103 protein-coding genes and 1 pseudogene (2 of these 104 only partly in view) are annotated in these 111,746 nt (G+C 66.1%); 46 read left to right on the forward strand and 58 right to left on the reverse strand.

What is annotated here, in order from left to right:
• Nucleotides 1-293, forward strand: the final stretch of a protein-coding gene (locus AC1DVR_RS03230) for a hypothetical protein (protein WP_477999083.1). 1,012 nt of this gene lie to the left of the window's left edge; 293 of the gene's 1,305 nt are visible here — the last part of the coding sequence; its start codon lies off the left edge, out of view; the stop codon is at nt 291-293.
• A gap of 37 nt (nt 294-330) precedes the next feature.
• On the opposite strand, the gene AC1DVR_RS03235 is transcribed toward AC1DVR_RS03230, so the two are convergent.
• The 3 genes from AC1DVR_RS03235 to AC1DVR_RS03245 form a co-directional block, all read right to left on the reverse strand.
• On the reverse strand, nt 331-684 hold the full coding sequence (locus AC1DVR_RS03235) for a hypothetical protein (RefSeq protein WP_477999084.1): 354 nt from the start codon (nt 682-684) through the stop codon (nt 331-333).
• Nucleotides 685-744: 60 nt separating this feature from the next.
• On the reverse strand, nt 745-1,569 hold the full coding sequence (gene dapD, locus AC1DVR_RS03240; protein ID WP_477999085.1) for a 2,3,4,5-tetrahydropyridine-2,6-dicarboxylate N-succinyltransferase: 825 nt from the start codon (nt 1,567-1,569) through the stop codon (nt 745-747).
• 106 nt (nt 1,570-1,675) lie between these two features.
• A complete protein-coding gene (locus tag AC1DVR_RS03245; protein ID WP_477999086.1) occupies nt 1,676-2,557 on the reverse strand; it encodes an aminoglycoside phosphotransferase family protein in 882 nt (293 codons plus the stop codon).
• Nucleotides 2,558-2,664: 107 nt separating this feature from the next.
• Here AC1DVR_RS03245 and AC1DVR_RS03250 point away from each other — a divergent pair, with 107 nt between their 5' ends.
• Complete coding sequence (locus AC1DVR_RS03250; RefSeq protein ID WP_477999087.1) at nt 2,665-3,483, forward strand: LOG family protein; 819 nt, start codon at nt 2,665-2,667, stop codon at nt 3,481-3,483.
• A 49-nt stretch (nt 3,484-3,532) separates the two neighbouring features.
• Here the strand turns inward: AC1DVR_RS03250 and lpxK are convergent, their stop codons facing one another.
• Genes lpxK through AC1DVR_RS03265 form a run of 3 tightly spaced genes read right to left on the reverse strand, consistent with a single transcriptional unit; the run spans nt 3,533 to nt 6,038 of the window.
• Nucleotides 3,533-4,522 carry a tetraacyldisaccharide 4'-kinase gene (gene lpxK / locus AC1DVR_RS03255; protein ID WP_477999088.1) on the reverse strand — a complete coding sequence of 330 codons (990 nt, stop codon included), beginning with the start codon at nt 4,520-4,522 and terminating at the stop codon, nt 3,533-3,535.
• Complete coding sequence (locus tag AC1DVR_RS03260) at nt 4,522-5,751, reverse strand: 3-deoxy-D-manno-octulosonic acid transferase (protein ID WP_477999089.1); 1,230 nt, start codon at nt 5,749-5,751, stop codon at nt 4,522-4,524. The genes lpxK and AC1DVR_RS03260 overlap by 1 nt, the downstream gene beginning before the upstream one ends.
• Before the next feature lie 38 nt (nt 5,752-5,789).
• Nucleotides 5,790-6,038 carry a DUF4170 domain-containing protein gene (locus AC1DVR_RS03265; RefSeq protein WP_477999090.1) on the reverse strand — a complete coding sequence of 83 codons (249 nt, stop codon included), beginning with the start codon at nt 6,036-6,038 and terminating at the stop codon, nt 5,790-5,792.
• Between the two features lie 398 nt (nt 6,039-6,436).
• Between AC1DVR_RS03265 and AC1DVR_RS03270 the strand changes: the two genes are divergently transcribed.
• Nucleotides 6,437-9,022 (forward strand): DEAD/DEAH box helicase, encoded by a 2,586-nt coding sequence (locus AC1DVR_RS03270; protein ID WP_477999091.1) that lies wholly within the window; start codon nt 6,437-6,439, stop codon nt 9,020-9,022.
• 73 nt (nt 9,023-9,095) lie between these two features.
• Here AC1DVR_RS03270 and AC1DVR_RS03275 read toward each other — a convergent pair whose 3' ends face one another.
• From AC1DVR_RS03275 to AC1DVR_RS03285, 3 genes are all read right to left on the reverse strand, one after another.
• The gene (locus AC1DVR_RS03275; protein ID WP_477999092.1) at nt 9,096-9,872 is read right to left on the reverse strand and encodes a 3'(2'),5'-bisphosphate nucleotidase CysQ; all 777 of its coding nucleotides are present in this window, start codon (nt 9,870-9,872) and stop codon (nt 9,096-9,098) included.
• Nucleotides 9,859-11,202 carry a TldD/PmbA family protein gene (locus tag AC1DVR_RS03280; RefSeq protein ID WP_477999093.1) on the reverse strand — a complete coding sequence of 448 codons (1,344 nt, stop codon included), beginning with the start codon at nt 11,200-11,202 and terminating at the stop codon, nt 9,859-9,861. The genes AC1DVR_RS03275 and AC1DVR_RS03280 overlap by 14 nt, the downstream gene beginning before the upstream one ends.
• Nucleotides 11,203-11,302: 100 nt before the next feature.
• Complete coding sequence (locus tag AC1DVR_RS03285; protein WP_477999094.1) at nt 11,303-12,865, reverse strand: DUF2125 domain-containing protein; 1,563 nt, start codon at nt 12,863-12,865, stop codon at nt 11,303-11,305.
• A 134-nt stretch (nt 12,866-12,999) separates the two neighbouring features.
• Here AC1DVR_RS03285 and AC1DVR_RS03290 point away from each other — a divergent pair, with 134 nt between their 5' ends.
• Entirely contained in the window at nt 13,000-13,734 is a 735-nt protein-coding gene (locus tag AC1DVR_RS03290) for an SDR family oxidoreductase (RefSeq protein ID WP_477999095.1), read from the forward strand.
• A gap of 81 nt (nt 13,735-13,815) precedes the next feature.
• Here AC1DVR_RS03290 and AC1DVR_RS03295 read toward each other — a convergent pair whose 3' ends face one another.
• Complete coding sequence (locus AC1DVR_RS03295) at nt 13,816-16,158, reverse strand: aldehyde dehydrogenase family protein (protein ID WP_477999096.1); 2,343 nt, start codon at nt 16,156-16,158, stop codon at nt 13,816-13,818.
• A 160-nt stretch (nt 16,159-16,318) separates the two neighbouring features.
• Nucleotides 16,319-17,320: a deoxyribose-phosphate aldolase gene (deoC, locus tag AC1DVR_RS03300; protein ID WP_477999097.1), complete on the reverse strand. Its 1,002-nt coding sequence runs from the start codon at nt 17,318-17,320 to the stop codon at nt 16,319-16,321.
• Nucleotides 17,321-17,529: 209 nt separating this feature from the next.
• Here deoC and nhaD point away from each other — a divergent pair, with 209 nt between their 5' ends.
• Nucleotides 17,530-18,837: a sodium:proton antiporter NhaD gene (gene nhaD / locus AC1DVR_RS03305; protein WP_477999098.1), complete on the forward strand. Its 1,308-nt coding sequence runs from the start codon at nt 17,530-17,532 to the stop codon at nt 18,835-18,837.
• A 140-nt stretch (nt 18,838-18,977) separates the two neighbouring features.
• Nucleotides 18,978-20,390 carry an NADP-dependent phosphogluconate dehydrogenase gene (gene gndA / locus AC1DVR_RS03310; protein ID WP_477999099.1) on the forward strand — a complete coding sequence of 471 codons (1,413 nt, stop codon included), beginning with the start codon at nt 18,978-18,980 and terminating at the stop codon, nt 20,388-20,390.
• A gap of 111 nt (nt 20,391-20,501) precedes the next feature.
• Here gndA and AC1DVR_RS03315 read toward each other — a convergent pair whose 3' ends face one another.
• Both AC1DVR_RS03315 and AC1DVR_RS03320 read right to left on the reverse strand, forming a co-directional pair.
• On the reverse strand, nt 20,502-21,500 hold the full coding sequence (locus AC1DVR_RS03315) for a type I glyceraldehyde-3-phosphate dehydrogenase (protein ID WP_477999100.1): 999 nt from the start codon (nt 21,498-21,500) through the stop codon (nt 20,502-20,504).
• A gap of 58 nt (nt 21,501-21,558) precedes the next feature.
• Nucleotides 21,559-22,245 (reverse strand): DUF533 domain-containing protein, encoded by a 687-nt coding sequence (locus tag AC1DVR_RS03320; RefSeq protein WP_477999101.1) that lies wholly within the window; start codon nt 22,243-22,245, stop codon nt 21,559-21,561.
• Nucleotides 22,246-22,382: 137 nt separating this feature from the next.
• On the opposite strand from AC1DVR_RS03320, the gene rpe reads away from it, so the two are divergent.
• Nucleotides 22,383-23,081: a ribulose-phosphate 3-epimerase gene (rpe, locus tag AC1DVR_RS03325; protein ID WP_477999102.1), complete on the forward strand. Its 699-nt coding sequence runs from the start codon at nt 22,383-22,385 to the stop codon at nt 23,079-23,081.
• A gap of 61 nt (nt 23,082-23,142) precedes the next feature.
• Here rpe and AC1DVR_RS03330 read toward each other — a convergent pair whose 3' ends face one another.
• Genes AC1DVR_RS03330 through AC1DVR_RS03340 form a run of 3 tightly spaced genes read right to left on the reverse strand, consistent with a single transcriptional unit; the run spans nt 23,143 to nt 26,362 of the window.
• Entirely contained in the window at nt 23,143-24,450 is a 1,308-nt protein-coding gene (locus AC1DVR_RS03330; RefSeq protein ID WP_477999103.1) for an aspartate aminotransferase family protein, read from the reverse strand.
• A 2-nt stretch (nt 24,451-24,452) separates the two neighbouring features.
• Complete coding sequence (locus AC1DVR_RS03335) at nt 24,453-25,469, reverse strand: phosphotransferase (RefSeq protein ID WP_477999104.1); 1,017 nt, start codon at nt 25,467-25,469, stop codon at nt 24,453-24,455.
• Between the two features lie 44 nt (nt 25,470-25,513).
• Nucleotides 25,514-26,362 (reverse strand): endonuclease/exonuclease/phosphatase family protein, encoded by an 849-nt coding sequence (locus AC1DVR_RS03340; RefSeq protein ID WP_477999105.1) that lies wholly within the window; start codon nt 26,360-26,362, stop codon nt 25,514-25,516.
• A gap of 168 nt (nt 26,363-26,530) precedes the next feature.
• Here AC1DVR_RS03340 and AC1DVR_RS03345 point away from each other — a divergent pair, with 168 nt between their 5' ends.
• The 3 genes from AC1DVR_RS03345 to AC1DVR_RS03355 all read left to right on the forward strand — a co-directional run bounded on the left by AC1DVR_RS03345 (nt 26,531) and on the right by AC1DVR_RS03355 (nt 29,185).
• The gene (locus tag AC1DVR_RS03345) at nt 26,531-27,490 is read left to right on the forward strand and encodes a helix-turn-helix domain-containing GNAT family N-acetyltransferase (protein ID WP_477999106.1); all 960 of its coding nucleotides are present in this window, start codon (nt 26,531-26,533) and stop codon (nt 27,488-27,490) included.
• A gap of 210 nt (nt 27,491-27,700) precedes the next feature.
• Nucleotides 27,701-27,907: a cold-shock protein gene (locus AC1DVR_RS03350; protein WP_477999107.1), complete on the forward strand. Its 207-nt coding sequence runs from the start codon at nt 27,701-27,703 to the stop codon at nt 27,905-27,907.
• 132 nt (nt 27,908-28,039) lie between these two features.
• Entirely contained in the window at nt 28,040-29,185 is a 1,146-nt protein-coding gene (locus AC1DVR_RS03355) for an alpha/beta hydrolase family protein (protein ID WP_477999108.1), read from the forward strand.
• Here AC1DVR_RS03355 and AC1DVR_RS03360 read toward each other — a convergent pair.
• The 4 genes from AC1DVR_RS03360 to AC1DVR_RS03375 all read right to left on the reverse strand — a co-directional run bounded on the left by AC1DVR_RS03360 (nt 29,169) and on the right by AC1DVR_RS03375 (nt 33,050).
• Nucleotides 29,169-29,657, reverse strand: a complete 489-nt coding sequence (locus AC1DVR_RS03360) for an ureidoglycolate lyase (protein ID WP_477999109.1) — start codon at nt 29,655-29,657, stop codon at nt 29,169-29,171. The two genes, AC1DVR_RS03355 and AC1DVR_RS03360, sit on opposite strands and share 17 nt — an antisense overlap.
• A gap of 294 nt (nt 29,658-29,951) precedes the next feature.
• Nucleotides 29,952-30,782 carry a bifunctional allantoicase/(S)-ureidoglycine aminohydrolase gene (locus tag AC1DVR_RS03365; protein WP_477999110.1) on the reverse strand — a complete coding sequence of 277 codons (831 nt, stop codon included), beginning with the start codon at nt 30,780-30,782 and terminating at the stop codon, nt 29,952-29,954.
• A 13-nt stretch (nt 30,783-30,795) separates the two neighbouring features.
• The gene (gene puuE, locus AC1DVR_RS03370; RefSeq protein ID WP_477999111.1) at nt 30,796-32,211 is read right to left on the reverse strand and encodes an allantoinase PuuE; all 1,416 of its coding nucleotides are present in this window, start codon (nt 32,209-32,211) and stop codon (nt 30,796-30,798) included.
• A 140-nt stretch (nt 32,212-32,351) separates the two neighbouring features.
• Nucleotides 32,352-33,050 carry an alpha/beta fold hydrolase gene (locus AC1DVR_RS03375; RefSeq protein ID WP_477999112.1) on the reverse strand — a complete coding sequence of 233 codons (699 nt, stop codon included), beginning with the start codon at nt 33,048-33,050 and terminating at the stop codon, nt 32,352-32,354.
• A gap of 267 nt (nt 33,051-33,317) precedes the next feature.
• Between AC1DVR_RS03375 and uraH the strand changes: the two genes are divergently transcribed.
• Together uraH and AC1DVR_RS03385 are read left to right on the forward strand one after the other, a co-directional pair.
• Entirely contained in the window at nt 33,318-33,677 is a 360-nt protein-coding gene (gene uraH / locus AC1DVR_RS03380; protein WP_477999113.1) for a hydroxyisourate hydrolase, read from the forward strand.
• 144 nt (nt 33,678-33,821) lie between these two features.
• Complete coding sequence (locus tag AC1DVR_RS03385) at nt 33,822-35,450, forward strand: alpha-glucosidase (protein WP_477999114.1); 1,629 nt, start codon at nt 33,822-33,824, stop codon at nt 35,448-35,450.
• Nucleotides 35,451-35,823: 373 nt separating this feature from the next.
• Here AC1DVR_RS03385 and efp read toward each other — a convergent pair whose 3' ends face one another.
• Nucleotides 35,824-36,390 carry an elongation factor P gene (gene efp / locus AC1DVR_RS03390; protein ID WP_477999115.1) on the reverse strand — a complete coding sequence of 189 codons (567 nt, stop codon included), beginning with the start codon at nt 36,388-36,390 and terminating at the stop codon, nt 35,824-35,826.
• Between the two features lie 100 nt (nt 36,391-36,490).
• On the opposite strand from efp, the gene epmA reads away from it, so the two are divergent.
• The 6 genes from epmA to AC1DVR_RS03420 all read left to right on the forward strand — a co-directional run bounded on the left by epmA (nt 36,491) and on the right by AC1DVR_RS03420 (nt 43,205).
• Nucleotides 36,491-37,528 (forward strand): EF-P lysine aminoacylase EpmA, encoded by a 1,038-nt coding sequence (gene epmA, locus AC1DVR_RS03395; RefSeq protein ID WP_477999116.1) that lies wholly within the window; start codon nt 36,491-36,493, stop codon nt 37,526-37,528.
• 165 nt (nt 37,529-37,693) lie between these two features.
• A complete protein-coding gene (locus AC1DVR_RS03400; RefSeq protein ID WP_477999117.1) occupies nt 37,694-39,307 on the forward strand; it encodes a peptide ABC transporter substrate-binding protein in 1,614 nt (537 codons plus the stop codon).
• Nucleotides 39,308-39,376: 69 nt separating this feature from the next.
• Nucleotides 39,377-40,300 (forward strand): oligopeptide ABC transporter permease OppB, encoded by a 924-nt coding sequence (gene oppB, locus AC1DVR_RS03405; RefSeq protein ID WP_477999118.1) that lies wholly within the window; start codon nt 39,377-39,379, stop codon nt 40,298-40,300.
• 22 nt (nt 40,301-40,322) lie between these two features.
• Nucleotides 40,323-41,231, forward strand: a complete 909-nt coding sequence (locus AC1DVR_RS03410; RefSeq protein ID WP_477999289.1) for an ABC transporter permease subunit — start codon at nt 40,323-40,325, stop codon at nt 41,229-41,231.
• A gap of 1 nt (nt 41,232) precedes the next feature.
• Nucleotides 41,233-42,201, forward strand: a complete 969-nt coding sequence (locus tag AC1DVR_RS03415) for an oligopeptide/dipeptide ABC transporter ATP-binding protein (protein WP_477999119.1) — start codon at nt 41,233-41,235, stop codon at nt 42,199-42,201.
• Nucleotides 42,198-43,205 carry an ABC transporter ATP-binding protein gene (locus AC1DVR_RS03420; protein ID WP_477999120.1) on the forward strand — a complete coding sequence of 336 codons (1,008 nt, stop codon included), beginning with the start codon at nt 42,198-42,200 and terminating at the stop codon, nt 43,203-43,205. Before AC1DVR_RS03415 ends, AC1DVR_RS03420 begins: the two co-directional genes overlap by 4 nt.
• A gap of 82 nt (nt 43,206-43,287) precedes the next feature.
• Here AC1DVR_RS03420 and AC1DVR_RS03425 read toward each other — a convergent pair whose 3' ends face one another.
• Complete coding sequence (locus AC1DVR_RS03425; RefSeq protein WP_477999121.1) at nt 43,288-44,154, reverse strand: universal stress protein; 867 nt, start codon at nt 44,152-44,154, stop codon at nt 43,288-43,290.
• Between the two features lie 234 nt (nt 44,155-44,388).
• On the opposite strand from AC1DVR_RS03425, the gene ccoN reads away from it, so the two are divergent.
• The 8 genes and pseudogenes from ccoN to ccoS all read left to right on the forward strand — a co-directional run.
• Entirely contained in the window at nt 44,389-45,990 is a 1,602-nt protein-coding gene (gene ccoN, locus AC1DVR_RS03430) for a cytochrome-c oxidase, cbb3-type subunit I (RefSeq protein ID WP_477999122.1), read from the forward strand.
• Nucleotides 45,991-46,003: 13 nt separating this feature from the next.
• Nucleotides 46,004-46,732 carry a cytochrome-c oxidase, cbb3-type subunit II gene (ccoO, locus tag AC1DVR_RS03435; RefSeq protein ID WP_477999123.1) on the forward strand — a complete coding sequence of 243 codons (729 nt, stop codon included), beginning with the start codon at nt 46,004-46,006 and terminating at the stop codon, nt 46,730-46,732.
• A gap of 9 nt (nt 46,733-46,741) precedes the next feature.
• Nucleotides 46,742-46,933 (forward strand): cbb3-type cytochrome c oxidase subunit 3, encoded by a 192-nt coding sequence (locus AC1DVR_RS03440; protein WP_477999124.1) that lies wholly within the window; start codon nt 46,742-46,744, stop codon nt 46,931-46,933.
• 3 nt (nt 46,934-46,936) lie between these two features.
• Nucleotides 46,937-47,839, forward strand: a complete 903-nt coding sequence (ccoP, locus tag AC1DVR_RS03445) for a cytochrome-c oxidase, cbb3-type subunit III (RefSeq protein ID WP_477999125.1) — start codon at nt 46,937-46,939, stop codon at nt 47,837-47,839.
• 288 nt (nt 47,840-48,127) lie between these two features.
• Nucleotides 48,128-49,555: a cytochrome c oxidase accessory protein CcoG gene (ccoG, locus tag AC1DVR_RS03450; RefSeq protein WP_477999126.1), complete on the forward strand. Its 1,428-nt coding sequence runs from the start codon at nt 48,128-48,130 to the stop codon at nt 49,553-49,555.
• 1 nt (nt 49,556) lies between these two features.
• On the forward strand, nt 49,557-50,075 hold the full coding sequence (locus tag AC1DVR_RS03455) for a FixH family protein (RefSeq protein ID WP_477999127.1): 519 nt from the start codon (nt 49,557-49,559) through the stop codon (nt 50,073-50,075).
• 1 nt (nt 50,076) lies between these two features.
• The gene (locus tag AC1DVR_RS03460) at nt 50,077-52,269 is read left to right on the forward strand and encodes a heavy metal translocating P-type ATPase (RefSeq protein ID WP_477999128.1); all 2,193 of its coding nucleotides are present in this window, start codon (nt 50,077-50,079) and stop codon (nt 52,267-52,269) included.
• A pseudogene (gene ccoS, locus AC1DVR_RS03465) lies at nt 52,269-52,418 on the forward strand (cbb3-type cytochrome oxidase assembly protein CcoS); the annotation flags it as partial. The gene AC1DVR_RS03460 and the pseudogene ccoS, both read left to right, overlap by 1 nt.
• A gap of 5 nt (nt 52,419-52,423) precedes the next feature.
• Here ccoS and AC1DVR_RS03470 read toward each other — a convergent pair.
• From AC1DVR_RS03470 to AC1DVR_RS03480, 3 genes are all read right to left on the reverse strand, one after another.
• Nucleotides 52,424-53,104 carry a fumarylacetoacetate hydrolase family protein gene (locus AC1DVR_RS03470; RefSeq protein WP_477999129.1) on the reverse strand — a complete coding sequence of 227 codons (681 nt, stop codon included), beginning with the start codon at nt 53,102-53,104 and terminating at the stop codon, nt 52,424-52,426.
• Entirely contained in the window at nt 53,104-54,648 is a 1,545-nt protein-coding gene (locus AC1DVR_RS03475; protein WP_477999130.1) for a D-alanyl-D-alanine carboxypeptidase family protein, read from the reverse strand. Before AC1DVR_RS03475 ends, AC1DVR_RS03470 begins: the two co-directional genes overlap by 1 nt.
• A gap of 185 nt (nt 54,649-54,833) precedes the next feature.
• Entirely contained in the window at nt 54,834-55,535 is a 702-nt protein-coding gene (locus AC1DVR_RS03480; RefSeq protein WP_477999131.1) for an HAD family hydrolase, read from the reverse strand.
• Nucleotides 55,536-55,661: 126 nt separating this feature from the next.
• Here AC1DVR_RS03480 and clpS point away from each other — a divergent pair, with 126 nt between their 5' ends.
• Together clpS and AC1DVR_RS03490 are read left to right on the forward strand one after the other, a co-directional pair.
• A complete protein-coding gene (gene clpS, locus AC1DVR_RS03485; RefSeq protein ID WP_477999290.1) occupies nt 55,662-55,982 on the forward strand; it encodes an ATP-dependent Clp protease adapter ClpS in 321 nt (106 codons plus the stop codon).
• A gap of 13 nt (nt 55,983-55,995) precedes the next feature.
• Nucleotides 55,996-56,988, forward strand: coding sequence for a class I SAM-dependent methyltransferase (locus AC1DVR_RS03490; RefSeq protein WP_477999132.1), 993 nt, complete (start codon nt 55,996-55,998; stop codon nt 56,986-56,988).
• 22 nt (nt 56,989-57,010) lie between these two features.
• Here the strand turns inward: AC1DVR_RS03490 and AC1DVR_RS03495 are convergent, their stop codons facing one another.
• Entirely contained in the window at nt 57,011-57,403 is a 393-nt protein-coding gene (locus AC1DVR_RS03495) for a hypothetical protein (protein ID WP_477999133.1), read from the reverse strand.
• Between the two features lie 117 nt (nt 57,404-57,520).
• On the opposite strand from AC1DVR_RS03495, the gene hemF reads away from it, so the two are divergent.
• Both hemF and cobS read left to right on the forward strand, forming a co-directional pair.
• The gene (gene hemF, locus AC1DVR_RS03500; protein WP_477999134.1) at nt 57,521-58,384 is read left to right on the forward strand and encodes an oxygen-dependent coproporphyrinogen oxidase; all 864 of its coding nucleotides are present in this window, start codon (nt 57,521-57,523) and stop codon (nt 58,382-58,384) included.
• A complete protein-coding gene (gene cobS / locus AC1DVR_RS03505; protein WP_477999135.1) occupies nt 58,375-59,151 on the forward strand; it encodes an adenosylcobinamide-GDP ribazoletransferase in 777 nt (258 codons plus the stop codon). The genes hemF and cobS overlap by 10 nt, the downstream gene beginning before the upstream one ends.
• Before the next feature lie 136 nt (nt 59,152-59,287).
• On the opposite strand, the gene AC1DVR_RS03510 is transcribed toward cobS, so the two are convergent.
• Nucleotides 59,288-60,493, reverse strand: a complete 1,206-nt coding sequence (locus AC1DVR_RS03510; protein WP_477999136.1) for an aminotransferase-like domain-containing protein — start codon at nt 60,491-60,493, stop codon at nt 59,288-59,290.
• 75 nt (nt 60,494-60,568) lie between these two features.
• On the reverse strand, nt 60,569-61,612 hold the full coding sequence (gene hemE, locus AC1DVR_RS03515; protein ID WP_477999137.1) for a uroporphyrinogen decarboxylase: 1,044 nt from the start codon (nt 61,610-61,612) through the stop codon (nt 60,569-60,571).
• 98 nt (nt 61,613-61,710) lie between these two features.
• Between hemE and hemC the strand changes: the two genes are divergently transcribed.
• Nucleotides 61,711-62,646, forward strand: a complete 936-nt coding sequence (hemC, locus tag AC1DVR_RS03520) for a hydroxymethylbilane synthase (RefSeq protein ID WP_477999138.1) — start codon at nt 61,711-61,713, stop codon at nt 62,644-62,646.
• A 4-nt stretch (nt 62,647-62,650) separates the two neighbouring features.
• On the opposite strand, the gene AC1DVR_RS03525 is transcribed toward hemC, so the two are convergent.
• The gene (locus tag AC1DVR_RS03525) at nt 62,651-63,859 is read right to left on the reverse strand and encodes an MFS transporter (protein WP_477999139.1); all 1,209 of its coding nucleotides are present in this window, start codon (nt 63,857-63,859) and stop codon (nt 62,651-62,653) included.
• Nucleotides 63,860-64,009: 150 nt separating this feature from the next.
• Here AC1DVR_RS03525 and AC1DVR_RS03530 point away from each other — a divergent pair, with 150 nt between their 5' ends.
• Nucleotides 64,010-65,608 (forward strand): GMC family oxidoreductase, encoded by a 1,599-nt coding sequence (locus tag AC1DVR_RS03530; protein ID WP_477999140.1) that lies wholly within the window; start codon nt 64,010-64,012, stop codon nt 65,606-65,608.
• A gap of 38 nt (nt 65,609-65,646) precedes the next feature.
• Here the strand turns inward: AC1DVR_RS03530 and AC1DVR_RS03535 are convergent, their stop codons facing one another.
• The 3 genes from AC1DVR_RS03535 to AC1DVR_RS03545 are packed head-to-tail and all read right to left on the reverse strand — an operon-like array spanning nt 65,647 to nt 68,056.
• Complete coding sequence (locus tag AC1DVR_RS03535) at nt 65,647-66,294, reverse strand: HAD family hydrolase (protein ID WP_477999141.1); 648 nt, start codon at nt 66,292-66,294, stop codon at nt 65,647-65,649.
• Nucleotides 66,291-66,851, reverse strand: a complete 561-nt coding sequence (rsmD, locus tag AC1DVR_RS03540; protein WP_477999142.1) for a 16S rRNA (guanine(966)-N(2))-methyltransferase RsmD — start codon at nt 66,849-66,851, stop codon at nt 66,291-66,293. Before rsmD ends, AC1DVR_RS03535 begins: the two co-directional genes overlap by 4 nt.
• Complete coding sequence (locus AC1DVR_RS03545) at nt 66,848-68,056, reverse strand: NAD(P)/FAD-dependent oxidoreductase (protein ID WP_477999143.1); 1,209 nt, start codon at nt 68,054-68,056, stop codon at nt 66,848-66,850. Before AC1DVR_RS03545 ends, rsmD begins: the two co-directional genes overlap by 4 nt.
• Before the next feature lie 77 nt (nt 68,057-68,133).
• Here AC1DVR_RS03545 and AC1DVR_RS03550 point away from each other — a divergent pair, with 77 nt between their 5' ends.
• The gene (locus AC1DVR_RS03550) at nt 68,134-68,622 is read left to right on the forward strand and encodes a redoxin family protein (RefSeq protein ID WP_477999144.1); all 489 of its coding nucleotides are present in this window, start codon (nt 68,134-68,136) and stop codon (nt 68,620-68,622) included.
• 73 nt (nt 68,623-68,695) lie between these two features.
• Here AC1DVR_RS03550 and AC1DVR_RS03555 read toward each other — a convergent pair whose 3' ends face one another.
• From AC1DVR_RS03555 to AC1DVR_RS03580, 6 genes are all read right to left on the reverse strand, one after another.
• Nucleotides 68,696-69,070 (reverse strand): 4a-hydroxytetrahydrobiopterin dehydratase, encoded by a 375-nt coding sequence (locus AC1DVR_RS03555; RefSeq protein ID WP_477999145.1) that lies wholly within the window; start codon nt 69,068-69,070, stop codon nt 68,696-68,698.
• 17 nt (nt 69,071-69,087) lie between these two features.
• Entirely contained in the window at nt 69,088-70,248 is a 1,161-nt protein-coding gene (locus AC1DVR_RS03560) for a GNAT family N-acetyltransferase (RefSeq protein ID WP_477999146.1), read from the reverse strand.
• 43 nt (nt 70,249-70,291) lie between these two features.
• A complete protein-coding gene (locus AC1DVR_RS03565) occupies nt 70,292-71,074 on the reverse strand; it encodes a glycerophosphodiester phosphodiesterase family protein (protein WP_477999147.1) in 783 nt (260 codons plus the stop codon).
• The gene (locus AC1DVR_RS03570; protein ID WP_477999148.1) at nt 71,074-71,538 is read right to left on the reverse strand and encodes a RidA family protein; all 465 of its coding nucleotides are present in this window, start codon (nt 71,536-71,538) and stop codon (nt 71,074-71,076) included. Before AC1DVR_RS03570 ends, AC1DVR_RS03565 begins: the two co-directional genes overlap by 1 nt.
• 94 nt (nt 71,539-71,632) lie before the next feature.
• Nucleotides 71,633-73,120: an HlyD family type I secretion periplasmic adaptor subunit gene (locus AC1DVR_RS03575; RefSeq protein ID WP_477999149.1), complete on the reverse strand. Its 1,488-nt coding sequence runs from the start codon at nt 73,118-73,120 to the stop codon at nt 71,633-71,635.
• Nucleotides 73,117-74,853 (reverse strand): type I secretion system permease/ATPase, encoded by a 1,737-nt coding sequence (locus AC1DVR_RS03580; protein WP_477999150.1) that lies wholly within the window; start codon nt 74,851-74,853, stop codon nt 73,117-73,119. The genes AC1DVR_RS03575 and AC1DVR_RS03580 overlap by 4 nt, the downstream gene beginning before the upstream one ends.
• A gap of 160 nt (nt 74,854-75,013) precedes the next feature.
• On the opposite strand from AC1DVR_RS03580, the gene AC1DVR_RS03585 reads away from it, so the two are divergent.
• Nucleotides 75,014-75,763: an MlaA family lipoprotein gene (locus AC1DVR_RS03585; protein ID WP_477999151.1), complete on the forward strand. Its 750-nt coding sequence runs from the start codon at nt 75,014-75,016 to the stop codon at nt 75,761-75,763.
• Nucleotides 75,764-75,770: 7 nt separating this feature from the next.
• Nucleotides 75,771-76,391: an MlaC/ttg2D family ABC transporter substrate-binding protein gene (locus tag AC1DVR_RS03590; protein ID WP_477999152.1), complete on the forward strand. Its 621-nt coding sequence runs from the start codon at nt 75,771-75,773 to the stop codon at nt 76,389-76,391.
• 88 nt (nt 76,392-76,479) lie between these two features.
• Here AC1DVR_RS03590 and AC1DVR_RS03595 read toward each other — a convergent pair whose 3' ends face one another.
• Nucleotides 76,480-78,663, reverse strand: coding sequence for a transglycosylase domain-containing protein (locus AC1DVR_RS03595; RefSeq protein ID WP_477999153.1), 2,184 nt, complete (start codon nt 78,661-78,663; stop codon nt 76,480-76,482).
• 274 nt (nt 78,664-78,937) lie between these two features.
• On the opposite strand from AC1DVR_RS03595, the gene AC1DVR_RS03600 reads away from it, so the two are divergent.
• Nucleotides 78,938-79,276, forward strand: a complete 339-nt coding sequence (locus AC1DVR_RS03600; RefSeq protein WP_477999154.1) for a P-II family nitrogen regulator — start codon at nt 78,938-78,940, stop codon at nt 79,274-79,276.
• A 23-nt stretch (nt 79,277-79,299) separates the two neighbouring features.
• Nucleotides 79,300-80,667, forward strand: coding sequence for an ammonium transporter (locus AC1DVR_RS03605; RefSeq protein ID WP_477999155.1), 1,368 nt, complete (start codon nt 79,300-79,302; stop codon nt 80,665-80,667).
• Between the two features lie 163 nt (nt 80,668-80,830).
• On the opposite strand, the gene AC1DVR_RS03610 is transcribed toward AC1DVR_RS03605, so the two are convergent.
• The 5 genes from AC1DVR_RS03610 to smpB form a co-directional block, all read right to left on the reverse strand.
• Nucleotides 80,831-82,150 carry an acetyl-CoA hydrolase/transferase family protein gene (locus AC1DVR_RS03610; protein WP_477999156.1) on the reverse strand — a complete coding sequence of 440 codons (1,320 nt, stop codon included), beginning with the start codon at nt 82,148-82,150 and terminating at the stop codon, nt 80,831-80,833.
• Nucleotides 82,151-82,329: 179 nt separating this feature from the next.
• Nucleotides 82,330-83,508: an amino acid aminotransferase gene (locus AC1DVR_RS03615; protein WP_477999157.1), complete on the reverse strand. Its 1,179-nt coding sequence runs from the start codon at nt 83,506-83,508 to the stop codon at nt 82,330-82,332.
• Nucleotides 83,509-83,526: 18 nt separating this feature from the next.
• Nucleotides 83,527-84,393: a 3-mercaptopyruvate sulfurtransferase gene (gene sseA / locus AC1DVR_RS03620; protein WP_477999158.1), complete on the reverse strand. Its 867-nt coding sequence runs from the start codon at nt 84,391-84,393 to the stop codon at nt 83,527-83,529.
• Nucleotides 84,394-84,481: 88 nt separating this feature from the next.
• Nucleotides 84,482-85,927 carry a methyl-accepting chemotaxis protein gene (locus AC1DVR_RS03625; RefSeq protein ID WP_477999159.1) on the reverse strand — a complete coding sequence of 482 codons (1,446 nt, stop codon included), beginning with the start codon at nt 85,925-85,927 and terminating at the stop codon, nt 84,482-84,484.
• Between the two features lie 120 nt (nt 85,928-86,047).
• Nucleotides 86,048-86,527: an SsrA-binding protein SmpB gene (gene smpB / locus AC1DVR_RS03630; protein ID WP_477999291.1), complete on the reverse strand. Its 480-nt coding sequence runs from the start codon at nt 86,525-86,527 to the stop codon at nt 86,048-86,050.
• Between the two features lie 52 nt (nt 86,528-86,579).
• Here smpB and AC1DVR_RS03635 point away from each other — a divergent pair, with 52 nt between their 5' ends.
• On the forward strand, nt 86,580-87,023 hold the full coding sequence (locus tag AC1DVR_RS03635) for a potassium channel family protein (RefSeq protein WP_477999160.1): 444 nt from the start codon (nt 86,580-86,582) through the stop codon (nt 87,021-87,023).
• 9 nt (nt 87,024-87,032) lie between these two features.
• Here the strand turns inward: AC1DVR_RS03635 and AC1DVR_RS03640 are convergent, their stop codons facing one another.
• Entirely contained in the window at nt 87,033-88,988 is a 1,956-nt protein-coding gene (locus AC1DVR_RS03640; protein ID WP_477999161.1) for a lytic transglycosylase domain-containing protein, read from the reverse strand.
• A gap of 150 nt (nt 88,989-89,138) precedes the next feature.
• On the opposite strand from AC1DVR_RS03640, the gene dapA reads away from it, so the two are divergent.
• The gene (gene dapA, locus AC1DVR_RS03645; protein ID WP_477999162.1) at nt 89,139-90,011 is read left to right on the forward strand and encodes a 4-hydroxy-tetrahydrodipicolinate synthase; all 873 of its coding nucleotides are present in this window, start codon (nt 89,139-89,141) and stop codon (nt 90,009-90,011) included.
• A 76-nt stretch (nt 90,012-90,087) separates the two neighbouring features.
• Complete coding sequence (locus AC1DVR_RS03650) at nt 90,088-90,951, forward strand: DMT family transporter (protein ID WP_477999163.1); 864 nt, start codon at nt 90,088-90,090, stop codon at nt 90,949-90,951.
• On the opposite strand, the gene AC1DVR_RS03655 is transcribed toward AC1DVR_RS03650, so the two are convergent.
• From AC1DVR_RS03655 to AC1DVR_RS03670, 4 genes are all read right to left on the reverse strand, one after another.
• Nucleotides 90,948-92,516, reverse strand: a complete 1,569-nt coding sequence (locus AC1DVR_RS03655) for an ArnT family glycosyltransferase (RefSeq protein WP_477999164.1) — start codon at nt 92,514-92,516, stop codon at nt 90,948-90,950. The genes AC1DVR_RS03650 and AC1DVR_RS03655 overlap by 4 nt on opposite strands.
• A 115-nt stretch (nt 92,517-92,631) precedes the next feature.
• Nucleotides 92,632-93,900 (reverse strand): bifunctional folylpolyglutamate synthase/dihydrofolate synthase, encoded by a 1,269-nt coding sequence (locus tag AC1DVR_RS03660; RefSeq protein ID WP_477999165.1) that lies wholly within the window; start codon nt 93,898-93,900, stop codon nt 92,632-92,634.
• Nucleotides 93,897-94,796, reverse strand: coding sequence for an acetyl-CoA carboxylase, carboxyltransferase subunit beta (accD, locus tag AC1DVR_RS03665; RefSeq protein ID WP_477999166.1), 900 nt, complete (start codon nt 94,794-94,796; stop codon nt 93,897-93,899). The genes AC1DVR_RS03660 and accD overlap by 4 nt, the downstream gene beginning before the upstream one ends.
• Before the next feature lie 246 nt (nt 94,797-95,042).
• Nucleotides 95,043-95,942: a lysostaphin resistance A-like protein gene (locus tag AC1DVR_RS03670; protein WP_477999167.1), complete on the reverse strand. Its 900-nt coding sequence runs from the start codon at nt 95,940-95,942 to the stop codon at nt 95,043-95,045.
• A gap of 141 nt (nt 95,943-96,083) precedes the next feature.
• Between AC1DVR_RS03670 and AC1DVR_RS03675 the strand changes: the two genes are divergently transcribed.
• The 4 genes from AC1DVR_RS03675 (at nt 96,084) to AC1DVR_RS03690 (ending at nt 99,107) form a co-directional block, all read left to right on the forward strand.
• On the forward strand, nt 96,084-96,707 hold the full coding sequence (locus tag AC1DVR_RS03675; protein WP_477999168.1) for a hypothetical protein: 624 nt from the start codon (nt 96,084-96,086) through the stop codon (nt 96,705-96,707).
• A gap of 95 nt (nt 96,708-96,802) precedes the next feature.
• On the forward strand, nt 96,803-97,576 hold the full coding sequence (locus AC1DVR_RS03680) for a DUF6478 family protein (protein ID WP_477999169.1): 774 nt from the start codon (nt 96,803-96,805) through the stop codon (nt 97,574-97,576).
• 29 nt (nt 97,577-97,605) lie between these two features.
• Nucleotides 97,606-97,977: a hypothetical protein gene (locus tag AC1DVR_RS03685; RefSeq protein WP_477999170.1), complete on the forward strand. Its 372-nt coding sequence runs from the start codon at nt 97,606-97,608 to the stop codon at nt 97,975-97,977.
• A 224-nt stretch (nt 97,978-98,201) separates the two neighbouring features.
• Complete coding sequence (locus AC1DVR_RS03690; RefSeq protein ID WP_477999171.1) at nt 98,202-99,107, forward strand: LysR family transcriptional regulator; 906 nt, start codon at nt 98,202-98,204, stop codon at nt 99,105-99,107.
• An 18-nt stretch (nt 99,108-99,125) separates the two neighbouring features.
• On the opposite strand, the gene AC1DVR_RS03695 is transcribed toward AC1DVR_RS03690, so the two are convergent.
• Genes AC1DVR_RS03695 through AC1DVR_RS03705 form a run of 3 tightly spaced genes read right to left on the reverse strand, consistent with a single transcriptional unit; the run spans nt 99,126 to nt 101,624 of the window.
• Complete coding sequence (locus tag AC1DVR_RS03695; RefSeq protein WP_477999172.1) at nt 99,126-100,181, reverse strand: OmpA family protein; 1,056 nt, start codon at nt 100,179-100,181, stop codon at nt 99,126-99,128.
• A 19-nt stretch (nt 100,182-100,200) separates the two neighbouring features.
• Nucleotides 100,201-100,905 (reverse strand): GNAT family N-acetyltransferase, encoded by a 705-nt coding sequence (locus tag AC1DVR_RS03700; RefSeq protein WP_477999173.1) that lies wholly within the window; start codon nt 100,903-100,905, stop codon nt 100,201-100,203.
• Nucleotides 100,902-101,624 (reverse strand): competence/damage-inducible protein A, encoded by a 723-nt coding sequence (locus AC1DVR_RS03705; protein WP_477999174.1) that lies wholly within the window; start codon nt 101,622-101,624, stop codon nt 100,902-100,904. The genes AC1DVR_RS03700 and AC1DVR_RS03705 overlap by 4 nt, the downstream gene beginning before the upstream one ends.
• A gap of 104 nt (nt 101,625-101,728) precedes the next feature.
• On the opposite strand from AC1DVR_RS03705, the gene map reads away from it, so the two are divergent.
• Entirely contained in the window at nt 101,729-102,532 is an 804-nt protein-coding gene (map, locus tag AC1DVR_RS03710) for a type I methionyl aminopeptidase (RefSeq protein ID WP_477999175.1), read from the forward strand.
• Nucleotides 102,533-102,534: 2 nt separating this feature from the next.
• Here the strand turns inward: map and AC1DVR_RS03715 are convergent, their stop codons facing one another.
• The 6 genes from AC1DVR_RS03715 to AC1DVR_RS03740 all read right to left on the reverse strand — a co-directional run bounded on the left by AC1DVR_RS03715 (nt 102,535) and on the right by AC1DVR_RS03740 (nt 110,539).
• Nucleotides 102,535-103,884, reverse strand: a complete 1,350-nt coding sequence (locus tag AC1DVR_RS03715; protein ID WP_477999176.1) for an MATE family efflux transporter — start codon at nt 103,882-103,884, stop codon at nt 102,535-102,537.
• A 224-nt stretch (nt 103,885-104,108) separates the two neighbouring features.
• The gene (locus tag AC1DVR_RS03720; RefSeq protein WP_477999177.1) at nt 104,109-105,692 is read right to left on the reverse strand and encodes an FGGY-family carbohydrate kinase; all 1,584 of its coding nucleotides are present in this window, start codon (nt 105,690-105,692) and stop codon (nt 104,109-104,111) included.
• Nucleotides 105,692-107,683, reverse strand: coding sequence for a transketolase (gene tkt / locus AC1DVR_RS03725; RefSeq protein WP_477999178.1), 1,992 nt, complete (start codon nt 107,681-107,683; stop codon nt 105,692-105,694). The genes AC1DVR_RS03720 and tkt overlap by 1 nt, the downstream gene beginning before the upstream one ends.
• A gap of 66 nt (nt 107,684-107,749) precedes the next feature.
• Complete coding sequence (locus tag AC1DVR_RS03730) at nt 107,750-108,499, reverse strand: ATP-binding cassette domain-containing protein (RefSeq protein ID WP_477999179.1); 750 nt, start codon at nt 108,497-108,499, stop codon at nt 107,750-107,752.
• A 5-nt stretch (nt 108,500-108,504) separates the two neighbouring features.
• Entirely contained in the window at nt 108,505-109,548 is a 1,044-nt protein-coding gene (locus AC1DVR_RS03735) for an ABC transporter permease (protein ID WP_477999180.1), read from the reverse strand.
• Nucleotides 109,549-109,552: 4 nt separating this feature from the next.
• Nucleotides 109,553-110,539 (reverse strand): sugar ABC transporter substrate-binding protein, encoded by a 987-nt coding sequence (locus AC1DVR_RS03740; protein WP_477999181.1) that lies wholly within the window; start codon nt 110,537-110,539, stop codon nt 109,553-109,555.
• Nucleotides 110,540-110,749: 210 nt separating this feature from the next.
• Here AC1DVR_RS03740 and AC1DVR_RS03745 point away from each other — a divergent pair, with 210 nt between their 5' ends.
• On the forward strand, nt 110,750-111,746 hold the 5' portion of the coding sequence (locus tag AC1DVR_RS03745; RefSeq protein ID WP_477999182.1) for an ROK family protein. Its footprint extends 272 nt past the window's final position; only the first 997 of its 1,269 coding nucleotides appear in the window; it begins with the start codon at nt 110,750-110,752; its stop codon lies off the right edge, out of view.

The following is a 111,746-nucleotide window of genomic DNA, read 5'->3' on the forward strand; positions in this document are numbered from 1 at the left end:
CACAAGTTTGCACCCTGACGGACGAGGAACTCATCATCGTACAACTCATCTCTGTTCAACGCGATGTGCAGAAATTGACCAATACGGGGCGGAACTTTCTGCAGGTGTTTAATCGCCAGCGCAATTTCGGAACCGATCAAAAGGCGGATCTCTTGCGCGATATCGGCCGGCTGCTGTTGGACGCCGGGGATCCGGCGGAGGCCCGGCGCGCGCTTACGTTGGCACTTGCTGATCGTCCGAACGGGGCCTACATCGCGGGTCTGCTGGAGCAGGCCAAGTCTGCTCAGACCTGATGTTGCGACCGTCGAGCTGTGACCCTGGGGGCGAGGCCTAGTCGTAGAAGGGCGTCATCTGGGCCACGATGACCGAGTTTTCCTTCAGCGCGCGCTCCATCAGCTCCAGCTCGTCCTCGGCGATCTCGTCGCCATTGGCCTTGCGTTCGTCCAGCGTGCCGTAGCCGGACACGTCCAGCGGCGCGAGGTCGGCCTGTTTCAGGATCGCCACAGTCTCGCGCACCGCTTCGGCCTCGTCCACGCCGGAGGCATAGATGACCAGCCCGGCGCCGGTTGCCTTGGCGGGCAGCCCGTCGCCGGTCTTGCGACCGACCTCGACCAGAAGGGTGAAGACCTGCTGCTTGCGTTTCGGCTTGGCTTCGCCGTCTTCGGGATCGATGATGTCGGTCATAGCAGGCTCCTGCCCGTGTCGCGGCAAGGGACGCAAGCCGCGCGGATTATGTGCTGGCGCTCAGTCGCGCAACAGCTCGTTGATCGAGGTTTTCGAGCGGGTCTGCGCATCGACGCGCTTCACGATCACGGCGCAGTAGAGGTTGATCCCGTTCTTCGACGGCATCGAGCCTGCCACCACGACCGAGCCTGCGGGCACCTCGCCGTACATCACGGCGCCGGTTTCACGGTCGACGATCTTCGTGGACTGGCCGATGAAAACCCCCATGCCCAGGACCGAGCCTTCGCGGATTATGCAGCCTTCGACCACTTCTGACCGCGCACCGATGAAGCAATTGTCCTCGATGATCGTGGGGCCGGCCTGCATCGGTTCCAGCACGCCACCGATGCCAACGCCGCCCGAGAGGTGGACGTTCTTGCCGATCTGCGCGCAAGAGCCGACCGTGGCCCAGCCATCGACCATGGAGCCTTCATCGACGAAGGCGCCGATGTTCACGAAGGACGGCATCAGCACCACGTTTTTGGCGATATAGGCCGAACGCCGCACGATCGAGCCGGGCACGGCGCGGAAGCCCGCGGCGCGCCACTGGTTCTCGCCCCAGCCCTCGAACTTCGAGGGCACCTTGTCCCACCAGGTCGACTGGCCGTTGCCGCCGCCGATGACGCCCATGTCGTTCAGCCGGAAGGACAGAAGCACCGCCTTCTTGGCCCATTGGTTGACGTGCCAGTCGTTTCCGCGCTTTTCGGCCACGCGCAGGGTGCCCTTGTCCAGAGCCTCCAGCGTCGCCTCGATGGCGTCGCGGGTCTCGCCCTTGGTGGCGGTCGAGATGCCGTCGCGGGCTTCCCAGGCGGCTTCGATGGCGGATTCAAGGCTTGCGTAGGACATGGCGCGCTCCTGCGGCAGAAGGGTTTGGGCGGCTATAGACGGATGAGGCGCGCCTTGCAATCATATGGGGGCAATCACATCGGGGGCAATTTCAGGGGGGGGGCGATCAGCCGGAGGGCAGGTCGTCCAGCACCCGGGCCAAGGTGCGCAGCATCACGTCGCGAAAGCCGGGGTTGGAGCGGCGGTAATAGGGGATCGCCGCCACCGCCTTGGCGAAGGCCAGCGCGCGGCCGCGGGCCCAGGCCTCGGGCGTGGGGGCGAGGGCGGCGCGGAACACCGCCCGCGCCGGGGCGTCGAACAGGGTCCAGGCGATCATCAGGTCCATCGCCGGATCGCCGAGGCCAAGGTTGCCCCAGTCGATCACCCCGGTCAGCTGCCGACGCAGCGCCAGCAGGTTCAGCGCGTGCATGTCGCCATGGACCCAGACTTTCGGCCCTTCGTAGACGGGCAGGCGGCGCATGATCTTGGTCGCCTTGACCAGCACCAGAGGATCGGCCTCGCCCTGGAACTGTCCGATGAAATGGCCAAGGCCGGCCAGCCGCAGGTCCAGCCGGTCAGCATCGCCCCGATGCGGCGCCCCTTCCGGCGCGGGCTGGGCCTGCAGCGCTTCCAGAAAACCGGCCAGCGTCCGCGCCGCCGCCTCCTGATCCAGCGGCCCGGCAAAGGCTGCATGGCCCGGCAGCCAGGGCAGCACGGTCCAGCGGAAGGGATAGCCCTCGCCCGGCAGGCCAAAGCGCAGGGTCAGGGGCACGCTGAGCGGCAGGTTCGACGACAGGCGGGGCAGCCATTGCGCCTGGGTGGAGATCTGCGCCTCGGCATGGGGCAGGCGGGGAAAGCGGGCGACAAAATCGCTGCCCATCCGGAACAGGACATTGTCCGTTCCGCTTTGCCCCGCCCGTCTGAGTGGGGCCTGCGCCAGTTCGGGCATCTGGGCGGCCAGAAGGGCGCGCGCCGTGGCGGCGGTCACTTCGTGCTGGTTGCTGTGCATCTGCCCGCCTTTCCCGCTGTCGCAGCCCCGACCGCAACGCCTGTGCCTTCCACAATCCGCAGGCAGGCTATAGGTGTAGGCCCTGTTGAACAACCCGAAGGCTGCCCATGTCCGACACTCCGCGCCTGCATCCGCTTCGTGATTCCGTCCAGGACGTGGCGGCGACCAACCGCATCCCCGACACGCCGCAGACCCGCTCGCCCTCCTATCGGCTGGCCTTTGCCGATCCGGAGTTTCTGACCCGCGAAGAACTGCGCCCGGTGCGCCTGCAGCTGGAGCTGTTGAAGGTCCAGATGGTGCTGGAGGAGAAGGGCGTCCGCTCGACGGTGGTGCTGTTCGGCGGCGCACGGATTCCCGCACCGGAGCGGGCGAGCACGGCAAAGGTGCCGGGGCTCGCAGCACTTTCTCCCTATTACGAGGAGGCGCGCCGCTTTGCCCATGCGGTGACCGTGCGCAGCCTGCAGACCTATGGCCGCGACTGGGTGATCTGCACCGGCGGCGGCCCGGGCGTGATGGAGGCGGGCAACCGCGGCGCACAAGAGGCCGGTGGCCAGTCGATCGGGCTCAACATCGTGCTGCCGCATGAACAGGCGCCCAATCCTTACGTGACGCCGGAGTTCTCCTTCAACTTCCACTATTTCGCGATCCGCAAGATGCATTTCCTGATGCGGGCGGCAGCGATCTGCGTCTTCCCCGGCGGCTTTGGCACCCTGGACGAGATGTTCGAGGCGCTGACCCTGATCCAGACCGGACGGATGAAGCGCGTGCCCTTCCTGCTCTTCGGTCGCGCCTTCTGGGAGAAGGTGATCAACTGGCAGGCCCTGGCCGAGGCCGGCACGATCAACGCGGCCGATCTTGACCTCTTCACCTTTGTCGAAACGGCGGAGGAGGCCTTGGCCGCTCTGGGCGATCTGCCGCCCGAATAAGGCGCAACGGTGGTTGGTAGGATGGGCAATATGCCCATCTTCCAGGGCCTTACAGCCCCAGCCGCGCGAAAGCCGCGTCCAAAGCGCTCCAATCGGCGATCCGCAGCCGGACCACCAGGGTCAGAACCTGGGTGCGGAAGTGCCGGGGCAGGCGGACCGCGTCCTTTTCTGTGGTGACGAGCTGCGCCCCGCGCGCCATGGCCTCCAGCTCCAGCCGGCGGATCAGCGCCTCGGTCAGGGGCTGGTGATCGTCCAGCGCCACCTGGCGCAGGATCTCGGCTCCTTCGCCGCGTAGGGTGGCAAAGAACTTTCCCGGATTGGCGATGCCGGCAAAGGCGATGACGCGGGCGCCTTTCCACTGCATCCCCATCTGCAAGGGTTCGACCATGCCAGTCAGATGCGGCACACTCAGCCCGTCCCAGCGCGCGGCAAAGCCGGCCTGCGCGGCAGGATCGCCCAACGACAACAGGAAATCCGCCCGTTTCAGCCCTGCCGCCACCGGCTCGCGCAGGGGACCGGCGGGCAGGCATAGCCCATTGCCAAAGCCCTGCGCCGCATCGACGACGACGATCGACAGATCCTTGGCCAGCGCCGGGTTCTGGAACCCGTCGTCCATCAGCAAGACCGTGGCGCCGCCCGCCACCGCGAGCCTGGCCGCCGCAGCGCGGTCGCGGCCGATGAAGGTCGGCGCGAAGGCTGACAGCAGCAAGGGCTCGTCGCCGACCTCCGCCGCCTTGTGCCGCGTCTCGATCACCTGGACCGGGCCTTCCAGGCTGCCGCCATAGCCGCGGCTGACCACGGCGACCCTGGCGCCGCGGGCGGTCAGTCGCTCGATCAGGGCGATGGCGGTGGGGGTCTTGCCGGTGCCGCCGACATTGAGGTTGCCGATGCAGATCACCGGCACCGGGGCGCGGTAGGCCGGCGCCTCGGCCACCCGCCGCGCCGTGGCGCCGGCGTAGACCCAGCCGAGCGGCGCCAGCAGCCGCGCGGCCAGGCCGGGGCTTTCAGGCGCATTCATCCAGAAGGCGGGCGGGCGCATCAGGCGGTGCCGTCCAGAATGTCGCGCACCAGATCCATGATCCGCGCCGTCACATCCGCCCCATCCGAGGCGATGGCCCAGGCCGCCTGCGCCTGCCGCGCTGCACGGTCGGGCGACAGAAGATCGCCGAGCGCCTGACCCAGATCGGCCCCCGATCCCACCATCCGCGCCGCCCGCACCGCGCCCAGCCGCCCGTACACCGCGCCGAAATCGCCCGAGCGCGGTCCGTAGAGGATCGCCGACCCCATCGCCGCCGCCTCCATCGGGTTGCGCACACAGCCCGCCCCTTCCAGACTGCCGCCGAGGAAGGTGATCGGCGCCAGCCGGTACCACAGGCCATATTCGGCGCCGCCTTCGACGATATAGACCTCTGTTTCAGTCTCGGGTTCTTCCTCGGACTGGCGGCAGGCGACGCGCCAGCCCTCGGTTTCTTCCATCTGGCGGGCCAGCGCGTCGGCGCGGGCGGGGTCCTGCGGGGCGAGGATCAGCAACAGCCGGTGGGCCAGCTTCAGCGTCTCGCGGTGGGCGGCGATGATGGCGGCTTCTTCGGACTGGGCAACCTCGGCGGCCAGCCAGACCGGGCGCGTGGCCAGACCCTGCGCCAGGGCCGCGCGGTCCGATTCGACATAGGGCAGCGCGGCGCTGGCCACTTCCATCCGCCCGGTCACCAACAACCGTTCCGGATCGGCGCCGGCGCGGCGCAGCGCACGTCCGGCGCTGTCATCGACCGCAAGGATCAGCCGGAATTGCGCCAGGGCAGCGCGGATCAGGCCGGGATACCAGCCCTCGCGCCCCGGCATCAGATGCGGCGCGCGGGCCTCGACCATGATCAGGGGCAGCTTGCGCTGGGCGGCCTCGTGCAGCAGGGCCGGGCGCAATTCCCCCTCGGCCATCACGCCCAGATCGGGGCGCCAATGGTCAAGGAAAGCCTGCACCCGGCGCGGAAAGTCCAGGGGCGCGGGCAGCAGGATCGTCTCGGGGGGCAGCCTGATCGCGGCGGTGGGGCGGGCAAGCGCGGCGGCCAGATCCTCCGGCAGGGTCAGCACGACGCTGACCCCGTCGTCCTCGATCAGCTTGCGGGCCAGTTCCGCCATCCCGCCCAGACTGTCCAGCCCTGGCACATGCAGCCACACGAGGCTGCCCGCCGGCCGGGGCGGCGGCACGGGGGCAAGCTCGTCCACCGGGCGCGCGGCGAGGTTATAGAGGGTCAGACCGATGGAATAGGCCATGGGGCCGTGGATACTCGGCTAAAGGTTCTGAGGCCGTCTTACGCTGTCATCGGCTCGGAGGTCGAGCTTTTCTCGTTCGACTCTTCGCGCAGGCGGTGCAGGTTGGCGATGAAATAGCGCATGTGGGCATTGTCCACGGTGCGCTGCGCCTCGGCCTTCCAGGCCAGATAGGCGCTTTCGTAGTCCGGATAGATGCCGACCATGTGGATGGCCGAAACATCGGCAAAGACGTTCTTTTCGGGCGAGACAAGCTCGCCGCCGAAGACCAGGTGAAGACGCTGCGACATGGGGGCCTCTTGGGTTGGTGGCAACAGGGATCGCGTCCGGCAAGGGATGGTTCGCCGTCCAGCGCCAGCCGGGGGCCGCTTCTGGAACCGCTTCAAGACAATCCTGCACCGGGCCGCGATTTTCTGCGATCGCCTGCCGCCTCCTGTCGCAAATTTCAGCCAAAACCGCAAGACGGCCCGCATTGGGGGTCACGCAACGAAACCCCGGCCACGGGTGGAGGATTCGCGACGCGACCTCCGATGCCCCCTATACAGACGGGGGCTTTGCCTGTAAGGGCTGGCGGTCGGCCCAAGGGTTCCAGGGTGCACGAACGGCAGGGAGGCCGGTGCACTATAGGGAATAGAGGTGCCGCACGACTGGTACTTCACGGGCGAAACGCCCCCTTTTTGGAACAGACATGACCAATATCTCCATCGCTGCGCCCCTGGCGCAGGCTTTGGCGTCGAAGGGCTATGAAGCCCTCACGCCGGTTCAAGACGCCATGCTGGCGGAAAACGTCGCAGGGCGCGACCTTCTGGTGTCCGCCCAGACCGGCTCGGGCAAGACCGTGGCCTTTGGCCTTGCGATTGCGCCGGAACTGCTGGCCGGTTCGGACAAGCTCCTCTATGCCGACGTGCCGATGGCCCTGATCATCGCACCGACCCGCGAACTGGCCCTGCAAGTGGCGCGCGAGTTTGAATGGCTTTACGAAGCTGCGGCCGTCAAGGTTGCCACCTGTGTGGGCGGCATGGATTACCGCACCGAAAAGCGCGTGCTTGACCGTGGCGCCCATGTCGTCGTCGGCACCCCGGGCCGTCTGCGCGACCATATCGAGCGCGGCTCGCTCAAGCTGGAACAGATCAGCGCCGTGGTGCTGGACGAAGCCGACGAGATGCTGGACATGGGCTTTGAAGAGGACCTGAAGTTCATCCTCGGCGCCATGCCCGCCGAACGCCGCACCCTGATGTTCTCGGCCACCGTGCCGAAAGAGATCGAGGCGATGGCGCGCACCTACCAGCAGGACGCCCTGCGGATTGAGGTGAAGTCGGAGACCAAGCAGCACGCCGACATCGAATATCAGGCGATCTCGGTCGCCGTGCGCGACCGCGAACATGCGATCTTCAACCTGCTGCGCTTCCACGAGGCGCAAGCCTCTATCGTCTTCTGCAAGACCCGCGCCAATGTGAACCACCTTTTCGCCCGCATGACCAACCGTGGTCTTTCGGCGGTGGCTCTGTCGGGTGAACTGTCGCAGTCCGAGCGGACCCATGCCCTGCAGGCCCTGCGCGATGGCCGGGCTCATGTCTGCGTGGCCACCGACGTGGCCGCCCGTGGCATCGACCTTCCGGGTCTGGAACTGGTGATCCACGCCGATCTGCCGGGCTCGTCCGAGACCCTGCTGCACCGCTCCGGCCGGACCGGCCGCGCGGGCAAGAAGGGAATCTCGGCGATGATCGTCTCGCCGGCCGAGATCAAGAAGGCCCAGCGTCTGCTGCAGGGTGCGAAGGTCGTGGCCGAATGGGTCAAGCCGCCATCGGCCGATGACGTGCAGGCCCGCGACGACCAGCGCCTGCTGGATCACCCCGCGCTGGCGCAAGGCCCGGGCGAGGAAGCCGAACTGGCGCAGACCCTCATCCAGACCTATGGCGCCGACAATGTCGCCGCAGCCTTCATCCGCCAATGGCGCGAAGGCCGCACCGCACCCGAGGTTCTGTCCGCCGACCTGCCGCCGCCCGCGCCCTATGTGCCGCGCGACCGCGCCGAATTCGGCCCCTCGGTCTGGTTCGAACTGCCCGTCGGCCATCAGGACCGTGCCGAGGCGCGCTGGCTGCTGCCCAAGATCTGTGACGCCGGTGGCATCACCAAGGACGGCATCGGCGCGATCCGCGTGCAGACCGACCGCACCTATGTGCAGATCCTGTCGACCCTCGCCAGCCGCTTCAACGCGGTGACCGAGATCGACCGCGACCTGTCGATGACCAAGCTGGACGTCGCCCCCGCCGATCTGGACAAGCCGCGCACCTCTTCGACCGTGCGCCCGGAACGTGCTCCGCGTCCGGCCAAACCGGAGAGCGAATACGCGACCCGCGCCCCGCGTGTGGCGCGTGAGAAGCCGGCTTACGCCGAAAAGCCCGCCTATGCCGAAAAGTCCTATTCGGACAAGCCGGCCTATGTCTCCTCCAAGCCCGCCCGGGTTGTGGAAGACGGCGCGCCCGAAGCTCCGGTCGCCGACCTGACCGAATCCAAGCCGCGCTGGAGCGCCGAGGAAAAGGCCAAGCGGGCCGAAGATCGCCCGGCAAAGACCGGCTACCCGAAGGATGCCGCCAAGTCCTACGACAAGGCGCCGCGCAAGGCTTATGAAAAGCCGGCTTATGAAAAGCCGGCTTACGAAAAGCCCGCCTACGACCGTCACGCTTCCGACCGTCCGGCCTATGAAAAGCCCGCTTACGCCAAGTCGGACAAGCCCTACACCAAGCCCGCTTACGCAAAGCCTGCTGCGCGCAGCACCGACGAAGCCCCGCGCAAGACCTGGACCCCGCTGCCCACGGACGGCGCGCCGCGTGAAGCGCCGCGCACGCCCTATGCCGGCAAATCCGATGGCCCGCGCAAGCCTTACGACAAATCGGCTCCGCGCAAGCCTTACGGTGAGGCCAAGGAAGGCTTCAAGCCGCGCTCGGCTGGCTTCAAATCGCAAGGCGGTGCCGAAGGCGGCCCGGCCCGTGCCAGTGGCTACAAGAGCCATGGTGGCGCTGAAGGCGGCAAACCGGCGCGTGCGCCATATGCCGGCGACAAGCCCCGCGCTTACGAGCCGCGTCCGCAAGCCGGTGGCGAAGGTCGCCCGGCGAAACCCTATGGCGCCAAAACCTATGGCGACAAACCGGCGCGTTCGGGTGGCTTCAAGTCGCATGGCGATGCGCCAAAATCCTATGCCAAACCGGCAGCCCCGCGCGACGCCGGCGATACCTCGCGCCGCTTCGTGCCGCCGCGCAAGCCCAAGGAATAAGGCCGGGCTTCCGACCTGACATAAGAAAAGGGCGCGGATCACTCCGCGCCCTTTTTCCATTCTGTATCGTGGTTTAGCCTTTCAGCCGCGCCATCAGATCGGCATGCAGACCGGGGGCGGCCACCACCACGCCATCGCTGCGCGGGTCGGGCGCGTTGAACTGAATGGCAGCGCCCTTGGCATCGGTCACCACCGCCCCGGCGCGCGCCGCGATCAGCGCCCCTGCGGCAATGTCCCATTCCCAGGCCGGCCGCAGCGCCAGCATCGCATCAAACGCGCCCTCCGCCACCAGACACAGCCGCCACGCCATCGAGGCGCGGAAATGGCGCTGGACCTCTGGCACACCGCCCGGCCAGAACTCGGGCGCCAGAAGCGCCTTGCCGGTCAGCACCTGCGCGTTGAGGCTGCTCTGGCAGGCATTGGCGTGGATCTCCACTCCGTTCAGCAGGGCAGGGCCCGCCGCCGAGGCCGCGTAAAGCTTGTCCTGCGCGGGCAGATAGACCACCCCGGCCACCACCGCGCCGCCGCGCACCACAGCGATGGCATGGGAGAAACTCGTCTCGCCCAGAAGAAAGCTCCGGGTGCCGTCGATCGGGTCCAGCACGAACTGCGCCTCGGTCGCCAGACGGTCGGCGCTGTCGGGGCTTTCCTCGGACAGCCAGCCGTAGTGCGGGCGGGCCTGGCGCAGCAAAGCCTCCAGCGCCACGTTGACCTCCAGATCGGCGGCGCTGACCGGGCCCTGGCCATCGGGCTTTTCCCAGACCTCGGGCCGCTGCCGCCAATGGCGCAGGGCTATGTCACCCGCAAGTCGGGCGGCCTCAACCAGAAGGTCCAGATCATGCGCCGGCAAGCATCAGCCCTTCGATCAGCAGGCTGGGCACGCGGGTGGAGTGATGCGCCTTGGCATCGTTGGCGGCCTGCAGCGTCATCAGCATCTGCAACAGGTTGCCCGCGATGGTGCATTCGTTGACGGGATATTTGATCTCGCCCCCCTCGACCCAGAAGCCCGAGGCCCCGCGCGAATAGTCGCCCGTCGTCGGGTTGATCGTGGAGCCTATCAGCGAGGTCACCAGAAGCCCGGTCCCCATTTTGGCCAGCAGATCGCCCCGGCTGACGTTGCCCGGCGTCAGGTCGATGTTAGTGGTGGCGGGCGACGGCGGCGAGCCGGTGCCGCGCGCCGCATTGCCGGTCGATTGCAGGCCCAGCTTGCGCGCGGTGGCCAGATCCAGCGTCCAGCCCATCAGCACGCCATCCTCGATCAGTGCGCGGCGCTGCGTCGGCAGCCCCTCGCCATCGAAGGGACGCGAGCCCGAGATGCGGGCGCGGGCGGGGTCCTCGATCACCGACATGCCCTTGGGCAGGATCTGCTGGCCCAGCTTGTCATGCAGCCAGGAGGTGCCGCGCACGATGGCCGCGCCGTTGATCGCCGACAGCACATGGCCTACGATGGACGAGGCGATCCTTTCGTCAAACAGCACGGGATAGGCGCCCGAGGGCGGCTTGACCGAACCGGCCCGCGCCAGCGCCCGGCTGCCCGCCAAAGCGCCGATCTCCTCGGCCGAGGGCATGTCGGCGGCGAAAATGCGCCCCTCTGCTGCCCAGTCGCGCTCCATCACGGTGCCCGAGCCGGTGAAGGCCACGGCCGAAGCGGAATGCGAGGTGCGGCCATAGCCACCGGAAAAGCCGTTGCTGGCGGCCAGATGCAAGGCGCGGCGCGACCAGGAGGCCGAAGCCTCGACCTGGGTGATGGCGCCCGCAGCCAGCGCCGCGGCCTCGGCCCGGCGGGCGGTGTCTTCCAACGCCTTGGCGGCGGGCTCTTCGGAGGTGTCGGCCAGTTCCAGCGCGGCGATATCCCAGCCCCTGGCCAGCTGGTCGGGCGAGGCCAGACCTACCGTGTCATCCGCAGGCGCCTCGCGCGCCATGGCGACGGCGCGTTCGGCCAACCGCTCCAGCGTGGCGGGCGAGATGTCGGAGGCCGAAACGCAGGCCTGCCGGTGGCCGATCATCACGCGCAGACCGACTTCGACCCCTTCGGATCTTTCGGCCTGCTCCAGCTTGCCCTGCCGGATGTCGATCGACAAGGACTGGCCCGAGACGGCCATCGCATCGGCGCTGTCGGCCCCGGCCTTCTTGGCGGCGGAAAGCAAAGCTTCGGTCAGGTGGTTCAGGTCATGCGGCATCTTGGATCCCCTTTGGGGTCAGATATGGGTCAAAGCCCGGGAACAGACAAGCCAGCAGCGGCGGGGCGCCGGGCCGTCCACCTTCGGACAGGGCTGCAAATCACTGCACCTTCTGCCCGTTCACGAATAAATGTGCGTCGCGGAATTCGACCGTGGAGGTCTGGGCGTCGGCGGTGGTCGAGGAGATCGCGAAGATCGCCAGCATCATGCGGGCCGGCACCGCGTCCTGCGCCGTGATTGCGCCCATCTTGACCAACCCATCGATCAGCTTGCCCAGACCGGTGGCCTTGAGATCGATCTTGCCGCTGGGCACCGGCGGGTTCAGCGCATGTCCCGGGGTGCCATAGTCCATCGTCAGGCCCCCCAGGGCGGTCACCTCGGCGCCCAGGGCCTTCAGGTTCAGGTTGGCGATGTCGAGCGTGTTCAGGTCTGCCGCCTCTTCGCCCACCGGCGGGTGGGCCGCGCTTTTCGGGTTGAGGAAGGGGCTGTGCCGCATCGTCATCTTGCCCCCTGCATCCAGAACCAGACTGGCGGGGGCATGAGGCAGCGCCCCAGTCGGGTCGATCGTGGCCCAGATCTGCTCTGGAACCGCGATGTCGGTCAGGGTCAGCCCCACGGCAAAGGGTGCGGGCCTAGGGGATTCTGCGGTGGGCATGAGCAGATTGCCCGCGATGGCGCTGTAGCTCAGGCCGGCTCCGGCCAGCGGGATCTCGGTCCCGGCGACGTTCACAGTGCCGTTTGTGCTGTCAAGGTCAACGGCCAGACGGGTCGCATCCACCGCCACGCGGGCGGACGCCTTGGCCAAAGCGCCAGAGACTTCCCCGGGCTTGGCCGCGGTCAGGGCGCCTCCGCCAATCTTGCCGCGGCTGGTGAAATGGAAGGTGGTCGCGCCAAGGGCGGCCTTCACGTCGATCGCGAAGCCCTTCGGCAGCGCGGCGGTCAGATCGAAGGACTTGTCCCCGAATGGCACGCCCGCGGGCACTGTGGCATCCATACCGGCGGAAAGATCCGCGATATCGAATCCGATATCGACACCCGCCTCTGGCCTCAGGGTCTGAAACACGAGCTTGACGGTCTTGGCTGCATAATCCGCTTTGTAGATCTTTTTCGTGCCAGGGCCGATGTTGTAGGTCACGGTAAGTCCGGTCATTTTCAGCACGGCCATCAGGTCGACATCTGCGGACGGAATTCCGGCAACATCCTTCAACCCAAGCTCGAGATCCGGCACATTGCTCTTGACGTTCATTGCGTCCGGAACCCCGCTGACGAGGAAGGTCGCACCGGGAAGCCGCAGGATGAGGCCAAAGTCAACCATCTGGGGCAAGCCGGTCCCGGGTGTATAGGGCCGACGCAGCTTGAGCGGGGTCGTTTCCGGCAGGATCACGGCGACCGTGCCATCGCCGCGGTCCTTGAAGCTGATGCTCGGTATTTTCAGGTAGGACGTCTGTGCGCCCTCGATGGTGATATCGTCAACAACGAGCGTGTCCCCGTGGCGCTGAACGCTCTGCGCGGTGACGGTGGCGTCATCGGCGCCCACCATTTGCTTCCAGCTTTGCCAGACCTGCTCCGGTGTGACATCGGCCAGAAGCGTCGAGGTTCCGAACATCAGGGCCAGCGCCGAAGCGGCAAGGCGGGTGCAGGCGGTACGCAGGCGAAGCGACATGTAAGAACCATTCCTGGGGCGAAATCAGGCCGAAGCATCCCCCGCCCCCCGGGCGGGGTCAAGCGCCAAGCCGATCCGGCGCTTGAGCTTGGGGATGCAGGCGTTAAGAAGGGGTGAACAGGGGAGAAGCGGCGATGAAAGACAAGGTCGTGATGATTACCGGCGCAAGCCAGGGGATTGGCGCCGCAGCAGCGCGGGTCTTTGCCGGGGCGGGGGCCAAGGTCGTGCTGCTGGCGCGATCATCCGACAGGATCGCGGCTCTGGCGGATGAGCTTGGTGGTCTCGCGCTGCCCTACGACGTGGCGCAATGGGATGAGGTCGAGGCCGCGGTTCAGGCGGTGCTGCAGCGCTATGGCCGGCTGGATGTGCTGATCAACAACGCCGGGACAATCGACCCGATCGCCAACATCGCCGAGGCGGACCCGGTGCTTTGGGGGGCGGCGGTGGATGTGAACCTCAAGGGGGTGTTTCACGGCATGCGGGCGGCCCTTCCCGTGATGCGGGGCAAGGGCGGGACGATCATCACCGTCTCCTCCGGGGCCGCGCATCGCCCGCTGGAGGGCTGGAGCGCCTATTGCAGCGCCAAGGCCGGGGCCGCGATGCTGACCCGCGCGGCGCATCTGGAAGAGGCCGTGCACGGGTTGCGCATCATGGGCCTGTCGCCGGGGACGGTTGCGACCGAGATGCAGGTCAAGATCCGCGCCTCGGGCATCAATGCGGTGAGCCAGATCGACCCCGCCGCCCATATCCCCGCCGACTGGCCGGCCCGCGCGCTTTTGTGGATGTGCGGACCCGGGGCCGATGCCCATCTGGGCGAGGAACTGAGCCTGCGCGAGGACTGGCTGCGCCGCGAAGCCGGGCTGATCTGAGCGCCTCTGGCCGGCGGCTGGGAGGGTTTCACACCCTCCCAGACCCTCCCGTGGGATATTTGGGGACCAATGAAGGGGGGGCTATTCGCCGTAAGGCACCCAGACTGTCTTGACCGCCGTGGCGTGGCGGAGGAATTCGCGGCCTTCGCCTTCGGGTCCGTACCAGTCGCGGGCGCGGGCGTGGTTGACCCAGGTGCGCTTGAGGTTGGCCGCCGATTCCCTCTCGATCAGCGTCGAGAGCGGGGTCGAGGAGAAGGACCAGACCGCATCGACATCCATGTGACCGGCCAGCGGCTTGGCCAGTTCGGCATGGGCGCCGGTGACGATATTGACCACGCCGGGCGGCAGGTCGGAGGTTTCGAGCACCTGGTAGAAGTCGGTCGCGGCGAGGGGGGCTGCTTCGGACGGGACCAGGACCACCGTGTTGCCCATGGCCACGGCCGGGGCCAGGACCGAGATCAGGCCGAGGAGCGGCGCCTCGTCGGGGCAGAGGGCGCCGATGACGCCGGTCGCTTCGTTCATCGCCAGGGCCACACCGCGCAGGGGCACCGATTTGGCGGCGCCGTCGAACTTGTCGGACCAGGCGGCATAGGTGAAGAGGCGCTGGATCGTGGCCTCTACTTCGGTCTCGCCGGGCTTGCCGGTCATCTCGCGCAGGCGATGGCCAAATTCGGCGGCGCGGGCGGAGAGGTTCTCGGCGATGTAGAACAGGATCTGCGCTCTTGCGTGACCGGTGGTGCGGGCCCAGCCCCTTGCGGCATGGGCCGCTTCCACCGCGTTGCGGATGTCCTTGCGGTTGCCGAGGCCGACCTGACCCAGAAGCTTGCCCTTCGGCGAAATCACGGTGCGGGAATAGCCGCCGTCGGGCCGGGCCTGCTTGCCGCCGATGAAAAGCTTCGCGGTGCGGTCCAGTCCCTCGACCGTCAGGTCGGCGGGTTCGGACAGGGGTTTCAGTTGGGCCAGAGGCTTCGTTTTGCGGGCGGGTCTCAGATAGGCCAGAAGCCCCTCCCACCCGCCTTCGCGGCCAAAGCCCGACTCGCGCACTCCGCCAAAGCCGGCGGCGGCGTCGAACAGGTTGGTGGCATTGACCCAGACCACCCCGGCCTTGACCTTGGGCGCCATGTCGAGCGCGAGGTTCACATTCTCGGTCCAGATGCTCGCGGCGAGGCCGTAGCGGGTGTTGTTGGCCAGTTCCACCGCCTCTGCCGGCGTGCGGAAGGTCATCGAGACCAGGACCGGGCCGAAGATTTCCTCCTGCATCAGGGGCGAGGCGGCGGAGAGGCCGGTGATCAGGGTTGGCGGGTAATAGCAGCCGGTGGGCACCGGGGTGGCGGCGCGGTAGATCTGGCCCTCCGTGCAGCCATCGACCAAGGCGGTGATCGTGGCCAGTTGCACCGGGTCGACCACGGCGCCGACGTCGATGCACTTGTCCAGGGGATCGCCGAGGCGCAAGCCGTCCATCCGGCGCCTCAGCTTGGCGTGGAAGCGGTCGGCCACGCCCTCCTGCACCAGCAGGCGCGAGCCGGCGCAGCAGACCTGGCCCTGGTTGAACCAGATCGCATCCACCAGCCCTTCGACCGCCGAGTCGAGGTCGGCGTCGTCAAACACGATATAGGGCGATTTGCCGCCCAGTTCGAGCGTCAGCGCCTTGCCGGTGCCCGCGGTCGCCGCGCGGATCTTGCGGCCGACGGCGGTGGAGCCGGTGAAGGCAATCTTGTCGACGCCCGGATGGGCGACCAGCGCCGCCCCGGTCTCGCCATCGCCGGTCAGGATGTTGAGCACCCCCTTGGGCAGGCCCGCCTCGCGGCTGAGTTCGGCAAAGAGAAGCGCGGTCAGCGGGGTATATTCGGCGGGTTTCAGGACGATCGTGTTGCCGGCGGCCAGTGCCGGGGCGACCTTCCAGGCCAACATCAGAAGCGGGAAGTTCCAAGGGATCACCGCGCCGCAGACGCCCAAGGGTTCCATCCCCGGCTGTTCGGCGGCCAGAAGCTGCGCGAGGCCCGCGTGATAGTAGAAATGCCGCGCCACCAGCGGCAGGTCGATGTCGCGGCTTTCGCGGATCGGCTTGCCGTTGTCCATCGTCTCCAGCACGGCCAGAAGGCGGGCGTTCTTCTGGACGAGGCGGGCGAGGGCGTAGAGGTATTTTGCGCGCTGATGCCCCGACAGCTTGGCCCATTTCGGCTGGGCACGGCGGGCCGCGGACACCGCGGCCTCCAGATCGGCGGCGCTGCCCTGGGTGACCTCGGCCAGGATATCGCTGGTGGCGGGGTTTCTGGTGGCAAAACCCGTGCCCGGCGCGGTGAAGGCGCCGTCGATCCAGTGGCCGAAGCGGCCCTTGTGCCTGGCGATCCAGGCCAGGGCCTCGGCATTGGCCTCCGGAGCGGGGCCATAGGACATGGTGTCGAAGATGTCGCGAACGGTCATGACAGGCTCCTGATCAGAAGGGGCGCTCGGGGCTGGCCTGCGCCTCCGGCGGGGATATTTTGACCAAAATGAAAGGCGCTTTCATTTTGGTTCAAATATCCCGGGGTGAGGGCGAAGCCCGAGGGGCAGGGCCCCTGCGACGGCGGCAAGGGGCGCATCGTCAGCCCATCGCATGACGGTTGGCGGCCGAGTAGTGGCCGGTCAGGTGGTGTTCCAGCTGGCGTTCGATATCGCCGAGGAGCGAGGAGGCGCCGAAGCGGAAGAGGTCGGGTTGCAGCCAGGGCAGGCCCAGTTCGTCCTTCATCAGGGCGAGGTAGAGGAGCGCGTCCTTGGCCTTGGAGATTCCGCCGGCGGGTTTGTAGCCGACCTTGTAGCCGGTGCGCTCCTCATAGTCGCGGATCGCGCGCAGCATGGTCAGGGTGACGGGCAGGGTGGCGTTCACCCCTTCCTTGCCGGTCGAGGTCTTGATGAAATCGGCGCCCGCCATCATGCAGACAAGGCTCGCGCGCGCCACGTTGCGCAGGGTGCCGAGTTCGCCCGTCGCCAGGATCGCCTTCATATGGGCTTCGCCGCAGGCTTCGCGCATCTGGCGGGTCTCGTCATAAAGCGCCTGCCAGTTGCCGGTCAGCGCGTGACGGCGCGAGATGACGATGTCGATCTCGCGCGCGCCGGCCTTCACGCTTTCGGCGATCTCGGCCAGGCGCAGCGCAAAGGGCGACAGGCCGGCGGGAAAGCCGGTCGAGACGGCGGCCACCGGAATATTGGTGCCTTCAAGGGCGCGGACGGCGGTTTCGACCATCTCGTGATAGACGCAGACGGCGCCGGTGGTCAGACCCTCCATCCCCAGGGCCGCCAGCAGATCGGCGCGGACCGGCTGGCGCGCCTTGGCGCAGAGGCGCTGGACGCGGCCGGGCGTGTCGTCGCCCGACAGCGTGGTCAGGTCGATGAGGGTGACGGCTTTCAACAGCCAGGCGGCCTGATACTCTTTCTTCACGCTGCGCCGTCCGCCGAGGGTGGCGCAGCGCCGTTCGATGGCCGAGGTATTGGCCTGCGCCGAGGCGACCCAGTCGAGATCCAGCGCCATGCCGGGGTTGCGGGCATGAGCAACCTGGGGAAGCTGGTGGTCGGTGGAGTTCATCGCGTCGGGGGTCAGGGTCTGCATCGGGGTCTCCGCCACGGGAACGTCGGGCCGCCGCGCCAAGGACGGCGGGCCGAGGTTCGCATGGGGCAGGGTTGACTGGCAAGCCATTGGGCCGGGCCCCTGCGCGTTTTTTGAGCAGACCCGGAACGCGGCGAGCCGGGTTGACGGCGGGGCATCCGGCGTGGTTTTCACGTCAGGCCGGCAGGTGCCGCGGATGAGGGGAGACGACCTTGGGAAGTGAAGATCTGACCGGGCATTGGGCGGGCTATGCCTCGCTGGCCATCTTTGTGCTGTCTTACGTTCTGGTGATCTTCGAAGAAGTCACGGGGATGCGCAAATCCAAGCCGGTGCTGATGGCGGCGGGTCTGATCTGGGCGATGATCGGGGTGGCTTTCACCGCGATCGGCCAGGCGCAGGCCGCGCATGAGCACGCGATGGAGGTGATCGAGGAATATGGCGAGCTGTTCCTGTTCCTCCTGGTGGCCATCACCTATGTCAACACACTAGAGGAACGCCGCGGCTTCGAGGTCTTGCGAGGCTGGCTGGTGCGGATGGGCCTGTCCTACCGGCAATTGTTCCTGCTGACCGGGATCCTGGCGTTCTTCCTGTCTTCGATCCTCGACAACCTGACCACGGCGCTGGTCATGGGGGCGGTGGTGATGGCGCTCGGCCGCGACAATCCGCGCTTTGCGGCCTTGTCGTGCATTTCGCTGGTCGTCGCCTCCAACGCCGGGGGGGCCTTCAGCCCGTTCGGCGATATCACCACGCTGATGGTCTGGCAGAAGGGCAAGCTGGAGTTCTTTGAATTCTTCGACCTTTTCGTGCCCTCGATCGTGAACTGGCTGGTGCCGGCGGCCTGCATGTATCTGGCGGTGCCCAAGGGCCGCCCGGAAAAGCTGGAGGAACATGTCCGTGCCAAGCCGGGCATGTGGGGGGTGGTCGTACTGTTTGCCGCGACGATTGCGACCTCGGTCTGTTTCAAGAACTACCTGAGCCTGCCGCCCGCGATGGGGATGATGCTGGGTCTCGGCTATCTGCAACTGCTGGCCTATGCGCTGAGCCTGAAGGGCGGGCGGCGCGGCGACGAGGATATGGTGCTCGACAGTTTCGCCCAGGTGCAAAGGGTGGAATGGGACACGCTCCTGTTCTTCTTCGGTATCATCTTTGCCGTGGGCGGGCTGGGCGTGCTGGGTTATCTGGGGCTGGCGAGCCAGGCGCTGTACACCGGGCTTGGGCCCTTGCCGGCCAACGTGATCATCGGGGCCTTGTCGGCCATCGTGGATAACATTCCCCTGATGTTTGCTGTGCTGACCATGGATCCGACGATGTCGGATGGCCATTGGCTGTTGATCACGCTGACCTGCGGCGTGGGCGGGTCGATCCTGTCGGTCGGCTCGGCGGCGGGGGTGGCGCTGATGGGGCAGGCGCGTGGAATCTACACGTTTTCGAGCCATCTCAAATGGTCTTGGGCCGTGGGCCTTGGCTATGCGGCGGCGATTTTGGTGCATCTGTGGTGGAATGCGGCCTTGTTCACCTGAGGTTCCGCTTTCCGGAAGATGGGCATATTGCCCATCCTACCGGCCGGCGGGGCGCATGGGGGCAGGCCGCGGCGGCTTTACTTTACGACGCTGACGAGTCTGTATGCGTTAGCGCTAAATCGTAGAGGAGTGCAGCAGCCATGAGCAAGGCTCGGATCGGCCTGATTGGCCTTGGCACCATGGGTGCCAGTCTCGCGTTGAACATCGCCGAAAAGGGCTTTCCGATTGCGGTCTGGAACCGCACCACCGCGGTGACCCATGAGTTCAAGGCCAAAGCCGGGGTTCTGTCCGATAACGTGATCCCGACCGACACGCTGGCCGATCTTGTGGCCGCGATCGAAAGCCCGCGGGCGATCATCCTGATGGTGCCGGCGGGGCCGGCGGTGGACCAGCAGATCGAGGCGCTGCGCCCGCTCCTTGACCCCGAAGACCTGATCATAGACGCGGGCAACGCCAATTTCCACGATACCGACCGCCGTGCGGCGGAAGCTAAGGTCAAGGGGCCCCGCTTCCTCGGCATGGGGGTTTCGGGCGGCGAAGAGGGCGCGCGGCATGGCCCCTCGATCATGGGCGGCGGCGAGAAGGCTGACTGGGACCGCGTGGCCCCGGTGCTGGAGGCGATCTCGGCCAAGTATCAGGACATTCCCTGCGCGACATGGATGGGGCCGGGCGGGGCGGGGCATTTCGTGAAAGCCGTGCACAACGGCATCGAATACGCCGACATGCAGATGATCGCGGAAATCTACGGCGTGATGCGCGATGGTCTGGGCATGAAGGCGGCCGAGATCGGTGCGGTCTTTGACACCTGGAACGAAGGCCCGCTGCAAAGCTATCTGATCGAGATCTCGGCCGCGGTGTCCAAGGCCACCGATGGCGCGCATCCGATGCTGGATGTGATCCTCGACAAGGCAGGGCAGAAGGGCACCGGGCGCTGGACGGTGATCGAGGCGCAGAACCTCGCCGCCCCGATCCCGGTGATCGAGGCCGCCGTGATGGCGCGCAACGTCTCGGCCCGGCTGGACGAGCGGCGCAAGGGCGAGGCGCTGTTTGGCGCAGCCCCCGAAGCCCTGGCCAAGGACGCCTTGAGCCTTGCCGCCCTTGAACAGGCGATGATCGCCGGCAAGATCCTGTGCTACGCCCAAGGCTTCGCGCTGATCGTGGCGGCGGGCAAGGAATTCGGCTGGGATCTGCCCCTGCCCGAGATCGCCCGGGTCTGGCGCGCGGGCTGCATCATCCGGTCGTCGATGCTCAACGACATGGCAACCGCGCTGGAGGAGGACCCGACCCGCGGCCTGATGCTGGCGCCCTTCTTCGCCGATCACCTGCGCGCCGCGGGTCCCGGCCTGCGGCAGGCGGTCTCGGTCGGTGCGGCGCACGGGCTGCCCTTGCCGGCGCTGTCGGCGGGGTTGGCCTGGTTCGACATGATGCGTACCGGGCGCTCCACCGCCAACATGATTCAGGCGCAGCGCGATTTCTTTGGCGCGCATGGGTTCGAACGGGTCGATATTCCGGGCACCGGGCTGCACGGGCCTTGGGGTGGGCATATGGCCTGAGGGCGGAAGCGGGGGGACAACTCCGCACCCGCCCGGCCGCGGGGGCCAGCCCCCGCACCCCCGGGATATTTATGGACCAATGAAAGGGGGGCGCGGGGGGACCGGCGCCCTTCAAGCCATTTTGAGGGCCATTTTGAGGGCCACGTCCAGCATGCGGTTGGAGAAGCCCCATTCGTTGTCGTACCAGCCGAAGACCCGCAGCAGGCCGCCCTTGGTGACGCGGGTTTCGGGGGTGGCCATCACGATGCTTTCGGGGCGGGCGCGCAGGTCGGAGGAGACCAAGGGGCCGTCGGTGGCGCCGATCACGCCCTTTGCCTGATGCAGGGCTTCGTTGACCTCGGCCACGGTGGGGGTGCGTGCCAGCATCACGGCGAGGTCGACGGCGGAGACGGAGGCGGTAGGCACCCGGACGGCGGAGCCTTCGATGCGGCCGGCGATCTCGGGCAGGACGATGTCGAGGAGACGCTGGGCTGAGGTTGTGGTGGGCACCATCGACAGGGCGGCCGCGCGCGAGCGGGCATAGTCGGCGGCGGGGGCGTCGGTGGTGGGCTGGCTGCCGGTGTAGCAATGGATCGTCGTCATCGAACCGGTCACCAGGCCCCAGTTCTGATGCAGGAGCTTGGCCAGCGGCGCCAGCGCATTGGTGGTGCAGGAGGCGTTGGAGACGATGCGCTGATCGGCGAGTGCTGCGTCATTGGCGCCCAGCACGACGGTCAGCTCTGCCGCCCGCGACGGGCCCGAGACCAGCACCCGCCGCGCCCCGGCGCTGAGGCCACGGGAGGCGACCTCGGCCGTATCGGCGCGCCCGGTGCATTCCAGCACCACATCGACGCCGGACAGATCCAGCGTGGACAGATCCGGGCTGCGGTGCAGCGGGATGGCGCGGCCATCGACCACCAGCGCGCCTTCGGCAAGACCGACCGAGCCGTGCCAGGGACCGAAGACGGAATCATATTCAAAGAGATAGGCGCACATCTCGGGCGTCGCGATGTCGTTGACGCCCGCGATTTCCAGCCCCGGCCAGAGATCCCGGCCTTGCGCCTGGCTTTGGGCCCAGGCGCGCAGAACCGAACGACCGATGCGCCCGAAGCCGTTGATGAAGACTCGCATGAATGCCCCCCGCCCTTGCTGGCGGGATTTTGATCATATTAACCGGGGCACTGCAACCTCAGGCGAGATGGGGGACATTCGCCTCCAGATGGCGGACCTGCGCCCGGTCAAGGCCAAGGGCGGCGGCGAGGGCGGCGAGATAGGCCTTTTCGGCCACGCCCTTGCGGTCCACCACCAGAAGCGAGGCGGTGTAGATGGCGGCGGCCTCGTGCGGGGTGCGGGCGAGGGCCGCGATGCGGGCCGCATCGGCGGGCGCTTCCATCTCGGCCAGGATCAGGTCATCGGCCTCGGCGCCGAAGCCGAGGCGGGCGACCTGGCGTTCCAGGACGGCGCGCTCCTCGGCGGTGATCACCTCATCGGCCTTGGCGGCGGCGACCATGGCCTGCAACAGGCGGTGGGCGAGGTCGTCGGGGTAGGGCGCGGGATGGGTCGCGGCATAGACCTTGGCGGCGGCGGCGGCCTCCTTGTCGGCCTGCCATTCGGCATAGGCCTTCATCGTCAGCCCGCCGATCAGGGCGGCGCCGCCAACCTCGACCCCGGCGCTGACCAGCCGCCGGGCATTGCCGGACAAGAGCAGCGCGATGGCGCCGCCCGCGATGGCGCCCTGGGTCATCGGCGTCTGGGCCTTCCAGGTCGTCTTGGCCTTTTCGGTCAGGTCTTCGGCCATCGGGCCGAGGTTCAGCGCGGCCGCGGCCTCGCACATCGCTTTGCTCAGAAAGGTGAAAACGGATTCAATTACAGCCATGGAAAACTCCTGCCTTGCTTATTCAGATATTGCGCGCGCAAAGCCGGTTTCAACAGCGACCATTTGCAGCGGGCGGCTTTCGGCTCTTGACCCCCTTGGCCTTGCCATGCACATCGGGCGCGTCAGAGGAGGACAGCATGAGCATTTCCCGCCCCGAGGGCTTTTCCGCCGTCAAGATCGCCCCTTCCATCCTTGCCGCCGATTTCGCCAACTTCGGCGCCGAATGCCGCGCGATCGAGGCGCAGGGGGCGGATTGGGTCCATGTCGATGTGATGGACGGGCATTTCGTGCCGAACATCACCTTTGGGCCTGCGATGTGCGCGGCTTTGCGCCCGCATATCAAGGGGGTGATGGATGTCCACCTGATGGTCGCGCCGGTCGATGCCTATGTCGAGGCCTTCGCCAAGGCGGGCGCCGATATCATCAGCGTGCATCTGGAAAGCGGGCCGCATATCCACCGCACCCTGCAGGCGATCCGCGGTCATGGCGTCAAGGCGGGGCTGGCGATCAACCCGGGCACCGGGATCGAATCGGTGCCCTATCTGCTCGACGGGCTGGACATGATCTGCGTGATGACGGTCAATCCGGGATTCGGCGGCCAGAAGTTGATCGAGAGCCAGTTCGCCAAGATCCGCGCCCTGCGCGCGATGATCGGCGACCGGCCGATCCATATCGAGATCGACGGCGGCGTGACGACCGAGAACGCCCGGGCATTGGTCGAGGCGGGGGCGGATGCGCTGGTGGCAGGCTCGGCCATCTTCAAGGGCGGTTCGGTGGCGAACCCCGGGCCCTATGGTGCCAATATCCGGGCGCTGCGGATGGCGGCTGAGGGTTGAAGGAGGGGGCGCTGCCCCCTCACCCCCGGGATATTTGGGTCTGAATGAAGGGGAAAGCGGGTCAGGCCGTGAGGGCCTGATCCAGCTTGTCGAGGAAGATGTCGGCCTCGGACGCCTTGAGGACGAGGGGCGGGCGGATCTTCAGGACATGGCCTTTGGGGCCGGTGGCGGAGATCAGGACGCCCGCATCGCGGAGCGCGTTGACCACACGGGCGGCAGCACTGGCGCTGGGGTTGCCGTCTTCCAGGATGTCTTGACCGAGGAAGAGGCCCGCGGCGCGCAAGTCGCCCAGGGCATCGTGGCGTGTGGCCAGCGCGCGCAGGCCTTCGGCCATATGGACGCCGACCTTGCTGGCATTGGCCAGAAGATCCTCGCCCTCGATCACCTCCAGCACGGCAAGGGCTGTGGCGCTGGCCACGGCATTGCCGCCGAAGGTGTTGAAATAGCGCGCCTTTGCGCCGAACTCGGCCAGGACTTCGGGGCGCAGGACCAGGCCCGCGACCGGATAGCCGTTGCCCATCGGCTTGCCGAGCGAAACCATGTCGGGCAGCACGCCATGGCGCTGGAAGCCCCACCACTGGCTGCCGGTGCGGCCGAAGCCGGGCTGGACCTCGTCCGCGATGAAGAGGCCGCCTGCGGCATGGATCGCCGCCACCGCCGGGGCGAGAAAGCCCGCCGGGTCGGTGAAAAGTCCGTCGGAAGAGAAAACCGTATCGACGATCAGCGCGGCGGGCGTGATGCCGTGGCGCAGCAGGTCGTCGATGGCGGCCTGCACATGGGCGGCGAAGACTTGGCCCGGGTCACCGGCCAGACGCGCATCGGGCGCGGGGACGGTGCGGACATGCTGGCCGATCGGAACCCCCGGCCCGATCGAGGGCGACAGACCCACCGTGGCCATGGTCACGCCGTGATAGGCGTTTTCCGTCACGATCACCCCAGTCCCGCCGGTCTGGGCGAAGGCCACCCGCAGCGCCAGATCATTCGCCTCGGACCCCGTACAGGTGAACATCACCTGTGACAGTTCGGGCGGGAAATGCGACAGCAGCTTTTCGGCGCAGTCGAGCACCACCTCGTTGAGGTAGCGGGTGTGGCTGGCATAGATCGCGGCTTGCCGGGCGGTGGCTTCCACCACATGCGGGTGGCAATGGCCCAGCGAGGCCACGTTGTTGTAGCAGTCGAGATAGGCCTTCCCCTCCGCATCGTAGAGCCAGACCCCCTCGCCGCGCACCAGATGCACCGGGGTTTCGTAGAACAGCCGGTAGGCCGGGCCGAGCAGGCGCTGGCGGCGCGCCACCAAGGCCTGATCCTCGGCGCTCAGATGGCCCTGACCGGGAACATAGGCATTCACCATCGTCTCGTCGCGTTTCATGCTCAGGTCCACAGGCTGGAGAAGTTGATGCCGCGCAGCGCCCGCAGGCCCGAGGTGGCATTGTCCATGTTGCGCAGGATGTAATCGGCGTTCTGCGGAAAGCGCAGCGCCCGGGCCGAGGCAATCGCGATCGAGGTCAGCGTGCGCGCGGCAACCAGCGCCGGGAAAATCTGCTGTTCCAATGGCGTCAGCGGCAGGGTCTCGTGATAGGCGCGGGCAAAGGCCGCGAGGCTGGCAAAGGGCGCTTCCGGGTCGATCTGGTAGCTGGCGGCGACGGCGGCATCGCAGACCAGCGGGGTTTCCACCATGTCGCCGAAATCGAGGATCCCCGACACCCGGGTCGGGTCCGAGGCCAGAACCAGAATGTTGTGCGGGTTCAGATCGTTATGCACCACCTGCCAGCGGCATTCGGCCAGATGGGGCAGGGCCTCGGCCTCGAACCGGTCCAGCGCCTCGGTGCAGAGCGGGCGGAGGTCGTCGGGCACGCTGGGCAACAGGGGGCGCAGGCGGGCGGCGTGGCGGATGTCCCATTGCAGGTCCTGCCGGGCGGCGGGGTCGGCGAAGCCCTGCAGGCCGAGGGTCAGCTGTGCTGCCACCTGCCCGATGGCGGCGCGTTGGGCATCGGACTTCGGCGCCTGATAGAGCGGCTGGCCATCCAGCCAGCTGAAGAGGCGCAGGATGCCATGCGGCGTCTCGACCTCGGTCGCACCGGTCGGCGTCGGGATCACGCGGGGCAGGGCGAGGGGGGAACTTTCCAGATGCAGCAAGGCCTTGGTCTGAAACTGCGTCACACTCCGAGGCTCGGCCGGGTTGGCCAGCTTGACCACGAAATGCCCTTTGGGCGAGGTCATCCGGAAGTTCAGGTCGCGTTCCGAGGTCAGGGCCGACAGGTTGCCGGTCATGCCCCAGTGGATCTGGACCAGATCCAGCATCTCCTCGGCCGAAAGCACGGGGGGCGCGGTGGTCAGGTTCTCGCCCAGTTCCGGGAGATCCTGGGTATCAATCGAAGGTGTGGACATGAGGGCCTCTTTTGCCGCCATCAAGGGTGAGGTTGCGCCCCATGTCAACCAAGCTCGACCCAGAGTGGCAGATGATCGGAGCCTTCCGCCGAGACATCCGCCCAGGTCTTGCGGACGCGGGGGGCGAGGTCGGGGGTGACAAAGCAATGGTCCAGCTGGCGCAGACGGCGCTGGCCTGCGATCACCTTTTCATGCGTGTGCAGGCGGGTGCCCCCCAGCGCCACCGCATCGACCAGCCCCTCGGCATAGCGGGCACCGGGGTGATAGGGGGTCTGGCCGGTCAGGGCGAGATATTCGGCCGAGCCCGGCTCCATGTTGAAATCGCCCATCCAGAGGGCAGAGGCCGGGCTGGGCGGCTCGGTCTGGCTTTCGGTCCAGTTGCGGGCGGGTTCGTCGTCGGTCCCGCTCCAAGGCCCGCCCTGATAGGGCAGGTTCTGCAGAAGGGCAATCTGCGCCAGACGCTCCTCGACGCCGACATGGGCGAGGTGCAAGGACAGCACGCGCAGGGGGCCGCCCGGGGCATCAATCACCGCCTCCAGGGCGCAGGTCTGGGTGTTGATCGGCGTGATCATCCGGCGCAACGGCAGAAGATGGGTGCGCGTCCACAGGATCGGCCAGCGCGAGGCGATCATCGGGCCGAACTGGCGGCGGCGGCTTTTGTCGGCCTCCGTCGCGGCATCCATGTCGAAGCCCGCGCCAAAGGCTGTGTAATGGTCAGGCAGCAGGGTGGCCAGCAGCGCGGGTTGGTCGTCATACCCCGTGCGCTGCCAGTGGCGGTCCACCTCCTGCAGGGCGGCGATATCGGCGGTTTTCACCACTTCGGCGATCCGCGCCAGATCGTAGACCCCGTGGCGGCCAAAACCGTACTGGATGTTGTAAGACAGGAGCCGCATCGTCGATTGCCCTTCTTGAAACCGCCGCAGGCCCGATGCCCCGCGCGGGCGCAGAATGAACGGCGCCGCGGTTTGCGCAAGTCACCATCTTTGCGGCGCTGCAAGCCATGGCAGGCCTCGACTTTTCGCCGTTATGGTTGCATGATACAACTGTGACGGAGACAGACCATGCCCGCAGACCTGACCGATGCCGAAGTCGACGCGATCCGCAGCCATTCGCGCGCCATCGTCCGCAGCCTGGGGTTTCTGGGCAGGGGTCTTGCCGGCAGCCGTCTTTCCCCTTCGGCGGTTCACGCCATCGGCGCGCTTGGCCGCGGCGAGGCCAGCCATGCCGCAGGGTTGGTGCAGCTTCTGGGGCTGGAGAAGTCGACGATAAGCCGGCTCCTGGCCGGGCTGAAGGCCGGCGGTCTGGTGCGGGCCGAGGGCGGCGGCGAGGATCCGCGGATCCAGAGCCTCGGCCTCACCCCGCTGGGCAGGGCGGAGTTCGAAAGGATCGAGGCTTTTGCCCGTACCCAGGTCCATCAGGCCCTGACGCCCCTGGCCGAAGGAGCGCGCGCGGCGGTGGCCGAGGGGCTCGCGACCTATGCGCAGGCTTTGCGGCCCGAATCGATTGCGCCTCTGGCCGGGGCCGTCACCCTTGGCGCGGGCTATCTGCCCGGGCTTCTGGGCCGGGTCGTCGAGATGCATGCCAGCTACTATTCCCGTCACTACGGCTTTGGCCACGTCTTCGAAGCCAGGGTCGCCGCCGGGATGGCCGAGTTTCTGGGGCGGATCGACCACCCGGCAAACCAGACCTTTCACGCCCGGCTGGAGGGGCGCATCGTTGGCGCGGTCACGATCGACGGCGAAGACCTCGGCCAGGGCCGCGCGCATCTGCGCTGGTTCATTCTGGACGACGCCGCGCGCGGCCGGGGCCTCGGGCAGAAGCTGCTGGGCCTCGCGATGGCCCATGTCGACAAGGGCGATTTTGCCGAAACGCGGCTCTGGACCTTCAAGGGCCTCGATGCCGGGCGGCATCTGTACGAGCGGGCGGGCTTTGCCCTTGTGGCGGAGGCGCCGGGCAGCCAATGGGGCCGCGAGGTCATCGAACAGGTCTTCGTGCGTCCCCGCACGAAAGACGGTCGCTGACCGGCGGGCGGTGGAGGGGCGGGCGAGTTTTCGCGCTCGGCCCGATGACCCCGCTGCGGGGCTTGCTTTTCAAGCAGAAACGGCGCATATAACTCAGGCGAACCGCTAATTATCGACCCTGTCTGGCTACGGCTGCAGCTTTCGATCTTGACGTGACTGCGCCAGGCCATCGCATTCCTGCGGATGGCAGACCAAACAGGAGTACACACGATGGCCAAGGGCACCGTGAAATGGTTCAACGCAACTAAAGGTTTCGGCTTTATCGCTCCGGAAGGCGGCAAGAAGGACGTGTTCGTCCACATCACCGCCATGGAACGTGCTGGCATCCGCCAACTGGCCGACGGCCAAGCCGTGACCTTCGACATCGAAGCTGGCCGTGATGGCCGCGAGTCGGCGATCAACCTGGCGCTGGCATAAGCTTTCCGCTGCGGGGCCTGACCCTGCGGCAGATGGTTCTGAAAGGGGTGGCCTCGGGCCGCCCCTTTTGCATTTTACGGGCTGAATTCGGCGGACGCGCCCCCTAAGCTGCGCGGGAAGAGGGAGAAGCCCATGCCCAACCGCATCGATACGATCCGCCCGGACGCCCCGGAACTTGCCCGGCTCGGCCCCTGGCCTGTGGGCGTGAAGACGCTGGAGCTGGTGAACCCCGGCCAGCCCGATGTGATGGCCGCGATGGCGGGCCGCACGGCGCTGCAGGACCGAAAGCTGATGGTCGAACTCTGGTATCCGGCGCAGGCCGGCACCGAAGCGGGCGGCCGGTATCGGACCCTCTGCCGCGACGGGCGCACCGAGGTCACGCTCCTTGGCCGCGCCGCGCGCGAGGCTGCGGCAGCGGAGGGCGACTTCCCGCTGGTCATCCTGAGCCACGGCTTTCCCGGCAACCGGATGCTGATGAGCCATCTGGGGGAGAATCTGGCCTCCAAGGGCTATCGTGTGGCGAGTGTGGATCACCCGGAAAGCACCTACGGCGACCCCGCCTATCTGGCGGGCGCGGCCTTTGGCTCGACGCTGGTCAACCGCCCCCTCGACACCTTCCATGTGATGGAGGTTCTGGGCGGGGACCGGGTGGCGATTGTCGGCTATTCGATGGGCGGCTATGGAGCTTTGGTGTCGGGCGGGGCGGCGCTGTCAGAGGTGGCCCTGTCGATGGAGCGCGGTGGCGGGCCCTGGCTGGCGCGGCATCTGAAGGCCAAGGCCGACCCAAGGTTGAAGGCGATCGTGCCGATCGGCCCCTGGGGGCGGCAGCATGGGCTTTGGGATGCGGCGGGGATGGCGGGCCTGTCGGTGCCCGCGCTGATCCTGGCGGGCATTCTCGATGAAGTCTCGGGCTATGGGCCCGGCATGTGCCGGATCTTTGCCGAGGCGGTGGGGGTGGAGCGCCACCTTCTGACCTTTGAGGGCGCGGGCCACAATGCCGCCGCCCCCTATCCCGCGCCGGAGGAAAGCTATGCCGCGGTGCCCTGGCTCGACTTCATCCCCTTCGCCCATTACGCCGATGCGGTCTGGGATACGGTCCGGATGAACAACATCGCGGCGCATTTCATCACCGCCTTCCTCGACCTGCATCTGAAGGGCGAGGCCGGAAAGGCGCGGTTCCTGACGCCGGAGTTCGCAGGTTTTGCCCCCGGCTCAGCCCGCGGCCTGCGGCTGGAGCGGGCGATGGGCAGCATTGCCCATCCTACGGCCCCGCGATGACCGTGAAGGGCGCGGGGTAGCGGTATTCTTCCAGGTTGGGCGTGGGACCGATCCGGTCGACCACGGCGAAGAGGCCGGGTTCGGACAAGGGGGTCAGGACCCCATGCCAGGTGCCGCGGTGCAGGTTGATGCCCTGCGCCCCGTTGGTCAGGAAGGCGCGGGGGATCGACCCGGGGCCTTGTGCCACGATGACGAGGAACGGGTGCTCGGACATCGGCAGGAAAGCTTGCGAGCCGTCGGGGTGCCGCTCGATCAGATCGAAGCTATAGGGCAGCTGGCGCGGCACGGCCTTGAAGACCGAGATGCCGGTCCGGGCGCCGTCTCCCATCTCGAGGCCCGTGTCGATGCGGGCGCGGTCGTGGTGGCGCTGGCAGAGGCCGGCGTTGATCAGGCGAAAGTCGCCGGTGGCCTCCAGTACGTCGCCGAAGGGGGCGAATTCTGCGGCGGTGAGGGGTTCGGGGGTCAGGTCCATGGCGCGAGGGTGGCGGATTGTGGCGCCTGAGGCAAGAGGGTTTGCACGCGTGCAATGTTGGGTAACATATTGATACGTATGAGCTTCTGAAATTCTGTTAATGTGTTGTTAGGACCCTCTGCAAGGGGGGCGCCCCACCCCCGGCGGAGGAAGCGGGGGTTTCACACCCCCGCACCCCCGTGGAGTATTTCGGCAAAGCGCAAAGGGCAAAGGCGGTCGGGGGAAAGGTGCCCCCCACACGCGCCAGCGGCGCGTTCCGTAGGATGGGCAATGTGCCCATCTTCCCGGCGCGCCTTAGCGGCCCAGCACACCGCGCAGGCGGGCGTGGCGGTTCATGTCCTTGTAGAGCAAGTAGCGGAAGGGGCCGGGGCCCGCGGCGTAACAGGCCTGCGGGCAGAAGGCGCGCAGCCACATGAAATCGCCTGCCTCGACCTCGACCCAGTCGGAGTTCAGCTTGTAGACGGCTTTGCCTTCCAGGACATAGAGGCCATGTTCCATGACATGGGTCTCCTCGAAGGGGATCACGCCGCCGGGCTGGAAGGTCACGATATTGACCTGCATGTCGTGGCTGAGATTGTCGTTTGAGACAAAGCGTGTGGTGGCCCAGCGGCCCTCGGTGTCGGGCATTGGCGAGGGTTGGATCAGCTGTTCGTTGGTCACGAAAGCCTCGGGCACCGGCCAGCCGGGGGCGGGTTCGTAGAGCTTGCGAATCCAGTGCAGGCGGGCGGGCTTTTCACCGGTGTTGTTCAGGCTCCATGACAGGCCGGGCGGCAGGTAGGCATAGCCGCCGGGGGCGAGGCTATGGCTCGCGTCGGGAAGGGTCAGGGTGAGCGCGCCTTCGGTGACGAAAAGGACGCCTTCTACGCCGGGATCAGGCTCGGGCGTGGTGGAGCCGCCGTTCGGGGCCACTTCCAGGATGTATTGCGAGAAGGTCTCGGAAAAGCCGCTCATCGGCCTTGCGATGATCCAGGCGCGGGTGTCCTGCCAGCCGGGCAGGACCGAGGTGACGATGCCGGTCATCACGCCATGCGGGATCACCGCATAGGCCGTGGTGAAGATGGCGCGGCCGGTGTGCAGCTTGGTCTGCGGCGGCAGCCCGTCGAGCGGGGAGGCGTAGCTGGTCATGTGAGCAGGTCTTTCAGGGGAGCAGGTCTTTCAGGCGAAGCTCTGCGATGCGTTCGACTTGGGCGCAGGCGGTCTTGAACTCGGTCGGCGTGTCGTTGGACAGGCGGCTTTGGAAGGCGGCGAGGATCGAGGCCTTGGTGTTGTCGCGCACCGCTATGATGAAGGGGAAGCCGTGTTTGGCCATGTATTGCGCGTTGAGGTCCTGGAAGCTGGCGCGTTCCTCGTCCGTCAGAGCGTCCAGCGCGGCACTGGCCTGTTCGCTGGTGCTTTCCGGCGTCAGGCGCTTGGCGGCGGCAAGTTTGCCGGCGAGGTCGGGGTGGGCCTTCAGGACGCCAAGCTTTTCCTCGGGGGAGGCGGAGCGGAACATCCGGGTCAGGGCGTTGTGCAGGCCCGTGGCGCTGTCATGCGCCGGGCCGAGTTCAAGGTGCCAAGCGCGAGTGGCGATCCAGGGCGAATGTTCGAAAATGCCACCATAGGCGGCGGTGAAGCGGTCGAGGCTCATCTGAGAAGGCCGCTCGAACCTTTTGTGGGGATGGGTTTTTGCCCAATGCTCGGCAATCTCGATCCTGCGGGCGAACCAGACGTCCTGATGCATTTTGACATAGTCGAGGAAGCGCTTGAGCCCCGCGATCTTGCCCGGGCGGCCGATCAGCCGGCAATGCAGGCCGACCGAGAACATCTTGGGCGACCCGGCCTGACCCTCGGCATAAAGCGTGTCGAAGGTGTCGCGCAGATAGGTGAAGAACTGCTCGCCCTCGATATAGCCGGGGGCGGTGGCAAAGCGCATGTCGTTGGCCTCGAGCGTATAGGGGAGGATCAGCTGATCCCGCGCCCCAACCTCGCGCCAATAGGGCAGGTCGTCGTCATAGGTGTCGGAGATCCAGTCGAAGGCGCCGGTTTCGGCGGTCAGATCCACGGTGTTGACCGAGCAGCGCCCGGTGTACCAGCCGCGCGGCGGCTCTCCCACCACCTCGGTGTGCAGGCGGATCGATTCGGCGATCTGGCGGCGTTCTTCCTCGACGGCCATGTCGCGGTGATCGACCCATTTGAGACCGTGGGAGGCGATCTCCCACCCCGCCGCCTTCATCGCGGCCACCTGTTCGGGGTTGCGGGCGAGCGCGGTGGAGACGCCATAGATCGTGACGGGGATGCCCATGCCGGTAAACAGCCGGTGCAGGCGCCAGAAGCCGGCGCGGGCGCCGTAATCGTAGATCGATTCCATGTTCCAGTGCCGCTGCCCCGGCCAGGGCGCGGCGCCGGCGATGTCGGAAAGAAACGCCTCGGACTGGGCGTCGCCGTGCAGGATGTTGTTCTCGCCACCTTCCTCGTAGTTCAGGACCAGCGAGATGGCGACCTTGGCGCCGTGCGGCCAGGCGGCATCGGGGGGCGTCTGGCCGTAGCCTCGGAAATCGCGGGGGTAGCGTTGCATCTTCAACCTTACGTCTTCGGGCTCGGGTCTACCCTAAGGGGGATAGGGCCTGCCCGGTATCAAATAAAGCCGGAAAGTGCTGTTGGCGGAAGCCGGGCTGTGGCGGGCGCCGATTTGCGGCAGGAAGAGGCAGATTGCGCTTAGGCCGCGGTGCCGGGGGCCGGTCTGCGCCGGGCGCCGGCGCCGTGCAGCAGGCGCAGCAGGCGGCGGCGGTCGCCGTCGAGGCTAGCCGCGATCAGGCCGAGGTAGAGGCCCTTGGCCTTCAGGTGGCGGCCGAGGGTGGAATGGTCCTGATCGGCAAAGAACAGGTGGTCGACGTTGCTCTGGACGGGGAAGAGGGCGGCCTGGCGGGCATCATCCAGCAGCCCGTGCAGCAGGGTGACGCGGGGGGAGCGGGGCAGGGGGGCGGTCAGGTCGGCGGGCAGCAAGGCGGTCCATTCGCGCCAGCGCGGCTCCCATGGCGCGGCGGGCAGGTATTGCGGCGAGATGGCCAGCACGGCGGTCAGCGGCAGCGCCTCGGCAGCGCAGAGGGCCATGAAGGCGCCCATCGAGGTGCCGATGGCGAGGATGCGGGTGATGGGCTGGCGGGCGCGGATCGTGGCGATGGCGGCGCTGAGCGCCTTGGCAAAGCCCGGCGCGCTGGCCCAGCTCCGGGTCGCATCCTGGACGAACAGGGCGGGGCGGCCTCCGGCGGTGGCGGCGCGGACGAACTCGGGCGAGGGGGCGCGGGCCGCGTCATGGCCGATCGAGGCGAAGGAGATCACCAGATCGGCGGCGGTGCCGGGCAGGTGCAGGATCGTCCAGGGGGCCTGGCTGGCGAGCGGTTCGAAGGCGAGCATCGGTGCGGCGGTCCTTGGGCGGTCTGTCGGGCAGGGTGTGGGGCGGCCCCCTGAGGCAAGGTGGTCGCGGCAGGCGGGTTCTGCAACCGCAAAGGGCGGGTTTTACGGATCTTCCCTGCCATCGCGTCGCGGGGCGTACTTGCGGGGGCGTTGCATTCCGCCCACGCGGCCTGCAGGCTGGGTCGGACCAGCATGGCCCCGGCTGGCGCCGGGGCAGGCGGGCCGCAGGACGACGTTGGCGGAACGACAGGGCGAAGGGAGACGGATATGGCGGATGGATGGCTTTCGACACATGTGCTCGACACGGCGCGCGGCAGGCCTGCGGCGGGGATAGGGGTCACGCTCTATCGCATCATGGGCGCGGAGCGCAGCCAGATCGCCGCGGCGGTGACCAATGCCGATGGCCGCACCGATGCGCCGCTGCTGGCAGGGGCGGACTACCGCGCGGGTCTTTATGAGCTGGTCTTCTCTGCCGGGGCTTATCTGCGCGCCACCGGGCAGGCCTCGGGCGCGGTGCTGTTTCTCGACGAGATTCCGATCCGCTTTGGCATCGACGACCCTGGCGCGCATTACCATGTGCCTTTGTTGCTCTCGGCCTTCGGCTATTCCACCTATCGCGGCAGCTGAGCCGATCCGCCTTCCGGCGCGGCATTGGCGGGCGGCAGGGGGCGACATCGCCCGAAGCGGCCCGGCCCGCAACCAAAAGCGCTTTCAACCCGGCATGACCTGCCCCTATGGTAAAGCCAGAATCGCAGAAATCAGAGGTCGGGAATGCGGGAATGGTGGCGTGGGGCGGTGACCTATCAGGTTTATCCGCGGTCGTTTCAGGATGACAACGGCGACGGGATCGGAGACCTGAAGGGGATCACCAGACGGCTGAGCCATATTGCCGATCTGGGCTGCGACGCGGTCTGGCTCTCGCCCATCTTCACCTCGCCGATGCTCGACATGGGCTATGACGTGTCGAACTACACCGATGTCGATCCGGTCTTCGGCACGCTGGCAGATTTCGACGCGCTGCTGACCCATGCCCATGACCTGGGGCTGAAGGTGATCGTCGACCAGGTGCTGAACCATTGTTCGGACAAGCACCCGTTCTTTGCCGAAAGCCGCAAGGACCGGACCAATCCCAAGGCGGACTGGTTCATCTGGGTTGACCCGAGGCCCGATGGCACGCCGCCCAACAACTGGCTTTCGGTCTTCGGTGGCCAGGCCTGGACCTGGGATGCGCGGCGCAAGCAATATTACATGCACAGCTTCCTGCCCCAGCAGCCCGACTTCAATTACCGCAACCCGGAAGTGGTGGCGTACATGGAAAGCGTGCTGCGCTTCTGGCTCGACCGGGGGTTGGACGGGTTCCGCTTCGACACGGTGAACTACTTCTACAAGGACGCGCTGCTGCGTCACGACGCCGCCGATTACCGGGTGAAGGAAGAGGCCGAGGGCAATCCCTACGGCATGCAGTACCATCTCTTCTCCAAGAACCAGCCGGAGAACCTGCTCTGGATGGAACGGATCCGCCGCGTGATGGACGAATACCCCGGCACGGCGACGGTGGGCGAGATGGGCGAAAGCCACCATGCCATCGCGATGATGGGCCAGTACACGGCGCCGGGCCGGCTGCATCAGTGCTATTCCTTCGAGATGATGGGCTACGATTACTCCGCCGCCTTCTTCCGGACCCGGATTTCCGATTTCTTCACCGGGGCGCCGAATGGCTGGCCGATGTGGGCCTTTTCCAACCATGACGTGGTGCGGCAAGCCTCGCGCTGGGCGAAACATGGCATCAGCCAGGATGCCCTGGCCAAGCAGGCAGGGTCGCTTCTGTTGTCCTTCCAGGGCTCGATCTGCCTCTGGCAGGGCGAGGAGATCGGCCAGACCGATACCCAGCTCGATCTGGAGGAGCTGACCGATCCGCAGGGCATCAACTTCTGGCCGGAGCCGATCGGCCGCGACAACACCCGCACGCCGATGGTCTGGGACGCCTCGGCCAATGGCGGTTTCACCACGGGCAAGCCCTGGTTGCCGGTGAAAGCGCCGCAACTGGCGCGCAACGTGGCAAGCCAGAGCGGCGTTGCGGGCTCGGTCTTGGAACAGTACCGCGCGATGCTGCACTACCGCAAAACCTCCAAACCGCTGGTCGAGGGGCGGACGGTCTTCCTGCACCTGCCCGAACCGATCCTGGCCTTCACGCGCGAGATCGAGGGCGAGGCGCTGCTCTGCGTCTTCAACCTCTCGCCGGAGTTCCAGTACCTGACGCTGGACGGTGCCGGCGCGCCGGAACCCGTTTCCCTTGGCACCACACTGGAGGGCCGAGCCCTGACCCTGGCCCCCAATGCCGCGGCCTTCCTGCCGGTAACAGGGGCGATCCATCTGGCCATCGAGGCGCCCAAGGCCTGACCGGTCTCCCTCCCCGACGGCGGGGGGCTGTCTGCCCCCCGGGCCCCCCGAGAGTATTGCGACAGAGGGCAAAGGGGGCGCGGTAACGCTTCCTTAACCAGTATGTGCGACGCTGAGACTCCGTACAGGGAGGAGTCCCGTTGGCGGCAGAGCGCAAGTCGCCTCGGCTGGGTGTGAAGCTCTCACATGGGTGTAAGAACCCCCCGGGCCGAGGCGCACTTTGCCCTTTATCCTTTGCGATCTGGCCAAATACTCCGGGGTCCGGGGCTGGCCCCGGCGGGTTCAACCCTTGCGCCGTTCGGCATCCATCCCGTGGAAACACAAAAGCCGGGGGCTCGATGCCCCCGGCTTTTGTTTCCTGCTGCAATGCCGATCAGTCCTTGGCGCGTTCCTGATAGCTCAGGTCGTCGGTGTTGATGATGATCCGGGTGCCGGCGCCGATGTGCGGCGGGACCAGGACACGCAGGCCGTTGGTGCAGATCGCGGGCTTGTAGGAGGAGGAGGCGGTCTGGCCCTTGGTCACCGGTTCGGTCTCGGCAATCTCGACCACGGCCTTCTGCGGCAGGGTGATCGCGATGGCGACACCTTCGAAGGTCTGGACATAGGCTTTGACACCTTCGCCCAGGAAGACCTTGCTGTCGCCCACCACATCGGCCGAGACGGTGATCTGGTCGTAGCTGATCGGTTCCATGAAGTGGAAGCCCTCGCCGTCCTCATAGAGGTAATCGTATTCGCGTTCGTCCACCGTGGCCTTTTCGACCATCTCGGTCGTGCGCCAGCGTTCCGCAACCTTCACGCCATCCGAGATTCGGCGCATGTCCACGCTCGTGGTCGGCGTGCCCTTGCCGGGGTGGAAGTTTTCCGATTTCAGGACGACGTAGAGCTTGTTGTCCAACTCGACGATATTGCCCTTGCGGAGCGAGGAGGCGATGACCTTCATGTGACGGATTCCTTGTTTCCAGAGGCCCCGGTCGCTAAGGAGAGGCCGTATCGGCGCAGCCTTTACCCCAAACCTTCGGAAATCGCCAGAGAGAAGCCGCATGACCCAGAACCCGTGGTGGCAGCGTCACCGCCATGCCGACCGCCGCCCCGCGCTTCTGGCCCGCAGCCGCATCCAGACCGGGCTGCGCCAATGGTTCGCCGCCCGCGATTTCCTCGAGGTCGATCCCGCCGCCCTGCAGGTCAGCCCCGGCAACGAGGCGCATCTGCATGGCTTTGCCACCAGCGTCATCGGCAATGACGGCGAAGCGCGGCAGATGTATCTGCACACCTCGCCCGAATTCGCGATGAAGAAGCTTCTGGCGGCGGGGGAGGAGCGGATCTTTGCCCTCACCCATGTCTGGCGCAACCGCGAGCGCGGGGTGCGGCATTCGCCGGAATTCACCATGCTGGAATGGTACCGTGTGGGCGAGGATTACACGGTCCTGATGGCGGACTGCATTGCGCTGATGCAGATGGCCTGCGCTCAGGCGGGCACCCGGACCCTCGTGCATGGCGAACGTGTCTGCGATCCCTTTGCCGAACCTGAGCGTTTGGGCGTGGTCGAGGCTTTGGCGCGCTATGCCGGGGTGGATCTCCTGGCCTCGATCCTGCCGGATGGCAGCACCGTGGTGGAACCTCTGGCGCGGCAGGTGGCGGCGCTGGGGCTCAGGGTGGCAGACACGGACACCTGGTCGGACCTCCTCTCGGCGGTTCTCGTCACAAAAGTCGAGCCGCATCTGGGGCTTGGTCGTCCGACCATCCTTGACCGTTACCCTGCGGCCGAGGCGGCGCTGGCGCGGCGCACGCCCGATGACCCGCGTCTGGCCGAGCGGTTCGAGCTTTATGCCTGCGGGGTCGAGCTTGCCAATGGGTTTGGTGAACTGACCAACCCTGAGGAGCAGCGTCGCCGTTTCATGGCGGAAATGGACGAAAAAGAGCGGGTCTATGGCGAGCGTTACCCGCTGGACGAGGATTTTCTGGCAGCCCTGGCCTTCATGCCGGCCGCCTCGGGCATCGCGCTCGGCTTTGACCGGCTGGCGATGCTCGCCACCCATGCGCCGCGCCTCGATGATGTGATCTGGACCCCGGTCGCGTGACGCTTTCGTAACGGGCGGCCTTACAAAATGACCGGCACTTTCGGCATTTTGCCAGTTTGGGCGCCACGTCACCTGCCAACAATCTGCTTGCCTATCGGGCGGCACAACCTAGGCTTTAGCGCAAAGGCGGCGTCCGACCGCCTTGGTCCAATCGGGAGTCCCCTCATGAAATCCAAACTGCTTCTGTCCACCGTCTTGACGCTGGCGGCTCTGCCCGCTTTCGCCGACAAGAACCCCCGCACCGGGGAAGAGCTGGCCGACAATCAGGCCTATACCTACCGGATGCTCGACAGCGTGAAATCGCTGGACCCGCAGCTGATTTCCTCGGTCGAGGACAGCGACGTGGCGCGTGGCCTGTTCGAAGGCCTGTATAACGAGGACGGCGACGGCAACCTCGTCCCGGCGGGTGCCCTGTCCTACACTGTGTCGGATGACAAGCTGACCTATACGTTCAAGCTGCGCCCCGAATCGAAATGGTCGGATGGCACGCCGGTCACCGCCGCCGACTACGTTTACGGCTGGCAGCGGCTGGTCGACCCGGCGCTCGCCTCGGAATATGCCTATTATCTGGAACTCGCCCAGGTGAAGAACGCCGCCGATATCACCGCCGGCAAGAAGCCCGCCTCTGAGCTGGGCATCAAGGCGATTGACGACCACACGCTGGAAGTCTCGCTCGACAACCCGATTCCCTATTTCACCAAGATGCTGACCAACTCGGCCACTTTCCCGGCGCCCAAGGCCGCGATCGAGAAATTCGGCGCGGATTGGACCAAGAAAGACAATATCGTCACCAATGGTGCCTATCTTCTGACCGATTTCGTCGATGGCGAAAAATATGTCGAGACGAAGAACCCGAACTACTGGGATGCGGCCAATGTGATCATGTCGCCGATCACCGCCCTGGTGATCAATGACGAAGACGCCGCCCTGACCCGTTACCAGGCGGGCGAGCTGGACCGCACCGACGTGCCCGCTGGCCAGTATCCGCGCCTGAAAGAGGCTTTCCCGACCGAAGCGCGTTCGACCCCCTACGCCTGCGCCTATGATTACATCATCAACATGGCCGAGGGCAAAGGCAACGAGGCCTTGAAGGATGTCCGCGTCCGCAAGGCTTTGTCCTATGCGGTGGACCGTGACGTGATCGTCAACAACATCCTGCAGGGCGGCCAGACGGCGGCCTATTCCTGGACCCCGCCGGCGATCAACGGCTATGTCATGCCCGACATCGACTATTCGCACTGGACGCAAGCCGAGCGCAACGAGAAGGCCAAGGCACTGCTGGCCGAAGCGGGCTATGGCCCGGATCATCCGCTGGTCCTGACGCTGAACTACAACACCTCGGAAGCGCACAAGAAGATCGCCGTGGCCGTGCAGCAGATGTGGAAGCAGACGCTGGGCGTGCAGCTGACGCCGAACAACTACGAATGGAAAGTCCACACCGACAAGCTGATCGCCGGCGACTTCGAGATGGCCCGCTATGCCTGGTGCGCCGACTACAACGAGGCTTCGACCTTCCTTGACCTCTACACCGGCTATTCGACCAACAACGACGGCAAGTATGAAAACCCGGCCTATGACACCCTGATGAAGGATGCCAAGGGCATGGCCGACCCTTCGGCCAATTACACCAAAGCCGAAGAGCTTCTGGCCGCCGACATGCCGATCATCCCGATCTATCACTATGCCAAGGTCGATATGGTCCGCCCGGACATCAAGGGCCTGCCGATGCATGACGCGATGCAGTTCTGGTACTCGAAAGACCTGTACCGCACGAAGTAATCTTCCCTCGGGCAGGGCAGGGGGGGCCGCAGGCGCGGCCTCCCCTGCTGCCCTTTTGGCATGTGACCCATGATCTCTTTCATCTTCAAGCGGCTTCTGGTCGCGATCCCGACGCTATTGCTGCTGATCGTCATCTCGTTTCTGATGATGCATGCGGCACCCGGCGGGCCCTTCACCCAGGAAAAGCAGCTTCCCGCCGCGGTTCTGGCCAATCTCAACGCCAAATACGGGCTGGATCAGCCGATCTGGGTGCAGATGGCGCGCTATGTCTGGGGGATCGTCGCGCATTTCGACTTTGGCCCCTCGTTTGTCTACAAGGACCGCACGGTGAACGAGATCATCGCGCAGGGCTTTCCGGTGACCTTGAGCTACGGCATCTGGGCCTTTGTGCTGGCCGTCAGCGTCGGCATCACGCTGGGGGTTCTGGCGGCGGTGTTCCAGAACTCCTGGCTCGACCATCTGGCGGTGGGGATTTCGATCGGGGCGCAGGTGCTCCCGAACTTCGTGATGGCGCCGATTCTGGTGCTGATCTTTACTTTGTGGCTTGGCTGGCTGCCCGGGGGCGGCTGGGATGGCGGCGACTGGAAGCATCAGGTTCTGCCGGTGATCGCGATGGCCACGGCCTATATGGCGTCCATCGCGCGGATCACCCGGTCCTCGATGCTGGAGGTGTTGAGCCTGAACCACATCCGCACGGCCCGCGCCAAGGGTCTGCCGACCTCGAAGGTCATCCTGCGCCATGCGCTGAAGCCAGCGCTGATTCCGGTGCTGAGCTATCTGGGGCCGACCTTCGTGTCGATGATCACCGGGTCGGTCGTGATCGACATGTTCTTTTCGACCGGCGGGATCGGCAAGTTCTTTGTCGATGCGGCCCTGAACCGGGACTATGCCCTGATGATGGGGGTGACGCTGCTGGTCGGCGTCCTGACCATCCTCTTCAACCTTATCGTCGATGTGCTTTACGCATGGGTCGACCCCAAGATCCGGTTCTGACATGGTGCTTTCCCCAATCGACATGACCGCGCTGGCCAAACGGCTGGCGCAGCTGGACGAGGTCAAGGGCCGCTCGCTCTGGGCCGATGCAAGGGTGCGCTTCATGCGCAACAAGGCGGCGGTGGCGGGGGTGGTTCTGCTGGCGCTTTGCGTGGCTTTCGCAGCTTTCGGGCAGCTGATCTCGCCCTATACCTATGATTACATCGACTTCACCATCATGGGCCATGCCGCCGAACAGGGCGCGCCGAGCTGGGCCAAGGGCTATTACTTTGGCGTCGATGACCAAGGGCGCGATCTGTTTGCGCGCACCGCGATGGGCACGCGGATCTCGCTTTATGTGGGCATCCTCGGCACGGCGATTTCAGTTCTGGTCGGCACGCTGTATGGCGCGGTGTCGGGCTATGTCGGCGGGCGGACCGATGGGGTGATGATGCGGATCGTCGATATCCTGCTCGCCATCCCCTTCATGTTCGTGGTGATCCTGCTTCTGGTGATGTTCGGCAAATCGCTGGCGGTGCTGCTGATCGGCATCGGTTTCCTGTCCTGGCCTGCCATGGCCCGCATCGTGCGCGGCCAGACGTTGACCCTTAAATCGCGCGAGTTCATCGAGGCGGCGCAGGCGACCGGGGTTTCGACTCCGCGTATCATCCTGCGCCATATCGTGCCGAACCTGCTGGGCATCGTGGTGGTCTATGCGACACTTCTGGTGCCCGACATCATCCTGACCGAGAGCTTCATCTCCTTCCTTGGGCTTGGGGTGCAGGAACCGCAAACCTCGCTGGGGGAGCTGATCTCGGAAGGGGCCAAGACGATCCGCTACGGCACGCTCTGGCAGCTGGGATTCCCGATGCTTTTCTTCATCATGACCATGTTCGCCTTCTACTTCGTCGGCGACGGGTTGCGTGATGCGCTTGACCCGAAGGACCGCTGATATGGCCATGTTGGAAGTTGCAAACCTCGGCGTGTCTTTCGCCACGCCGGATGGCACGGTGAACGCGGTCAATGGCATCAGCTTTGCCTTGGAAAAGGGCCAGACGCTGGGGATCGTCGGTGAAAGCGGCTCGGGCAAGAGCCAGCTTGCCTTTGCGATCATGGGGCTTCTGGCCAAAAACGGCACCGCGCGCGGTTCGGCCAGATTCAACGGGACCGAGCTGATCGGCTCTCCCCTCTCCACGCTGAACAAGATCCGCGCCAACCATATCGCGATGGTGTTTCAGGACCCGATGACCTCGCTCAACCCCTATATGCGGGTCAGCGACCAGATGGCGGAGGTGCTGATCCACCACAAGGGCATGAGCAAGGAGGCCGCCGTGGCCGAGGCCGCGCGGATGCTGGATGCGGTCAAGATCCCCGATGCGCGGGGGCGGATCCGGCTTTATCCGCACGAGTTTTCCGGCGGCATGCGCCAGCGTGTGATGATCGCGATGAGCCTGTTGTGCCAGCCCGAGCTTCTGATCGCGGATGAACCGACTACGGCCTTGGACGTGACGGTGCAGGCGCAGATCATGGCGCTTCTGGGCGATCTGCAGCGCGATTTCGGGATGGCGACGATCCTGATCACCCATGACCTTGGGGTGATTGCGGGATTTTGCCGTGAGGTGATCGTGATGTATGGTGGGCAGGTGATGGAACAATCGCCGGTCGATCCCTTCTTCGATGCGCCGAGCCATCCCTATTCGCGGGGCCTTTTGCACGCCCTGCCAAGGGTGGATCAGGAGGAGGGCGAGTTGTCCGCCATCCCCGGCAGCCCGCCCAACATGACCCGGGCGCCCAAGGGCTGCCCCTTCGCGCCGCGCTGTGCCTATGTGATCGCGGAATGCCATGAGAGGCTCTCCCCCCTGACCGAGTTCGCACCCGGTCGCAAACGTGCCTGCAACCGCCCGGTGGAGGAACTGGTATGACCCCGCTGATCGAAGCCCGCGACGTCTCGGTCACTTTCACCATCCGGCGCGAGGGCGACATGCCCTGGACCGCGCCGCGCCGACTGCAGGCGGTCAAGGATGTGAGCTTTTCGTTGCAACCGGGGGAAACCCTTGGCATCGTGGGCGAAAGCGGCTCGGGCAAGTCCACGCTGGCCCGCGCCTTGATCCGGATGCTGCCGGCCACGGGCAAGGTGTTGTGGCAGGGCGGCACCGATCTGCTGACGCTGAACCGCCACCAGATGCTGGCGCATCGCGCGGCGATCCAGATGGTGTTTCAGGACCCCTTCGCCAGCCTCAACCCGCGGATGACCGTGGGCCAGATCGTGGCGGAGCCCTTGCGGACCCATTACCCGAACCTGCCGGCGGAAGAGGTGAAGGCGCGGGTGCAGCTGATGATGGACCGGGTGGGCCTTTTGCCCAACCAGATCAACCGCTATCCGCACGAGTTTTCTGGCGGGCAATGCCAGCGTATCGGCATCGCAAGGGCGCTGATCGTGGAGCCGAAGCTTCTGATCTGTGACGAGCCGGTCTCGGCCCTCGACGTCTCCATTCAGGCGCAGGTGATCAACCTTCTGGCCAGTTTGCGGCGCGAATTGGGGCTGGCGATGATCTTCATCGCGCATGACCTTTCGGTGGTCAAACATATCTCGGACCGGGTGATGGTGATGTATCTGGGCCGGGTGATGGAGGATGCGCCGAAGCGCAGCCTGTTCGCCGCCCCGCAGCATCCCTATACGCAGGCGCTGCTTTCCGCGGTGCCGATCCCGAACCCGGCGGCAGAGCGCGCCAAGAAGATGATCACGCTCGAAGGCGATCTGCCCTCGCCGATGAACCCGCCTTCGGGTTGCGTGTTCCGCACGCGTTGCCCCAAGGCGCAGGCGATCTGTGCCGCCGAACTGCCGCCGCTTCTGGGCGGTGAGGCGGCGGTGGCCTGCCACTTCCCGGGACCGGTGCTGGCAGCGACCGAATCTGCGGCCGAATAAAGAAAGGCGCGGGGACCTCCTTCCCCGCGCCTTGCCCCGCTTTTGCCCCTCCGGCACTCTGTCCGGTTTCTGCGCGACGCGCTCAATGCGCCATCAGCACCGGGATCGCGGCGGATTCCAATGCGGCGCGGGTTGCCCCGCCCAGCACGGCCTCACGCAAGCGGGAATGGCCATAGGCGCCCATCACCATCAGATCGCAGCCCTCTTCCAGCGCGTGGCGGGCCAGAATCTCCGACACTTTCGGCTGGGTCTTGGCCAGCACCGAGACCTGCGCCTTGATGCCGTGCCGGACGAGGTATTGGCACAGCACGCCACCCGGATCCGAGCGTTCCGGCCCGCGGGTTGGCGGGTCGACCACGGTCACATCGACCAGATCGGCCTGTTTCAGAAGCGGCAGGGATTGCTTGACGGCGGCCAGCGCCTCGGAGCTTTGGTTCCAGGCCAAGAGCACGCGGCGCGGCGTGGCCATCTTCTTCATCAACTCGAATTGGCCGACATAGCTTTCCGGCACGATCAGCACCGGGGCGCGACCGTCGAAGAGGGCGGCCTCGACCACGGCTTCGGCCTCATAGCCTTTGCCGGCGCCATAGGGGCGCGATTGCACCACCAGATCGGCGAAGCTCGCCGCATTGCCGACCACGGCGGTCAGGCTGCCCATCTCGGCCACGGCGGCTTCAAGGCTGAAGCGCAGGGCGGGATCGACCTCGGCCAGGGCCCGGTTGGCGGCGGCGGCGACGGCATGGGCGTCGGCCTCGGCGCGTTCCAGGGCAAATTCGGTCATCACCGCGCCGGCCCCGATATAGGAATAGCCCAGCTGCACCTGATCAATGCCAAGTGCCAGAATCTCCAGATGTGCATCAAAGCCCAGAGCCATGGCAGCCGCCGCCGAGATCGAGGCTTCTGCCGTGGCGGGGTTCGTGACGACCGTCAGGATGGATTTATAGCTCATCTTCACCTCCGCAATGCGATGTCCGGACATGCTGACAGGACAATTGCGCGGGCGCATTGACACGGATCATGCCGATGATCACGCGCAGTTGATATGGATCAAGGCGAGTTTCCGCCGCACCTGCAAAACCAGACCCAGTCAGGAGCCTTCTGCGCCGCGGCCTGAATCATCGGAGCGAGATCTCCGAACGATCCATCCGCGCGACCGGGGGCCAAGGGACGAAGGGACAGGAACATGTGGGACTACGCGAAATTGATCGTGCTGGCCGTGGTGGGGCTTCTGGCCGCCATCGCCGCCAACTACGCGCATGATCTTCCCTATATGGTCAACGCCATAGAGGTGGCTGTCGCAGCGGCGATTGCCTTCATCTATGTCTTGAGCCAGGTGGGTGAAGACAAGTCGGTCAACCTCAACGAATATCAGGATGGGGTGATCCGCGCAGGGGTGATTGCGACCTCTTTCTGGGGCGTCGTGGGCTTTCTGGTGGGCGTGGTCATCGCCTTCCAGCTGGCCTTTCCGTCGCTCAATCTGGGCAATGTGACCGAGGGCGTGCTGAACTTTGGCCGGCTGCGGCCGCTGCACACTTCGGCGGTGATCTTTGCCTTTGGCGGCAACGCCCTGATCATGAGCGCCTTTTACGTCGTGCAGCGCACTTCGGCGGCGCGGCTCTGGGGCGGCAACCTCGGCTGGTTCGTCTTCTGGGGCTGGCAGCTGATGATCGTGCTGGCGGCGTCGTCCTATATTCTGGGCGGCACGCAGGGCAAGGAATATGCCGAGACGGTCTGGTATATCGACCTCTGGATCACCGTGGTCTGGGTCGCGTTCCTGGCGGTCTTTGTGGGCACTCTGGTCAAGCGCCGCGAGCCGCATATCTATGTGGCCAACTGGTTCTACCTTGCGATGATCCTGACGGTGGCGATGCTCCACCTCGTCAACAACGCCGCGATCCCGATCTCGATCCTGAGCTCCGTCTCGGTGCCGGTCTATTCGGGCGTGCAGGATGCCATGGTGCAATGGTGGTACGGCCACAATGCCGTGGGCTTCTTCCTGACCGCGGGCTTTCTGGGCATGATGTACTACTTCGTGCCGAAGCAAGTGGAGCGTCCGGTCTACAGCTACAAGCTGTCGATCATCCACTTCTGGGCGCTGATCTTCCTTTATATCTGGGCCGGTCCGCACCACCTGCACTATACCGCGCTGCCCGACTGGGCCTCGACCCTGGGCATGGTCTTCTCGATCATGCTGTGGATGCCCTCCTGGGGTGGCATGATCAACGGGCTGATGACGCTGTCGGGCGCCTGGGACAAGCTGCGCACCGATCCGGTGGTCCGCATGATGGTGATCGCCATCGGCTTCTACGGGATGAGCACCTTCGAAGGCCCGGTCATGTCGATCAAGGCGGTCAACTCCTTGAGCCACTATACCGACTGGACCATCGGCCATGTCCATTCTGGCGCGCTGGGGTGGAACGGGATGATCACCTTCTCGGTCCTCTACTTCCTGACGCCGCGTCTGTGGAACCGCGAGGGGCTGTACAGCCTGAAGCTGGTCTCCTGGCACTTCTGGCTCGCCACCATCGGGATCGTGCTTTACGCGGCTTCGATGTGGGTTTCGGGGATCATGGAAGGCCTGATGTGGCGCGAGGTCGATGCGAACGGCTTCCTTGTGAACGCTTTCGCCGACACCGTCTCCGCCAAGTTCCCGATGTATGTGGTGCGTGGTCTGGGCGGGGCGATGTTCCTGACCGGGGCGCTGATCATGGTCTACAATCTTTGGATGACGGTGAAAGCGCAGCCTGCCCGGGCCGCTGCCTACGCCGGCGTTCCGGCTGAATAAGGGGGCGCGGAACATGTCTTTTCTCGACAAACACAAGATCATCGAAAAGAACGCCACACTGCTTCTGGTGCTGAGCTTTCTGGTCGTGACCATCGGCGGCCTGGTGCAGATCGTGCCGCTGTTCTACCTGCAGAACACGATCGAGAAGGTGCAGGGCATGCGGCCCTACACCCCTCTGGAACTGGCGGGGCGTGACATCTATGTCCGCGAGGGCTGCTATGTCTGCCACAGCCAGATGATCCGCCCGATGCGGGACGAGGTCGAACGTTATGGCCATTACTCGCTGGCGGCGGAGTCGATGTATGACCATCCGTTCCAGTGGGGGTCCAAGCGCACCGGGCCGGACCTGGCGCGGGTGGGCGGCAAATACTCCAACTCCTGGCATGTCGATCACCTGAGCAATCCCGAAGCCATCGTGCCGGAATCGGTGATGCCGAAATACGCCTTCCTGTCCACGACGCCGATCAGCGCCGAGTTCATGTCGGGCGAGATGAAGACCCACCGCATGGTCGGCGTGCCTTACACGGATGACGAGATCGCCAATGCCAAGGCCGATTTCGCGGCGCAAGCCAACCCGGATGGCGACAGCAGCGGCCTCATCTCGCGCTATGGCAACAAGGTGACGGTGGCCAATTTCGACGGCCAGGCCGATCTGACCGAGATGGATGCGCTGGTGGCCTATCTGCAAGTGCTGGGCACGCTGGTCGACTTCTCGACCTTCACGCCTGATGCGTCGCGCTAGGGGGGGATCATGGAAAAGTATTCCTTCCTGCGCGAAGTGGCCGACAGCTGGGCGCTTCTGGTGCTGACGCTGATCTTTGTGGGAGTCGGGCTTTGGGCCTTCCGCCCGGGCAGCAAGCTGATCCACCAGGACGCAGCCAATGTGATCTTCAAGCATGACAAGAAACCCGGGCCACTTCCCGGACCTTCGAAGGAGGGCTGAGCGATGTGTGCCAAGCCAATCAAGGAAGACCCCAAGGCCAAGGTCGGCACCACCGGCCACAGCTGGGACGGGATCGAAGAGCTGAACAATCCCCTGCCGCGCTGGTGGGTCTGGGTCTTCTACCTCTGCATCATCTTCTCGCTGGGCTACACCGTGATGTATCCGGCCTGGCCGCTGATCCATGGCGCAACGCCGGGGATCCTCGGCGCCTCGACCCGGGCGGATGTGGCGGTGGATATCAAACGCTTTGACGACGCCAATGCGCCGATCAAGGCCAAGCTGGTGGCCGCTGACCTCAATGCGATCGAGGGCGACGAGAACCTCAAGGCCTATGCGCTGGAGGCCGGCAAGTCGATCTTCCTCAACAACTGCGCGCCCTGTCACGGGGCGGGGGCGGCAGGTGTTCAGGGCAAGGGCTATCCTAACCTTCTGGACAACGACTGGCTCTGGGGCGGTACGCTGGATGCGATCCACACCACGGTGACGCACGGCATCCGCAACACGGTCGACCCCGATGCGCGGCTGTCGCAGATGCCGAGCTTCGGCAAGGACGGGATCCTGACGCCGGAGCAGATCGGCGATGTGGTGGAACATGTCCTGCAGATCTCGGGCCAGGACCATGACGCCGCCAAGGCCGAGGCCGGAAAGCAGGTCTTTGCCGACAATTGCGCCGCCTGCCATGGCGACGACGGCAAGGGCAACCGCGACCTGGGCGCCCCCAACCTGACCGACGCCATCTGGCTTTATGGCGGCGACCGGGCGACCATCACCTATACCGTGACCAATGCGCGCTTTGGCGTCATGCCGACCTGGGGCTTTGCCCCGCCCGGTGGCACGCCGCGCCTGACCGAAGACCAGATCCGTTCCGTCGCCGTCTATGTGCACAGCCTTGGCGGTGGCGAGTAACGCAAAGTGATGTCGTCCGGGCCTCGCCCGGGCGCCATGGGCACCGGCATCCCCCCTGTTCGCGCGGTTCCTGGGGTGCCGGTGCTTCCTACCTTCGATCCTGTGCCCGCGGCCTTCTTGCGGCCCAAGGCAAGGGATTGTCCTTTTCCCGACTTTAACTCTGCGGGGCTGGCCACTGCCATGCCCCGTTTTTTTCCTCATCCAGACCGATCTGGCGCCGGCTTGACCTAAGTCAAGGCACGCAAACCCGGGTGCGTCCACAAGGTGAGGGCGAACAGGAAGTCAGTCATGTCCCAAATCGAAGAACCGAAGCTTTACGCCGCCCGCGAGCCGATCTTTCCGCGCCGGGTTTCCGGCAAATTCCGCACGCTGAAATGGTGGTTGATGGCGGGGATGCTGGGGCTGTACTACATCACGCCCTGGCTGCGCTGGGACCGCGGGCCGCAGCTGCCCGATCAGGCCGTGCTTCTGGACCTGTCGACCCGGCGCTTCTTCTTCTTCATGGTCGAGATCTGGCCGAACGAGTTCTACTTCGTGGCGGGCCTTCTGATCATGGCGGGGCTCGGGCTGTTCCTGTTCACCTCGGCCGCGGGGCGGGTCTGGTGCGGCTATGCCTGCCCGCAGACCGTCTGGACCGACCTGTTCATCCTGGTCGAACGCTGGATCGAGGGCGACCGCAACGCCCGCATCCGCCTGCACCGCCAACCGTGGAACTGGGAGAAGCTGACCAAGAACATCTTCAAATGGTGGGTCTGGTTCTTCATTGGCCTCGCCACCGGCGGCGCCTGGATCTTCTATTTCGCCGATGCGCCGACGCTGTTCTGGAACCTGATCCATTTCACCGCCCCGCCGATCGCCTATATCACGATGGGCGTCCTGACCTTCACCACCTTCTTCTTCGGCGGTTTCGCCCGCGAGCAGATCTGCATCTATGCCTGCCCCTGGCCGCGCATCCAGGCCGCGATGATGGACGAGGACACCATCACCGTCGGCTACCGCTCCTGGCGGGGCGAGCCGCGCGGCAAGCAGACGGTGCCGGGCAACGGCGATTGCATCGACTGCATGGCCTGCGTGAACGTCTGCCCGATGGGCATCGACATCCGCGATGGCCAGCAGCTGGCCTGCATCACCTGCGGCCTCTGCATCGACGCCTGCGACACCACGATGGACAAAATCGGCAAGCCGCGCGGGCTGATCGGCTATCTGGCGCTGACCGACGAACCCCTGGAGCGGGCCGGCAAGCAGGATCTGTCGATCTGGAAACACATCCTGCGGCCGCGCACCCTGCTTTACACCGTGCTTTGGGCCGGCATCGGGGTTGGGCTGATCGTCGCCCTCTTCCTGCGCGCCAATATCGACGTCTCGGTCACCCCGGTGCGCAACCCGCCCTTGGTGGTGCTGTCGGACGGGTCGATCCGCAACACCTATGACCTGCGCCTGCGCAACAAGCATGGCGAGGATCGCTGGTTCACCTTCTCGGCCACGGCGGGCGGCGATGTCACGCTGAGCCTGGAAGGCACGCCCGACCTGCGCGTGCTGGTCAAGGCCAACGAGACCCGCGTGCAGCGGCTGTTTGTCACCGCAAAGGCGGATACTGTAGCGGCCAAGACTCACCACATGCCACTGCGCCTGTGGATCAGCGATGCCGAGGGCCCCGAGGCCCCCAAGGCCGAGCGCGTCCACAAGGACACCATCTTCAACGGCAAGGATGACTGAGATGATCCCCAGCGACAAAACGGCCCTCCAACCCGCAGTTCAACCCGCAGTTCATCCGGGCCGCCCCTTCACCGGCTGGCACATGCTGGCCCTGACGCTGAGCTTTTTCGGCGTCATCATCGCGGTGAATTTCACGCTGGCTTACAAGGCGATCTCGACCTTTCCGGGGCTGGAGGTGAGCGACAGCTACGTCGCCTCGCAGACCTTCGACGAGGAGAAGGCCGCGCAAGAGGCGCTGCACTGGAAGCTGACGCAAGGTTATGACCATACCAAGGATCAACTGCGGCTGGAGTTCATCGATGCCTCGGGCCAGCCGGTGATCCTGAAGGATCTGGATGTGCTGGTGGGTCGCCCGACCGAGGCGGCGCAAGACCAGCATCCGCAGATGGTGCGGGGCGACGACGGGGCCTATGTCTCGACCAACAGCCTGCCGATTGGCAAATGGATGTTGCAGATCGTGGCCCATGCGCAGGATGGCACGCTCTATCAGGCGCGGACCTTCTTTTACGTCAGGAGCTGAGATGGCCTACGAAGCCTCCGATGAAGGCCCCGGCCGGATCGCGGCCTGCCCGGCCTGCGTGGCGGCCCCGGCGGCCGAACGTCTGGCCGAGATGCGTCGGGTGGAGCCGGCGCGCCTGATGCTGTCCCTGCCCACGGCGCATTGCGCGGCCTGTATCTCCACCGTCGAGGGCGCGCTGCGGGCCTATCCGGGGGTGCATTCGGCGCGGATGAACCTGACCCTGAAGCGCGTCTCGGTCGAGGCGGAGCCTGCGATCACCGCCGCCGACCTGACCCATGCGTTGGAGGCCGTGGGCTACGAGGCGCATGAACTTGACCCCGGCATGCTGTCGATGACGGAAACCGACCGTCAGGGCCGCGAATTGCTGATGCGGCTGGGTGTCGCCTTCTTCTCGATGATGAACATCATGCTCTTGTCGGTCGCCGTCTGGTCGGGGGCCGAGGCCGCGACGCGCGACATGTTCCACTGGATATCAGCGCTGATCGCCATACCGACGGTGATCTTCGTCGGTCAGCCCTTCTTCAAATCGGCCTGGGCCGCCTTGCGGGTCGGGCGTCTGGGGATGGATGTTCCGATCTCGCTGGCCTTGATCCTCGCCTCTTCGATCTCGCTGTATGAGACGATGCATTCCGGCGAGAAGGCCTATTTTGACGCCGCCGTGATGCTGAGTTTCTTCCTGCTGCTGGGCCGCTATCTGGACCACCGCAGCCGGGCGCTGGCGCGCTCTGCCGCCGAGGAACTGGCAGCACTGGAAGTGCCGCGCGCGATTGTACTGGAGGATGGCGTGGAACACCTGCGCCCCTTGGCCGAGGTCGCCAAGGGCGATCTGGTGCTGGTGCGCCCGGGTGGCCGGATGCCGGTGGATGGCGTGGTGGTGACCGGCACGTCCGAGGTGGACCGCGGCCTGCTCACCGGAGAAAGCCTGCCGGTCTTTGCCGGGCCGGGGCTGGCGGTCTCTGCCGGTGAGGTCAACCTGACCGGGCCTTTGACCCTGCGGGTGACGGCGGCGGGGCGGGAGTCCTCCTTGCACCGGATGGCCGATCTGGTGGCGGTGGCCGAAAGTGCGCGCAACCGCTATACGACGCTGGCCGAACGCGCGGCCCGGCTTTACTCGCCCCTGGTGCATATCCTGTCGTTTTCCGCCTTCGGGTTCTGGATGTGGAAAACCGGCGGCGACATCCGCTTTGCGGTGAACATCTCGGCGGCGGTGCTGATCATCACCTGCCCCTGTGCCTTGGGGCTTGCGGTGCCTGCGGTGGTGACCGCCGCCTCGGGCCGCCTCTTCCGCAAGGGCGTGCTGATCAAGAACGGCACCGCCTTGGAGCGGCTGGCCGAGGTCGATGTGGTGGTCTTCGACAAGACCGGCACGCTGACCATGGGCGCGCCGGATCCGGCCAATCTGGAGGCGATTCCGGCCGAGGCGCAGGCTGTGGCCTTGGCGCTGGCCAAGGCGTCGTCGCATCCTCTGGCCACGGCGCTGGCCGGGCGGATTTCCGGGGAGGCGGCCCCGGTCACCGATCTGCGCGAGGTGCCGGGCTATGGCATCGAAGGCCAGCTGGATGGCATGCGCGTGCGGTTGGGCCGGGCGAGCTGGGTCGGGGCTGAGGCCGAGGCGCAAACCGCGACCTATCTGCAGATCGCGGGGCAGGGGCCTCTGGCGTTCACCTTCACCGACCATATCCGCCCGGGGGCGGAGGCTGCGATTGTGGGCCTCAGGGCGCAAGGCAAGGCGATCAAGCTGGTCTCGGGTGACAATGAAGCCGCCGTTTCGGCCTTTGCCGCGCGGATCGGGATCGCGGATTGGGTGGCCGGGGCCTTACCGGCCGAAAAGGCGGCGCTGGTGCGCCGGCTGGCCGATGAGGGGCACAAGGTGCTGATGGTGGGCGATGGCTTGAACGATACCGGGGCGCTGGCGGGGGCGCATGTCAGCATCTCGCCCGCGCAGGCGCTGGATGCGGCGCGGGTCGCCTCGGATATCGTGCTTTTGGGGCGGGATCTGTCGGCGATTGCCGATGCGACGCGGATTTCCAAGCAGGCGACCAAGCGGATGGTGGAGAATTTCGAAATCTCCGCCGCTTACAACGTGATCGCGGTGCCTCTGGCGCTGGCCGGGATGGCAACACCGCTTGCGGCGGCGCTGGCGATGTCGCTCTCTTCGATCTCGGTTTCGCTAAACGCGCTGAGGTTGAAGTAATGCAGATCCTGACGATCCTGATCCCGGTCTCGTTGTTCTTGGGCTTCATCGGGCTGGTGGCCTTCGTCTGGGCGATGCGCACCAAGCAGTTCGATGACCCGCAGGGCGATGCGAGCCGGATCCTCACCAAGGATTACGACGACAGGCCCGCGCCTTACGCGATGGTCACGGTGGCGGGGCTGAGGCCCTCGATGCTGACGGTGCAGGTCTCGCCGCGCTTCAAGGCGCCCACGCCAGCGGGGGTGCCGGTGAAGATCAGATCGCCGGGGGCGAGGGTGACGAGGCGCGACAGGTAAGCGATGACGCCGGGCACGTCCCAGATCATCGCGGAGAGCATCGTCTCTTGCCGCAGCTTGCCGTCCACCGTCAGGGTCAGCTTCGCATCGGGCAGGGTGCTGCCGGGATGGAGGAGGCCCACCACGGCGGACTTGTCAAAGCCCTTGGACATGTCCCAGGGCCGGCGCGCGGCCTTGGCGGCGGCCTGCATGTCGCGGCGGGTCAGGTCGTTGCCGGCGGCATAACCCCAGACATGGGCGAGGGCATCCGCCTCGGTAATATCTGCGCCGCCGCGGCCGAGGGCCACGACGAGTTCGCCTTCAAAGTGAAAGTCTTCGGTGGCGGGCGGGTAGGGGATCGTGGCACCGGATTCCACCACGGCATCGGCGGGTTTGGTGAAGAAGAAGGGTGGCTCCTTGGTCGGGTCGCCGCCCATTTCGATGCTGTGTTCGGCATAGTTGCGTCCGACGCAGAAGATCCGCCGCACCGGGAAACGCTCGGTCGAGCCCGCGACGGGCAGGCTGACGGGGGCGGGCGGGGGCAGGACGTAACCGGGCATCATTGGCCCATCGTGAAGCATTGCATCGCCCGCGCCTGCAGGCGGCGGCAGGCGAGGTCGGCGGTGTCGCGGTCGAGCCCCAGCACCACGGCGTCATAGCCGCTGGAGCGTGCGACGACCTTGCGCAAGCCGTTGCCTAGGGTGGCATTCTCGGTCAGCTGGATCTGGATCAGCGCCTTTTCGGCGACAAAGCTGTTGGGGAAACGACCGAGGTTGATCCCCCAGGTCTGCCCGCCCGAGGTGGAAACCCGGGTCACGACCTCGGGCTTGGCGGGGACCGAGGCGAGCTTGGCGCTTTGGTCGGTGTAGATCGGCGCTTTCTTCTTCGGCGCGCGGGCGGTTTCGGCGGCCAGTTTCAGGGGTTGTGCCGGAGCGCTGGCCTTGACGGTCACGCCGGCCGCGATATTGGCGGCCATGTCAGCGGCCTGGGCCTCCAGCGTGTTGGGCGGCGGCGCGGCTGCGGCCACAGCGACCGGCTGATCGGAGGAGGCCATCGCCACCGCATCCTCGATGCCGGAGATTTCGACCACGCCATAGGTTTCGGGGCGGGCGACCGGGCGCGGCGACTTGGCCATGGCCATATCGACGCGCAGGGTCTTGCCTGCGCCACCGGCGACTTCGGGCAATGCCTCGTCCTCGGCCTGGGCGACCAGGGCGGGCGGGGCGCTGGGAACGGCCTCGGGGTCCGCGGGCACCGGCTTGATGGTCTGGACGCCGGGGCGGGCCTTCTTGAAGCCAAGGTCCAGAAGTTCGGTCATTTTCTGGTTGCGCATCGGGGTCGAGGTGCCGCCGAAGACGGTGCCGATCAGGCGCACACCGTCGCGCTCGGCGCTGGCGGTCAGGTTGAAGCCAGCGGCCCCGGTGTAACCGGTCTTGATGCCGTCCGCGCCTTCGTAGCTGTCGAGGAACTTGCGGTTGGTGTTGGCGACGGTGGCCAGGCCCGCATCGGTCGTGCGGCGCGAGAAGATGCTGTAGAACTGCGGGAAGTCGTAGAAAAGGTGGCGCCCCAGGATCGACATGTCATGTGCGGTGGACAGGTGGCCCTTGGCGGGCAGGCCGTTGGCGTTCTTGAAGGTGGAGTTCTTCATGCCAAGCTGGCGGGCGGTGGCGGTCATCCGGGCGCCCCATTTCTCGGGCGAGCCGGCGAAGTAATCGCCGATGGCGGCCGCCGCGTCATTGGCCGATTTCACGGCGGCGGCGCGGATCAGATAGCGCAGGGCGATTTGCTGCCCGGCCTTCAGACCCAGCCGCGAGGGCGCCTGGTTGGCCGCGTTCTTCGAGACGGTGATCATGGTGTCCAGCGTGACATGGCCGGCCTTGATCTCCTGAAAGGTGATGTAAAGCGTCATCATCTTGGTCAGCGAGGCCGGGGGCAGCGGGGTATCGGCGTTGGAGGAATAGAGCGTCTCGCCGGTCCGCGCATCCATCAGATAGGCGGCGTAGGGCACCGCTGCTGCGGGAAAGCCCAGAAGAAGGTTCGCACAAAGGCCAAGCGCCAGAGTCCAAACCAGATTGCGGACGTGGTCCACCAATGTCTGTGCCAATTTGCTGCCTCGTCACTGCCCGCGCCCCCGTTTTTCCGGGGTGTCGCTGTTATGTTTCAACAAAGGTAACACGCGTGTGCATTCCCGAAAACCCCTTTGTTTCCATGGGTTTCTGAGTGTTTCTTCCGTGTATCACTTTGGTTGATGCGGCAGATGTGGTGGGCGTTTCGCGCGCGGCCCACCACCTATGGTAGGATGTTCACCTCTTCGACCAGCGCGGGCAGGGCGCCAAGATCGGAAATACAGCGGAAACGCGCCGCATCTTTGGGCGATTCTGCATGCTCCAGCGCCCAGGTCAGCGCATGGGGAACGTGAACGCCCCAGGCCCCTGCCTCCAAAGCGGGCACCACGTCGGATTTGAGCGAATTGCCCACCATCATCGCCTGTTCCGGCGCAGCCCCCTGCCGGGCAAAGGCCGCCCGGTAGATCTGCGGCGTCTTGTGCGAGACGATCTCGACCGCGGCGAACAGATCGCCCAGACCCGATTGCGCCACCTTGCGTTCCTGGTCCAGCAAATCGCCCTTGGTGATCAGCACGAGGCGGTGGGTTTCGGCCAGTTGGCGCAACGTCGCCTCGGCATGCGGCAGGAGGTCGACCGGATGGCGCAGCATCTCGCGTCCGGCTTCCATGATCTCGGCGATGACGGCGGCCTGAACCCGGCCTTCGGAGACCTCGATGGCGGTTTCGATCATCGACAGCATGAAGCCTTTGACGCCAAAGCCATAGTGGCCAAGGTTGCGCCGCTCGGCCGCCTCCAGCCGGGCCGAGAGGTGGGCGGGTTCGGCCAGACCGGACAGCAGGGTGGCAAAGCGGGCCTGGGTCAGGTGGAAGAAGGTTTCATTATGCCAAAGCGTGTCGTCGGCATCGAACCCGATCGTGGTGATCATCGCATCTCCTTTACCCTCATGCGGCGAGGGTCTTTCATGACGGCCAAAATGATCTATATTGAAGATCGAGGGGCCGCGCAGCCCGTTCTGCACCGGAGTTTGGTTTTGACCACTGATCCTGACAAGATGTCTGACGAGCCGAAAGGCCCGGGTCAGGATACGTCCATCCTGACCAAGACCAAACCCAAGACCGAGCGGCCGCCGCTCTACAAGGTCATGCTGCTGAACGACGATTACACGCCGATGGAATTCGTGGTCCATGTGCTGGAGCGGTTCTTTGGCCTGAACCACGCCCAGTCCTTCGAGATCATGCTGACCGTCCACAAGAAAGGCCTTGCCGTCGTCGGGGTTTTCTCCTTTGAGGTGGCCGAAACGAAGGTGGCGCAGGTGATGGATTTCGCCCGCCGGCATCAGCACCCGCTGCAATGCACGATGGAAAAGGAATAGCCGCAAGGCGATCATGAGAGCGGCTCGACTGGACATGGCGCTGGATTCCGGCGCGTGGATTTTGCCGCCTGCGGGCGATGTGGCGGTCATGCGGCCGCGCGCTGGTGATGAGCTGGACGCCTTGCCCAAATCGCGGGTGGTGGTGCGGACCGGCTTCAAGCCCGATCAGGATCATTTTGTCGCCCAAGGCTTCCGGGTCGAAGGCAAGGCCTACTCCGCCGTGCTGATCTGCCTGCCGCGGGCCCGGGCCGAAGCCTTGGCCATGGTGGCCGAGGCGGTCGCCCTGACCGGCAATGGTGGGTCGATCGCGATTGACGGGCAGAAGACCGATGGCTTTGACAGTATCCTGAAGGACCTGCGCGGCGCGGGCTTCGAGATGGGCGAGGTCGTCTCCAAGGCGCATGGCAAACTGGCCGCCTTCCGCGCCGGGCCGGTGCCTGCGGGTTGGGCTGCCGCCGATCATCTGGTGGACGGTTTCATCACCCGCCCCGGCGTCTTTTCGGCCGATGGCCCGGACCGCGGCTCGCAGCTGCTGGTGGCGGCCTTGCCGGCCGATCTGCCGGCCCGGGTTGCCGATCTGGGCGCCGGCTGGGGGTATCTGAGCCGTGCCATTCTGGAGCGGCCCGGCGTCAAGCGTCTGGATGTGGTCGAGGCCGAGAAAGTGGCGCTCGACTGCGCGCGGCGCAATGTGACCAATCCCCATGCGGTGTTCCACTGGGCCGATGCCACCAGTTTCAAGCCGGAACGCCCGTGGAATGCCGTGGTGATGAACCCGCCCTTCCACACCGCCCGGGTGCCCGACCCGGCGCTGGGGCTGGCTTTCCTGCGCGCCGCCCATCGCGGGCTGGCGCCGGATGGCGTGCTCTGGATGGTGGCGAACCGGCATCTGCCTTACGAGCCGGTCCTGAAGACTCTATTCCGCCAGGTCGAAGAGGTCAGCGCCAGCGGAACCCCGGACGGCACCTTCCGCGTCACCCGCGCCGCCTATCCGATCCGGGGCAAGTAGCACCCGGATCGGCTGCGCTGGCTCACTCGGGGTACTGCGCCCGGCAGGCCATGATCGCCGGTTGCAGCTGACGCGCCATCTCGGCCCGGCGCCGCTCCATCGAGATCAGCTTGGCCTGTTCGGCGCCCAGGTCGATGGCCACCGGCTTGCTGACCCGGGTCGGCACGTCTTCGACGCAGCGGCGCGGCATCGGATTCGGGTTCACCGGCGTGGGCCAGTCCGAGCAATCCTGCACTTCGGGGAAATAGGCGATGGTTTCGGCATAGCCGTAGCCGCGCGCGATATTGCCCCGGGTCTCGGCAATCAGCCGGTCCAGCACGATCATGTCATGCGAAACGCCGCGGATGCATTGCTCCTGCGGGGTGCCGCAAGCGGCCAGGGCCAGCAGAATCGGGGCCGTCAAATACCATTTCATCATCACCTCCATAATCCGTTTCATAATAGGCCGCCGGGCTTTGCTATGGAATAGCAGCCCGCGTTGAGCGCCGCGCGACTTCCTGTTACCAAGGCCGCCAAGTGCAAGGAGACCGCGATGACCGACCTTTCCCTCGACCGCAAGGCGCGTGCCGCCGCCTGGTTCCGCGATCTGCGCGACCAGATCGTCGCCGCTTTCGAGGCGGTGGAGGAGGAGATGGGCGGCCCGGGCCCGGCAGGACGCTTCGAGGTAACCCCCACCACCCGCCCCGATGGCGGCGGCGGGCTGATGAGCGTGATGCGGGGCGGCCGGGTGTTCGAGAAGGTCGGCGTGAACGTCTCCGAAGTGCATGGCACTTTGGGTGAGCGGGCGCGCGCCGCGATGGCCGCGCGCGGCGTGCCTGGGCTGGCCGAGGATCCGCGCTTCTGGGCCTCGGGGATCTCATTGGTGGCCCATATGCAGAACCCGCATGCCCCAGCGGTGCATATGAACACGCGGATGTTCTGGACGCCGCAGGCCGCCTGGTTCGGCGGCGGGTCGGATCTGAACCCCTGCATCGAATATGTCGAAGACACGGTGCATTTCCACGACACGCTGCGCGCCGCCTGCGATGCGCATGACCCCGACTATTACGCCCGCTTCAAGGCCTGGGCCGACGAGTATTTCTTCATCCCGCACCGCGGCCGCGCCCGCGGCGTCGGCGGCATCTTCTACGACGATCTGGCCTCGGGCGATTGGGAGGCGGATTTCGCCTTCACCCAAAGTGTCGGTCGCGCCTTCCTGCCCGCCTTCCTGCCCCTGACCCGCGCCCGGATGGGGCAGCCCTTCACCGAGGCCGACCGCGAGGTGCAGCTGATCCACCGCGGGCTTTATGCCGAATACAACCTCGTCTACGACCGCGGCACCAAGTTCGGGCTGGAAACCGGCCACGACGCCAATGCAGTGCTGATGAGCCTGCCTCCGGTGGCCAAATGGACGTAGTGGGCTTTTTCAACACCGAGATCCCGGCCTTCCTTCTGGCCCTGCAGTTCCTGACAAGGCTGGGGGTGAAGGCGACCTATTCGCCCGAGGCGATGCGCCATTCGCCGCGCTGGTATCCCGGCGTGGGCGTGGTGGTGGGCGGCATCTCGGCCCTGGTCTATGGCGCGGGCTACTGGCTGTTCTCGCCGCTGCTCGGCGTGTTGCTCGCGGTGGCGGCTGGCATGGTGGTGACTGGCGCGCTGCATGAGGACGGCTTTGCCGATGCCTGCGACGGTCTCGGCGGCACCCGCCCGAAGGAGCGCGTGCTGGAGATCATGCGCGACAGCCGGATCGGCACCTATGGCGTCCTCGGCCTGATGCTGATGGTCGCCTGCAAGGTCGCAAGCCTGCAGGCGCTGCCCGGCGATGCCGTGGCTTTCGTCCTGATCGCAGGCCATGCCGCGAGCCGGGCCTCGATGCTCTGGGTCATGGCCTCGTCCGACTATGTGCGCGACCAGGGCGCGGGGAGTGCGGTGGCCGGCGGCATCGACCGCCACGCCCTCTCGGTGGCGCTGGTCACCTCCGGCCTCGCCATCCTGCCTCTGGTCTTCGTGGTGCCGCTGGCCTCGATCATCACCGGCCTCGCCGGCCTCGCCTTCGGCCATCTCGTGATGCGCCACTGGTACGAACCGCGCCTCGGCGGCTATACCGGCGATTGCCTCGGCGCCGTCCAGCAATGCAGCGAGCTCGGCTTCTACCTCGGCCTCCTCCTCGCGCTGACCGCCTGACCCCTTCATCCAGACCCAAATATCCACCTTGAAGCGCGCGGGAGGTCCGGGAGGGGCGGCACGCCCCTCCGGCAGGGGGGCTCGGGGGGGCTGGCCCCCCCGACACTTCCCGCGGCAGCAAGCCCAAGTCGCGCCGTCAGCTGCGCAAAAGCCGCCCCAACCGCCGCATCCCCTCGTCAATCGCCGCCGCATCGGCGCAGGAAAAGCTCAGCCGCAAGGTGTTGCCGTTCGATCCATCGGCATGGAAGGCGCGGCCCGGGACGAAGGCGATCTTCTCGGTCTTGAGCGAGCGCGCCAGCAGCTCCGCCGCGTCCATCCCTGCCGGCAGGGTCAGCCAGACGAACATGCCGCCCTCGGGCCTTGTCCAGCTCACCCCCTCGGGCATCTCGCGCGCCAAGGCCGCCAGCATCGCATCGCGCCGCGCCATGTAGGTTTCGCGCAGGGCCGCCACATGCGCATCAAAGGTGGCGCGGGCGACGTGGTTGGTCACGATCTGGTTGATCGTCGGCGAATGGAGATCCGCCGCCTGTTTCATCAGGACGAGTTGGCTGATCACCTCGGAAGCGCCGCAGACCCAGCCGACCCGCAGCCCGGGAGCGAGCGATTTCGAGAAGGAGCCGCAATAGAGCGTCCGGCACGCCTCGATATTCCCCTTGCGGGCGATCTCCAGCGCCAGGATCGGCGGGATCGCCGCGCCGTCATAGCGCAGGGTCTGGTAGGCGGCGTCCTCGACCACGGCGATGTCCAGGGTATCGGCGAGGTCGATCACCGCCTCGCGCGCCGTGCGGTCCAGCGTCTCGCCGGTCGGGTTGGCGAAATCGACCGAGAGATAGGCGAATTTCACGCGGCCGCCGGCCTCTGCCGCCTTGGCGGCAAAGCTTTCCGGCGCGCGGTTGCCTTTGGGGTCAAGCCGGTCATAGGTCGGCTCGTAAGCGTTGAAGGCGCCCAAGGCGCCGAGGTAGGTGGGCCAGCCCACCAGAACCGTATCATTGGGCGAAATCATCAGCTTTCCGAGGTAGTCCAGCGCCTGCTGCGAGCCCGAGGTGATCAGGATATTGGCGGGCGTACAGGGCACCCCGATCTTGGCCATCTCAGCCACGATCCACTGCCGCAAGGGCAGATAGCCCTCCGAGACTGAGTATTGCAGCGCTGCATTGGCCTGACCGTCCGACAGGGCCTCGGCATAGGCCGTGCGGAATGCCTCTTTCGGGAAGAGCGCGGGGTCAGGGATGCCACCGGCAAAAGAGATGATGTCGGGCTGATCGAGAAGCTTCAGAAGCTCGCGGATCTCCGAGGCTTTCATGCGGCTGTTGCGGGTGGCGAGGACCTGATTCCACTGCACGGGACTGCTCCAATGTTGATGGGCGGCACCTTGCGACCGGCGGCAAACCAAGTCAACATCTGTGACCTAACGGAGTTAGAGGCTCCGCAAGGTCTCCATCAGCAGGGTGACATTCTCGGGGTCGGCATCGGGGGTGATGCCGTGGCCGAGGTTGAAGATATGGGGGCCTTTCGAGAAGGCCTTGGCGATGCGGCGCGCTTCGGAGACCAAAGCCTCGCCGCCCGTGACCATCAGTTTCGGGTCAAGGTTGCCTTGCACGCAGCCATCGACCTGCACCTCGGCCGCGGCCCAATCGGCGCTGACCGAGTTGTCCAAGGCCACGCAATCCGCCCCGGTCTCCACCGCGAAGCCCTTGTAGCGCGGCCCGGCCTCGCGCGGGAAGGCGATGACGGGCAGGCCCGGAAAGCGCGATTTCAGCGCCGCGATGATGCGGGCGGTGGGGGCGAGGGCGAAGTCGTCGAAATCCTGGCCCTTGAGGCTGCCGGCCCAGCTGTCAAACAGCTTGACCACCTCGGCCCCGGCCATGACCTGGGCCGAAAGGTATTCGACCGTTGCGTCGGAGATGAGGTCGATCAGCGCGGTAAAGGTCTCGCGGTCCACCGCTTTCAGCTGATGCGCCGGGCCTTGGTCGGGCGTGCCGCGCCCGGCGATCATATAGGTGGCCACGGTCCAGGGCGCGCCGGCAAAGCCGATCAGCGTGGTCTCGGACGGCAATTCGCGTTTCAGGATGCGGACGGTCTCGTAGACCGGGGCGAGGTGGTCATGGATCGCATCGGCGGGTTTGAGGGCGCGCAGGCCCTCCGGCGTGGTGATGGTGGAGAGACGCGGGCCTTCGCCCGTCTCGAACCAGAGGTCGGCGCCAAGCGCCTGCGGCAGCAGAAGGATATCGGCAAACAGGATCGCGGCATCAAAGCCGAAGCGGCGGATCGGCTGCAGGGTGACCTCGGCCGCAAGGTCGGGCGTGTAGCACAATTTCAGGAAATCGCCCGCCTGGGCGCGGGTGGCGCGATACTCCGGCAGGTAGCGCCCGGCCTGCCGCATCAGCCAGACCGGCGGGCGGGGCAGGGTCTCACCGCGCAGGGCGCGCAGGATGGTCTTGTGGGCGGTTTTGTCGGGCATCTGATCTCTCCGGCTTTGGCGCCTGCCTCACGCGCCTGCGGCCACTTGTCAAGCGGCGGCCTGTTGCATGGGCAACCTGTCGCGGGTAAGTCTGGCCCATGATCCAGGCCCTTCCCACCCCCGCTGAACCGCTGAAAATCGGCACCCGAGGCTCTCCGCTGGCGCTGGCCCAGGCGCATGAGACGCGTGACCGGCTGGCTGCGGCCTTTGGTCTGCCCCTGGAAGCCTTTGAAATCACTGTGATCAAGGTCACCGGCGACCTGGTGCAGGACAAGGCGCTGAAGGATATCGGCGGCAAGGGCCTGTTCACCCGCGAGATCGAGGAGGCACTTTCAGCCGGCGCCATCGACATCGCGGTGCATTCGATGAAGGATATGCCGGTCGAACAACCGGCGGGCCTGTTGCTCGATTGCTACCTGCCGCGCGAAGATGTGCGCGATGCTTTCGTCTCGATGACGGCCAAGGGCCTCGGCGACCTCGCCCCCGGTGCGGTGGTCGGCTCCTCCAGCCTGCGGCGGCGCTCGCAGGTGGCCTTGCGGCGGCCCGACCTGAAGCTGGTGGAGTTTCGCGGCAACGTCCAGACAAGGATGCGCAAGCTGCAGGAGGGCGTGGCCGAGGCGACCTTCCTCGCCATGGCGGGGCTGAACCGGCTCGGGCTGGCCCATGTCGCCCAAGCGGCGATCGAACCGGAGGAGATGCTGCCCGCCGTGGCGCAGGGCGCCATCGGGGTGGAGCGGCGCGCGGCGGATGCCCGCGTGGCCGAGATGCTGGCCGCGATCCATGACCGCGACACCGGGTTGCGGCTGGCGGCCGAGCGGGCGTTTCTGCGGCGGCTGGACGGGTCGTGCCAGACGCCGATCGCGGGGCTGGCGGTGCTGGATGGCGGGCTGTGGCTGCGCGGCGAGATCCTGCGCCCCGATGGCACCGCGGTGATCGCGGGCGAGCGTCGGGGGGCTGCGGAAGATGGCGCCGCCTTGGGCGCGGACCTTGCGCAAGAGCTGCTGGCCAAGGCCGGGCCGGGCTTCTTCGGCTGACCCCTCAGCTGCGCGGGGGAAACCACCCCCTGCGGTCGGCGAGGTAAAGCCCCCAGCCGCCCAGCAGGCTGACCAGCACGCCGATTACGGCCACGGTTTCATAATGGCCAAGCAGGATGCCGATGGCAAAGATCGCGGCCGTCAACCCGTCCGACACCAGCTTTTGCACCGCGAGCATCGCCGCCGCCGTGCCGGGCCTTTCATGCAGCAGGTCCTGGTAATAGGCGATCGGCAGGGTGATCACCAAAGCCCCGCCAACCCCGGCCAACAGCGGCAGAACCCAGAGCAGCGCGCTGTCCGCCAGAAAGGGCATCGCCAGCATGTGGCAGGCGTAAAGCCCCGCCCCGATCACCATCAGCCCCGCCGCAGACAGCCCCTTGGCAAAGCGCGGCAAGAGCAGCATGGCCGGCACCTCCCACCCCGCGACCATGCCGACATACAGCGCCACATCCGCCGGCCCGCGCGTGACCGAGGCGTTAAAGACCAGCGACACCAGCACCATGTACAGGCTGGTGACCGAGGCCAGCGCCCCGAGCAGGAGCACTCGGATCGCCACATTGGGCTTGGCAATCTCGGCCAACGCCTCGCTCAGGCGGATGCCGGAACGGCGGTCCTCCCAGGCGGTCTGGCCATCCTTCGGCCAATAGCGCCAGACCAGCAGCACCAGGCACAGGCTCACCACCCCGCCACTGACATAGACCGCCATCACCGGCAGCCCGGCGCCAAAGGCGAAGGTCCAGAAGATCAGCATCGACAGGAAGGCAAAGGACATCGCAGCCCGGGTCGCCGCCAGCACGCCATTGCGCTGCCCCGGCGTGCCGGCGCTGACCAGACGCGCGAGCGCCAGAAGCTGGCCATAGAGGCTGGAGGACACCGGGATCAGCACGCCCTGACACAGGATCATCGCCCAGGGCCCCGGCCAGACCAGCATCACCCCGACGCCGGCGAGGCCGCTGAGGGCCGTCCCCAGCGCGATCAGCCGGCGGTGCCCGAAGCGGTCGCCCAGGATCCCCACCAGCACCGAAGAGGTCACCGCCACCGCCGAGGCCAGCACCAGAAGCAGGGAAAAGGCCGATTTGCTCATCCCGATCCGCTCGACCGCGATCAGCGACTGGTAGGGATAGACCGAGGCGTAAAATGCCCCCAGAAGGGCAATCGCCCCCGCAATCAACCGCAATGTCGGGTGACGCAGCACGATGGTGATCGGGTTCATGGGGCTTTCCACGGCCAAAGGCGGGCCTGCCTTACGGCTACCGGGGACGTTGTGCGATGTCCAGCGCCCGGGCGCGACATCGGGCGTCGTAAAACTGACATAACGGCTGCGGGCGCTCGGCTAGCGTGCAGGGGCAAAAGCGGGGCGAACATGGACGTCGATTATATCATCGTGGGCGCGGGCTCGGCCGGTTCGGTTCTGGCCAACCGCCTGACCGCCTCGGGCCAGCACCGGGTTGTCGTGCTGGAGGCTGGCGGCACCGACCAGCACTTTTACGTCCAGATGCCGCTTGGCTACGGCAAGCTCTTCTACGACCCCGCGGTGAACTGGATGTATCAGGCGGCCCCCGACCCGGGGCTGGCGGGCAATGCCGACCACTGGCCGCGCGGCAAGCTCTTGGGCGGGTCGTCGTCGATCAACGCGATGGTCTATATCCGCGGCCACAAGGCCGACTATGACGAATGGGGCGCCGAAGTGCCGGGCTGGGCCTGGGACGACGTGCTGCCCGCCTACCGCGCGATGGAGGATAACGAAGCCGGATCAGATGCTTACCGGGGCAAGGGCGGACCCCTGTTCATCTCGAAGAACCAGAGCGGGCTGCACTGGCTGGTCAAGGACTACATCGCCGCCTGTGGCGAGGCGGGTCTGCCGCATAACCCCGACTTCAACGGGGCGGAGCAGGAGGGCGCCGGCATCTACCAGATGACGATCAAGGGCGGGCGGCGCAACTCGGCCGCGCGGGCCTTTCTGCGCCCGGCGATGGGGCGCAAGAATCTTGAGGTTGTGACGGGTGCCATGGTGACCCGCGTGCTGATGGAAGGGCGTCGCGCCGTTGGCGTCGAATATCGCCGGGGCGGCGCGCTGGTGCAGCTTCGGGCCCGCGAGGTGATCTTGTCGGGCGGGGCCATCAACTCGCCGCAGCTGTTGCAGCTGTCGGGGATCGGGCCGGGAGCCTTGCTGCAGGGGCTCGGCCTGCCGGTTCTGGTGGATAATCCCCATGTCGGCGCCAACCTCAACGACCATCAGGGCATCAACTACACCTGGCGGATGAAGGTCCCGACCTATAACGACATCCTGCGGCCCTGGTGGGGCAAAGCCCTGGTCGGCTTGCAATATCTGCTGACGCGCAGCGGGCCGCTGTCGAAGTCGATCAACCATGGCGGCGGCTTCTTCCGCACCTCGGCCGCGGAACCACGCCCCAACATGCAGCTTTACATGCAGGCGTTTTCCACCCTGATCCCGCGCAACGGCGAGCGTCCTCTGCTGACGCCGGACCCTTTCCCGGGGCTCTCGATCGGCCTGTCGAACTGCCGCCCGACCAGCCGGGGCCATATCCGTGCGGTCAGCCCCGATCCGTTCCACCACCCCGAGATCGTCGCCAACGCCTTTTCCACCCAGCATGACGTGGACGAGATGCTGCTGGCGGTGAAATACCTGCGCACCATCGCGGCGCAACCCTCCTTCGCGCGCTGGATCGCGGAGGAGCTGCGCCCCGGCCCCGAGGTGCAAAGCGACGAAGCGATGATCGCGGATTTCCGGGCACGGTCGGGCACGGTCTATCACCCCTCCTGCACCTGCCGGATGGGGGCAGAGGGGGAATCGGTGCTGGACGCCAGGCTGCGGGTGCGCGGGGTCGAGGGGCTTCGCGTCTGTGACGCCTCAGCCTTCCCGAACCTGATCGCGGGCAATACCAATGCGCCCGCGATGATGCTGGGCTGGCGCGGGGCCGAGATGATCCTGCAGGATTAGACCGGCGTTAACCGTTTCCTCCGAATCCTCTGGCAGGTTCAGATCAGGTGCAACAGCTTGGGAAGGTCGGACATTCGGGAAAAAAGCAGGGCCCCCTCGGCCAGAAGGGCGTCTCCGCCATGCGGGGCATAGCCCATGCAGCGCATCCCGGCGGCAAGGGCGGCGCGGGCCCCGGTCGGGCTGTCCTCGACAACGATGCAGAACTCCGGGGCGATGCCCAGGGCATCTGCGGCTTTCAGATACAGGTCGGGAAAGGGCTTCGGACGCGGGGTTTCCTGACCCGAGAAAATGCGGCCCTGGAAGCGGGCGATCAGGCCGGGGTGCTGACCCAGCGTGATTTCCATCTTGCGCGGGCTGCCGTTGGAGCCGATGGCATAGGGCAGGCCGGCGGCATCCAGCGCATCGAGCACCGCCAGGACGCCGGGCACCAAAGGCGCGCCCTGTTCCAGCCTGGCGTAAAGCCGGTCATAGAAATCCGCGACCCAGTCGGCGGGCAGATTGGCGCCGAGGCTGCGCGCCCGGTCGGCCACGCCTTGCAGGGTCAGGCCCAGAAGCTCCACCTCTTGCTCTTCGCGGCTCAGGTGGGGGGCGTAAAGCGCAAGGTCCGAGGCCACCATGTCAAAGGCAATCGCCTCGGAATCGACCAGCACGCCGTCGCAATCGAAAATCACCGCCTGAGGTTTCATGGTTCCAGTTCCAGCAAGGTCACCCAGGTGTCGCCATAGCGCCTTTGATCCAGAAGCGCAAAGCCCGGCGGCGGGGGCAGGGCCGCGCCCTCCTCCCACAGGATCGTGGCTTCGGGAGCGATCCAGCCCTGCGCCCGGGCCGAAGCCAGCGCCGCCTCGCCCAAGGCCTTGCCATAGGGCGGGTCGAGGAAGATCAGGCTGAAGGGGGCACTGGCGGCTGGCAGTTTGGTCGCATCGCGGGACAGGACCTGCACCTGACCCTCGACCCGCATCTTGGCGATGTTCTGCGCGATCAGCTTTTGCGCGGCCCTGCCGTCATCAACCAGGGTGACGGCTGAAGCGCCGCGCGACAAAGCCTCCAACCCCAGGGCGCCGGTGCCGGCGAAAAGGTCGAGCACGGTGGCGCCCGTCACCAGATCGCCATGCGCCCCGTTGATCAGCAGGTTGAAGATCGCCTCGCGCACCCGGTCCGAGGTCGGGCGCAGATGCGCCTTGGGATCGCCCGCCCCCACCTCGGCCAGATGCAGCCCGCGCCACCTGCCGCCGATGATCCTCATGCCTTCAAAAGCGCCTTCAGCTCGGTCGCAGGGTTGGCGATGGCTTCGGGGTCGGGGGTGCGGCCGGATTCGATCAGCCTTTTGCCGACCATATAGGCCCGGCTGTCGTTCATCGCATCGACGGCCAGAAGCTTGTCGCCCTTGTAATACCAATAGCTGACCGCATCGCCCGCCGGGCCCCGCGTGATGATCCGGTCATAGCCGATGTTCAGCCCGGCGATCTGCAGTTTGCAATCATACTGGTCCGACCAGAACCACGGCGCGGGGACGTAATCCATCCCGGCGCCCATGATGTTCTCGGCCACCAGTTCGGCCTGATCAATCGCATTGCCTACCGATTCCAGCCGCATCTGCGCGCCGTTCAGCGGGAAAGAGGCGCAGTCGCCCGCCGCCCAGACATGCGGGGCCGAGGTGCGGCCCTGCGCGTCGGTGCGGATGCCGTTTTCCAAAGCGATGCCCGCAGCCTCGGCCTCGGCGGTGTTGGGGGTGATGCCGACGCCGACGATGACGAAATCGGCCGGCAATTCGCGGCCATCCTTCAGGCGCACACCGGTGGCGCGGGTCTCGCCCATGATGCGGTCCAGCCCGGTTTCCTCAAGGATAACGGTGCCTTGCGCGGCATGAAGCGCGCCGAAATAGGCCGAGGTTTCGGGCGCGGCCACCCGTTGCAGGATGCGCGGCGCCATCTCGATCACGGTGACCTCCAGCCCCAGCTTGCGGCCAACCGCCGCCGCTTCCAGCCCGATATAGCCGCCGCCGATGATGATGAGCCTGGCGCCGGCCACAAACTCCGGCCGCATCGCGTCGACATCGGCCAGGTTGCGGACCGTGTAGACGCCGCCCAAAGCGCCACCGATGGCGGCGGGCAGGCGGCGCGGGGTTGATCCGGTGGTCAGGATCAGGTCGGTATAGGCGATGACCTCGGTCCCCACGGTCACGGTCTGGGCCGCGGTGTCGATGGCGGACACCGGGGTGCCGAGCTTCAGGGTGATCTTCGCCTCGGTGTAGAACTCGGGCGCGCGGAGCCAGAGGCGTTCCTCCTCCATCTCGCCCAGAAGATAGGCTTTCGATAGGGGCGGGCGCTGGTAGGGCGGGGCATTTTCCGCGCCGATCATTGTGATGGCGCCTTCAAAGCCCAAAGCCCGCAGTTTGGCCGCTGCTGCAGCCCCTGCCTGACCTGCGCCGACGATTACGACATGTGCCATCATTCCCCCACTGGCCGATTATCCGCCGCGAGCCTATATCCGTGGTCACAGGAAACGCAACGCGCGAGGGTTCACGAATGACGATTTCAGTAGGCGACAAGATTCCGGCCAGCAGCTTGATGATCGCGGGCGAGGGCGGGGTCAGCGAAATTCCGATGGAAGCCCGTCTGGCGGGCAAATCCGTGGTGATTTTCGGTCTTCCGGGGGCTTACACCAGCACCTGCTCGACCGCGCATGTCCCGTCCTTCATGCGTACCTTTGCCGCGCTGAAGGCCAAGGGCGTCGATGAAGTGATGTGCGTCTCGGTCAATGACGTTTTCGTCATGAAGGCCTGGGGCGAGGCGACCGGGGCCAGCAAGGCCGGGATTCTGATGGTCTCCGACCCGGATGCCTCTTTCACCAAGGCGCTGGGTCTGGATTTTGCCGCCGGCTTCGTGCGCGGCGCCCCGCGCTCCAAGCGCTATGCGATGCATGTGGTGGACGGCGTGGTCAAGGTTCTGAACCTGGAAGAAAACGCCGGCGTCTGCGACATCTCGGGCGGCGAGGCGATGCTCGCGGCGATCTGACTGGTCGGGGGAGGGGCACACTCTCCCCCTTTTCATTGGTCCAGAAAATATCCCCGCCGGAGGCCCCGGCCTGTCACGCAGCGCCCGGCTTCCTCGCATGGACCTGGCACAGGCATTCGATGGCCTCAGAATGGTCGCGCTGGATCGTGGTGTCGGGCGCCAGCTTGTCCATCCTGGCGGCCAGATCAAGGTCGAGGGACGACAGGCCATGGCAGTCGTGCGTGGTCAGTGTCACATCCACCACATTGTAAACATTGGACCATTCCGGGTGATGGTTCAGCTTTTCGGCGATCAGCGCCGCGCGGGACATGAAGCCCCAGGCCTCGCTGAAGCTTTTAAACTTCCAGATCTTGCGGATCGCGTCGCGGTCGGGCACCGCGCCCCAGCCGCTTTGCCCCAGGGCGGGCAGGGCGGCGGTGCGTTCGGCTTCGGTCAGAAGGGTGGCCATGTCGCATCCTTTCGATTTCAGTCTTTCTCGTCCACCTGGCCCTTGCGGAAGGGGCCATAGGCGGTCAGCGCGTCGATCTCTTCGTCCACGGCGCGGCGTTCGTGGTCCAGAAAGCGCGCCACGGCCTTGGCAAAGGCGGGATCGGCCAGCCAGTGCAGCGAATGGACCGGGGTCGGCAGATAGCCACGGGCGAGTTTGTGTTCGCCCTGAGCCCCGGCCTCGACCCGGCGCAGACCCTGCGCAATGGCCCAGTCGATTGCCTGATAATAGCAGAGTTCGAAATGCAGGCAGGAATATTCCTGCGTGCAGCCCCAGTAACGGCCATAAAGCGTATCGCGGCCGATGAAGTTGAGCGCGCCGGCCACCGGCGTTTCGCCGTCGAAGGCGAGCGCCAGCAGCACGTCTTCGCGCATCGTGTCGTGCAACTCGTGGAAGAAATCGCGGGTCAGGTAGGGACGGCCCCATTTGCGCCCGCCGGTGTCCTGATAGAAGGTCCACATCGCATCCCAATGTTCGGGGCGGATCTCCGCGCCCGTCAACAGGCGCAGCGTCAGGCCATGGCTTTGGGCCATCTCGCGCTCCTTGCGGATCATCTTGCGCTTGCGCGAGGACAGGTCGGCCAGGAAGGCAGCGAAGTCGGCGTAGCCCTTGTTTTCCCAGTGGAATTGCTGCGTCACCCGGTGCAGCGTGCCGGAATGGCCGGCCAGTTGCGCGGCCTCCGTCGCCGTGCAGAAGGTGATGTGAAGCGAGGACAGCCCGTTGTCGCGCGTAAGGCCGATTGCCGCGTCGAGCAGGAGGGGCGCCAGCGCGGGGTCGCCCAGAAAGCGCCGCCCCGTGGCGGGGGTGAAGGGCACCGCACTTTGCAGTTTGGGGTAATAGCGGCCGCCGGCATTCTCCAGAGCCTCGGCCCAGCCGTGGTCAAAGATATATTCGCCCTGCGAGTTCGACTTGACGTAAAGCGGCATGGCCGCGACCGGGGTGCCGTCTTCAAACAGCACCAGGGGGCGGGCCAGCCAGCCGGTGCCCTTGCCGGTCGAATGGCTGCGGTCCAGCGCCAAAAGGAAACGGTGCGTGGTGAAAGGGTCGCGGGGGACGCCGCCCTCGGGGTTGGCCAGACCATCCCAATCGGCAGCGCTGATCTCTGCCATCCCGTCCAGCAGGGCAATTTCGTAAGCCATGCGCCCTCCGTTTCCGATTAAAATGGCGCGCGGCGGCGTCGGGTCAAGCGGGGAAGGCCGCGGCGTAGCCTTCAAAGGTGATATTCTGCGCGACCTTGCGGGCCTCTGCCTCGGCTTCGGGCGAACGGATCGTCCAGCAGAGGACGACCGCGCCGGCAACCTGCAATTCGGCCACGCGCGGACGGCTCAGGTCGGCGGCCTCGTGGCTGATGAAGGAGGATCCGGTGCGGTCATAGTCGGGGATCGCGCGCAGGCGGTCGCAGGTTTCCGGCGCAAGCGGCGCCCAGTCCGCCCCATAGGCCGAGGTGGTCAACCCGCGCGGCAGATGCGGCGCAAGGTGGGCCATATGGGCGATGCAATGCGGGTTGAAGGACATCAGCGCCACCGGACCGGAGTAAGGCTCCAGCCCGCGGGCGGTGGCGGCCTCCAGCCGGCCATCGGTTTCCGACATGGTGAGGGTCTGATCCTTCAGCTCGATCAGCAGGGGCACCGCCCCGCCGATCAGGCCCAGCACCTGCGCCAGCGTGGGGATCGTGTCGTCGCTGTCCTTCAGCGTGATCCGGCTCAACTCGCCCGCGGTGCGGGCGTTGAGCGGGCCGGATTCGGCGGTCAGCCGGTCCAGCTCCTCGTCGTGGAAGACCATCGGCACGCCATCGGCGGACAGTTGCAGGTCGATTTCGATGCCATAGCCCGCCGCCCGTGCGGCGCGGACGGCTGCGGCGGAGTTTTCGATGCGGCGCCGGGCGCGGTCGTGCAGGGCACGGTGGGCGATGGGCGCGCGCAAGAACGCTGCGGGCAGCGGCACCGGGGGCAAAAGCAGGGACATCAGCGGATTTCGAAGATGGCTTCGATCTCGACCGCGACGCCGAAGGGCAGCGAGGCCGCCGAGACGGCCGAACGGGCGTGGCGCCCGGCATCGCCGAGGGCCGCCACCATGAAGTCGGAGGCGCCGTTGATCACCTTGGGCTGGTCGGTGAAATCGGCGGTGGAGTTCACAAAACCCACCAGTTTCACGGCCTTGACCACCCGGCCCAGATCGCCACCGCAGGCGGCTTTCAGTTGCGCCAGCAGGGCCACGGCGCAGCTTTTGGCAGCCTCGGCGCCGGCGGCCACATCGACATCCTGGCCAAGCTTGCCCAGGATCAGCGCGCCGGCGCCATCCCGGCTGATCTGGCCCGAGATATGCACGAGGTTGCCGACCTGCACGAAGGGCACATAGTTGGCCGCTGGCGCGGGCGCGTCAGGCAAGGTGATGCCCAGAGCTTTCAGACGGGTTTCGATGTCGGACATGATTCCTCCGGGAACTGCATCGGCGCAGGCTAGCCGCAGGCCGTGACAGGGTAAAGACGGGCCGCGAGGTCAAGCACCGCGCGGCCCGGTCGCCTCAATTCTCGCGGAAGGCCATCTTGGCGTAATCGGTGAAGGGTTTGAGCAGATAGGCCATCGGCGTGCGGTCGCCGGTGCCGATATAGGCCTGCACCGGCATGCCGGGCACCAGCTTGTCATCCTTCAGCTTGGCGAGTTCGCCCGCGTCCAGCGTGATCTCGGCCCGGTAGTAGCTTTGATGCGTCGCCTGATCGCTGATCGCATCGGCGGAAATCGTGGTCAGGGTGCCGTTCAGCTGCGGTGTGGTGCGGGCCGAGAAGGCGGCAAAGCTGACGCGGACCTCCTGACCCAGATGCACCTCATCGACATGGATCGTGGGGATCTGGGCGATGATGATCAGCGGGCGGTCCTGCGGGATGATGTACAAAAGCGGGTCGGCCGGGCGGATCACCGAATGCGGCGTGGTCACCGTCAGGCCCAGCACGACCCCCGACACCGGCGCGCGGATGTCGAGCCGGTTGACCTGTTCGGTCAGGGCGCGGCGGCGCTCGGCCAGTTCCAGCGTCTTGTCGCCCATGTCGCGCAGCTGGGTATTGGCATCCTCGCGCCGCGCCGACTTGATCTGCAGGATCTGCATCTGGGTTTCGGTCGCCTTGCCCTCGGCCTGGGCGAGGTTGGCCTGCAATTCGCCCCGGTTGCCGTCCAGTCGCGCCACTTCACGCTTGAGGTCCATGATGCGCGAGGATTGCGTCAGGCCCTTGTCGAGCAGGGTCTGCTGGCCGCCGATTTCGGGGGTCAACAGGGCGATCTGGTCGTCGATCGCCGACATCTGCGCCGCGATGCCGCCGCTTTGCGAGCCGATCTGGTCGAGCCGCTTCTGCAGCTGGTTGATCTGGGCGGTCTGGGTTTCCAGCCGGGCGGTGAAGAGGCGTTTTTGCCCCTCGATCTGTTCGGCCACATCGGGGCGGGTCGCGGCGAGGGCGGTCAGGTCTGCGGGGAAGACCGGGGCGGGGTTGTCGTCGCGCTCGGCCTCCAGCCGGGCCTTGCGGGCCATGGCGTCGAAAAGCTGGCCTTCGACGATGGCAAGCTCGGCCTTGACCTGGGTGCCGTCGAGCCGGATCAGCAGGTCACCGGCCTTGACGGTCTGCGCTTCCTGCACGTCGATTTCGGCGACCACGCCGCCATCGGGATGCTGGACGACCTGGCGGTTCTGTTCGACCTGAATGACGCCCGGGGCCACGACGGCGCCCGAGATCGTGGTCAGCATGCCCCAGCCGCCGAAGAAGGCGATGAGCAGCAGAACAGTGATCACGCCGGCCCAGATCGGCTTGCGCGAAGACCAGGCATTGGGGTTGGAGGCTGGCGGCGGCTTGGGCGCCGGGGGCAGCAGGTCCTTGGACAACGCCCGTCCGCGCGGGGTTTCCACCGCGCTGGGCGCGGGGTCGGTCAGGGCGGTGGCGGCTGGCGTGGCGGGCACCGCGTTCGGCTTCGGCGTGCTGTCTCCGGTGACGGCGGGGCCGGGCAGGGCCTTGGGATCCTCGTTCATGTCACACCTCCCTGGCCGGTCGATTTTGTGATTTCGGTGTGGTTCTTCACCATGTCTTTCAGCACCTGATCCCTTGGCCCGAAGGCGCGGCGCATGCCGTCTTCCAGCACCAGAAGCAGCTCGCATTCCTGAATGGCTGCGGGGCGGTGCGCCATGATCAGGATGGCGCGGCCGTTTTCCTTCATCGTGCGGATCGCCTGGTTAAGCGCCATCGAGCCTTCGTTGTCGAGGTTGGAGTTCGGCTCGTCCAGCACCAGAAGCACCGGATCGCCGTAAAGCGCCCGGGCCAGACCAATCCGCTGGATCTGCCCGCCGGAAAGCCTGCCGCCAAGCGCTTGAACGCGGGTGTCATAGCCGTCGGGCAGTTTGGTGATCATGTCGTGCGCCGCGGCCTTGCGGGCGGCCTCGACCACGGCATTGCCGTCGGGGTTGGATTGCAGACGGGCGATGTTTTCGGCAATCGTGCCGTCAAACAGGGTGATGCGCTGCGGCAGATAGCCGATGTAGCTGCCGAGCTTGTCGGGGTCATATTGGTCGATCGCGGCGCCATCCAGCCGCACCTTGCCGCCCGCAGGTTTCCAGGCGCCGATCAGCGCCCGGGCAAGGGTGGATTTGCCGGCGCCCGAGGGCCCGATGATGCCCAGGGCCTGGCCCGGCTCCAGCCGGAACGAGACCATGCGCAGCACGGCCTGGCTTTCGCCCGGCGGCACCACGGTCAGGTTCTGCGCCTCCAGCAGGGCGCGGGGGCGGGGCAGTTCGGTGTGCGGCGGTTCGGGCTGCACCTTGGACAGCAGTTCCGACAGACGCGCCCGGCCCTCCTGCGCGCGGGTCACAAGGGCCCATTGGCCGATCACCATCTCGATCGGTTGCAGGGCGCGACCCAGAAGGATCGAGCCGGTGATCATCGCCCCCGAGCCCATTTCGTTGTTCAGGACCAGATAGGCCCCGGCGCCGAGCATCGCCGATTGCAGAAACTGCCGGAAGATTTTCGAGATCGTCCCGAAGGCGCCGCCCACGTCCGAAGCTTCGATGCTTTGCTCCAGCGCGAATTTGCGGGCGATCTGCCAGCGGTCGAAGGCGGCGGAGGTCATGCCGAGCGCCTGGACCACCTCGGCCTCTTGCTTGATACCGTCCGACAGCTGCTCGCCCCGCATCGTCGCCGCATTGGCCTTTTGCAGCGGCGCCTTGGTCATCCACTGGTTCATCAGCGTGATGACCACCAGAATGACGCCACCCGCCACCGACATCCAACCAAGGATCGGGTGGAAGATGAAGATGGCGGCGAGGAACATCGGCGCCCAGGGAATGTCGAAGAGCGCGATCAGCACGGGCGAGGCCCAGAGCCGCTGCACCGCCTCAAGGTCGCGCTGGGCGGCGACGGCCAGGGGGTCGCCGGGGATCTGGCCCATCCGCTTCATCGCGGCCGAGAAGACCCGGCGGTCGAGCCTTTCCTGCATCCGGGCGCCGATCCGCGCCATGATCCGCCCGCGCGAGTAATCGAGGATGCCCATGCAGAGGTACAGCACCGTCATCAGGGCCGAGAGCGCCCAGAGCGTCGGCTCCGACCTGCTGCCCAGCACCCGGTCATAAACCTGAAGCATGTAAAGAGGCCCGGTCAGCATCAGCAAGTTGACGAAGACCGAAAAGAAAAAAGCAGCGAACAACAAACCGCGCATATCCCGCCGGGAGGCATCGAGCTCGTCCCGGCCGCGCTTGAACTCAATCTGCGCCATAAGGTGGCTCCCGTGTCAATTTCCAGGCTAGGCGGGAAAATTCTTGAACCGCAAGGCGTTCCCGCTTGCCCGTTGTCTTGCCTTGCTGCGCAGCATATGGCTTGAAGCAGAAAAGTAAACGTAGTGCTGACAGCCAGAGATCGGCCAAATTTCCAATATGATGAAACATATCCTCCCCCTCCGCGCGTTCGGCCCCCTGCGGGTATGCGCTTTGACCGCACTTGTTGGGCTTTCCGCCTGCGGTCCGGCGCCGTCGCCGCAGGGAATCAATGATCCCTATGAAGCGCAGAACCGGAAAGTTCACGGTGTGAACCTGGTTCTTGACAAGAATGTGATTCGTCCGCTGGCCACCGGGGCCAGCAAGATCATTCCCAAACCGGTGTCGCGCGGGCTGAGCAACTTTGCCAGCAACCTCGGCCTGCCGGGCGAGGTCGCCAATGACATCCTCCAGCTGCGGCTGGATCGCGCCGGGCGCAACACCTGGCGCTTTGTGATCAACACCACGGTGGGGATCGGCGGCATCCTTGACCCGGCGACCGCCTTTGGCGCCGCCGAAAAGCCCACCGACTTCGGCGAGACGCTGCATGTCTGGGGTCTGGCCGAGGGCAATTACATCGAGTTGCCCTTCTATGGCCCCTCGACCGAGCGGGACACTTTGGGCAAGATCGTCGACCTGGGTCTGGACCCGGTGCGCATCCTGATTCCGAAAGACAAGGGCTGGATCGTTTCCGGCGCGAAGATCGTATCAAGAATTGATGAACGCGGCCGCTATTCCGATACGGTCGATTCGATCCTATATGACAGTGCGGATGGTTACGCTCAGGCCCGGTTGTTCTATCTGGAAAACCGGCGTCACAATCTGGGCCAGACCACCGCTGACAGCGAGTTTGAGGACCCCTATGCCCAGTAAGTTCGAAATGAGCAAAACCAACAGCCCGTCACAGCACCTGACCCGCCGGGCCTTTGGCGCCGGGCTGGTGGCCGGTACGGGTTTTCTGGCCTTCGCACTGCCCGTGCGGGCGCTGACGGTTGATCAGGCCAGCGCCCTGATCAACAAGGCCGTCGGCGAAGTGAACGCCACCATCAACTCCGGCAAGTCCGAGCAGGCGATGTATGGCGATTTCGCCCGGATCTTTGCGACCTATGCCGATGTGGCGACCATCGCCCGTTCGGCCCTGGGGCCGGCCTCCAAATCGGCCTCCGCGGCGCAGATGGCGGCCTTCACCACCGCCTATCAGGGCTATATCAGCCGCAAATACGGCCGCCGCTTCCGCGAGTTCATCGGCGGCAAGATCGAAGTCACCGATGCCCGGCCCTACAAGAGCTATTACGAGGTCATCTCGACTGCCACGCTGAAAGGCCAGGCGCCTTTCGATCTGCGCTGGTGGGTGGGTGACAAGTCGGGCCGTCAGCTGTTCTTCAACATCATCATCGAGGGTGTGAACATGCTGGCCTCGGAACGCACCGAAGTGGGCGCCATGCTCGACAAGAACGGCGGCAGTGTCGACAAGCTGACCGCCGAGCTGACCAAGACCTGAGATTTCAGGACATTGCATGAAGAAAGGGGGGCTTTTGCCCCCCTTTTGCTTGCCACCGTTTTGCTTGCCACCGTCTTGCTTGCGCGTCTCAGTTCCCGCCGCCCAGAAGATCCTGCAGGATCGCCCGGATCGGGTCGTTGTTCTGCCTTTGCCGCTGCTGCTGTTGCACCTGCAGATCGCCCGGCTGCGGCGGCAGGGGCACGGGCTGCTGCGCCGGTTGCGGCGGCAGCTTGGGTTCTGGCACGATCAGCGGCAGTTCGGTGATCGGCAGGCCGTCCTCGACCCGGGTCATCACCTCATGCCAGATCTCGGCCGGCAGGCCACCGCCGGTGACGCCTTTGAGCGGGGTGTTGTTGTCATAGCCCATCCAGACGCCGGCGACATAATCGGCGGTGAAGCCGATGAACCAGGCATCCCGCGCCTCAGACGTGGTGCCGGTCTTGCCCGCGACCGGACGTGCCCCCAGCGCCGCACGCCCGCCGGTGCCGGCCTGGATGACTTGCGTCATCATCCAGGTCAGCTCCTTGGCTGCCGTGTCCGAGATCACCCTTTGCCCGATGCCGCCGCCCTGTCCGATCAGGGGTTCGGCCTCGTCCTTCAACCGCAGCTCGCGCAGGCCGTAGGGCGCCACCGAGGAGCCGCCGTTCAGGATGCCGGCATAGGCGCCGGTCATCTCCAGGAGCGTGGCCTCCGAGGCGCCAAGCGCCAGGGCAGGGCCCTGCGCCAGGTCAGAGTGGACGCCGAAGCCCTGGGCGATGGTGCGCACCTCGTCCAGGCCGATCGCCTGGGCGATCTTGACCGCCGGCACGTTGCGGCTTTCGCGCATGGCCTGGGCAATGGTGATGATGCCCTTGAATTCGTGGTCGTAATTGTCCGGCGTCCAGGGGCCGGAGCCCTTGATGTTGATGGTCAGCGGGCTGTCATCGACATAGTCCATCGGGCTCCACCCCTTGTTCAGGGCGGCGGCATAGACGAAGGGTTTGAAGCTGGAGCCGGTCTGGCGCAGCGCCTGGGTGGCGCGGTTGAACGAGCCCGCCTGCGGCAGATTGCGCCCGCCGACCATGGCGCGCACGGCACCGTCCGCACTCATCACCACGATGGCAGCCTGCGCGTTCGAGCCGTCCTTGAGCTTGCTGGTGAAGACGGCTGTCAGCGCATCCTCCGCCGCCTTTTGCAGGCGCGGGTCGAGCGTGGTCTTGATCACCACATCCTCGGTGGTGTTCTTGCCCAGATAGGCCGGCGTGCTTTCCATGACCCAATCGGCGAAGGCCCCGCCGGCGTTCTGTGCCGCAGCGCCCGAAAGCTCGGCCGGATGGGCCAAAGCATCCGCCGCCTCGGCCTTGGTGAGGTAGCCCTGGTCATACATCAGCCCGATGATCACCGCCGCCCGGTCCTGCGCGCGTTGCAGGTTGGCGGTGGGGGCATATTTCGACGGCGCCTTCAGCAGGCCCGCCAACATCGCCGCTTCCGAGGGCGTCAGGTTCGCCGCCGACTTGCCGAAATAGCGCTGCGAGGCCGCTTCGAAGCCACGGGTGCCCGCGCCGAGATAGGCGCGGTTGAAGTAGATCGTCAGGATCTCGTCCTTGGTGTACTTGGCCTCCATTGCGATGGCATAGGGCACTTCCTTGATCTTGCGGGTCAGACCGCCCGACCGGCAGTCATCCTCGTAATCGCTTTCGGTCTTCCAGATCGCCGGATCATAGGAGACGCCGAGGCAGAGCAGCTTGGCCGTCTGCTGGGTGATGGTCGAGCCGCCGTTGCCTTCAAACGCCCCGCGGCCGGCGCGCAGGTTGATCGCCACGGCCGAGATGATGCCGCGCGGGCTGACGCCGAAGTGGTAGTAGAACCGCTTGTCCTCGGTCGCGATCACCGCGTGGAGGAGGTTGGGCGACACGGTCTTCGGCGTCACCTGGCCGCCAAAGGTCTCGCCGCGCCAGGCAAAGACCTGGTCATTGGCATCCAGCATGGTCACCGAGCCGCGCGCCCGCCCGTCGATCAGGGCCGAGACCGGCGGCAGCTGGACGTAGAAATACAGCACCGTGCAGCCGACCAGCATCGCGCCGATGGCAAAGAGCCGCCAGAAGATGCCCCAGATCAGGTGCCAGACCCACAGCACGACGCGCGTGATGAACCCGTGCCGCCGGACCGGACGGCGCGGCGCCGGGGGTCTTGCGGCCGGCTTTGACGGCGGTTGCGTCGGCGGCTTGCCGCCCGCGCTTTTCGTGTAGCGCTTTTCCGCGACCAGTTGCCGCCCCTTGCCCGATGGTGCCATCCCGCCCTCTTCACTGCCTGGAACCGGGCTTGGCGCCCGCTTTTGTTGACCCGCAGAATAGCCCGCATTTTCCGAAATGTGGAGAAGCCCCGGCCGCCGATTCGAGTGTATAAGAGCCTAAATTTTGTGCGTGAGCGGCATTGAGGATTAAAAATTACGCGTTTATCGCGATGCGCCCGGTTTTTGAGCCGCTTGAAACTTGTGCTGCGCCCGCGAAGTCCGCGTCATGGCGCGAAGGGCCGAGAAGGTCCGCTCTAAGGGAAAGGGGTGCGACGTGAAGCTCATCATTGCGGCTATCAAGCCGTTCAAGCTTGAGGAAGTACGCGAGGCGCTGACACTGATCGGCGTGCGCGGGATGATGGTGACCGAGATCAAGGGCTTCGGCCTGCAGTCTGGTCATACGGAAATCTATCGCGGTGCCGAATATGCCGTGAACTTCGTGCCGAAGATGCGGCTGGAGATCGTCGTGGCCGACAGCCTGGCTGACCAGGTGCTCGATACGATCACCAAGACCGCGCGAACCGGCAAGATCGGTGACGGCAAGATCTTTGTGCTCGACGTGAGCCAGGCCGTGCGGGTGCGCACCGGCGAAACCAATGACGATGCGCTGTAAGCGTCTGGGTAGGGGAAGAACTGATGAAGAACGTGCTTAAGACAACCGGCCTTGCGGCCCTGACGCTGGGGGTGGCCGCTGCACTGCCCGCCTTCGCGCAGGACGTGGCCGCCACGGCAACCGATGCGACCGCTGCCGCAACTGCCGCTGCTGCCCCCATCATGGACAAGGGCGACGTGTCCTGGATGATGACCTCCTCGGCGCTGGTTCTGTTCATGACCATCCCGGGCCTCGCGCTGTTCTACGGTGGCCTTGTGCGCTCCAAGAACATGCTGTCGATCCTGATGCAGACCACGATGATCGCCTGCATGGTCATGGTGATGTGGGTGGTCTACGGCTACTCGGTCACCTTCGGCGGCGGCACCTCGCCTTTCTGGGGCGGGTTTGCCAAGCTGTTCCTGAAGGGGGTTGACGCCTCCAGCATGTCGGCGACCTTCTCGGCCGGCTATGTGATCCCGGAATATGTCTTCATCTGCTTCCAGATGACCTTTGCCGCCATCACCCCCGGCCTGATCATCGGCGCCTGGGCCGAGCGTGTGAAGTTCAAGGCCGTGCTCCTGTTCATGTTCCTCTGGACCACCTTCTCCTACTTCCCGATCGCCCACATGGTCTGGGACGCCAGCGGCCTGTTGTTCAAGATGGGCGCCATCGACTTCGCCGGCGGCACCGTGGTGCACATCAACGCCGGGATCGCGGCCTTCGTCGGCTGCCTGGTGATCGGCAAGCGCGTCGGCTACGGCAAGGAAAACATGGCACCGCACTCGATGGTCATGACCATGATCGGCGCCTCGATGCTGTGGTTCGGCTGGTTCGGTTTCAACGTCGGCTCCAACCTGGAAGCCAATGGCGGTGCCGGTCTCGCGATGATCAACACCTTCATCGCCACCGCAGCGGCGGCTCTGGCCTGGTCTGCGGTTGAAGCGATGCAGCGCGGCAAAGCCTCGATGCTGGGTGCGGCCTCGGGCATGGTGGCTGGCCTCGTCGCCATCACCCCGGCTTGCGGCACGATCGGCCCGATGGGCGCCATCATCCTCGGCATCGTGGTTGCGGTGGTCTGCTACTACTTCGTCACCGTGGTGAAGAACGTCTTCAAATACGACGACAGCCTGGACGTCTTCGGCGTGCACTGCGTCGGCGGGATCATCGGCGCCATGGGCACCGGCGTTCTGTCGGCTGGCTGGCTCGGCGGCGTGAAGGACGACACCTACTCGATCGCCGCCCAGTCGATGATCCAGTTCCAGGCCGTCGTCATCACCCTGATCTGGTCCGGCGTCGTGGCTTACGTCTGCTACAAGATCGCCGACGTGATCTTCGGTCTGCGCGTCGAGGCTGATGTCGAGCGTGAAGGTCTGGACCAGGCCTCGCATGGCGAAACCGCCTACCACGCCTGAGACAGGTCTTTCTGAACAAACGTGGCCGGGGCCGCTCCTCCCAATAGCCCCGGCAAACTTGAACGGCTCGCAGGTCCTCCCCCTGCGAGCCGTTTTTCTATCCGCCAGGACCGGGCGCCAGGCTGGCCGGTAGGATGGGCAATCTGCCCATCTTCCCAAAGGGTCAGAAAAACCCGCGCGGCAGGATGCGCTGGTGATAGGCGTCGCGCTCCAGCTCTTCCTGAAAATCCGGATGCGCGATCGAGATCAGAAGCTTGGCCCGCTCCGCCACGGTGCGGCCCTTCAGGTTCACGATGCCGAATTCGGTCACCACATACATCATGTCGGTGCGCGGCGTGGTCACGATATTGCCCCGGGTCAGCGCCGGCACGATCCGGCTCCGCCGTTCGCCCTTCTTGTCATAGGTCGAGGCCAGGCAGATGAAGCTCTTGCCGCCCTTGCTCGCATAGGCGCCGCGCACGAACTGCAGCTGCCCGCCAGTGCCCGAGATATGGCGGAACCCATCCGATTCCGAGGCCGCCTGACCCTGCAGGTCGATCTGCGTCGTGTTGTTGATCGCGGCCACATTGTCGTTCTGCATGATGACATGGGGCAGGTTGGTGTGGTCGACCGGGTGAAACTCCACCTCGGGGTTGTGGTCGATGAAGTCGTAAAGATACTGCGACCCCAGCGCGAAGGTGCAGACCATCTTGCCCGGATCGATCTGCTTTTTCCGCCCGGTGATCCGCCCGGCCCGGTACAGATCGACAATGCCGTCGGTCATCATCTCGGTATGGATGCCCAGGTCGGTGATGTTGCTTTCCGCCAGCAGGCTGCACACCGCATTGGGCATGCCGCCGATGCCGATCTGCAGGCAGGCGCCGTCCTCGATCTCGGTCGCGATCAGCCGGGCCACGGCGCGGTCCACCTCGCTGACCGCGCCCTTGGGCAGTTCGGGCATCGCCTGCCCGTCGCCCGGGATCACGAAATCCACCTCCGAGCGGTGCACCTTGGTGCCCGGGCCCATCACATGGGGCATCGCGGCGCATTCCTCGACGATCACCACCCTGGCCCGTTCGACCAGCGCCCGCAGCCACAGGGTGGCCGGGCCGAAGTTGAAATTGCCCTCGGCGTCCATCGGGGTGGTCTTGAGGATGGCAATATCCACCGGGTCGATGAACCGGCGGTAATAATCCGGGATCTCGCCCAGATTGACCGGCAGGTAATGCGAGATGCCGTCGTCATGCTTCTTGCGGTCATAGCCGCCGAAATGGGTCGAGGCCCAGAAGACATGGTCGCCCTTCGGGTCGGCCTCCAGCACGGCGCGGGCGCGGGGGGCGATGCAGGACCGGATGCGGATCCCCGACAGCGCCCCGATCCGCTTGCCAAGCGCCGCGTCAAAGGCATCCGGCTGACCCAGAACCGCCCCGTAATCCAGCCACATCCCCGGCTGCACCAAAGCCGCAGCCGCCTCTGCCGAAATCCGCTCGGCCAATCTTGCCATCCTGAACCCTCCCCGGTTGCCGGTGCCATTTCGCACCCTGCAATTGGCATTAAATCATGGGATTTGCCGGGGGAATAGCAGGGATGCGCCGCTCTGCCGCGCTGAATTGACGCGTCTGCCCAAGCAAAAGGGCAGGGGATTGCGCCCCCGCCCTTTGCTTTGGTCCGGTTCCCGGTGGGTCAGCCGCCGACCGCCGCGATGGCTGCCGCAAGGATCGGCACCGTGCGGGCGTTGAGGCCTGCGATGTTGATCCGGCTGTCGCCCACCATGTAGACGCCATGCTTTTCGCGCAGCTCATTGACCTGCGCCTCGCTGAGACCAATGCGGCTGAACATCCCCCGGTGATGCGCGATGAAGTCATAGCGGTCCGAATTGGTGGCACGCCGCAGCTCCTCGGCCAGTTGGGTGCGCAAGGACAGCATGTTCAGGCGCACCTCCTCCAGTTCCGCCTTCCAGTCGGCGGTCAGGGCGGCATCTTCGAGGATCATCGTCACCAGACGCGCGCCATGGTCCGGCGGGAAGGAGAAGTTCTGCCGGTTCAGGAAATTCAGATTGCCCTGCACCACGGCCTTGCGGCCCGGCTCGGTCAGCGCGATCAGGATGCCGGTGCGTTCGCGGTAAATGCCGAAATTCTTCGAGCAGGAGGCGGCGATCAGCACCTCGGGGAAGCGGGCGGCGATCATCCGGGTCGCAGCCGCATCTTCTTCCAGCCCGTCGCCAAAGCCCTGATAGGCCAGGTCGATGAAGGGGATGGCGCCGCGCGCGGTCAGGATATCGGCCACTTCGGCCCATTGCGCGGCCGACAGGTTGGCGCCGGTCGGGTTGTGGCAGCAGCCATGCAGCAGAACGACATCGCCCTTGGCGACCTGGGCGAGGTCGGCCTTCAGCCCGTCAAAGTCGATGCCGCGGGTGGCCGCGTCGAAATAGCGGTACTCGGCCATTTTCATGCCAAGGTACTTGATGATCGACGGGTGGTTCGGCCAGGTCGGGTTCGACAGCCAGACCTTGGCCTCGGGCGAAGCGAGCTTGATCAGTTCCAGCGCCTGGCGGATCGCCCCGGTGCCGCCGGGGGTGGCGATGGAAGCCGCGCGATCGGCAAAGCCCGCGCCCAGGATCATCGTCACCATGGCGGCATTATAGGCCGGCTCGCCCGCAAGGCCGGTGTAGGTCTTGGTCGTCTCGACCTCCCACAGTTTCTTCTCGGCGGCCTTGACGGCGCGCATCACCGGGGTCAGGCCGGTGGCATCCTTGTAGACGCCGACGCCAAGGTCGATCTTGGCGCTGCGCGGGTCGTCGCGGTACATCGCGATCAGTTGCAGGATCTTGTCCTGCGGCTGCTGGTTCAGGGTTTCGAGCATGTTTTCTCCTTCCCCGGCCTAGCGCGCGGGGCCTTTCTCGACGGCGAGGTCTTCATACATGCCCCACTCGGCCCAGGAGCCGTCGTAGAGCGCATGGTTGCGGTGGCCGATCCGCTCCAGCGCGAGCGAGAGGATCGCGGCGGTGACGCCAGAGCCGCAGGTGGTGATGATCGGCTTGGACAGATCCACCCCGGCCTCTTTAAAAATCGCGGTAAGCTCCGGAACGGATTTCATCGTGCCCTCGCCGGTCAGGAGGGTGGTATAGGGCACATTGCGGGCGCCGGGGATATGGCCAGCGCGCAGGCCAGGGCGCGGTTCGGGCACCTCGCCGGCAAAGCGGGCGGCCGAACGGGCATCGACGATCACCGCCTCGCCCAGCTTGGCGGAATGGGCGACTTGCGTCACATCCTTGACCAGATGGTTCTGGCGGCTGATCGTCATGTGGCGGTCCTTGACGACCGGGGCCATGTCTTCGATTTCATGCCCCTCGGCGCGCCATTTCGGCAGGCCGCCGTCCAGCACGGCGATGTCGGTCTTTCCCATCAACCGGAAGGTCCACCAGACCCGCGCCGCCGAAAACAGGCCCGAACCGTCATAGACCACCACCTGATGCCCATCACCCACGCCCATGGCCCGCATCCGGGCGATGAACTTTTCGGGCGGCGGCGCCATATGCGGCAATGAGGAGCGTTGGTCGCTGATCTCTTCGATGTCGAAGAACCGCGCGCCGGGGATATGGGCGGCCTCGTATTCGGCTTTGGCGTTGCGCCCGGAGTCGGGCAGATACCACGAGGCATCCAGCAGCCGCAGGTCGGGGTCCCGCAGATGGGCCGCAAGCCAGGCGGTGGACACAAGGGTCTTGGGGTCGTCAACGGGCGAGGTCATCAAACGCTCCTAGGTCGGGAACGTCCTTGGACCTAAACCCGAGCGGCCTGCGAGGCAAGTTCGTTATGGGAACTTGCCCCCCCTCATTTCAGGCCGCAGCGTCATTTCTGCTCGTGGCCCAGACCTTGCGTTTTTCGCGGACCCGGAACTGGCCCACCGCCTCGGCGACACGACCGGCCTCGTCCTCCATGCTGTGGGCGGCGGCGTTGCTTTCCTCGACCATGGCGGCGTTGCGCTGGGTCGTCTCGCTCATCTCGGCGATGGCGGAGTTGATCTGCTTGAGGTTGGAGCTTTGCGCCGCACTCGATTCGGTGATCTTTTCGGCCACGGAGCTGGTTTGGGTGACTTGCGCCATGATCGCCGTCAGCGCCTTGCCGACGTCATTGACCATCCGCACCCCGTTCGACACCTGGCTGACGCTGTTCTTGATCAGCCCCTTGATCTGTTCGGCCGCCTCGGCCGAGCTTTGCGCCAGCGACCGCACTTCGTTGGCGACGACGGCAAAGCCGCGCCCGTGCTCGCCGACCCGGGCCGCCTCGACCCCGGCGTTCAGGGCCAGGAGGTTGGTCTGGAAGGCGATGTCGTCGATGATGCCGATGATCTTGGCAATCTCGCCAGAGCCCTTCTCGATCTTGTCCATCGCGACGATTGCCTCTTGCACCACATCGCCGCCGCCCTTGGCCGCACTATGGGTGCGGTTGACCGAATTGCTCAGCTCCGCCATGGCCTGTGTGGTCGCGGTGATGGCCCCGGTCAATTCATCCATCGCGGCGGCGCTTTCCTCCAGGCTGGCGGCCTGTTGTTCAGAGCGGCGGGCGAGGTCATCGGAAGCGGCGCGGATCTCGGTCGCGGTGGAGGCGATCTGGCCGGAGCCTTCCAGGATGCTGCCGAAGGTTTCGCAAAGCCGGCCGAGGGCGGCGCGGAAATCCTTTTCGATCTGGGCGTAATCCTGCGGCAGGGCGGGCAGGGTCGTGGTCAGGTCGCCATGCGAAACATCCGCCAGCGCCTTGCCGATAGCGTTGATCACATCGCGGCGTTTTTCCTGTTCGACCTCGAAATAGCGGGTGATGGCAAGGTCCATGTCCAGCATGGCCACCTTGACCAGGGTGCTGACCATCCGGGCCTTGGCCTTGCGGCGCGGCGACAGCCCGGCCATGCCTTCGGTCAGGATGCCGGTGACCACATGTTCCAGGATATTGGCATAGCCGCCGATGTACCACTGCGGTTCCAGCCCGATCTTGGCATGGACATCGCCGATCGATTTGGAGGCGGCGAAGTAGCTGTCCGTCACCCCGTTGTTGAAAATGCGCTGCCAGTGGTTGGCCTGCGCCTTGTGGGCGCGGTCCATCGCGGCCTTGTTGGCAAAGAACTTCGCGGTTTCCGGCGTCGCCGCGACATTTTCGTAGAACTTGTCCAGCGCGGCATCCCCGTATTTCTCCACCGCACTGGCAATGGCCGCGAAGTCACTGTCCTGAGGATTGATCCGGTAGAAACTGAGCCGCTGCGCCAGCGGAGAACGGGAATTATCGGTCACGATGGCAAAATCCTGATGAGGGTTGCGGAAGGGATTCGCGGTCCGCCTTCGATTAAAGGCCAAAACCGTAAGCAAATCCCTTACGCGACAGGAATTACCCGCAGGGCGTGTGGCGCGGGCTTACCCGCGGGCCCCGTGTTTCATGATTCGCGCCTTCTGGCGTTCCCAATCGCGCTTGGCCGAGGTCTCGCGCTTGTCGGCGAGCTTCTTGCCCTTGGCGACACCCAGCTTCAGCTTCACAAAACCGCGGTCATCGAAATAGAGCCGCAAGGGGACGATCGTCATGCCCTCGCGCCCGACAGCCTGCGAAAGCCGCGACAATTCCTTGCGCGAAACCAACAGTTTGCGGCGCCGACGCTCCTCGTGGCCGAAGGTCTTGGCGGGCAGATAGGGGGCGATATAGCCGTTGATCAGCCACAGCTCGCCTCCCTCGACCGAAGCATAGCTTTCGGCGATATTGGAGCCACCCTGACGCAGGGACTTGACCTCGGAGCCCATGAGCATGATCCCCGCCTCCAGATCGGATTCGATATGGTAGTCGAACCGGGCCCGCCGGTTTTCCGCGATGAGTTTGGAGTTTGGATCAGATTTTTCGGCCATGATCCTGTGGAGATAGGCGAGCGGGGCGGCATAGTCCAGAAGCGGAGAGAAGATGTTCATTCAGATCGCGGTCGGAACCGGGTTGCTTCTGGCCAATATCATCCTGTCCGCCGTGGCGGCCATGGTGCTGGAGGTGGTCTTCGCCCGCCTTCACCACTGGCTTCTGCGCGAGCCGCACCGCCCCAAGCTGGTGGTACTGGTGGCGGGCGTCTCGCTTTGGGTGCTGGGGGTGATCACGGCGGGGACCTGGATCTGGGCGCTGGCCTATGCGCATCTGGGCGTCTTCCCCGATCTGGAACAGGCGGTCTATTTCTCGCTGGTGGCCTATACGACGCTGGGCCTGGGCGATGTGGTGCCGGGGCCGGAGTGGCGGCTGCTGGCAGGGATGGAGGCGGCGAACGGGTTCCTGAACTTTGGCCTGCTGACCGCGCTGTTGATCGAGGCGTTCCGGCAGGTCCGCCTCAACCAGGTGGAGCAGAAGCGCCGCGGGGCCTGACCCGGCGTCTCAGCGTCCGGTCAGTTCGGCGGTGATGTTGACCGGCCCGGCCACCCCGCGCAGCTTCGCACGGTAGATCACCACGCCTTCGGCCACCCGCATCACATAGGTGCGGGTTTCGGCGAAGGGGATGGTTTCGACCCAATCGACCGCGTCCGTTTCGGTCAGGCGGGGGTCGCCGAAGGTCCCGATCCAGGAGGTGGGGCGGCTCGGTCCGGCATTGTAACCCGAGGCGATCAGCGCGACGGCAGGGCCGAATTTATCCACCATTTCCTTGAGATAGGCCGCCCCCAGCGTCGCATTATACACCGGGTCCGAGGCGAGGCGGACCGCCGAAAAGGCCAGGCCCTGGTCCTTTGCCACCTTGGCCGCCGTGCTGGGCAACAGCTGCATCAGGCCAAGCGCACCGGCGGAACTGCGCGCCTCGGGGTCGAACTCGCTTTCGCGGCGCGCGATGGCCAGGGCCAGCGCCCGGCTGACCGACAGCTTGTCGGGCACCATGTCGGGTACCGGGAAATAGGGCGCGGGCAGGATCACGCCGCGTTCGGCCGCCTGTTTGGCGATCAGCACCGCCGACCGGTATTGCCCGGCCTTGAGCGCCATATCCGCCAGGGCGGCAAGCTCTTGATTGGACAGGCCTTCGCCCAGATGCAGCAGGAAGCGCGACGACATCTGCTCGCGTCCCGCCGCAGCCAGCCGCAGGGCAGCTTCAAGTACCGAGGACCGCGCGAAGCTGGCGGATTTCCAGCTGCCCGGCGGCACCGCGTTGGACAGGAGCGCGGGGTCCAGCTTCAACCCCAGCTTTTCCGCCGCCAGCATGCCGTAGTAAGAGGTCTGGAACCGCGCCGCCTGGGTGTAAGAGCTCTGCGCCTTGGCCGTGTCGCCCGCGGCCTCATGGGCGCGCGCCATCCAGTACAGCGCACGGGCCTGGCTGATCGGCGTCGTGGCCCCCATCAGCCGACCGAAATGCTTCAGCGCCCGGGCCGGGTCGTTCATCTTGCGCAGGGCGATGAAGCCCGACAGGAACTCCAGATCCGCGGCATCGGCGGCGTCGGTCAGCTGGTGGCTTGCGGCGACCTTGTAGGCCGTCTTCACATCGCCGTTGCGCATCAGGTACCGGGCGAGGCTGGCGCGCCGGTCCGCCCAGGCGTCGGGGTCGCCCAGCCGCGCGGCCGAGGTCGAGCGGTCGAGGATCAGCGTGGCGGCATCGGCGTAGTTGTCATGCCGCATCCGGTAGAGAAACCGCTCGTAAGCCAGGCCGGCGTCGTCCTTCAGCGGGGCGGGGACTGCGGCGACCAGGGCGTTGACCCCGTCCTTGTCACCGCGCAGCGCCATGCGCGCCTGCGCCAGCGCGGCCCAGGATTTCGAGACGAGGGGCAGCATCCGCTGCGCCTCGACCATGCGGGTGCCGTCCCAGAGGATGCGGTCCAGCCGAACCTCATGCGCGACTTTCAGATCGGCGGCGTAAAGGCCCATGATCTGGGTCTGCTGGTCGGCGGTGAATTTCAGCTCGGTCCAGGCGCGGGTCGCCTCGGCCACGGCATCGCCATGGCGGCCCGAGGCCTCCAGCGCGCGCAGCAGGGCCAGGGCGCCGGTCGCGGATTTGGGTTGGTCGGGACCGAAGTAAGCAAGGATGCGCGCCGGGTCTTCGGCCCGCGCCACGGCCGTCTCGCCCGCAGCCTTCAGAAGGGGCATGCCGGGCCAATCGGGGTGGCGGCGCAGAAAATCTTCGTAATCGCCCAAAAGCCCGTCGCCCGCCCGCAAGCGCTGCCATTCGATCAGATCGGCGCCGGATTGGCCCGCCGACATGGCGGCGGCCTTGGCACCTTCCCAATCCTGCTTGTCGGCAAGCGTCTCCGCCGCCTGCAAGGCGTTGATTTCCTTGGACTCATAGGCTGCAGCCGGAAGTGCGGCCAGCCCAACCACAAAGACTGCGGCGCGCAGGTAGTGCTGAATTCGGGTCATGGCCCAAGTTTGCCGGAAGTGTCGGCCAGTCACAACCGGATTTCCCGTGATCGGTGCCCCGCCGCCCATGCTTGGCAAACCCTTTCATCAAGTTTAGGAAGAGCGCCGCAGATTCCGGGCGATTCAGCCCCCAACCGAGGAGACGTTGCCATGTTCAAAGGGTCATTCCCTGCTCTGGTCACGCCGTTCAAAAACGGCGCGCTGGATCTGGTGGCGCTCAAGAAACTCGTGGAATGGCATATCGAACAGGGCTCGCATGGGCTGGTTCCGGTCGGCACCACGGGCGAAAGCCCCACCGTGTCCCATGACGAGCATCGCCTGGTCATCGAAGAGGTGATCCGCGTCGCCGCCGGCCGCATTCCGGTGATCGCCGGGGCCGGGTCCAACAGCACCGCCGAGGCGATTGGTCTGGTGCAGTTTGCCGAAGCCGCCGGGGCCGATGCCGCCCTTGTGGTGACGCCCTACTACAACCGCCCGACGCAAGCCGGCCTCATCGCGCATTTCACAGCACTGCATGATGCCAGCAACCTGCCGATCTTCATCTACAACATCCCGGCGCGTTCGGTGGTGGACATGCTTCCGGCCACGATGGCGGAACTGGCCAAGCTGCCGCGGATCGTGGGGGTGAAGGACGCCACCGCCAACCTCGCCCGCCCATCGCAGCAGCGCGCGGCTTGTGGTGCGGACTTCATCCAGCTTTCGGGCGAGGATGCGACGGCGCTGGGCTTCAACGCTCATGGCGGCGTCGGCTGCATCTCGGTCACGGCGAACGTGGCACCCAAGCTCTGCGCCGAATTCCAGCTCGCCACGCTGGCGGGCGATTACGCCAAGGCGCTGGAGTATCAGGACCGTCTGATGCCGCTGCACGAAGCGATCTTCATCGAGCCGGGTCTGGTCGGCGCGAAATACGGCCTGTCGCTTCTGGGCCTGTGCGAGGAAGAAGTGCGCCTGCCCTTGGTTGGTCTGACCGATGGCACCAAGGCCCGCATCAAGGCCGCGATGCAGTTCGCAGGCATCCTCTGACCTTTTGGGCGGGGGCAACCCCGCCCAGATTCCCCAAAGCCCCGCGCGCCTGAGCCGCCCGGATCAGGAGGCCTTGATGGCATCGGACAATCTGCGCGGCAGTCTCTGGATGATGGCCTCGATGGCCGGTTTTGCCCTTGAGGACGGGTTTCTCAAAGGCGCCGCAGGGGCGATGCCCTTGGGCCAAGTCGTGCTGATCGAGGGGTTGGTTGGCGTCCTCTGGTTCTCGCTGATGTCCGCCCGGGCCGGGGCGCCGCCGCTGCCCGCGGCCGTCCTGTCGCGGACCATGGCGCTGCGGTCGGGGTTCGAGCTGGTCGGGCGGCTGTTCTACGCATTGGCCATTGCGCTGACACCGCTTTCCACCGCCTCGGCGATCCTGCAGGCGACGCCGCTGGTCGTGGTGCTCGGCGCGGCGCTGATCTTCAGGGAGAGGGTCGGGCTCATGCGCTGGGCCCTGATCGGCATCGGCTTTCTGGCGGTCCTGTTGATCCTGCGGCCGGGGCTGGAGGGGTTTTCCCTGCTCAGCCTTTTGGCGCTCGCCGGCATGTTCGGCTTTGCCGGGCGCGATCTGGCGACCCGCGCCGCGCCGCCCGCGCTGTCCAATGCGCAGCTGGGCGTGGCGGGCTTTGCCGTCCTCGCCCTGTCGGGCGTGATCATCCTTTCGGTGACGGGGGGCGTGACCCTGCCTGCCGCGCCGGCCCTGACGCTGGTGGCCGGGGCCACCGTCTTTGGCATCGCGGGCTATGCCGCCCTGACGCAGGCGATGCGCACCGGCGAGGTCTCCGCCGTCACCCCGTTCCGCTACACGCGGCTGGTCTTCGCGCTGGGTGTCGGGGTGCTGGCCTTCGGCGAAAGGCCGGATGCGCAGACGCTGATCGGCTCGGCCCTCATCGTGGCGTGCGGCGTGGCCTTGCTGACCCGACGCCGCGCGCCGATCTAGGGCTTGAGATAAACCGCCAGATCCACCTTGTGCCCGGTGCCAAGGTCCAGCCCGGTGACCGCGCCGATCTGCGCCAATCCGGCGATGGGCGTGGCTGCCGGTACGGCCACGACGTGGCAGCCGGGGCTGGCGAGGGTGGCCGCAATATCCTCGACCGATTGGAACTGAACCCGATTGTCGGTCAGGAAGACCAAGGAGGGTTCGGCAAAGCCCGCAACCGCAAAGCCGCAATCGGGGTGCTGTGCCGCCAAAGCCGCCAGCGGTCTCGCCGGCCACAAGGGGGCCATCCCGGCCAGCGTCGGATAAAGCGCGGTGTTGAGCGCGAGCCCCCCCAGCGCGAGGGCCGCAGCCAGCCGGACCGGATCGCCCAGCCGCGCGGCCAGCAGGATCGCCACAAGGGCTACCAGAACCAGAGCTGAGGCCACCCAGAACCCCCAGGGCATCGCCTCGCCCAAAAGCCCCGCCTGCCAGACCAGCGCCGCGAGCAGGACCAGCGGCAGTAGCCCGGGCAGCGCCTGCACCCAAAGCACCCGGCGCGCCCGGTTCTGCCAGGCATAGCCCAGCAGCAAGGCCAGTGCGGGATAGGTCGGCAGGGTGTAATGCACCAGCTTGGTGGCCGTCAGCTCGAAGACCACCCAGGTCGGCACCAGCCAGACCAGCGCAAAGGTCACCAGATCGTCGCGCCGCCCGCGCCAGATCGCCGGGATCGCCGCCAGCAAGGGCATCGCCCCCGGCCAGAAGGTCAGCCAGACCGCCGCAAGGTAGGACCCGGGCGGCGCGCCATGGTTCTCCTTCCCGCTCGCCAGCTTTTCAAACATGTCGCGGCCGAGAGAGGCGCTCCAGAAGGTGCCGTGGCTGACATAGGAAATCGCCACGAACCACGGTGCCGCCAGCAGGATCAGCAGCGCCAGCCCGGGCAGGGGCCTCAGGCTGCGGATCAGGCCCAGATCGCGGCGGATCAGGCAATAGCCGGCCAGGGTGAAGCCAATCACCATCGGCCCGATCGGCCCCTTGACCAGAACCGAGGCCGCTAGCGCCGCCCAGAACCCCATGGCCAGCGCAAAGCTCAAGCGGCCCTCGCGGATGCCGCGCGCCAGCACATATTGCCCAGCCACCACCGTGGCCAGAAGCGTCGCATCCGTCTTGGCCAGATGCGCCTCGGCCCCCAGCATCAACGAGGCCGCCAGCGCCAGCGCCGCAAGAAAAGCCGCCTCTGGCCGCAAGTAGAGGCGCGCGATGCCATGGGTCAGCCCGACCGCTGCTACCGCGGCCAGAAGGCTCACCAGCCGGTAGGCCCAGATCTGTTCCGTGTGCCCGACGATGGAGGTCACAGCCGCCTGCAGCCAGTAAATCCCGACCGGCTTCTTGTACCGCGGCGCATCGGCAAAGCGGATGTCGACGAAATCGCCCGAGGCCAGCATCTGCCGCGAGGCTTGCGAGAACAGAACCTCGTCGCGGTCCAAAGGTGGCAGGGTGAAGAACCCCGGCAGGTCCAGCACGACCATGACCAGCAGCGCCAGCCACATCCCGCGCCCCGCCGTCACCTGCCTATGAACCCAAACCATCGGCCGCCCCACCCCGTTGTGCGCATTTTACAAACCCGCAACGCCGGAACCCTTGCCGGGGGTTGGGGGGTCTGGGGGGGGCCATCCCCCCCCCAGCCGGAGCCGCCGCGCGCCCTCAGCCGTTTTCCCGCAGCACCGACCCGGCCAGATAAAGCGAGCCGCAGATCAGCACCCGCGCCGTGGGGTCCTTGGCCGCGATCGTGGCCAGCGCTTCGGCCACCGAGGCGGCGACCTCGGCCTTGATGCCGGAGGAGATCGCCGCATCGCGGGTCACTTCGGCGGGCAGGGTGTTTTTCTCGCCGGGGATCGACACGGCGTAAAGCAGGGTCGTCTGACCGGCCATGGGCACCATATAGCCGCGCACGTCCTTGGTGTTGAGCATGCCGCAGATCAGGTAAGTCGGACGCGGCGCCATCCGCGCCAGGGTCGCGGCCACCGCCAACCCGCCCGCAGGATTATGCCCGCCGTCGAGCCACAGCTCGACCCCCGGCGCGCTGTCGACCAAGGGCCCCTTGCGCAGGCGCTGCATCCGGGCCGGCCAGAAGGCCTTGGTCACCGCTGCTTCGCATTCCGCCGCCGAACGCCCCAGATAGCGCAGCGCCGTCAACGCCGCCCCGGCATTCTGAATCTGGTGCGGCCCGGGCAGGTTGGGCAAGGGCAGGTCCAACAGACCCGTCTCGTCCTGATAGACCAGACGGCCATGTTCCTCATGGACATGCCAATGCTGACCAAAGGCCAAGACCGGCGCACCCAGCTTGCGGGCCCGCGCCTCGATCACCGCCAGCCCGTCATCATCCTGCGGCCCGATGATCACCGGCACGCCACGCTTGATGATGCCCGCCTTTTCGAAGGCGATCTCGCCCAGCGTCTCGCCCAGATACTGCTGATGGTCGATCGACACCGGGGTGATGATCGTCAAGGCCGGCTTGTCGACCACGTTGGTCGCATCGAGCCGCCCGCCAAGGCCAACCTCCAGCAGGGTAAAATCCGCAGGTGTGCGCGCAAAGGCCAGCAAGGCCGCGCAGGTGGTGATCTCAAAAAAGGTGATCTCGTCAGCACCGTTCTTCTGGACGCATTCGTCCAGAAGCGCACTCAGCGCCGGTTCCGTGATGATCTCGCCCGCCAGCCGGATCCGCTCGTGAAACCAGGCCAGGTGGGGCGAGGTATAGGCATGGGCGGTCAGGCCCGCGGCCTCCAGCCCGGCGCGGATCATCGCCTGGGTCGAACCCTTGCCGTTGGTTCCCGCCACATGGATCACCGGCGGCAGGCTGCGCTCGGGGTTGCCCAGGGCGGCCAGCAGGCGATGCACGCGGTCCAGGGTCAAATCAATGACCTTGGGGTGAAAGGTCATCATCCGGTCAAGGATCACGTCCGAACTGGTCATTTTGCCGCGGCCGCCTCCGGTGCGGGCAGATCGCCCTTCACGGCAGGGGGCAGGCCCAGAAGCATGCGCAGGATGGTGGCGAGCTCGTCGCGCAGCGCCTTGCGGTGCGTCACGCGGTCCAGCATGCCGTGGTCCAGAAGGTATTCGGCGCGCTGGAAGCCTTCGGGCAGCTTCTCGCGGATGGTCTGCTCAATGACGCGGGGGCCGGCAAAGCAGATCAGCGCGTTGGGCTCGGCAATCTGCACATCGCCCAGCATCGCATAAGAGGCGGTCACGCCGCCCGTGGTCGGATGGGTGAGGACGACGATATAGGGCAGCCGCGCCTCGCGCATCATCTGCACGGCGACCGTGGTCCTCGGCATCTGCATCAGGGACAGGATCCCCTCCTGCATCCGCGCGCCACCGGCGGCGGCGAACACGATCAACGGCCGCTTGTGTTTGACCGCCGCCTGCGCGCCGGCAATCATCGCATTGCCGACATACATTCCCATCGAGCCCGCCATGAAGGCAAAGTCCTGGGCGATGGCGACGACCGGCGTGCGCAGAATCTCGCCTTCGGCCACCAGCATCGCCTCTTTTTCGCCCGTGGCTTTCTGCGCGGCCTTCAGACGGTCGGGGTATTTCTTCTGATCGCGGAAATGCAGCGGGTCCACGACCGGCTCGGGCACCTTCACCTCGGTGAAAATTCCGCCATCAAACAGCGCCTTGAACCGATCCCGCGGCGTGATCGCCATATGGTGGTCGCAATTGGTGCAAACGTTCAGATTGTCGGCCAATTCACGGTGAAACAGCATGGTCCCGCACTCGGGGCACTTGGTCCACAAATTGTCGGGCGTTTCCCGTCGGGAAAACAGCGAGTTGATTTTCGGACGGACGTAGTTGGAGATCCAGTTCATCGGCTGGCCTTTCGGTCGCTCATTTCCCGCCCGAGATAGTCCGCGGCGGGCCGAAATGCAATCACTGCCCGTTCAGGTGAGGCCGGCGGCCAGGCCAAGGTCCGGCGTTTCGACCTAGGTCCCGTCCGAGGTGGTATAATGTAGGGTCAAACGGCCGCCCGGTTTCACCAGGGCTGCAGGGTGCCACAGAAATGCGCGGTCACGGCGCGGCGGTCGTCCTCGTCCAGTCCGGTAAGGCCTACCGGATCACACCCGCAGGATCAGCCGCGCCGCGAGCCAGCTGACGAAAAGCGACAGGCTGTCCACCGCCAGATAGGGCAGCTCGGCCCAGGGCTGGCTTTGCGGCAGGACCGCGTTGAACAGGGCGAGCCCGTGCATGTTGCCCTCCAGCCCGACCAGAAACAGCGTCTGCGCGTTGGTGGCGAAATGGACGGCCACCGCCGCCCCCAGATTGCCGGTCCGCGCCGTCAGATCGGCGGCCACCAGCCCGAAGGCAAAGGCCCAGACCACGATCAGCGGGGCCAGGGCACCGGATTCCTCCGGCGCCCAATGCAGCGCGCCAAACAGGGCCGAGGGCAGCACCATCCAGACCCAGGGCGAAGACCAGCGCGCCGCCAGTTGCTGCTGCAGATAGCCGCGGAAGATCAGCTCCTCGGTCCCGGTCTGCACCAGCAGGGCGGGCAAGGCCAGCGGCAGCCAGTGCAACTGGTCGCGAAAGCTCAAATGCGGCCCGACATCGGGCGACATCACCGCCAGGGGCAGCAAGGCCACCCATAGGGCGAGAAGCGGCACCACCACCCACAGAAAACAGCGCACCGCGACCCATCCCGGCCCGACCAGCGAGCGCAGGCCACGGTTCAGCACCAGCGCCATGCCCAAGGCCAGCCCACCCGCCAGACCCAGAAAGGTGAACAACAGGGCGATCAACGCCAGCGGGGTCTCTCCGCTCGCCAGCCGGTGCAGCGCGAGCGGGCCGTAGACCGGGCCAAGGCCCGAGACGATCAGATAGGCCAGAACCTGCATGGCGGCGGCATAGATCGCCACGGCAATGCCCAGCCCCGCCACCGTGCGCCAAAGCTCGACCCGGCCGACGGCGGGGGCGACGAAGCCGCGCAGGGCCGCATATCGTGAGGAAAAAACCGGCATTTGCGCTCCTGGACCGGCGGACAGGCTAACGCTGTGGCCGGATGGGCGCAACCATGCGCCGCCCGGCCGGGACCGATGCGGCAGGCTTGCCTGCCGGGCGGGCCAAGGCTAACCCTTTGCCAACCCGAAGGAGGAGGTCCGATGTCCCGTGCTGCCAACCTGACCCGCGCCCTGCTTCCCTTCAGCCTCGTGGCCGCCCTGGGCCTTGCGGGCTGCGACGACACGATGACCGGGGCGTCCGGTCCCGGCATGCACGAGGTCACCGTGCTGGACGGCGCGGTCAAGATCAGCGCGCCACCCGGCTATTGCATCGACCCCAAGGCCTCGGTCTCGCGCGGTAAGGCGGTGGTGATCCTGATCGGGCGCTGCACGGCCAAGGGTGGGGTGGCGGCGGCGCTGGTCTCCACGACAGTCGGCGCTCCGGCCTCGGCGGGGGTGCTGATCGCGGGTCCCAAGGCGCTGGCCCAGTATTTCACCTCGGTGCAGGGCCGCAGGGTTCTGGCACGCGACGGGGTGGCGGGCCATGTCGTGGTCCTTCAAGCGGCGGTGCAGGACAGCTCGCTCCTGTTGCACGTCAAGGACCAGACCGCCGGCGAATACTGGCGCGCGATCACCGCGATCCGCGGGCGGCTGGTAACAATTTCGGCATCCGGGGCGGAAGGCGCGCCTCTGACTTCCGCACAAGGGTTGAAGCTTGTGCAAGACATGCTCGACCTGCTCAAGAAGCGCAATCCTGACCAGGCTATTCCGGCGCAACCGACCTGACGGGGTAGAAACTTCATAATTTTGGCGCAATAAGAGAATCGTTTCCCCGGAAGACGCAATGTCCGTGAACAGGGAAGAGGCAGGGCTTACATCGGATGGCGCGCGGGATCTCGGCTCTTTTGGAAACATTGCTGCACCGGCGCAGTGTCCGGCGTTGGGCCAAGGCCGGCGCTGGCGCGACCGAGGCTGATCTGGACACGCTGCGCCTGTGGCGGGGGCGGGCGCGCAACCTGCGCCGCGCGCTGGATCAGGTGATCCACGAGGCGGAACACCGGCTGGCCCTGCCGGTGATCGGCACCAATGCGATGCGCAAGCCGATGGGAACCGACTGGTCCTGGCGCCCGATGCTGTGGCGCGGCCCGCTTCCGGTGCCCGGTATGGCCTCGGTGCCGACCAAGGCGCTGATCTGTGACGGCGCCACGATTTTCCACGATTGCCGCAAGACCGAACTGACCGTCCGCCAGATCCGCAACACCCGCGACAGCGACCTCGCCCCCTTTGCCTTCCGGATGGATCTGTTCCAGTTCGACGGCTCTTTCCTGTCCCTGGTGCTCGACCTGCCGGAAGAGGCGGCGCGCGGTCTGCGCCTGCGCCACCTGATCCGGCTGGACCTCATCGTCGAGATGGAGCGTCCGCTGGAGATTTTCGCCCGGCTGAACATCAAGCACGGGCCCAATGTCGAACAGATCGTGCGCGAGGTGCCGGCGGGCGCCTCGGAAACCATGGTCGAATTCGACCTCGCCTATTCCAAGATGAACGAAAAGCGGGTGGAGAAGCTCTGGGTCGATCTGATCTTTGAATCGCCCGAGATGAACGAAGTGACGCTGCGCGACGTGACCCTGTCGCGCCGCCCGCGCGCCGATCTCTGAACGCCAGTGCGCCAGCGAAGGGGCCGACCATGACCGAGGTGAAACTGACCAAGACCCGCATCCGCGCCGGCCATTGGGAAGGTGTCCTGACCGGGGCCGAGGTCGCGCCCGAGATCGAGGTCGTCCTTCTGGGCGCGGTGATCCCCGGCGTCTCCCTGACGCCGATCGCCGGCAAGACGGCCGAATTTGCCGTCCGTGTGCCTGTTCCGCCCGAGGTGCTCAACGACGGGGTGCAGACCTTCCTGATCCGCGCCAAGGGGGGCGAGACTCTCGCCCATTTCACCGTGATCACTGGCGTCGCGATGGAGGACGACCTGCGCGCCGAGGTCGATCTTCTGCGCGCCGAGCTTGACATGCTCAAGCGCGCCTTCCGCCGCCACTGCGTCGAAACCGCCTCCTGACCCTTTCATCCAGACCCAAATATCCCGGGGGGTGCGGGGGGCTGGCCCCCCGCTTTGGTGCCGTGCTGGGCCGTCATGCGCCCCGCAATCCGCCGTTTCATCGTTTCCCTGCCCTGAACGATCCGCAGGAATACCCCGGAAGTGTCGCCTCAGCGCCGCGATCCTGCCTGATTTCAGGGTCAATCCTTGGTCAATCAACCCGACTGCCTGCCAGGGGATCAACAATGGACCGATTGACGGAAATGGAAGCCTTCGCCACCGTGGTGGATCAGGGAGGCTTCACCGACGCTGCCAAGAAGATGGGCATTTCCAAATCGGCGGTATCCAAGCATGTCTCCGCGCTGGAGGCGCGTCTGGGCGCAAGGCTTCTGAATCGCACGACCCGCCGCGTTTCGCCGACCGAGATTGGCCTGGCCTATTACGACCGCGCCCGCCGGGTTCTGAATGACGCGGGCGAGGCCGATGCCCTGGTCACCTCGATGCAATCGGCGCCTTCGGGTCTGTTGCGCATCTCGGTCGCCACCGATTTCGGGGTCAACCTGCTGTCGCCGATTCTGGGGGATTTCCTGCTGGAATATCCCGACATCACCGTCAACATGGTGCTGAACAACCGTTACGTCGAACTGATCTCCGAAGGCTTCGACATGGCGATCCGGGTGGGCGATCTGGAGGACAGTTCGCTCCGCGCCCGCCGTCTGACCGACACCGCCAAGAAGATGATCGCCTCGCCGTCGTATTTCCAGCGTTTTGGCCGGCCGATGAAGATCGACGATCTGAACGACCACAAGCTGCTGCATTACTCCAACCAGGCCAATGGCAATGTCTGGAAGGTCATCGCCCCTTCGGGTGAAAAGCGCCAGGTTCGCACGGCGGGGTGGCTGACCGTGAACGATGGCCAAAGCCTGCTCAACGCGGCGATCTCGGGGCTTGGCATCGCCTATCTGCCCTCGTTCCTTTATGCCGATGCGATGAAGCAGGGCCTGGTCGAGGAGGCCATCCCCGGTCTGCCGGTCGAGGTGCAGGGCATCTATGCCGTCTACCCGCCGGGCCGTTTCACCCAGCCCAAGGTCCGCGCCTTCATCGACTTCCTGGCCCGGCAGTTCCTCGAAAAAGGCCCCGACAACTGGTGAGGCCGCAAGCCTGCGCCCTCAGGGCGTCAGCATGACCTCGACCCGGCGGTTCATCGTGCGGCCCTCGGGCGTCTCGTTGGTGGTGCGCGGGCTGAGATAGCCTGCGCCTTGCGCGTCGATCCGGGCCGGATCGACCCCGAATTTCGCGATCAGCGCCGCCCGCACGCTTTGCGCCCGCTGGCGCGACAGCGCGATATTGGCCGGCAGCGCGCCGGAGGCATCGGTATGGCCGACCAGCGTCACCCTGCGGTCGGGGTTGGCTTTCAGCCAATCCGCCAGACCCAGAAGCGAGGCATAGTCCTTGTCCTCCAGCGCCGAGCTGCCCGAGGTGAACACCAGATCCTCCAGCACAACGAAGCCGTTGTTCAGGAGGGTCTGGCCGAAATCGCCCTGCGGCGGTGTGGTTGGCGCGCTGTTCGCCGGCGGGTCCGGCACGGTGGGCGCGGGCAGCGGGGTCTGGTTGGCGGCGGCCAGCGCGGGCCCGCCACCCGGCTGGACCGGGCCGGTCGCCGGATCGGTCTGGCCGGGGGCGGGGTTCACCTCGGGCAGGGCCTGCGACACCGTCGTGACCTGCACAAAGCCCGCGTCGGCCGAGCGGCTGACCAGAAGCGTCACCAGATCCGGCCCCTTGGTCGCCGCACGCTCCAGCGCGACATAGCGGAAATCGCCCAAGTCCACATGCATCTGCGGTTCGGGCAGCACATCCATGCCATAGCGAAAGTCAAAACCGCCACAGGCCGAGGTGTCGCATTGAAACAGCGGCGCATAGCCCGCCGCGGTCAACTGGGCGATCAGCGGGGTGATCAGCTCCAGCGTGTTCAGGTGCTGGTCATCCAGCCGATAGGCGCGTTCATCGACCGCCCCGGCTACCTCGCGCATCGGAAGATTTCCGGCGGCAAAGGGGCCGATCGGCAGCTGCAGGGTGGCGGGGCTTTCCGCCCGTCCGCCGATCACCGTGGCCGGGGCCGGCATGTCCAGCGGGGGGGCTGCCCGCAGGGCGAAAGCGCCCGGCAGGGTGAAAAGCGTGGCGAGAAGGGCCGTGGTGACGGCTTTGGCAAGTCTGGGTCTGCTCAACGGGCGTTGCCTTTGCGGCTTATCTGGCGCGGTAGTGGTAATGTCCCACAACCTGCATCCCAAGGGAAGCATAGAGGGCGCGGGCCGGCGCGTTGCCCTCGGTGACGGCCAAAGCCAGCCGATCGGCGCCGTTTTCCGCCGCCCAACGCGCCGCGGCGCACAAGATATTGCGGGCAGCGCCCTTGCGGCGCTGGCTTGCGCGGACCTCGACCGCGTGGATCAGGGCGATGTCGCCGTGCAGCGCCACGAAGCCCATTCCCGAGGGCCGGTCGCCGCTGCGCGCCAGGATCGCGGTCTTCGGCCCGGTGACGCGGTCCATCACCGCCAGGCGGCCCGGCCCGATGCCGCCTTCGGCCCAGATCTCCTGGCCGATCTGCATCGGCGGCCAATGCGCGAAGGTGGTCATCTCCGGCGGCGGCTCGAAGTCGGCCACCGGGGCGGCATAGGCCAGAACCGGGTCGATCTTTTCGTAGCCCCGTGCGGCCAGGGCATCGTCCAGCGCCTGATCCCAGGGCCAGATCACGAAAAGCTGCTCCTGGCCCAGGGCCGCCATGGCACTTTCGGCACTGGCGAGATCACCCTCATGCCAATCGCCAAAGGGGCTGGCGGCGCTCACGCGCTTGCCGCCGCCGGCGCCTTCGCGGATCAGCCAGGGGCCGCAGGTCTGGGTGGCGAAGGGCGGCCAGGTGGCCTCCATCGCCTCGGCGAAGAGGGCGGGGGTCATGACGCGAGCCTTGCCTCCAGTTCTGCGATGGCGGCATCAAGCCGGGCCGCATCGGTGCCGCGGATCACCAGGTTGGTGCCGAAACTGCCGTTGCTGTTGAAGGGATAGGAGCCCATCTGCAGATCGGGGTTCTCGGCGGCGAAGGTCGCGAAGGGCGTCGCAATCTCGCCCTCGCCCCGGTTCATCCGCAGGCTGCGCGACAACAGGGGCTTGCCATGGGCGATGCCCGACAGGACGCCGGCCAGCATCGCCTCGAAGATCCGGGGCACGCCGGCCATCACATGGACATTGCCGAGCGTGAAGCCCGGCGCGATCGATACCGGGTTGTCGATCAGCACGGCGCCGTCCGGGATGCGGGCCATGCGCTGGCGCGCCTCGTTGAAGGGCAGGGCCTGGCGGTCGTAATGCGCCTGAAGGAGGGCCATCGCATCGGCGCGGTGGGTGATGGGCACGCCAAAGGCCACAGCCATCGCATCGGCGGTGATGTCGTCATGCGTCGGCCCGATCCCGCCCGAGGTGAAGACATGGTCATAGGCCCCGCGCAGCGCATTGACCGCCGCCACGATCGCCGCCTGATCATCCGCCACCACCCTCGCCTCGTTCAGCGAAAGGCCATGTTCGGTCAGCGCCATGGCCAGATGGTGCATGTTGCTGTCGCGGGTCCGCCCCGAGAGGATTTCATCGCCAATGACCAGCATGGCGGCGGTTTGATTGGGCATCTGACACTCCTTCAGCCTTGCAGGCTTGGTATAGGCGGGTTGCGCCCTCTGGCCAAGGGCGCGGCTTTCTCTTATCTAATGGGAAAAGCAAAAGGGCCGGACCAGTGGACGATATACGCGGGCGTGTAACCAAGGATGGCATCCGCATCTATGAGGATGCGGACTTTGTCGGCATGCGGGAGGCGGGGCGGATCGCCGCCACGATCCTCGATGATGTGGGCGCTTTGGTGGTGCCGGGGGTCATGACCTCGGAGATTGACGACTTCATCCGCAACGAAGTGGTCCGTCACGGCGCGGTCTCGGCCACCATCGGTTATCGCGGCTATCAGCACGCCTCGTGCATTTCGGTCAACCATGTGGTCTGCCACGGCATTCCCGGGGCCAAGAAGCTGGGCGAAGGCGATATCCTGAACATTGACGTGACGGTGATCCTGGATGGCTGGTTCGGCGATACGAGCCGGATGTATGCGGCGGGCGCCATCAACCGCAAGGCCGAGCGTCTGATCGAAGTGACGCATGAGGGCCTGATGCGCGGCATCGCGGCGGTCAAGCCCGGCAACACCTTCGGCGACATCGGTCATGCGATTCAAAGCTTTGTCGAAGCCAACCGCATGTCGGTGGTTCGCGATTTCTGCGGCCACGGTCTGGGCCGCGTCTTCCACGCCCCGCCGAATGTGCTGCACTACGGCCGTCCGGGCACCGGCGCCGTGCTGGAAGAGGGCATGCTCTTCACCATCGAGCCGATGGTCAACCTTGGCCGCCCGGAAACCAAGGTCCTGGCCGATGACTGGACCGCGGTCACCCGCGACAAAAGCCTGTCGGCGCAGTACGAACACTCGGTCGGCGTGACCGCCACCGGCTGCGAGATCTTTACTCTTTCGCCCGCGGGCAAGTTCTTCAAAGCCTGACCTCAGCGCCGGATGGCGCTGATCAGCAAGAGGGCGGCAAGGGCCAGCATCACCGCGTCTCCCATGGGAAAGGCGAGCCAAAGCGCCCGCGCGCCCCAGAGGCCCGCGAAGCCGAGGACAAGCAGCGGGCTTAGCAGGAAGGGCTTGGTCAGGGTCAGGGCGGCTGCGCGGCCGGGCTGGCCTATCGCCTGAAAATAGAGGGCCAGCACCAGCACCGGCCCAACGCTGAGATAGAGCGTCAGCATCGGGGCCAGGATGGTGCCAACCTCGGCCACCACGCCCGGCGCCTCGACAAAACCGGCGCCGATCCGGGATTTGGCGGCGAAGAGCGCCAGCTCGATCGCAAGGCAATAGGTGAAGGCCGCCGCCAGGGCGAGGCGCAGGGCTTTGTCCGACCTTTGCGTCAGCCTGGCCCCGAAATTGTTGCCGACGATGCTTTGCATCGCCATCGCAATCGCCATCATCGGCATGAAGGTGAAACCGAGGATCCGGATGACGATGCCGTAAGCCGCGACACTCTCTGCGCTGCCCGCAGCCCCTTGCGTCATCAGCGTGCCGATCACGGTGGCCGTGACCAGCGCCATGCCGATGAAGCTGAGGCTCAGCGGCGCCCCGAGCGCCAGGATCTGCCCCCAGCCGCGGGCCCAGCTGTGGCGGAGGAGTACGCCCAGCGGCAGCAGGCGCGCATCGCGCAGGCGCACCGTGACCAGCAGCCCCAGGCCCATGGCCTGCGCCAGCACGGTGCCAAGGGCAGAGCCGGCAACGCCAAGGTGGAACCCCACGATCAGACCATAATTCAACGCGATATTGGCCAGCGTGACCGCCACCGACAACAGCGCCAGAAGCCCGGCCCGCCCCTCGTTGCGCAGCGCATCGGCATGCAGCCCCAGCAGGAACTGCACCGGCGTGCCACAGATCAGGATCATCAGGAAGCGCTGCGCCATCCCCAGCGCCTCGCCTTCCGCGCCGGACAGATGGCGCAGGCCCCAGGGCCCCAGCGCGAAAAAGCCAGCCGCGAGTCCAAGGGCAATCGCCAGCGCCAGACCATGTGCCGCGGCAAAAACCGCCCCCGCAGCCGGGATGTCGCCGGCGCCGAGACGGCGGGCAAGAAGGCTCGACATGCCGCCGCTGACCAGGGTGGACAGGGCGATGGTGAGCATCGCCACTGGAAAGCTCAGGCTGACGGCGGTCAGGGCCGCGGCCCCGACGAAATGCCCCAGAAAGGCGGCATCCACGACATTGAGCAGCCCGCTCATCGACATGACCAGCGCCATTGGCACGGCATTGGTCCAGAACAACCGACCGACAGGGGCGGTCAGGAAACGGTTTTCATATGCAGGTGCGACAGGCATCGCCCACTCCTCGGATACGCATTTCGAAGCGGAGGGGGCCTGCATTGCCATCCACGAAATGCATTCGGGGGGAGGGATAGCGTGTGGTCCGTCCGGGCTTCACCGTGATTTTCATCAGCAGGCGGCAGGTGCCCGGCACCATGACCCTGCGTTAGCAAAATCGGGCGGGCCCTGTCAACAGGCTCTGCCGCCTCCGGTCAGGGGGCCGGAGGCAGCGGCGGGTGTCAGGCAGAGGCGGGCAGCGCCTCTGGGGCAAGGGGCAGCAGCGTGGCGAGGCATTCCATCGCCGCCTTGATCTTGGGATCCTGCGACAGGGCGGCGTAGTGATCGAAGATCTGGCTGTAGATCGCGAAAGCCTCGGGGTCGGCGTGGTAGACCGTGGCCGATTTCGCCCCGAACCGCGCCGCGCCCGCCGCGAAATCCTCGACCAGACCGCAGGCCACGGCGCCGTGGACGGCGGCGCCGACCGCAGTGGAGTTCTCGATATCGGGGACCTCGATGCTGCGGCCCAGCACATTGGCCATGATCTGCACGAGGAGGGGATTGCGGGTGGCAAGGCCGCTGGTCATCACGATGCGGCGGACGGCAAAGCCGCCGTCCTCGTACAGCGCGAAGACCTGCCGCATGCCGTAGCAGAGCGATTCAAGCAGCGCCCGGTAGATGCTGATGGCGTCGGTTTGCAAGGTCAGGCCGACCAGCAAGCCGCTCAGCGCCGAATTGGCATGCGGCACGCGGTTGCCGCTCCACCAGTCCAGCGCGAAGAGGCGGTTCTGCCCCGGCTGCAAGCCCGCCGCCGCCGCGTTATAGGCGGCAAAGCTTTCCGCCGCATCCCTGCCGCGCGGAAAGCTGGTGACAAACCAGTTGAGCAAGTCGCCAAAGGCCGCCTGCCCCGCCTCATAGCACCAAAGCCCGCGGATCGAGCCGTCCCGCGCGGTGCCCTCGATGCCCTTGGGCAGGGGGTGCGGGTCATGGCTGAGCATCAGCGAGGCCGCCGAAGTGCCAAGCGCCCCCACAAAGCAGCCATCCTGCACGGCGCCGATGGCGGGCAGAACCACATGGCTGTCGATCACCGCCACGGCCACGGCGCAGGGCCCGAGGATGCCGGTTTCCTTCAACCAGGCCTCGGTCAGATCGCCCGCCTTTGACCCCACGGGCAGGGGGGGCGAGAGGCGCTGTTCCAGCCCCTCGACGATGCCTTGGGGATAGCCGTGCGCGGGGTCGTATTGCGCCTTGTAGGCGGCAAAGCCGAGGCTGCGGACCTCTTGCCCCACCAGCTGCCAGACCAGCCAATCGCCCGCCTCGATGAAACGGGCGGTGCGCGCCCAGCTGAGCGGCGCCTCCTCGGCGATCTGCGCCGCCTTGGGCAAGAGCCATTCGCCCGAGAGCTTGCCGCCGAAGCGGTCAAGATAGGCGCCGCCGCGCGCGTTGATCCGGTCGGCCTGCGGTTGCGCCGCATGTTTCCAAAGCTTCACATAGGCATGCGGGTCATGGGGATAAAGCGCGGACAGCGCCGTGCCCGCCGCATCCGTCGGCATCGGCGAGCTGGCGGTGAAGCCCAGCCCGATGCCCAGAACGCGCCGCCCCTGGCCCAGCCTGGTCAGGATCGGCCGCACCGCATCCAGATAATCCTGCGCCACCTGCAAGGCCCAGCCGCGCTCCAAGGGCGTGCCGTCGGGCAGGGCATTGGTCAGCGTGCCGTGGCGGTACTCTTCGACATGGCTCGCGACCTCGCGGCCGGTGGCGGTATCGACCAGAACCCCGCGCGCCGAGGCCGAGCCGAAGTCCAGTCCAATCAGGTATTCCGCCATCAAAGTACGCTTTCCACCGCCGCAAGGACGGCATCTGAGGTCAGGCCGAAGTGCTTGTAAAGCACCGAAGGTGCGGCGGATTCGCCGAAACTGTCGATGCCGATGCAGCGGCCGTTCGGTCCGACATAGCGGTGCCAGCCATGCGTGGTGCCCGCCTCGACCGAGACGATGGGCACGCCCTTGGGCAGCACGCTGTCGCGCCACTCCTGGGATTGCTGGTCAAACACATGGCAGGAGGGCATCGAGACGACACGGATGCCGCCTTCGGTGGCCGAAAGCCGGGCTGCGGCCTCCACCGCGATTTCAACCTCGGACCCGGTGGCCAGAATGATCGCCTTCAGAGGGACCGTTTCGCGGACCAAGACATAGCCGCCGCGCCTTATGGCGGCGAGGGTCGCGGCGTCGCGGACCTGCGCCGACAAGCCCTGACGGCTGAGCGCCAGGACGGTGGGTTTGGTCCCATTCTCCAGCGCCACGGTCCAGGCCACGGCGGCCTCCGCCCCGTCGAAGGGCCGCCAGAGGTCAAGGTTCGGGATCATCCGCAGGCTGGCCAGATGCTCGATCGGCTGGTGGGTGGGGCCGTCCTGGCCCAAGGCAATCGAGTCATGCGTCAGCACATGGATCACCCCCAGCTTCATCAATGCCGCCATCCGGATCGCGTTGTGCGCATAGTCCGAGAAGGCGAGGTAGGTCGCCCCAAAAGGCCGCACCCCGCCATGCGCGGCCATGCCGTTCATGATGGCGGCCATCCCGAACTCCCGCACGCCGTAATAGACGTAATTGCCGCCGCGCCCCTTGGTTATGGGCACCATGCCCGCCCAGTTCGTCAGGTTCGAACTGGCCAGATCCGCCGAGCCGCCGATCAGTTCCGGCATCAGGGGGGAGAATTCTGTGATCGCATCCAGGCTGGTCTTGCGGGTGGCGACGGGCTTGGCCTCTCCGGCGATCCGGGCCAGGAAATGCTCGGCCTCGGACGCGAAACCATCGGGCAGGGCGCCCGCCATGCAGCGCTCCAGATCCTGGGCGAGGGCAGGGTGGGCGTCACGATAGGCGGCAAAGGTGGCAAGCCAGTCCGCCTCCATCCTTGCGCCATCGTCGCGCATCGACCAAGCGGCGGAGATGTCCGCCGGGATGACAAAGGGCGCATGGGGCCAACCGATGGCGGCGCGGGTCGCGGCGATCTCGGCCTCGCCCAGGGGCGAGCCGTGGCTATCATGACTGCCCTCCTTGGTGGGGGCGCCTTTGCCGATGGCGGTCTTGCAGCAGATCAGCGTCGGGCGGGCGGTGTCCAGCTTCGCTTCGGCAATGGCGGCCGAGACGGCGGCTACGTCATGGCCATCGACATCCGCGATGACCTGCCAGCCATAGGCGCGAAAGCGGCCGGGCGTGTCATCGGTGAACCAGCCCTCGACATGGCCATCAATCGAGATCCCGTTGTCGTCGTAAAGCGCGATCAGCTTGCCAAGGCCAAGGGTTCCGGCCAGGGAACAGGCCTCGTGCGAGATGCCCTCCATCAGGCAGCCATCACCGACAAAGGCATAGGTGTGATGGTCGATCACGTCGAACCCCGGGCGGTTGAAGCGGCCCGCCAAAATCGTCTCGGCCATGGCCATGCCGACGGCATTGGCGATGCCTTGGCCCAGAGGGCCGGTCGTGGTTTCGACCCCCGGGGTATAGCCGCGCTCGGGGTGGCCTGGGGTCTTGCTGTGCAGGGTGCGGAGGGCCTTGATATCCTCGATCGTCAGGTCATAGCCGGTCAGATGCAGCAAGGCATAGATCAGCATCGAGCCATGGCCGTTCGACAGCACAAAGCGGTCGCGGTTGATCCAGCCGGGGTTGGCCGGGTTGTGCCGCAAATGCTGGCGCCAGAGGGCAAGACCGATCTCGGCCATGCCCATCGGCATGCCGGGATGGCCAGAGTTGGCGCGCTGGACGGCGTCCATCGCCAGGGCGCGGATGGCGTTGGCCATATCCTTCGGGGTGGCAGACATGTGGGTACTTCCTTGGATGGGCTGTATTTTCGGCAGGGGAGGGCCCATGCCAGCTTTTTGCGGGCGTCAGGTGGCCCCCATGATCATGGCGACAAGGTCCTTCTGCACGCCGTCGCGTACCGGCATCTGGCCGACATCGCGGCCCCGGCGCATCACTACGGCGCGGTCGGCCACCCGCACCACATGGTCCATGTTGTGGCTGACGATGATGACCGACAGGTCGCGTTTGGGCAGGTCGCGGACCATCGACAAGATCTCATCGGATTCGCGCACGCCGAGGGCGGCAGTGGGCTCGTCCAGGATGATCACCCGGCGGGCAAAGGCCACGGCGCGGGCCACCGCCACCGCCTGGCGCTGACCGCCCGACATCAGGCCGATCTCCTGCCCCGGGGGCACATGACCGACGCTGAGTTCGGCCGCGTGACGCCGCCAGCTTTCGCGCTCCGCCTTGGCCGAGACAAAGCCCAAAGGCCCCATCCAGCGCGGCCAAGTCTCTTCATGCCCGATCAGGAAATTGTCCGAGACGCTGAGGTTGTCAAAGACCGCAAGGTCCTGAAACACCGTCTCGATCCCCGCCCCCCGCGCATCGGAAGGCGAGCGCAGGCGCAAAGGCGCACCATCCAGCGCCATCTCCCCGGAATCGATCTGCACGATGCCGCTGATCGCCTTGATCAGCGTTGATTTGCCCGCGCCATTGTCGCCCAGCAGCGCCAGGATCTCGCCCTCGTACAGATCCAGCGAGGCGCCGGCCAGCGCGGTGACAAAGCCATAGGACTTGCGCGCCTCGCGGATCGACAGGACGGTTTTTTGGCCCATGCCACTCATGCGTTCACCTGCCTTGCGCGCAAGACGCGGATGCGGGTTTCCACCCTTTTGCGGATCACATCCAGCTCCAGCGCCACCAGAATGCCGATGCCGATGGCGACCGAGGACCAGAAGGGCGAGACGTTCAATTGCTGCAAACCGCCCCGGATCACCGCGATGATCAGGGCGCCACATAGCACATTGGCGATGTTGCCGCGCCCGCCGAAGAGGCTCGCGCCGCCGACCACAACGGCGGTGATCGCGTCCAGCTCGTAGCCCGCGCCGGACAGGGGCGAGGCCGATCCGGTGCGCCCGTGGTACAGCATCCCGGCCACCCCGGCCATGGTGCCGCAAAGGGCATAGGCGCTCATGATCAGGCGGTCGCGCGGCAGGCCGACCCATTGCGCCACATCCGGGTTGCCGCCCACCGCATAAAGCCAGCGCCCCCATTGGGTTCGGCGCAGGAGCGCCCAGAACACCAGGCAAAGGCCCACCACCAGAAGCGCACCGGCGGGAATGCCCAGCACCTTGCCATTGGCCAGCCAATGCACGGCAGGCGAGACGCCGACCAGCGTGTTGCCGCCGCTGATCAAAAGCGCCACCCCGGCCACGATGCCCAGCATGGCGACGGTCACCACCAGAGGCTGCGGTATGCCGCCCTTCACGATCATCACGCCATTGGCCATCCCGACCGCAAGGCCGACCAAGGGGTAAAGGACGATCTGCGCCAGCGAACTCGGCGCATCCACCCCGGTCACGGTCGCCACGACCACGACGCTGAGCGCGATCGTACTGCCGACCGAGACATCGACGCCGCGCACCAGAATGACCAGGAACTGCCCCAGCCCCAGGGCGCAGACGATGGCGCTTTGCGCCAGCAGGTTCTGCAGGTTGCGCAGCGACAGGAAGTTGTCGGCGAGGGCGCCGAAGATCGCCAGCAGCACGATCAGGATCACGATGGGGCCGGAGTGCAAGAGGGTCAGCAGGACGGCGAGCCTGTCTCGCCGTCCGACCAAGGTTGCACCGGCCGGCCCGTTTTGCGGGTCAGCGGGGTTTGTCATGGCGTCACTTCACCAAGGCATCGACTTTGCCGGCCACCACATCCGAGACCATTTGCACCATGGCGCCGGCATTCTCGGCCGTCTGCACCGGCTGCGGCGGGACGATGACCTTGGCCTCGACCGGCTTGCCGCGCGCGATGTCGGCGGCGGTGTCGGTGGCGGTGCGGGCAATCACCTCGAAGGGGTAGGGCACGGTGAACTTCCAGTTGGCATCGCCCGCCGCGATGGTTTTCAGCGCATATTCCTGCCCGCCGATCGAACCGAGGATCACCTTGGACCCCGCCGCCGCCAGCGCCTGTTCGGTGCCCTGGGCCGAGACGTCGAAGATGTCATAGATCGCCACCAGGTTCGGATGGGCGTTCAGCATGCCCTCGGCGATGGTGCGCGAGTTGTTGGGGTCGCATTTGGCATCGCCCTCGGCCACGATCTTCAGCTTGGTCGGCTTGGCCGCTTCGATAAAGGCGTTCATGAAGGCATCGGTATCGGCCAGGCCCGCGATGCAGCGGATGGTGCCGATCTCGCCGCCCTCGGGCAGAAGTTTCACAAATTCATCGACCACAGCCTTTTCGGCCCCGGTGGAATCATAGGTGACCTGCGCGGTCAGGTCGGTGATCGGCGGCGGGGCGCCGTCAAAGGACATGACCTTCACGCCCGCCTTGGTCGCCTCGTTCAAGGCCGCCACCAGGCCATCCGAAGTAGCGCCGGTGTTGACGGCGATCACCTTGTAGCCATCCGCCGTCGCATTGACGATTTCCTGGATGAAGAAGTTCACATCCCCGCGCGATGTGCCCGACTTCACCTCGATCTGCACATCGTCAATCACCTTGGCGCGCCCGGCGGCCACGTTGAACTGGCGGACATAGGCGTGATCGCCGAGATAGGAGAACAGCATCAAGACCTTGGGCTTGTCGCCGGCCTGTGCGGCGCCGGCCAGGGCCGCCACAAGCGTCAGGGCCGTGCCGCCACGCAGCATGCTTTTCAGAAGTGTCATCACATTCCTCCCAATGTGTTCAGAACCGACAGAACCTCCCCCCGGCTCTGCTGAAAGGGTAATGCGATGCCTCCTTTCTGCATATAAATGATAGTTTACATAACGCCTTTGATCTGTTTCTTTACAAAAGGGTTGCGAATTCGCAAGCAACCCGCGCGGCGTTTCGTTCTGCGCGCGATAGGTCACCTCAAAAGCCCAAGGATCAGGCAGATGTCACCCGACACCAAACGCCCCTTGCTGCCCTCCATGGGGGCGCTGGCCCTGTTGCCCCGGATCGTGGCCTCGCGCAGCGGGCTGTCGCGCGGCCATCTGGCCGAGGTGACGGGCCTCAGCCGGGTGACCATCGGCCAGCGCCTGTCCGAGCTGTTCGAGGCTAAGATCATCACCGAGGGCGATGAGCTGATGCTGTCCGGCGGGCGGCCCCGGCGGCCGATCCGGCTGAACAATGCCGCGGCGCTGATTGCCGCGGCGGATGTGGGGGAGACGCATCTGCACATCGCCATCACCGATCTTGCGCCCTCTGTCCTGATCGAGGAGACGATCCCTTTCGACATGAACCAAAGCCCGCAGACCACGCTGACCCAGATCGCGCTGGCGGCGGCCCGGTTGATCGTGACGCTGAACCGCCGGATCCAGGATCTGGTCGGGCTTGGGCTGTCCTTGCCCGCCCCGGTGAATTTCCGCGAAGGCAGCGTGGTCGGCCCCTCCGTCATGGCCGGGTGGGACGATTTCGACATTCGCGGCTATCTGGGCAAGCTCTTGCCGATCCCGGTCATGGTCGACAATGACGTCAACCTTCTGGCCATGGCCGAGGTCGATCTGCATGCCAACAAGGCGGTTCAGATTGCCTTTGTGAAGATCGGCACTGGAATCGGCTGCGGCATCATGGCGGATGAGCGCCTGTTTCGCGGGGCCAGCGGCGCTTCGGGCGACATTGGCCACATCCAGCTGGTGACCGAGGGGGCCAAGCTTTGCCGCTGCGGCAAGATGGGCTGTGTCGAGGCCCATGCTGCGGGCTGGGCCATCGCCCGGGACCTGCGCGCGCTGGGCTACCGCACGCAAACGGCGCGCGATGTCGTCGACCTCGTGCGCGGCAATGTCCCCGAGGCGGTTCAGCTCGTTCGTCAGGCCGGGCGTGTCCTGGGCGAGGTGATCGCCGATCTGGTCAGCATCCTGAACCCCGACAAGATCATCATCGGCGGCATGC

This window comes from Rhodobacter sp. P2_H5, from assembly GCF_056403335.1.

Bases quoted from the DNA above. Each gene is read 5' to 3' on its own strand.
- oppB (WP_477999118.1), top strand. From the start codon at position 39,377: ATGATCTCTTTCATCTTCAAGCGGCTTCTGGTCGCGATCCCGACGCTA.
- AC1DVR_RS03280 (WP_477999093.1), bottom strand. From the start codon at position 11,202: ATGCCGCATGACCTGAACCACCTGACCGAAGCTTTGCTTTCCGCCGCC.
- AC1DVR_RS03680 (WP_477999169.1), top strand. From the start codon at position 96,803: ATGGCGCGCGGGATCTCGGCTCTTTTGGAAACATTGCTGCACCGGCGC.
- AC1DVR_RS03360 (WP_477999109.1), bottom strand. From the start codon at position 29,657: ATGGACCTGACCCCCGAACCCCTCACCGCCGCAGAATTCGCCCCCTTC.
- puuE (WP_477999111.1), bottom strand. From the start codon at position 32,211: ATGCAACGCTACCCCCGCGATTTCCGAGGCTACGGCCAGACGCCCCCC.
- AC1DVR_RS03660 (WP_477999165.1), bottom strand. From the start codon at position 93,900: ATGACCAGTTCGGACGTGATCCTTGACCGGATGATGACCTTTCACCCC.
- efp (WP_477999115.1), bottom strand. From the start codon at position 36,390: ATGAAGGTCATCGCCTCCTCGCTCCGCAAGGGCAATATCGTCGAGTTG.
- dapD (WP_477999085.1), bottom strand. From the start codon at position 1,569: ATGTCCTACGCAAGCCTTGAATCCGCCATCGAAGCCGCCTGGGAAGCC.
- AC1DVR_RS03715 (WP_477999176.1), bottom strand. From the start codon at position 103,884: ATGCCTGTCGCACCTGCATATGAAAACCGTTTCCTGACCGCCCCTGTC.
- AC1DVR_RS03295 (WP_477999096.1), bottom strand. From the start codon at position 16,158: ATGACCGTTCGCGACATCTTCGACACCATGTCCTATGGCCCCGCTCCG.
- AC1DVR_RS03425 (WP_477999121.1), bottom strand. From the start codon at position 44,154: ATGAGCTATAAATCCATCCTGACGGTCGTCACGAACCCCGCCACGGCA.
- AC1DVR_RS03545 (WP_477999143.1), bottom strand. From the start codon at position 68,056: ATGGCACATGTCGTAATCGTCGGCGCAGGTCAGGCAGGGGCTGCAGCA.
- AC1DVR_RS03610 (WP_477999156.1), bottom strand. From the start codon at position 82,150: ATGGCAAGATTGGCCGAGCGGATTTCGGCAGAGGCGGCTGCGGCTTTG.
- AC1DVR_RS03635 (WP_477999160.1), top strand. From the start codon at position 86,580: ATGTTCATTCAGATCGCGGTCGGAACCGGGTTGCTTCTGGCCAATATC.
- smpB (WP_477999291.1), bottom strand. From the start codon at position 86,527: ATGGCCGAAAAATCTGATCCAAACTCCAAACTCATCGCGGAAAACCGG.
- AC1DVR_RS03670 (WP_477999167.1), bottom strand. From the start codon at position 95,942: ATGCCGGTTTTTTCCTCACGATATGCGGCCCTGCGCGGCTTCGTCGCC.
- AC1DVR_RS03345 (WP_477999106.1), top strand. From the start codon at position 26,531: ATGCCCGCAGACCTGACCGATGCCGAAGTCGACGCGATCCGCAGCCAT.
- AC1DVR_RS03315 (WP_477999100.1), bottom strand. From the start codon at position 21,500: ATGCGAGTCTTCATCAACGGCTTCGGGCGCATCGGTCGTTCGGTTCTG.
- AC1DVR_RS03590 (WP_477999152.1), top strand. From the start codon at position 75,771: ATGAGCAAAACCAACAGCCCGTCACAGCACCTGACCCGCCGGGCCTTT.
- AC1DVR_RS03245 (WP_477999086.1), bottom strand. From the start codon at position 2,557: ATGCACAGCAACCAGCACGAAGTGACCGCCGCCACGGCGCGCGCCCTT.
- tkt (WP_477999178.1), bottom strand. From the start codon at position 107,683: ATGTCTGCCACCCCGAAGGATATGGCCAACGCCATCCGCGCCCTGGCG.
- deoC (WP_477999097.1), bottom strand. From the start codon at position 17,320: ATGCAGACCCTGACCCCCGACGCGATGAACTCCACCGACCACCAGCTT.
- AC1DVR_RS03555 (WP_477999145.1), bottom strand. From the start codon at position 69,070: ATGGCCACCCTTCTGACCGAAGCCGAACGCACCGCCGCCCTGCCCGCC.
- AC1DVR_RS03265 (WP_477999090.1), bottom strand. From the start codon at position 6,038: ATGTCGCAGCGTCTTCACCTGGTCTTCGGCGGCGAGCTTGTCTCGCCC.
- AC1DVR_RS03340 (WP_477999105.1), bottom strand. From the start codon at position 26,362: ATGCGGCTCCTGTCTTACAACATCCAGTACGGTTTTGGCCGCCACGGG.
- dapA (WP_477999162.1), top strand. From the start codon at position 89,139: ATGTTCAAAGGGTCATTCCCTGCTCTGGTCACGCCGTTCAAAAACGGC.
- AC1DVR_RS03705 (WP_477999174.1), bottom strand. From the start codon at position 101,624: ATGCCCAATCAAACCGCCGCCATGCTGGTCATTGGCGATGAAATCCTC.
- hemC (WP_477999138.1), top strand. From the start codon at position 61,711: ATGATCCAGGCCCTTCCCACCCCCGCTGAACCGCTGAAAATCGGCACC.
- AC1DVR_RS03420 (WP_477999120.1), top strand. From the start codon at position 42,198: ATGACCCCGCTGATCGAAGCCCGCGACGTCTCGGTCACTTTCACCATC.
- clpS (WP_477999290.1), top strand. From the start codon at position 55,662: ATGTCTGACGAGCCGAAAGGCCCGGGTCAGGATACGTCCATCCTGACC.
- AC1DVR_RS03350 (WP_477999107.1), top strand. From the start codon at position 27,701: ATGGCCAAGGGCACCGTGAAATGGTTCAACGCAACTAAAGGTTTCGGC.
- AC1DVR_RS03675 (WP_477999168.1), top strand. From the start codon at position 96,084: ATGTCCCGTGCTGCCAACCTGACCCGCGCCCTGCTTCCCTTCAGCCTC.
- uraH (WP_477999113.1), top strand. From the start codon at position 33,318: ATGGCGGATGGATGGCTTTCGACACATGTGCTCGACACGGCGCGCGGC.
- AC1DVR_RS03330 (WP_477999103.1), bottom strand. From the start codon at position 24,450: ATGAAACGCGACGAGACGATGGTGAATGCCTATGTTCCCGGTCAGGGC.
- AC1DVR_RS03685 (WP_477999170.1), top strand. From the start codon at position 97,606: ATGACCGAGGTGAAACTGACCAAGACCCGCATCCGCGCCGGCCATTGG.
- AC1DVR_RS03575 (WP_477999149.1), bottom strand. From the start codon at position 73,120: ATGAACGAGGATCCCAAGGCCCTGCCCGGCCCCGCCGTCACCGGAGAC.
- AC1DVR_RS03535 (WP_477999141.1), bottom strand. From the start codon at position 66,294: ATGAAACCTCAGGCGGTGATTTTCGATTGCGACGGCGTGCTGGTCGAT.
- AC1DVR_RS03495 (WP_477999133.1), bottom strand. From the start codon at position 57,403: ATGAAATGGTATTTGACGGCCCCGATTCTGCTGGCCCTGGCCGCTTGC.
- ccoO (WP_477999123.1), top strand. From the start codon at position 46,004: ATGTCTTTTCTCGACAAACACAAGATCATCGAAAAGAACGCCACACTG.
- AC1DVR_RS03410 (WP_477999289.1), top strand. From the start codon at position 40,323: ATGACCGCGCTGGCCAAACGGCTGGCGCAGCTGGACGAGGTCAAGGGC.
- AC1DVR_RS03270 (WP_477999091.1), top strand. From the start codon at position 6,437: ATGACCAATATCTCCATCGCTGCGCCCCTGGCGCAGGCTTTGGCGTCG.
- AC1DVR_RS03235 (WP_477999084.1), bottom strand. From the start codon at position 684: ATGACCGACATCATCGATCCCGAAGACGGCGAAGCCAAGCCGAAACGC.
- ccoN (WP_477999122.1), top strand. From the start codon at position 44,389: ATGTGGGACTACGCGAAATTGATCGTGCTGGCCGTGGTGGGGCTTCTG.
- AC1DVR_RS03560 (WP_477999146.1), bottom strand. From the start codon at position 70,248: ATGGCTTACGAAATTGCCCTGCTGGACGGGATGGCAGAGATCAGCGCT.
- AC1DVR_RS03480 (WP_477999131.1), bottom strand. From the start codon at position 55,535: ATGATCACCACGATCGGGTTCGATGCCGACGACACGCTTTGGCATAAT.
- AC1DVR_RS03290 (WP_477999095.1), top strand. From the start codon at position 13,000: ATGAAAGACAAGGTCGTGATGATTACCGGCGCAAGCCAGGGGATTGGC.
- AC1DVR_RS03595 (WP_477999153.1), bottom strand. From the start codon at position 78,663: ATGGCACCATCGGGCAAGGGGCGGCAACTGGTCGCGGAAAAGCGCTAC.
- AC1DVR_RS03605 (WP_477999155.1), top strand. From the start codon at position 79,300: ATGAAGAACGTGCTTAAGACAACCGGCCTTGCGGCCCTGACGCTGGGG.
- gndA (WP_477999099.1), top strand. From the start codon at position 18,978: ATGAGCAAGGCTCGGATCGGCCTGATTGGCCTTGGCACCATGGGTGCC.
- AC1DVR_RS03550 (WP_477999144.1), top strand. From the start codon at position 68,134: ATGACGATTTCAGTAGGCGACAAGATTCCGGCCAGCAGCTTGATGATC.
- AC1DVR_RS03440 (WP_477999124.1), top strand. From the start codon at position 46,742: ATGGAAAAGTATTCCTTCCTGCGCGAAGTGGCCGACAGCTGGGCGCTT.
- lpxK (WP_477999088.1), bottom strand. From the start codon at position 4,522: ATGCGCCCGCCCGCCTTCTGGATGAATGCGCCTGAAAGCCCCGGCCTG.
- cobS (WP_477999135.1), top strand. From the start codon at position 58,375: ATGGACGTAGTGGGCTTTTTCAACACCGAGATCCCGGCCTTCCTTCTG.
- rpe (WP_477999102.1), top strand. From the start codon at position 22,383: ATGAGCATTTCCCGCCCCGAGGGCTTTTCCGCCGTCAAGATCGCCCCT.
- ccoP (WP_477999125.1), top strand. From the start codon at position 46,937: ATGTGTGCCAAGCCAATCAAGGAAGACCCCAAGGCCAAGGTCGGCACC.
- ccoG (WP_477999126.1), top strand. From the start codon at position 48,128: ATGTCCCAAATCGAAGAACCGAAGCTTTACGCCGCCCGCGAGCCGATC.
- AC1DVR_RS03335 (WP_477999104.1), bottom strand. From the start codon at position 25,469: ATGTCCACACCTTCGATTGATACCCAGGATCTCCCGGAACTGGGCGAG.
- AC1DVR_RS03615 (WP_477999157.1), bottom strand. From the start codon at position 83,508: ATGCTCGAAACCCTGAACCAGCAGCCGCAGGACAAGATCCTGCAACTG.
- AC1DVR_RS03490 (WP_477999132.1), top strand. From the start codon at position 55,996: ATGAGAGCGGCTCGACTGGACATGGCGCTGGATTCCGGCGCGTGGATT.
- AC1DVR_RS03355 (WP_477999108.1), top strand. From the start codon at position 28,040: ATGCCCAACCGCATCGATACGATCCGCCCGGACGCCCCGGAACTTGCC.
- AC1DVR_RS03650 (WP_477999163.1), top strand. From the start codon at position 90,088: ATGGCATCGGACAATCTGCGCGGCAGTCTCTGGATGATGGCCTCGATG.
- AC1DVR_RS03585 (WP_477999151.1), top strand. From the start codon at position 75,014: ATGAAACATATCCTCCCCCTCCGCGCGTTCGGCCCCCTGCGGGTATGC.
- AC1DVR_RS03455 (WP_477999127.1), top strand. From the start codon at position 49,557: ATGATCCCCAGCGACAAAACGGCCCTCCAACCCGCAGTTCAACCCGCA.
- AC1DVR_RS03570 (WP_477999148.1), bottom strand. From the start codon at position 71,538: ATGTCCGACATCGAAACCCGTCTGAAAGCTCTGGGCATCACCTTGCCT.
- AC1DVR_RS03285 (WP_477999094.1), bottom strand. From the start codon at position 12,865: ATGTCGCTTCGCCTGCGTACCGCCTGCACCCGCCTTGCCGCTTCGGCG.
- AC1DVR_RS03565 (WP_477999147.1), bottom strand. From the start codon at position 71,074: ATGTCCCTGCTTTTGCCCCCGGTGCCGCTGCCCGCAGCGTTCTTGCGC.
- accD (WP_477999166.1), bottom strand. From the start codon at position 94,796: ATGAACTGGATCTCCAACTACGTCCGTCCGAAAATCAACTCGCTGTTT.
- AC1DVR_RS03250 (WP_477999087.1), top strand. From the start codon at position 2,665: ATGTCCGACACTCCGCGCCTGCATCCGCTTCGTGATTCCGTCCAGGAC.
- AC1DVR_RS03375 (WP_477999112.1), bottom strand. From the start codon at position 33,050: ATGCTCGCCTTCGAACCGCTCGCCAGCCAGGCCCCCTGGACGATCCTG.
- AC1DVR_RS03530 (WP_477999140.1), top strand. From the start codon at position 64,010: ATGGACGTCGATTATATCATCGTGGGCGCGGGCTCGGCCGGTTCGGTT.
- AC1DVR_RS03640 (WP_477999161.1), bottom strand. From the start codon at position 88,988: ATGACCCGAATTCAGCACTACCTGCGCGCCGCAGTCTTTGTGGTTGGG.
- AC1DVR_RS03735 (WP_477999180.1), bottom strand. From the start codon at position 109,548: ATGACAAACCCCGCTGACCCGCAAAACGGGCCGGCCGGTGCAACCTTG.
- epmA (WP_477999116.1), top strand. From the start codon at position 36,491: ATGACCCAGAACCCGTGGTGGCAGCGTCACCGCCATGCCGACCGCCGC.
- AC1DVR_RS03720 (WP_477999177.1), bottom strand. From the start codon at position 105,692: ATGGCGGAATACCTGATTGGACTGGACTTCGGCTCGGCCTCGGCGCGC.
- hemF (WP_477999134.1), top strand. From the start codon at position 57,521: ATGACCGACCTTTCCCTCGACCGCAAGGCGCGTGCCGCCGCCTGGTTC.
- sseA (WP_477999158.1), bottom strand. From the start codon at position 84,393: ATGACCTCGCCCGTTGACGACCCCAAGACCCTTGTGTCCACCGCCTGG.
- rsmD (WP_477999142.1), bottom strand. From the start codon at position 66,851: ATGAGGATCATCGGCGGCAGGTGGCGCGGGCTGCATCTGGCCGAGGTG.
- AC1DVR_RS03415 (WP_477999119.1), top strand. From the start codon at position 41,233: ATGGCCATGTTGGAAGTTGCAAACCTCGGCGTGTCTTTCGCCACGCCG.
- AC1DVR_RS03740 (WP_477999181.1), bottom strand. From the start codon at position 110,539: ATGACACTTCTGAAAAGCATGCTGCGTGGCGGCACGGCCCTGACGCTT.
- AC1DVR_RS03730 (WP_477999179.1), bottom strand. From the start codon at position 108,499: ATGGGCCAAAAAACCGTCCTGTCGATCCGCGAGGCGCGCAAGTCCTAT.
- AC1DVR_RS03320 (WP_477999101.1), bottom strand. From the start codon at position 22,245: ATGGCTGTAATTGAATCCGTTTTCACCTTTCTGAGCAAAGCGATGTGC.
- AC1DVR_RS03700 (WP_477999173.1), bottom strand. From the start codon at position 100,905: ATGACCCCCGCCCTCTTCGCCGAGGCGATGGAGGCCACCTGGCCGCCC.
- AC1DVR_RS03365 (WP_477999110.1), bottom strand. From the start codon at position 30,782: ATGACCAGCTACGCCTCCCCGCTCGACGGGCTGCCGCCGCAGACCAAG.
- AC1DVR_RS03690 (WP_477999171.1), top strand. From the start codon at position 98,202: ATGGACCGATTGACGGAAATGGAAGCCTTCGCCACCGTGGTGGATCAG.
- hemE (WP_477999137.1), bottom strand. From the start codon at position 61,612: ATGCCCGACAAAACCGCCCACAAGACCATCCTGCGCGCCCTGCGCGGT.
- AC1DVR_RS03580 (WP_477999150.1), bottom strand. From the start codon at position 74,853: ATGGCGCAGATTGAGTTCAAGCGCGGCCGGGACGAGCTCGATGCCTCC.
- AC1DVR_RS03655 (WP_477999164.1), bottom strand. From the start codon at position 92,516: ATGGTTTGGGTTCATAGGCAGGTGACGGCGGGGCGCGGGATGTGGCTG.
- AC1DVR_RS03385 (WP_477999114.1), top strand. From the start codon at position 33,822: ATGCGGGAATGGTGGCGTGGGGCGGTGACCTATCAGGTTTATCCGCGG.
- AC1DVR_RS03525 (WP_477999139.1), bottom strand. From the start codon at position 63,859: ATGAACCCGATCACCATCGTGCTGCGTCACCCGACATTGCGGTTGATT.
- AC1DVR_RS03260 (WP_477999089.1), bottom strand. From the start codon at position 5,751: ATGGCCTATTCCATCGGTCTGACCCTCTATAACCTCGCCGCGCGCCCG.
- AC1DVR_RS03400 (WP_477999117.1), top strand. From the start codon at position 37,694: ATGAAATCCAAACTGCTTCTGTCCACCGTCTTGACGCTGGCGGCTCTG.
- AC1DVR_RS03470 (WP_477999129.1), bottom strand. From the start codon at position 53,104: ATGCCCGGTTACGTCCTGCCCCCGCCCGCCCCCGTCAGCCTGCCCGTC.
- AC1DVR_RS03460 (WP_477999128.1), top strand. From the start codon at position 50,077: ATGGCCTACGAAGCCTCCGATGAAGGCCCCGGCCGGATCGCGGCCTGC.